The sequence below is a fragment of the Campylobacteraceae bacterium genome, from assembly GCA_013215945.1.
Classification (GTDB): Bacteria; Campylobacterota; Campylobacteria; order Campylobacterales; family Arcobacteraceae; genus NORP36.
Genome location: JABSOM010000002.1, coordinates 230685 through 322036, shown reverse-complemented (window position 1 = coordinate 322036; position 91352 = coordinate 230685). Strand labels below are relative to the sequence as shown.

93 protein-coding genes (1 of these 93 only partly in view) are annotated in these 91352 nt (G+C 28.2%); 31 read left to right on the top strand and 62 right to left on the bottom strand.

Features of this window, described 5'->3' with window-relative positions:
* On the top strand, positions 1–485 hold a 485-nt coding region (locus HRT41_03555; GenBank protein ID NQY23080.1), incomplete at its 5' end, for an IS110 family transposase.
* Positions 486–514: 29 nt separating this feature from the next.
* Here the strand turns inward: HRT41_03555 and HRT41_03550 are convergent.
* The gene (locus HRT41_03550) at positions 515–868 is read right to left on the bottom strand and encodes an AraC family transcriptional regulator (GenBank protein ID NQY23079.1); all 354 of its coding nucleotides are present in this window, start codon (positions 866–868) and stop codon (positions 515–517) included.
* 4 nt (positions 869–872) lie between these two features.
* Positions 873–1625, bottom strand: a complete 753-nt coding sequence (locus HRT41_03545; protein ID NQY23078.1) for an SDR family oxidoreductase — start codon at positions 1623–1625, stop codon at positions 873–875.
* Positions 1626–2037: 412 nt separating this feature from the next.
* Here HRT41_03545 and HRT41_03540 point away from each other — a divergent pair, with 412 nt between their 5' ends.
* Complete coding sequence (locus tag HRT41_03540; GenBank protein ID NQY23077.1) at positions 2038–3120, top strand: methyltransferase; 1083 nt, start codon at positions 2038–2040, stop codon at positions 3118–3120.
* A gap of 88 nt (positions 3121–3208) precedes the next feature.
* On the opposite strand, the gene HRT41_03535 is transcribed toward HRT41_03540, so the two are convergent.
* Positions 3209–4084: an AraC family transcriptional regulator gene (locus tag HRT41_03535; GenBank protein ID NQY23076.1), complete on the bottom strand. Its 876-nt coding sequence runs from the start codon at positions 4082–4084 to the stop codon at positions 3209–3211.
* A 118-nt stretch (positions 4085–4202) separates the two neighbouring features.
* Here HRT41_03535 and HRT41_03530 point away from each other — a divergent pair, with 118 nt between their 5' ends.
* Together HRT41_03530 and HRT41_03525 are read left to right on the top strand one after the other, a co-directional pair.
* Positions 4203–5603, top strand: a complete 1401-nt coding sequence (locus HRT41_03530) for an aspartate aminotransferase family protein (GenBank protein NQY23075.1) — start codon at positions 4203–4205, stop codon at positions 5601–5603.
* Positions 5604–5694: 91 nt separating this feature from the next.
* Positions 5695–6576 (top strand): AraC family transcriptional regulator, encoded by an 882-nt coding sequence (locus HRT41_03525; GenBank protein NQY23074.1) that lies wholly within the window; start codon positions 5695–5697, stop codon positions 6574–6576.
* A 17-nt stretch (positions 6577–6593) separates the two neighbouring features.
* Here HRT41_03525 and HRT41_03520 read toward each other — a convergent pair whose 3' ends face one another.
* The 5 genes from HRT41_03520 to HRT41_03500 form a co-directional block, all read right to left on the bottom strand.
* The gene (locus HRT41_03520) at positions 6594–7181 is read right to left on the bottom strand and encodes an NAD(P)H-dependent oxidoreductase (protein NQY23073.1); all 588 of its coding nucleotides are present in this window, start codon (positions 7179–7181) and stop codon (positions 6594–6596) included.
* Between the two features lie 174 nt (positions 7182–7355).
* On the bottom strand, positions 7356–7829 hold the full coding sequence (locus HRT41_03515) for an effector binding domain-containing protein (GenBank protein NQY23072.1): 474 nt from the start codon (positions 7827–7829) through the stop codon (positions 7356–7358).
* 133 nt (positions 7830–7962) lie between these two features.
* On the bottom strand, positions 7963–8100 hold the full coding sequence (locus HRT41_03510; protein ID NQY23071.1) for a hypothetical protein: 138 nt from the start codon (positions 8098–8100) through the stop codon (positions 7963–7965).
* A gap of 201 nt (positions 8101–8301) precedes the next feature.
* A complete protein-coding gene (locus HRT41_03505; GenBank protein ID NQY23070.1) occupies positions 8302–9582 on the bottom strand; it encodes a diguanylate cyclase in 1281 nt (426 codons plus the stop codon).
* A 278-nt stretch (positions 9583–9860) separates the two neighbouring features.
* Complete coding sequence (locus tag HRT41_03500) at positions 9861–10727, bottom strand: SDR family oxidoreductase (protein NQY23069.1); 867 nt, start codon at positions 10725–10727, stop codon at positions 9861–9863.
* Between the two features lie 132 nt (positions 10728–10859).
* On the opposite strand from HRT41_03500, the gene HRT41_03495 reads away from it, so the two are divergent.
* Both HRT41_03495 and HRT41_03490 read left to right on the top strand, forming a co-directional pair.
* Positions 10860–11456 carry a TetR/AcrR family transcriptional regulator gene (locus HRT41_03495; protein NQY23068.1) on the top strand — a complete coding sequence of 199 codons (597 nt, stop codon included), beginning with the start codon at positions 10860–10862 and terminating at the stop codon, positions 11454–11456.
* 104 nt (positions 11457–11560) lie between these two features.
* The gene (locus tag HRT41_03490; GenBank protein NQY23067.1) at positions 11561–11905 is read left to right on the top strand and encodes a hypothetical protein; all 345 of its coding nucleotides are present in this window, start codon (positions 11561–11563) and stop codon (positions 11903–11905) included.
* An 82-nt stretch (positions 11906–11987) separates the two neighbouring features.
* Here the strand turns inward: HRT41_03490 and HRT41_03485 are convergent, their stop codons facing one another.
* Positions 11988–12434 (bottom strand): hypothetical protein, encoded by a 447-nt coding sequence (locus tag HRT41_03485; protein NQY23066.1) that lies wholly within the window; start codon positions 12432–12434, stop codon positions 11988–11990.
* Between the two features lie 255 nt (positions 12435–12689).
* On the opposite strand from HRT41_03485, the gene HRT41_03480 reads away from it, so the two are divergent.
* Positions 12690–13139: a GNAT family N-acetyltransferase gene (locus HRT41_03480; protein ID NQY23065.1), complete on the top strand. Its 450-nt coding sequence runs from the start codon at positions 12690–12692 to the stop codon at positions 13137–13139.
* A gap of 144 nt (positions 13140–13283) precedes the next feature.
* On the opposite strand, the gene HRT41_03475 is transcribed toward HRT41_03480, so the two are convergent.
* The 9 genes from HRT41_03475 to HRT41_03435 all read right to left on the bottom strand — a co-directional run bounded on the left by HRT41_03475 (position 13284) and on the right by HRT41_03435 (position 20221).
* Positions 13284–13616 carry a type II toxin-antitoxin system PemK/MazF family toxin gene (locus HRT41_03475; protein ID NQY23064.1) on the bottom strand — a complete coding sequence of 111 codons (333 nt, stop codon included), beginning with the start codon at positions 13614–13616 and terminating at the stop codon, positions 13284–13286.
* Complete coding sequence (locus HRT41_03470; protein NQY23063.1) at positions 13610–13855, bottom strand: AbrB/MazE/SpoVT family DNA-binding domain-containing protein; 246 nt, start codon at positions 13853–13855, stop codon at positions 13610–13612. Before HRT41_03470 ends, HRT41_03475 begins: the two co-directional genes overlap by 7 nt.
* A 127-nt stretch (positions 13856–13982) precedes the next feature.
* Entirely contained in the window at positions 13983–14747 is a 765-nt protein-coding gene (locus HRT41_03465) for a hypothetical protein (protein NQY23062.1), read from the bottom strand.
* A gap of 443 nt (positions 14748–15190) precedes the next feature.
* On the bottom strand, positions 15191–16321 hold the full coding sequence (locus tag HRT41_03460; protein ID NQY23061.1) for an aminotransferase class V-fold PLP-dependent enzyme: 1131 nt from the start codon (positions 16319–16321) through the stop codon (positions 15191–15193).
* 195 nt (positions 16322–16516) lie between these two features.
* Positions 16517–17002 carry a GNAT family N-acetyltransferase gene (locus tag HRT41_03455; protein NQY23060.1) on the bottom strand — a complete coding sequence of 162 codons (486 nt, stop codon included), beginning with the start codon at positions 17000–17002 and terminating at the stop codon, positions 16517–16519.
* Between the two features lie 188 nt (positions 17003–17190).
* On the bottom strand, positions 17191–18168 hold the full coding sequence (locus HRT41_03450) for a dihydrodipicolinate synthase family protein (protein ID NQY23059.1): 978 nt from the start codon (positions 18166–18168) through the stop codon (positions 17191–17193).
* A gap of 646 nt (positions 18169–18814) precedes the next feature.
* Positions 18815–19039 (bottom strand): hypothetical protein, encoded by a 225-nt coding sequence (locus tag HRT41_03445; GenBank protein NQY23058.1) that lies wholly within the window; start codon positions 19037–19039, stop codon positions 18815–18817.
* Positions 19040–19722: 683 nt separating this feature from the next.
* Positions 19723–19992 (bottom strand): type II toxin-antitoxin system RelE/ParE family toxin, encoded by a 270-nt coding sequence (locus tag HRT41_03440; GenBank protein ID NQY23057.1) that lies wholly within the window; start codon positions 19990–19992, stop codon positions 19723–19725.
* Entirely contained in the window at positions 19985–20221 is a 237-nt protein-coding gene (locus tag HRT41_03435) for a CopG family transcriptional regulator (GenBank protein NQY23056.1), read from the bottom strand. Before HRT41_03435 ends, HRT41_03440 begins: the two co-directional genes overlap by 8 nt.
* Positions 20222–20814: 593 nt before the next feature.
* Between HRT41_03435 and HRT41_03430 the strand changes: the two genes are divergently transcribed.
* Both HRT41_03430 and HRT41_03425 read left to right on the top strand, forming a co-directional pair.
* Complete coding sequence (locus tag HRT41_03430) at positions 20815–21600, top strand: transposase (GenBank protein ID NQY23055.1); 786 nt, start codon at positions 20815–20817, stop codon at positions 21598–21600.
* 15 nt (positions 21601–21615) lie between these two features.
* Complete coding sequence (locus HRT41_03425; protein ID NQY23054.1) at positions 21616–21813, top strand: hypothetical protein; 198 nt, start codon at positions 21616–21618, stop codon at positions 21811–21813.
* Positions 21814–22062: 249 nt separating this feature from the next.
* On the opposite strand, the gene HRT41_03420 is transcribed toward HRT41_03425, so the two are convergent.
* From HRT41_03420 to rpmJ, 9 genes are all read right to left on the bottom strand, one after another.
* The gene (locus HRT41_03420) at positions 22063–24951 is read right to left on the bottom strand and encodes a leucine-rich repeat domain-containing protein (protein NQY23053.1); all 2889 of its coding nucleotides are present in this window, start codon (positions 24949–24951) and stop codon (positions 22063–22065) included.
* 333 nt (positions 24952–25284) lie between these two features.
* Positions 25285–26730 carry an IMP dehydrogenase gene (gene guaB / locus HRT41_03415; protein ID NQY23052.1) on the bottom strand — a complete coding sequence of 482 codons (1446 nt, stop codon included), beginning with the start codon at positions 26728–26730 and terminating at the stop codon, positions 25285–25287.
* A 23-nt stretch (positions 26731–26753) separates the two neighbouring features.
* Positions 26754–28115 (bottom strand): Asp-tRNA(Asn)/Glu-tRNA(Gln) amidotransferase subunit GatA, encoded by a 1362-nt coding sequence (gene gatA / locus HRT41_03410; GenBank protein NQY23051.1) that lies wholly within the window; start codon positions 28113–28115, stop codon positions 26754–26756.
* 175 nt (positions 28116–28290) lie between these two features.
* The gene (rplQ, locus tag HRT41_03405) at positions 28291–28641 is read right to left on the bottom strand and encodes a 50S ribosomal protein L17 (protein NQY23050.1); all 351 of its coding nucleotides are present in this window, start codon (positions 28639–28641) and stop codon (positions 28291–28293) included.
* A 12-nt stretch (positions 28642–28653) separates the two neighbouring features.
* A complete protein-coding gene (locus tag HRT41_03400; protein NQY23049.1) occupies positions 28654–29652 on the bottom strand; it encodes a DNA-directed RNA polymerase subunit alpha in 999 nt (332 codons plus the stop codon).
* Between the two features lie 19 nt (positions 29653–29671).
* Positions 29672–30298, bottom strand: coding sequence for a 30S ribosomal protein S4 (rpsD, locus tag HRT41_03395; GenBank protein ID NQY23048.1), 627 nt, complete (start codon positions 30296–30298; stop codon positions 29672–29674).
* A gap of 9 nt (positions 30299–30307) precedes the next feature.
* On the bottom strand, positions 30308–30700 hold the full coding sequence (gene rpsK / locus HRT41_03390) for a 30S ribosomal protein S11 (protein ID NQY23047.1): 393 nt from the start codon (positions 30698–30700) through the stop codon (positions 30308–30310).
* Between the two features lie 9 nt (positions 30701–30709).
* On the bottom strand, positions 30710–31078 hold the full coding sequence (gene rpsM, locus HRT41_03385) for a 30S ribosomal protein S13 (GenBank protein ID NQY23046.1): 369 nt from the start codon (positions 31076–31078) through the stop codon (positions 30710–30712).
* Between the two features lie 5 nt (positions 31079–31083).
* Positions 31084–31197, bottom strand: a complete 114-nt coding sequence (gene rpmJ / locus HRT41_03380; GenBank protein NQY23045.1) for a 50S ribosomal protein L36 — start codon at positions 31195–31197, stop codon at positions 31084–31086.
* A 297-nt stretch (positions 31198–31494) separates the two neighbouring features.
* On the opposite strand from rpmJ, the gene HRT41_03375 reads away from it, so the two are divergent.
* A complete protein-coding gene (locus HRT41_03375) occupies positions 31495–31872 on the top strand; it encodes an HIT family protein (protein NQY23044.1) in 378 nt (125 codons plus the stop codon).
* On the opposite strand, the gene HRT41_03370 is transcribed toward HRT41_03375, so the two are convergent.
* The 3 genes from HRT41_03370 to HRT41_03360 form a co-directional block, all read right to left on the bottom strand.
* Entirely contained in the window at positions 31862–32791 is a 930-nt protein-coding gene (locus HRT41_03370; protein ID NQY23043.1) for an exopolyphosphatase, read from the bottom strand. The genes HRT41_03375 and HRT41_03370 overlap by 11 nt on opposite strands.
* Before the next feature lie 113 nt (positions 32792–32904).
* On the bottom strand, positions 32905–33969 hold the full coding sequence (gene leuB, locus HRT41_03365; GenBank protein ID NQY23042.1) for a 3-isopropylmalate dehydrogenase: 1065 nt from the start codon (positions 33967–33969) through the stop codon (positions 32905–32907).
* Complete coding sequence (locus HRT41_03360) at positions 33962–34468, bottom strand: 3-isopropylmalate dehydratase small subunit (protein ID NQY23041.1); 507 nt, start codon at positions 34466–34468, stop codon at positions 33962–33964. Before HRT41_03360 ends, leuB begins: the two co-directional genes overlap by 8 nt.
* 228 nt (positions 34469–34696) lie before the next feature.
* On the opposite strand from HRT41_03360, the gene rpoD reads away from it, so the two are divergent.
* Both rpoD and HRT41_03350 read left to right on the top strand, forming a co-directional pair.
* Entirely contained in the window at positions 34697–36535 is a 1839-nt protein-coding gene (gene rpoD / locus HRT41_03355; GenBank protein ID NQY23040.1) for an RNA polymerase sigma factor RpoD, read from the top strand.
* A 1-nt stretch (position 36536) separates the two neighbouring features.
* Complete coding sequence (locus tag HRT41_03350) at positions 36537–37220, top strand: hypothetical protein (protein ID NQY23039.1); 684 nt, start codon at positions 36537–36539, stop codon at positions 37218–37220.
* Here the strand turns inward: HRT41_03350 and HRT41_03345 are convergent, their stop codons facing one another.
* From HRT41_03345 to hemL, 4 genes are read right to left on the bottom strand one after another with little or no spacing between them, the layout of a single operon-like run.
* The gene (locus HRT41_03345) at positions 37221–37772 is read right to left on the bottom strand and encodes a hypothetical protein (protein NQY23038.1); all 552 of its coding nucleotides are present in this window, start codon (positions 37770–37772) and stop codon (positions 37221–37223) included.
* A complete protein-coding gene (locus tag HRT41_03340; protein NQY23037.1) occupies positions 37765–38112 on the bottom strand; it encodes an AtpZ/AtpI family protein in 348 nt (115 codons plus the stop codon). The genes HRT41_03345 and HRT41_03340 overlap by 8 nt, the downstream gene beginning before the upstream one ends.
* Before the next feature lie 8 nt (positions 38113–38120).
* Positions 38121–38435 carry a pyrimidine/purine nucleoside phosphorylase gene (locus HRT41_03335; GenBank protein NQY23036.1) on the bottom strand — a complete coding sequence of 105 codons (315 nt, stop codon included), beginning with the start codon at positions 38433–38435 and terminating at the stop codon, positions 38121–38123.
* Position 38436: 1 nt separating this feature from the next.
* Positions 38437–39726 (bottom strand): glutamate-1-semialdehyde 2,1-aminomutase, encoded by a 1290-nt coding sequence (gene hemL / locus HRT41_03330; protein NQY23035.1) that lies wholly within the window; start codon positions 39724–39726, stop codon positions 38437–38439.
* Positions 39727–39778: 52 nt separating this feature from the next.
* On the opposite strand from hemL, the gene HRT41_03325 reads away from it, so the two are divergent.
* The 3 genes from HRT41_03325 (at position 39779) to HRT41_03315 (ending at position 41868) form a co-directional block, all read left to right on the top strand.
* Entirely contained in the window at positions 39779–40627 is an 849-nt protein-coding gene (locus tag HRT41_03325) for a TonB family protein (GenBank protein ID NQY23034.1), read from the top strand.
* A 71-nt stretch (positions 40628–40698) separates the two neighbouring features.
* Positions 40699–41628 carry a methylenetetrahydrofolate reductase gene (locus tag HRT41_03320; protein ID NQY23033.1) on the top strand — a complete coding sequence of 310 codons (930 nt, stop codon included), beginning with the start codon at positions 40699–40701 and terminating at the stop codon, positions 41626–41628.
* A 57-nt stretch (positions 41629–41685) separates the two neighbouring features.
* On the top strand, positions 41686–41868 hold the full coding sequence (locus HRT41_03315) for a hypothetical protein (GenBank protein NQY23032.1): 183 nt from the start codon (positions 41686–41688) through the stop codon (positions 41866–41868).
* A gap of 14 nt (positions 41869–41882) precedes the next feature.
* Here HRT41_03315 and speB read toward each other — a convergent pair whose 3' ends face one another.
* On the bottom strand, positions 41883–42740 hold the full coding sequence (gene speB, locus HRT41_03310; protein NQY23031.1) for an agmatinase: 858 nt from the start codon (positions 42738–42740) through the stop codon (positions 41883–41885).
* Positions 42740–43855, bottom strand: a complete 1116-nt coding sequence (locus HRT41_03305) for a rod shape-determining protein RodA (GenBank protein ID NQY23030.1) — start codon at positions 43853–43855, stop codon at positions 42740–42742. Before HRT41_03305 ends, speB begins: the two co-directional genes overlap by 1 nt.
* An 18-nt stretch (positions 43856–43873) precedes the next feature.
* On the opposite strand from HRT41_03305, the gene HRT41_03300 reads away from it, so the two are divergent.
* From HRT41_03300 to HRT41_03270, 7 genes are all read left to right on the top strand, one after another.
* Positions 43874–44854 carry an RluA family pseudouridine synthase gene (locus HRT41_03300; protein ID NQY23029.1) on the top strand — a complete coding sequence of 327 codons (981 nt, stop codon included), beginning with the start codon at positions 43874–43876 and terminating at the stop codon, positions 44852–44854.
* Positions 44802–46070, top strand: a complete 1269-nt coding sequence (locus HRT41_03295; protein ID NQY23028.1) for a fibronectin type III domain-containing protein — start codon at positions 44802–44804, stop codon at positions 46068–46070. Before HRT41_03300 ends, HRT41_03295 begins: the two co-directional genes overlap by 53 nt.
* 3 nt (positions 46071–46073) lie before the next feature.
* Positions 46074–47258, top strand: coding sequence for a tRNA (guanosine(46)-N7)-methyltransferase TrmB (gene trmB, locus HRT41_03290; GenBank protein ID NQY23027.1), 1185 nt, complete (start codon positions 46074–46076; stop codon positions 47256–47258).
* Positions 47259–47921, top strand: coding sequence for an ABC transporter ATP-binding protein (locus HRT41_03285; protein NQY23026.1), 663 nt, complete (start codon positions 47259–47261; stop codon positions 47919–47921).
* Complete coding sequence (locus HRT41_03280) at positions 47908–48726, top strand: cell division protein FtsX (protein ID NQY23025.1); 819 nt, start codon at positions 47908–47910, stop codon at positions 48724–48726. The genes HRT41_03285 and HRT41_03280 overlap by 14 nt, the downstream gene beginning before the upstream one ends.
* On the top strand, positions 48719–50002 hold the full coding sequence (locus HRT41_03275; GenBank protein NQY23024.1) for a M23 family metallopeptidase: 1284 nt from the start codon (positions 48719–48721) through the stop codon (positions 50000–50002). The genes HRT41_03280 and HRT41_03275 overlap by 8 nt, the downstream gene beginning before the upstream one ends.
* Positions 50003–50129: 127 nt before the next feature.
* Complete coding sequence (locus HRT41_03270) at positions 50130–51542, top strand: alanine dehydrogenase (GenBank protein NQY23023.1); 1413 nt, start codon at positions 50130–50132, stop codon at positions 51540–51542.
* Positions 51543–51546: 4 nt separating this feature from the next.
* Here the strand turns inward: HRT41_03270 and HRT41_03265 are convergent, their stop codons facing one another.
* Together HRT41_03265 and HRT41_03260 are read right to left on the bottom strand one after the other, a co-directional pair.
* Positions 51547–51723 (bottom strand): hypothetical protein, encoded by a 177-nt coding sequence (locus HRT41_03265; GenBank protein ID NQY23022.1) that lies wholly within the window; start codon positions 51721–51723, stop codon positions 51547–51549.
* A gap of 3 nt (positions 51724–51726) precedes the next feature.
* Positions 51727–52698 (bottom strand): hypothetical protein, encoded by a 972-nt coding sequence (locus HRT41_03260; GenBank protein ID NQY23021.1) that lies wholly within the window; start codon positions 52696–52698, stop codon positions 51727–51729.
* A gap of 86 nt (positions 52699–52784) precedes the next feature.
* On the opposite strand from HRT41_03260, the gene HRT41_03255 reads away from it, so the two are divergent.
* Positions 52785–53750, top strand: a complete 966-nt coding sequence (locus HRT41_03255) for a hydrolase (protein ID NQY23020.1) — start codon at positions 52785–52787, stop codon at positions 53748–53750.
* Position 53751: 1 nt separating this feature from the next.
* Here the strand turns inward: HRT41_03255 and HRT41_03250 are convergent, their stop codons facing one another.
* Together HRT41_03250 and HRT41_03245 are read right to left on the bottom strand one after the other, a co-directional pair.
* Positions 53752–56658 (bottom strand): transporter substrate-binding domain-containing protein, encoded by a 2907-nt coding sequence (locus HRT41_03250; protein ID NQY23019.1) that lies wholly within the window; start codon positions 56656–56658, stop codon positions 53752–53754.
* 85 nt (positions 56659–56743) lie between these two features.
* On the bottom strand, positions 56744–58711 hold the full coding sequence (locus HRT41_03245) for a hypothetical protein (protein ID NQY23018.1): 1968 nt from the start codon (positions 58709–58711) through the stop codon (positions 56744–56746).
* Positions 58712–58915: 204 nt separating this feature from the next.
* On the opposite strand from HRT41_03245, the gene HRT41_03240 reads away from it, so the two are divergent.
* Positions 58916–59416, top strand: coding sequence for a hypothetical protein (locus HRT41_03240; protein NQY23017.1), 501 nt, complete (start codon positions 58916–58918; stop codon positions 59414–59416).
* Between the two features lie 10 nt (positions 59417–59426).
* Here the strand turns inward: HRT41_03240 and HRT41_03235 are convergent, their stop codons facing one another.
* From HRT41_03235 to HRT41_03190, 10 genes are all read right to left on the bottom strand, one after another.
* Positions 59427–60320 carry a YceI family protein gene (locus HRT41_03235; GenBank protein ID NQY23016.1) on the bottom strand — a complete coding sequence of 298 codons (894 nt, stop codon included), beginning with the start codon at positions 60318–60320 and terminating at the stop codon, positions 59427–59429.
* A gap of 9 nt (positions 60321–60329) precedes the next feature.
* On the bottom strand, positions 60330–61064 hold the full coding sequence (locus HRT41_03230; GenBank protein ID NQY23015.1) for a pirin family protein: 735 nt from the start codon (positions 61062–61064) through the stop codon (positions 60330–60332).
* A gap of 314 nt (positions 61065–61378) precedes the next feature.
* Positions 61379–62080 carry a pentapeptide repeat-containing protein gene (locus HRT41_03225; protein ID NQY23014.1) on the bottom strand — a complete coding sequence of 234 codons (702 nt, stop codon included), beginning with the start codon at positions 62078–62080 and terminating at the stop codon, positions 61379–61381.
* On the bottom strand, positions 62080–64449 hold the full coding sequence (locus HRT41_03220) for an SMC family ATPase (protein NQY23013.1): 2370 nt from the start codon (positions 64447–64449) through the stop codon (positions 62080–62082). Before HRT41_03220 ends, HRT41_03225 begins: the two co-directional genes overlap by 1 nt.
* A complete protein-coding gene (locus HRT41_03215; GenBank protein NQY23012.1) occupies positions 64436–65578 on the bottom strand; it encodes an exonuclease SbcCD subunit D in 1143 nt (380 codons plus the stop codon). The genes HRT41_03220 and HRT41_03215 overlap by 14 nt, the downstream gene beginning before the upstream one ends.
* 27 nt (positions 65579–65605) lie before the next feature.
* Positions 65606–67549: a hypothetical protein gene (locus HRT41_03210; protein NQY23011.1), complete on the bottom strand. Its 1944-nt coding sequence runs from the start codon at positions 67547–67549 to the stop codon at positions 65606–65608.
* 140 nt (positions 67550–67689) lie between these two features.
* The gene (locus HRT41_03205; GenBank protein NQY23010.1) at positions 67690–68898 is read right to left on the bottom strand and encodes an amino acid permease; all 1209 of its coding nucleotides are present in this window, start codon (positions 68896–68898) and stop codon (positions 67690–67692) included.
* Positions 68895–69788, bottom strand: a complete 894-nt coding sequence (locus HRT41_03200) for a DMT family transporter (protein NQY23009.1) — start codon at positions 69786–69788, stop codon at positions 68895–68897. Before HRT41_03200 ends, HRT41_03205 begins: the two co-directional genes overlap by 4 nt.
* Before the next feature lie 62 nt (positions 69789–69850).
* On the bottom strand, positions 69851–70744 hold the full coding sequence (locus HRT41_03195) for a DMT family transporter (protein ID NQY23008.1): 894 nt from the start codon (positions 70742–70744) through the stop codon (positions 69851–69853).
* Positions 70745–70775: 31 nt separating this feature from the next.
* Positions 70776–71576 carry a helix-turn-helix transcriptional regulator gene (locus HRT41_03190; GenBank protein NQY23007.1) on the bottom strand — a complete coding sequence of 267 codons (801 nt, stop codon included), beginning with the start codon at positions 71574–71576 and terminating at the stop codon, positions 70776–70778.
* 101 nt (positions 71577–71677) lie between these two features.
* Between HRT41_03190 and HRT41_03185 the strand changes: the two genes are divergently transcribed.
* Positions 71678–72130: a YaiI/YqxD family protein gene (locus HRT41_03185; protein ID NQY23006.1), complete on the top strand. Its 453-nt coding sequence runs from the start codon at positions 71678–71680 to the stop codon at positions 72128–72130.
* A 1-nt stretch (position 72131) separates the two neighbouring features.
* On the opposite strand, the gene HRT41_03180 is transcribed toward HRT41_03185, so the two are convergent.
* Positions 72132–72416 carry a hypothetical protein gene (locus tag HRT41_03180; GenBank protein ID NQY23005.1) on the bottom strand — a complete coding sequence of 95 codons (285 nt, stop codon included), beginning with the start codon at positions 72414–72416 and terminating at the stop codon, positions 72132–72134.
* A gap of 7 nt (positions 72417–72423) precedes the next feature.
* Positions 72424–72933: a ClbS/DfsB family four-helix bundle protein gene (locus tag HRT41_03175; protein ID NQY23004.1), complete on the bottom strand. Its 510-nt coding sequence runs from the start codon at positions 72931–72933 to the stop codon at positions 72424–72426.
* 430 nt (positions 72934–73363) lie between these two features.
* Between HRT41_03175 and HRT41_03170 the strand changes: the two genes are divergently transcribed.
* The 4 genes from HRT41_03170 to HRT41_03155 all read left to right on the top strand — a co-directional run bounded on the left by HRT41_03170 (position 73364) and on the right by HRT41_03155 (position 76437).
* Positions 73364–73747: a PAS domain-containing protein gene (locus HRT41_03170; GenBank protein NQY23003.1), complete on the top strand. Its 384-nt coding sequence runs from the start codon at positions 73364–73366 to the stop codon at positions 73745–73747.
* Positions 73748–73756: 9 nt separating this feature from the next.
* Positions 73757–75061: a chemotaxis protein gene (locus HRT41_03165; GenBank protein NQY23002.1), complete on the top strand. Its 1305-nt coding sequence runs from the start codon at positions 73757–73759 to the stop codon at positions 75059–75061.
* A 138-nt stretch (positions 75062–75199) separates the two neighbouring features.
* The gene (locus tag HRT41_03160) at positions 75200–75760 is read left to right on the top strand and encodes a cysteine hydrolase (protein NQY23001.1); all 561 of its coding nucleotides are present in this window, start codon (positions 75200–75202) and stop codon (positions 75758–75760) included.
* An 8-nt stretch (positions 75761–75768) separates the two neighbouring features.
* Positions 75769–76437, top strand: coding sequence for a response regulator transcription factor (locus HRT41_03155; GenBank protein ID NQY23000.1), 669 nt, complete (start codon positions 75769–75771; stop codon positions 76435–76437).
* Positions 76438–76474: 37 nt separating this feature from the next.
* Here HRT41_03155 and HRT41_03150 read toward each other — a convergent pair whose 3' ends face one another.
* Positions 76475–77338: a PhzF family phenazine biosynthesis protein gene (locus tag HRT41_03150; GenBank protein NQY22999.1), complete on the bottom strand. Its 864-nt coding sequence runs from the start codon at positions 77336–77338 to the stop codon at positions 76475–76477.
* A gap of 198 nt (positions 77339–77536) precedes the next feature.
* Here HRT41_03150 and HRT41_03145 point away from each other — a divergent pair, with 198 nt between their 5' ends.
* Positions 77537–78709 carry an SAM-dependent methyltransferase gene (locus tag HRT41_03145; protein ID NQY22998.1) on the top strand — a complete coding sequence of 391 codons (1173 nt, stop codon included), beginning with the start codon at positions 77537–77539 and terminating at the stop codon, positions 78707–78709.
* Between the two features lie 80 nt (positions 78710–78789).
* On the opposite strand, the gene HRT41_03140 is transcribed toward HRT41_03145, so the two are convergent.
* The 6 genes from HRT41_03140 to HRT41_03115 all read right to left on the bottom strand — a co-directional run bounded on the left by HRT41_03140 (position 78790) and on the right by HRT41_03115 (position 84769).
* Positions 78790–81294, bottom strand: a complete 2505-nt coding sequence (locus HRT41_03140; protein NQY22997.1) for a CHASE3 domain-containing protein — start codon at positions 81292–81294, stop codon at positions 78790–78792.
* A gap of 528 nt (positions 81295–81822) precedes the next feature.
* Positions 81823–81966 (bottom strand): hypothetical protein, encoded by a 144-nt coding sequence (locus tag HRT41_03135; GenBank protein ID NQY22996.1) that lies wholly within the window; start codon positions 81964–81966, stop codon positions 81823–81825.
* A gap of 63 nt (positions 81967–82029) precedes the next feature.
* Positions 82030–82653, bottom strand: a complete 624-nt coding sequence (locus HRT41_03130; GenBank protein ID NQY22995.1) for a LysE family translocator — start codon at positions 82651–82653, stop codon at positions 82030–82032.
* 121 nt (positions 82654–82774) lie between these two features.
* A complete protein-coding gene (locus tag HRT41_03125; protein NQY22994.1) occupies positions 82775–83206 on the bottom strand; it encodes a GNAT family N-acetyltransferase in 432 nt (143 codons plus the stop codon).
* A 173-nt stretch (positions 83207–83379) separates the two neighbouring features.
* Positions 83380–83994 (bottom strand): LysE family translocator, encoded by a 615-nt coding sequence (locus HRT41_03120; GenBank protein ID NQY22993.1) that lies wholly within the window; start codon positions 83992–83994, stop codon positions 83380–83382.
* Positions 83995–84055: 61 nt separating this feature from the next.
* Entirely contained in the window at positions 84056–84769 is a 714-nt protein-coding gene (locus tag HRT41_03115; protein NQY22992.1) for a DNA alkylation repair protein, read from the bottom strand.
* Positions 84770–85041: 272 nt separating this feature from the next.
* On the opposite strand from HRT41_03115, the gene HRT41_03110 reads away from it, so the two are divergent.
* Positions 85042–85845 carry a TerB family tellurite resistance protein gene (locus HRT41_03110; protein ID NQY22991.1) on the top strand — a complete coding sequence of 268 codons (804 nt, stop codon included), beginning with the start codon at positions 85042–85044 and terminating at the stop codon, positions 85843–85845.
* 105 nt (positions 85846–85950) lie between these two features.
* On the opposite strand, the gene HRT41_03105 is transcribed toward HRT41_03110, so the two are convergent.
* The 3 genes from HRT41_03105 to HRT41_03095 form a co-directional block, all read right to left on the bottom strand.
* Positions 85951–86856 carry a hypothetical protein gene (locus tag HRT41_03105; protein NQY22990.1) on the bottom strand — a complete coding sequence of 302 codons (906 nt, stop codon included), beginning with the start codon at positions 86854–86856 and terminating at the stop codon, positions 85951–85953.
* A 194-nt stretch (positions 86857–87050) separates the two neighbouring features.
* Entirely contained in the window at positions 87051–87593 is a 543-nt protein-coding gene (locus HRT41_03100) for a MepB family protein (GenBank protein NQY22989.1), read from the bottom strand.
* Between the two features lie 365 nt (positions 87594–87958).
* Positions 87959–91352, bottom strand: partial view of a nitrate- and nitrite sensing domain-containing protein gene (locus tag HRT41_03095; GenBank protein ID NQY22988.1) — the 3' portion only. Its footprint extends 26 nt past the window's final position; 3394 of the gene's 3420 nt are visible here — the last part of the coding sequence; the start codon falls outside the window, past its right edge; its stop codon occupies positions 87959–87961.

Sequence of the window (91352 nt, the reverse complement as noted above, 5' to 3'; positions counted from 1 at the left end):
TTAAAGAATTAGAAATACAATATAAATTCCTAAAAAAACAAGAAGAACGAATAATCAAAAAGATACTTACTTATTTTTCTAAAGATAAAAAGTTATTTCAATCTTTTTTGAATATGCAAACGATGCCAGGAATAGGTCAAATATCTGCAATTATTTTAATCTATCATTTTATTCAATACCCCGACGCAAACCAAAGACAAATAGTTTCATTAGCAGGACTTGATCCAGTAGAAAAAAGCTCCGGGACTTCTGTAAAAGGAAAAGCTAAAATATCAAAAGCAGGCTCAAAGATTTGTAGAGGAACATTGTTCATGCCAGTAATGGTAGCTGTACAAAAAAATGAAAGACTAAAAGAGTTTTATAATAGATTAAAAGATAAGGGTAAACATACAACAGTCGCTCAAATAGCAGTTATGAGAAAAATGATAGTAATATCTCATTCATTATATAAAAATAACGAAAGGTTCGATGTGAATAAAAGATAAAATTTCTTTTTAAAATAGTAAATACTTTATTAGATTTTAAGGTGGCAACTCTCTAAAGCAGCAAAAATTTGTTCAAAAGAAAAAACTATTTGTAAAGATAAAAAAGGTTCTTCTTTACTTGCTTTTATTATTTTTCCAGATACAGGTAAAAAACTTGAAGAACATAAATATTTAGAAGAATCATACTCAATATTTTTTCTCGAAATTGAGACAATCTTTCTACCTTGAACTATTACAAATAAGGAAGGTTCATAAACGGTATGTAAAATTTGCGTTACATTTGACGATTTAAAAATTCTTAAAGAAGGGATTATTGTCTGGTTAATCCCCTCCTCAAGTTTTTGTTCTTCTATGAATGTTAATAGTTTATTTACTTTTTTCATGAAATTATAATTTCATTCCTCCGGATATCTCAATTCTTTGTGCATTAATCCAATGACACTCATTTGATACTAAAGTAGCAATAGAAGCTCCAATATCATCTACTTTTCCAACACGACCTAAAGCAGTTTGAGAAGCCATATAGGTATTTACCTCTTTATTGTCTCGCACAAATCCACCAGCGAAATCAGTTTCTATTGCACCAGGTGCTATTGTATTTACAGTTATATCTCTATTACCTAATTCTAAAGCCAGATATTTAGTCATTATTTCAATTGCACCCTTCATCATTGCATAAGCAGAAAATCCTGGCAAAGCAAATCGGGTAAGCCCAGAAGAAATATTTATAATACTTGTACCATTGTTTAACATAGGTAATAATTTTTGTGTCAAAAAAAATACTCCTTTTACATGAATATTATATAACTTATCAAACTCTTCAATACTTGTATCACTTATACTTGAATTTATTCCAATTCCTGCATTGTTTACTAAAACATCAATACCTTCTGCTTGCCAAGTTGATTTTAAACAAAGACGTAAATTTTGAGAAAACTTTTCAAAAGATTTACTGTTTTCTGTGTCAAGTTGAAAGACAATTGCATCTTGCCCATAAGACTTTATCTTATCTGCAACATCTTGTGCTTTTTCTTTTGATGTTTTATACGTAATTATTATATTATAACCTTTTTTTGCAAGATTTAAAGCCATGCTTTTTCCTAACCCTCTACTACTACCTGTTATTAATGCTATTTTCATTTTATTTCCTTTAAATTTTATTCCCTGATTATAATCTAAAATCAAAAATATTAATAGTTAATTTCTCTTTATAATTTGCCTAATTGTCTAAAATAAATAAATTAGTTTAGAAACTGTTTAGGCCTCACTTCAACTTTTTATTTAAAAAAGTCTTGAAAAATACTCTTAACTTTAATCTGAACACTTTCTTTTTGGTCTGCAAGCAGAATTTAGTCATTTCATTTCTGCATCTTTTTCTTAATAACCGGTAAAAGAGCCCTAAGGAATGTAGTTTAATTCTTAAAAAAGTGGAGATTCAAACCCAAGGATGTAATTTGTGACTAGAATTAGAAGAACAGTAAAATAAATTGAAAATAGTACCTATTTTAAGCCTATATACAATAAAATGCCATACACAAAAGGGAATCAATATATGAATACAAATATACAAGATCTTAAACCAGATAGACCTTCTATTATTACTACAGAAGTTGATGCTATCAGTTTTTATCGTAAAATGGACACAGAAGCAACAATTAAAGAGATGATTGACGGTAAATACGTTATTGTAGAAGAATTCTACTCTAATGGTCTAGAACTTTTAGTTGAGCTAAGACGTGCTTTATTACAAGAATTTAGTGATAGTAGTTTTCAAGGTCAAAGAGATTATAGATCTGCTTTTAGAAAAGCTTCTCACCGCTTATTAATAAAAGTAGAAAATAATAAATTAGCAGTTAAAAAATGCCCTGATATTGGATGGTTAAAAATATTATATCCTGAGATTTCTGATTTTTATATTACTTATCCAGAAGTTCAAGGTATGAATTCTTCTTGGCAATGGCATGAAAAAGGATTAAAGGTTAAAACCTTAAACTTATCTCTTCATCCTTATTACGGAACCTATTTTCCTACAAGATTTGACCATATTGTATTATTTGACAAATGGTTAACAAGTTATAAGGGAGCTAAAAAGAAAGCTGTTGATATTGGTGTTGGAAGCGGAGTTTTATCCTTTCAATTGCTTAGAAAAGGCTTTAAAAAGATTTTTGCATCTGATACTAACAAAAATTCAATTATTGGAGTTTCTAAAGAGAGCTCACGTTTAGGTTTTGATAAAAAAATAGACTTATCTTATGGAGATTTATTTACCTCATATGAAGATAAAGCTGATTTAATTGTTTTTAATCCTCCTTGGTTACTTGCTAAACATGATCTTGAAGAAGGAATTGATAAAGCAATGTATTACGAAGAAGATCTATTTCCTAGATTCTTTGAAGAAGCAAAAAAACACCTAGCTCCTGAGGGAAAATTAGTTTTAATATTTTCAAATCTTGCACAAGTTGTTGATAGAAACGCAGCTCACCCGATTAAAGATGAGTTAGAAAACAATACAAGATTTAAGAAAGAAGAATTTTTACAAGCAGATGTAAAAGCTTTATCTCAAAGAACAAAAAGAACAAGTCAAAGATCTAAAGAAAAAGTAGAACTATGGGTTCTAAGTAACAACGATACTTAGAAATAAAATAAATTAAGCATAAGTTTTTTTATGCTTAATTTTCTAAAAATTTAGAATAATATTCTCTCAAAATTCCAAGATGATTTATCTATATAGACAAATCATTTTTCAATTGTAGTGGGATAAAAAAATCTATATCTTGCTTATTGGTAGTGAGTATATTTTCCAAATCACTATACTGCGCATAAGCAGGAAAGTTTCTGATTTTATATTTTGAATTACTTGGCCAAGACTGGTATGCGTGTTTCATCAAATCATAAAGTTCATCATGGGTACAAAAAAAACCAAACTTGGCAAACATGCCATCTTCCATTATACAAGTACCAAACTCTCCACCTTTGGATATTTTTTCGTCCGTATGAATTGAAGCTAGATACCTACACTCTTCATGGGGCAAAGATGAGGGATAATTATGAAATACTCCTATGTATTTATACTCTTTTTTTAAGTTTTTTTGTTCTTTTACCCACTTATCAAGTCTGATCCAAGTATTTTCTATTTCTTTCCTGTATCCATGAATACGAAGATAGGTAATAGGAAGTTGTTCTTTATAGACAATTTCAGGTTCTTTTATCTTAAACAATGAATCAATTTTTTGATGTACACTTTTTTCTTCATGGTTTTCTACTCTCCACTTAGAAGGTGTCATGGAAAATCTTTTTTTAAAAGCGGAGCTAAATGCACTGCTACTTAAAAACCCAACCTCATAAGCTATGGTTTCTATAGATTTGTCAATATTGTATAAAAGTAAATTAGAAGATTTCTCCAAACGAATATTTCTAATATATTGGCTTACAGATTCACTTGTGATTGCTTTAAAAACCCTATGAAAATGATATACGGAATAGCCACTTATTTTTGCCAAACTTTTTGCACTAAGAACTTCTCCACAGTGATAATAAATGTATTCTAAAGATAAGTTTATTTGCTCATATTGAGCTTTTGTCGTATTGCCTTTTAACATAATCGTATGGTATCAATATTTTTCTAAATAGCACATATGATAGATTTTTGATATAAAATTTTATTTACTTACAACCTTGTTAATACTAATATCTATAAAATTAATTAAAGGGTATTTAATGAATATAAGAGAAAAGATGACTAAAGAATTTAAAGACAAATCAATTTTTAAGCAAGTACAAGACTATTCTTTAAGTTATTTAGATGAAGTTGGTAAACGAGATGTTTATCCAGCAAGTGAAGCCTTACAGAACTTAGAAAATTTCTCAGAAGAATTACCTCAAAAAAGTATGGAAGCTAAAGATGTATTGGAGTTTTTAAATACTAATGGCGCTAAAGCAACAGTGGATCATCTAGGAGGAAAATATTTTGGATTTGTAACTGGTGGCGTTATTCCTGCTTCACTTGCTGCTAGGGTATTAAGTGATTTTTGGGATCAAAATAGTGCTTTGTATGTTATGTCTCCCATAGCTTCAAAACTTGAAGAAGTATGCGAATCTTGGCTAAAAGAGTTGTTTGGATTACCTAAACGTACGGTGGCAGGATTTGTGAGTGGCTCATCTATTGCAATATTTTGTGGTCTGGCAGCAGGACGTTATCGCGTATTTAAAAACAATGATTGGGATATAAACAAGCAGGGTTTTCAAGGTGCTCCAAAGATTAGAATAGTTGCAGGGAAACAAGCACATGGAACAGTTATAAAAGCGGTGTCTCTTTTAGGATTTGGCACTGATAATATTGAATGGGTAGACCATGATTCCCAAGGAAGATTACTGGTGTCAAAACTACCAAAACTAGATAAAAATACTATTGTTGTATTACAAGCGGGAAATGTATGTTCTGGCGCGTTTGACGACTTTGAGTCTATTTGTACACAAGCAAAAGAAGTAGGTGCTTGGGTTCATATAGATGGAGCATTTGGTCTTTGGGCAGCTGCCAGTAAGAAGTTAAAATATCTTACCAAAGGAATGGAAAAAGCAAATTCTTTTTCTGTAGATGGACACAAAACATTAAATACTCCCTATGACAATGGAATAGTTCTCTGTGATGATGAAGAAGCATTAACCCACGCTTTACATTCCTCAGGTTCTTATATTGTACACAATGAAAATAGGGATGGCATGTTTTATACTCCAGAGATGTCGAAAAGAGCAAGGAGTATTGAGCTTTGGGCGGCGATGAAGTATCTTGGACGTGATGGAATAGAAGAACTCATAAATGGATTTTATGAAAGAGCCACGGAACTCGCATATGAGTTAGAAAAAGAAAGCTTTGAGATTGTAAATGATGTTGTCTTTAATCAAATTATGATTAGATATAAAAGTGATGATTTGACAAATAAAATCATGAAATATATTCAAGAATCAGGAACGTGCTGGTTAGGAGGGGCTACATGGAAGGGACAAAATGTCATAAGAATAAGTATTTGTTCTTGGGTAACGACGGAAGAGGATGTCTTAGTTACGGCAAAAATATTTAAAGAAGCGCTCACTTGTGTAGATAGCAAAAATAAGATATAAAAAGTACTTAAAGATATTGGCTTTGTGCCTATATCTAGGGTCAGTTCATCATAAAATTTGATATACTAACAAATTATTAGAAGGTCAGATTATGAATGAAAATAAATTACATATGGTAAATAAATTAATACAAAAAGATGGAGTTTGTAATACATTTTTAGATGATGTTAAAATATATAAAACCTCTAAACCTGAGTCATTAAGTGCCCATCTTTATGATAATTGTATTATTTTTGTTTTACAAAACTTTAAAAAAGTGAAACTTCACGAAAAAATATTAGAGTATAACCCCAATAACTATTTGGTTGCTGCATCAACTTTTCCCTTCGAATGCACGGCTTTTCCTTCAAATGATGAGCCCTTAATAGCTTTGGTTATTACAATCAACCAAAAAGTAATGCACCAAGTAATCAACGATGTATCAACATCGCATAACTTAGAGTCAAAAAACAGTGAAATAGGACCTTTTATTGATAAAGTCACCCCTCAAATAGATGATGCTTTATACAGGTTATTATGTGTTTTAAACTCAAAAGAGGAATCTCATGTTTTAGGCGCAGCTATTGTTAGAGAATTATTTTATCGTGTTGCTAAAGGAGATAATGCTTCTTATTTACATAAACTGTTTAATCAAGCCAGCAATGAAGCGAAAGTTTCAAGGTCACTAAAAGTGATTCATAATGAATTTTATAAAGAGTTAAATATACCTGTTTTAGCAAGAATGCAAGATATGAGTGAAGCATCATTTCATACTTATTTTAAGGTGATTACTGGATATACACCCTTTCAATACATAAAAAAAATTCGTCTTACAAAAGCCAGAGAGTTTATAAATGAAGAAAACTTCTCAGTTAGTGAGACTGCACACAAGGTTGGGTATGGGAGTACGGCTCAATTCAGTAGAGAATTTAAAAAATATTTTGGATTCTCTCCAAAAGAGTCAAGAGTTTCTTTTGAAGAGTATAGTTTATAAGGCTAACTTTAAGTAGTCTATAAATCCTGTATATGAATGATATAATTTTTTATATCTTCTTTTATATTGGGATTTTTCACAACATCATAACAAGAAAAAGAAGGTAAAATTTCACTTCCACAAAACTTATAATTTGTAGTAACAGAAAGAAGGGCATCGTCAGCACTTTTACCCTCAAATAAAAATTGATCTTTGTCATCAAAGGCATTTTTTGGTGCATTCCAAGTAAGTGAAAGCATGAATTTTTTACCTTGCATTTTACCTCCTGTTCCATAATGTTTATCAACATCTTCTCTGCTTCTTCCATCATCAATCACTAGATTTTGTTGAACAATAGCTCTTGTAAATACATCATCAATATATTTTTTATGAATCCATGGTGTATTGAACCAATAAACGGGACTTTGGGTGATAATAATATCTGCCCACAAATGTTTTTCAACTTCTTCATTTATATCATAACCAGCGTCAATAGTTGTTGTTTTCACTTGATAGTCTTTTTTTAAAAATTCATTTTTAGCTATGTCCACCATAGCAGAGTTTAGTTTGCCTTCTGAAAAGTTTTCGTAAAATTGATGTGCATTTATAATTAATATATTTTTCATATTTAACCTTTTTATTTTGACTTAAGATTTGGAAAGTATATAGATTTTCAAGGATTAAAGGAATGCACATTTCTATAAATGTTTTGAGGAATTCTACAAATAATATTCTATAGGCTAGAAAAGACTTGTTTGCGTAAATATTTATTATTTTAATATTATATTTACTTGATATTCTTATTTTATTGATTTAATTGGTAAATAGATTTCAACAATTGAATTTGAATTATTCCATAAAAAGCGATGGTCATATTGTTCATAATGCATCATAGTTCTGTTTATTTCCACTTCAAAATTACACTTTGGAATAACGTTTTTATAAATATCAAAAATGCTTGATTTTATTAAATCCATTTTTCCTGTATGTTCAAAACAAATAAACGTGCCACCTTTGATTTCTTCTTTTTCAAATCCGATAATATCATTTTCATAAGGTATTGCAATTAGATAAAAATATTCACCATTAATCTTTTTGGTAATTCCATATTTTAACCAATTTCTTTTAAATTTTATCTTGTTGATTTTTAATTCATTATTGAAATTTTGCCAGTGTTGTGTAATTATTTTAAAATTCTTTCTTTGAGAAGTGCTTAGTTTTATTTGTAGTCCACTAACAGTAAACGTCTCTTTTTCAAGTATTGAATATTTCATTAAATTAATTCTTTCTTTTTATTACACACAAGTAAGTAGAAGACAGTATAACTAATTGACTAAGTGCTTAAATAGTTATACAGTAAACGGAAATCCCATATAGATACGAGACCCCTATTCTTGATTTTATGAACTAATTAGTTTCGTTTGTATCTGAATCTTTAGATTCAGCTTCTTTTAGAGCTTGTTTCTTTTTTAGTTTTTCTTCTTTCTTTTTCTTCTTTTCTATTTCTCTTGCTTTTTTTTCATAATTATAATTTATTTTGGCCATTTTTTTTTCTCTTTTTGTTGGGATTCGTAATTTGTATAATTATAGTATTTATAAGTTAATAAGTTACGGGGACAGTATACCTAATTAATAAAATGAATATGTATAGTTAATTAAAAATAATTAAGTAAACTGTAATTAGGAAAACTCTTCTATGAACTCTCCTGAATTTTCTCAAATTTAAAAAAGTCTAAATGCTTAGTATCATAAAGATTTATTTGATAAAAGCAATCTGTTTCTGCCTTCATTTTTTGCTGTATATAAAGCCTCATCTGCGCAGGTGTATAAGTGTTTTGAATCTGTAATCTTATCTGCTGATAATACAATCAATCCTGCAGATATAGTTAAATATTCACTTACATCACTTTTTTTATGTTCGATTTTTAATGCCTCAATACCTTTTACAATACTATCCATAAAAACAAAAGATTCATTCATTCTCCCACCTGAAGATATTATGCAAAATTCTTCTCCACCCAATCTGAAAACATAATCACTTGCTCTGCTTGCATTCTCTTTTAAATATAAAGATATCTGGGAAAGAGCACTGTCGCCTTGGGGATGGCCATAACAGTCATTGTATTTTTTAAAATTATCGATATCTATACACATTACAGAGATATTTAGATTCTCTCTTTTTACCCTTCTAATTTCTTCTTCTATTATTTTATTAAAATATCTTCTATTGTAAAGTGTTGTTAATTCATCCACGATAGAGAGGGACTCAAGTTTTTTCTTATTCGTGATATCTTGTCTAATTGCTATAAAATTTAAAATCTCACCCCTTTCATCTAGGACGGGTGTAATAGTTAGGGTTGCCCAATAAACATCTCCATCATTATTTAGGTTTTTAATTTCTTCTTTAAAAACTTTTTTAGCATTTAACACGCACCACATATTGGCATAAAAACTATCTGGCATATCTGGATGTCTGAGCTTTTTATGATTTTCTCCTAATAATTCATCTTTAGAATACTTCACAAATTTACAAAAAGCACTACTCGCATCAATTATTATTCCCTTATTATCAGTAATAGAAATAAGTACATTTTCATCAATAATATCCAATAAACTCATCTTTTCAAATAGTTTTTCTCTAAAAATACCAGAATAAACACTGTCTTGAATATTTAACACTAGCTTATTTAAATTAATCGGTTTAGTGTTAAATTTATAAATATTAAACGATATAGCCTCTAAAAAAAGATCCATATCGGAATACTTTGCAGTAAAAATAACAGGAATTTTCGTATTCAGTTCTTTAATCATTTCTAAGCCATTTTTTTTAGGCATAGCTAAATCAATTATAAGTAAATCAGGATTAATCTTAGAAAATAGTTTTATTCCCTCATCTGCATTATTAACGCAATAAAAATTCTTTATATATTGTTTGCAAAAAGTAGAGACTTCTTCTCTTATTAAATCGTCACCTTCCACATATAATACTGTTATATTTTTTAGCAATTCTTTATTTATTTTACTCATATTTCTCACTTTTTTATTAAACACAAGGGTTTATTTTTTACTTTTTATATATCAGATTATATCAACTCAACAACTTTTATTCATTGATTGAGATTATGATTTAAGTTTTTTTATAATTTTTTTTGTCATTTATTTAATAAATGGGAACACTTACAACCTTTATGCACAAAAAAATAAAAAGATTTAGTTTTTCCAAAATCAGTAAAAGAGCCGTGAGGAATGTAGTTTTATTTTAGAAAAGTGGAGTTTCAATCTCAGGGATTTTCATGAGGTTTTTTTCATGTTTCAAGTAATTTTTCATTCTTTAATTTTTCAAAATGTTCTTTTAATGTATGTTTTCCATATTCAGGTGCAATCATTTCCAGAACCATAACATTCATAAAAAACTCAATGGGTCCAAAAGTTTTTTTATTTAATACCAGTTTTGCTAAACTCAGAATCATAAGTCTTATGCAATCTGGAATATAAGTTATTTTTGGGGATTTTCCCAGTACATTAAAAGCAATAAGTGCAATTTCATTTTGAGTTAATGTCTCAGGTCCACCTATTTCTATTTCTTTGTCCTCATAATTGATTGAATTTACGCAAACTTTAGCTAAATCTTCTCCATGAATAGGATTAGATTTTATACTTCCATTTCCAAATAAATAAATACGTCCCTTTTTTGCCATATAATAAACTTCACTCATATCACAGAAAAAACCATTTGGACGTATTATACAAAATTTTAAACCTGATTTTTGTAATGCTTCCACAAATAATTCTTTTGCTTCACAAATTCTTAAGTTTTTCAATTTATTTCCATTTAAAACTGAAACATATATAAATTTTTTAACTCCTGCTTGTTTAGCCTCTTTTAGCAAATTTAAATTAGCTTGATAATCAACATCCATATAAGTAAGTCCATCTTTTTGTGTTGTAATTCCAAGAGAGGAAATCACTACATCAATGCCCTCACAACAGTTACTTAGGCTATCTTTGTTTGTAACTTCAGCTTGAATCATCTCATCTACTTCAATGTTATATTCTTCAAACTTGCTAGAATTACGAACTAATACTTTAGTGTAAAAACTTTGTGCTTTAAGTTCGGCACTTATATACTTACCTAAATATCCAGTGGCTCCTGCAATTAATACTTTTTTCATTTTCTTCTCTTGTTTTAAATTGACTATTAAGTCATAATAAATACTAGCTAATATTTTATATAATGTCAAGAGAACTTAAACTTTTAATGACTAATAAGTCATAATATAATATAGTATTAAATAAGGAATATAATGCCCAAAATTGTAGATAAAGAACTCATGAAAAAGAGCATAATAAATGCTGCTTTACAATCATTTTTAAAATATGGATTTAATAAAACAACAATGGATCAAATAGCAAATGAAACTAATATTGCAAAAGGAACACTTTATCTTTATTTTAAATCTAAAGATGTTTTAATATCAAGTATTACAGAACTGCATTTTAAAAAGCTTTTAAATGATTTATTACCCAAAGAGTATTGCCAAACACTTGAACAATTATTAGAATATATCAAAAATGCATTATTAATAAATGAAGAAGATAGTAAGTTTATACCAATCTTTTTTGAAGCCTTTGGTTCTAAACTTTCATCAGATGTATTTATGAAGGATTATAAAAATTTATTTGACAAAATAGGATATTTTTATGCACAAAACTTTAAAATACTTATACAAAACAATCAAGTTAAACCTACACTAAACACAGAAACTTTTGCAAGAGTATTAGTAAGTATGATTGATGGTATTATTTTACATAAAGGCTTTTTTAAAATAGAAGAAAGAAAATATTCTATCATGGTTGAAGATGCTATTGATGTATTTAGATTGGGATTATCTAAAGTATAAATTTAAAGGTGCCTTCCCTCATTTATTTGCTGTATTTTCAGTGAAAGGATGGTATCTTACGCTTAGTATAAATATCATGGAAAAAATGATTGTAAGGAAAATATATGAAAAGATCTATTGGAATGAAAAGTTCTTATGTATTAACAGCTAAGAGTGTAGATTATGAAATCACAGAAATATCAGCTGGAAACTTTGCTTTAGGACATGAAAGTAAAAGTGGTCTATTTGTAGTTGAATATTATGGTCGTTCTGATACAGATATAAATTCTGAAATTAAAAATTGGATTAATAAATATAAAAGATTTAAATTCTTCTATGCTTCAAGCCCTAAAAGTGCTTTTGTAAAAGAGTGCAAAAATTATCATGCTTTTGATAAAAAGAAAATAGATAATAAAAGCCACCCCATAAAACCTGAGAATACAGATTATGATTGTCCTTATTGTCCCTAATTAAAATCACACCTCAGTATCCACGTTAAAAAAGTGGATTTGTTCCCTCTAGGGTGTAATTTCTAAGTTTTAACTAAGGAATTTACGAATAGGAGTCAGACCCCATTTTTTCTTTACCTACCATCAGACAACTAGCTTCTTCAATATTTAATACACCAATACTAGTTAACCAATTACATGCTTGATCAATATTTTTAAAAAAATTACTTTCAACATTAATAAAAGCTTTATGGCTATTATTCACTAATTTTTCTTGCAAAGATAAGGAACAAATAACAGCTTCATATTTTTGATTTTTATCATTGCTCCATTCATTCAACTTATATATTTCATCCCACATATCTGGTGTTGATAATTCCCATTGACTCAAGTCTACTAAACACGCCCAAGGTTTAGACTTTATCTCTTCTACCATTTCTTTATACTCTTTACAAAATCTTAATACAGTTTCAATATTCCAAGAATCAAAGCATTCAACAATTATTGTTTGATTAATAACTTTAATCTTATAAGAACCATGTTCGTACATCTAATTTCCTTATACTATAACAATTTATTAAAAAGCAATTATAAACATTTTACTCTAAATTTTCTTTATAAATTTGTGCCGGACACCTTTTCTAATATATCTTAAGTTTTAACTAAGATAAGTTACTAATGAGAGGAAGGCCATTTTCTTAATTAAGTATAAGTCCCAGGAATTCTAAATTCTTAATTCCTAAAGTAATATTGATATATAATGCAAGAAATAAACAGTTATATATAAAAAGGATTCAAGTAAATTATGAAAATTGAAATTGCAAAAAGCTCAGATATCCCTGTGTTATGTGATCTATTAGATTCACTTTTTACCCAAGAATCAGAATTCAAATCTGATCGTAATTCTCAAATTCGAGGATTATCATCGGTAATAAAGAATGATGATGTTGGAGATATTTTAATTGTTAGAGAAAATGACAATATCATCGCAATGGTAAATATCTTATATACCGTATCTACAGCGATTGGAGCCCGAGTTGGTATACTTGAGGATATGGTAGTATCCAAAGAAGGTCGTGGCTCTGGTGTTGGTAGTAAGCTCTTAGAACGAGCTATAGATTTTGCGAGAGAGAAAGGATGTAAGCGAATTACCTTATTAACAGATCATGATAATGAAGGCGCTCATAGGTTTTACCAAAAGCATGATTTTAGCCTTTCGTCAATGGTGGTTTTTCGTAAATCCTTAACTAAATAGCAAATGCATTCAAGAGCATTCAATCTCTCTAAAAGATAAAAGGATTTAGCTTTATCAACGTCAGGATAAGTGCCGTGGGGAATGTAGTTTTATTTTTTAGAAGTGGAGATTTATTCTCTTAAGTGTAGTTTTTTTATTATGCTTTTACTGTATGATACTATCAATAATACCTAATATTTCATTCATAGTTTTTTGATTTGCTTTTTCAATAAATTTAATATTTCTAGAGTTATAATCTATTGATTTCATTTGCTCACCCATGACAAAACCTGTTATATTTTCACTATCAATTTCAATATGAAAAGGAGAATTTCTTTTTGTGTTAGTTATAGGACATGCAAAAGCAAGCCCAAGATGTTTGTTAAATACTTTATTACTGATAATTATTGCAGGTCTTCGTCCTTTTTGTTCATGTCCACTTTGTGGATCAAAACTCAAAGCTACAATATCTCCTTGTTCAGGAATGTATTTTACCACTCTTCTAATCCAGTTTTATTATCAAATTCTTCATTAACTTTATAATCACTAGGTAACTGCTTAACTAAATCATTAATATTATATTTTATTCTAGTCTGTTTGATTGGTTCTAATACTATTTTTTCATCTTCAATTACAATATTCATTTTATCACCAATAGATAAATTTAATTCTTTCATAATATGTTTTGGAACTCTTAGCCCTTGTGAATTTCCCCAACTTGAAATAATTGCTGTCATAATTTACCTTTCTATGTATATCCAAAGTATATCATAAGAACATATATCTGTCAACAAGTAATGTATTAACTATTAAAGTTACATAACAAATATAGTTTAGGAAAATGCTGACAGTTACATCTTTTCTTTATTTTAAGTAAGTCAAAATCGCTTCATTAATATTAAGAGATTTTGGTTTAATATCTTTCATTATATTTTTAAAATTTAACACTATTTCATCTTTATTTTCATAAGTCACTTTTTGTTCAGATTTAATTAAATAAACAGAAAAATCACTTAAAAATGAATTAATAAAAGACATCCATTGGGCTATTAGCTCTGTAAAAGTTAAAGATTTTATATTTACATCAACTTTATAATCAATAACAGCGTTATATTCTTCTAATTTAAAGTAAGCTCTTAAAAAACTCGAAGCTCTGTTTTTAAGTTTATTTTTTAAATTTTTGTTATTTGAAATCTCTGCTAAAACCAAAAAATAACCCATATGATAAAGAGGAGTTAAAAATGAAACTTGATTTACAGGGTGCTCTTCCCACGCTTTAAATATATCTTCTATGCTTGAAAATTCCCCTGATTCTTTTAGCTCTTTTTCTATCATCTCAAGGTTAAATTCTTGAGCTTCTGTGTTGAAAAAACATCTACTTAATGACATATCTCTCATATTTTTAATAGAACGCTCGCTGAAGTATAATTCTTTCATTTTGTCAAAATAGGAAATTATATTAAGAGAATCTCCTTTGTGAACTATTTCTGGCATATATCTTGTTGTCCGTGATATAAGTGCAAATATTTCTGCAGATTCTTTCATTACACTCTCTTTAAATTCAGATGATTTAAATAAAACTTTAGTGTTAATTTCTTGATGATTTTTTTTTGAATAAATTGTTTCCATTTTAATATTTCCTTAGTATTTATATTTGCTAATATATTTTTTGATTTTGTATTGTCACATAAATAGTCTTGATTGGGTATTTAACTATTTTTTCTTTGATAAAATGTCGCTACTTTTTATTTTATGTATTATATCTTCTCTTTTACGTTTACTAACATAATTGTTTAATTCCATATGTTCATATGAATTATTTGAAGTATATTATCCAAATTCACTCCTTAATAGACTAAACATTACAATAGAAGACTCTTTAGAGTACAAAAGGCTATTGAGTTGTTAATTTCATTATAAGTTCTCTTAGGTGCCTCAAACAAGGCTGATAGTTCAAGATAAAGAGGAATTAAAGGTGCCTCTCACCATTTATTCTAATGTGTTTTAAGTTTTAACTAAGGAATTTACTATTTGGGGTCAGACCCCATTTCTCAGACCCCATTTCTGTCTTCTTATACCACAGCTAAGAATTTTCTTAACTCTTCTTTTGTAGTAAAAAAGTTGGGGCTTATTCTTATATTTGAAGCCTGTAAAGAGACTTGAATATCGTTTTCTTTTAGTTTTATATAAAGAGCTTTTGTTTTTTCTAAAGAACCTGCATTAAAATGAACAATAGCTGTTCTGTTTTCACGTTTTTTTGTAGGGGAAACTATTTGATAGTTCTTTTTTCTAAGACCTTCAATCAAAATATCTGTGTTCTCTAAAGCTTTTTCATAAATATTATCTATGCCAAGATCAAGTAATAATTGTAAACCTTCTCTCCACGCATCAAAAAGTGTGTAAGCAAGTGTTCCAGTCTCAAATTTCCTAGAGTCCTCATGATAAGAAAGTTTATCATAAACAGCATCAGCTGAAAACATACCAGGTAAGATGGGATTAATTCTTTTTATAACTCTTTTATTAACATATAAAAACCCCGTTCCGTGCATACCTAATAACCATTTAAAACCACAGCCAGACATTACATCAATTCCATCTTTTTGCACATCAAGAGGAAGCATTCCAGCTGCTTGTGCAGCATCAACAACAAACAATGCATCATTCTTATGTGCTATTTTTGCTATTACAGCTAAATTGGGTCTAAATCCACTATTGAATCTTACAGCAGCAATAGCAACTACTCTTGTTTTATTATTAATTAGTTTTTCAATGGATTCTGGGTCTATGCTATTGTCTTCATTTATTTTAGCAAATCTAATTTCAACACCTTTTTCTTCAAGGTTTAACCAAGGAAAGGTATTATTCCAATGTTCTTGTTCTGGAATTATAATATTATCGCCTCTCTTAAAATCAATACCTAGAGAAATCATTCCCAAACCATGACCAGTACTAGCAGTCAAAGCATATTCTCTAGGAGAACCACCCAATAATTTTGAGAGTAATATTCGTATATCATCACGATTAAAAGGTTTTTTTAAAGCAGGATTTAATTCTCTCTTCAAAAGCATTTGAAGTCTATCATATACTAAGGTATTTAAAGGAGCTTGAGAAGCACTGTTAAGATAAACAGTTTCTTTTGTAAGAGGAAAAAAAGACCGAATGTGTTCCAAATTAATATCTAATGGATTAGTCCTAAAGTGCATCATCAACCTTTGTTTTTTAATCAATAGAATTCTTGGAACAGTATACCTAATTAACTACTTAGTCAATTTCCTATTATTTTAAAAGTGAAATCAAAGGTAATCTAAGGCCGTTTTAAGAGGTAAATTGCATTTGGCTAAAATAAGTGAAGTGCAAACAAAAAACCAAGTGTAATTTGTTCGACTTGAAAACCCTTGTTATTTCGTTAACTCTAATGTCATTAATTTGGGATCATCCCCATAACTCGGACAAATTAACGCATTAGGTTTAACTATAAATCCAAACTTAGCCCAAAACGTATCTGATCCTTGAACAGCTACCAAAAATATTTTAGCGAAGCCCTGTGATTTGGCCTTATCTATTAAGTTAGTTACTAAGTTTTTAGCTATACCTTTGCCTCTTGCCTCTTGCGCTAAAGCCAAATCATGTAAATATAGATTTATGCTATTAGTAATCTGGCTCTTTTCATGTAACTTAGGTGGTACTTCACTCGCCCATGGATGGGCTAATAGATAAGCTAAAACTTTATTGTCATTATTTAGGTAAACAGCACAAGTATTGGGAGATGAAATCCACTTACTTTTAAGCACATTTATATCTTCAGGTAAAATATCGGTATAAGCCTCTTCTTGAATTTTTAGAATACTATTCCATGAATTTTCTGAAATTAAGCTAATAGACATAATTTAACCTTCTGAGACATAACTCTTTATTTAGTAGTACATAATATATAAATAAGCCTTAATAATATCTATATCATGCACGTTTTATGTAAGATTTACATTTAGAAGTTCGAAGGACAGTATACCTATTTAACTATTTAGTCAATTAGGTATACTGTCCCAGGAATTTTGCAGAATATTTAGAAGGATTAGTCTAATAAACCCAATGCATCAACTCTTTCTTTTGCTAGAGTATATCTTGCGCGAACATCTTCAATTTGCTCTGGAGTTAATTTTTTACCAAGAGTACGAAGTCCTCCAACAGCATCATTATGATGAATTCCCATTGCAAACTTAAGGTATTCCATAAGCAGCGGTTGACCATCAAGATATGAAATAGAGTTCATAGCCTGAGAAACTTTGTATGCCTCAGCCCATTCTCCTTTTAAAACATACTCCTGCATAGTAACACTAGCTTTTGGGAATACAGTACCTACACCGGTAATACCACCGCATGCTCCAGCAAGTCCAGCATATACAGTAACAGTGTCAACACCTGCCAAGATTTTTAAATCTTTGTTCTCTAACATCAGTGTTTCAATAGTTGAAACATCTATAGTCGATATTTTAAGAGCAACTACTTCAGGTAGCTCAGCAAGTTTTCTAAGAATATTTGTTGAGATCGCATGATATCCGGCTGCATCAGGGTTGTTGTAAGGCATAATTGTTACGCCTGCCTCTTTTGCAGCTGTTGCAGCAAGAGCATAGTACGCATACATATCTTCATCAGAAGGAAGTGCCTTAGTTTTTGGAGGCATAACCATAACAGTATCCACACCAACCGTTGCTAGTCCTGCAATGATTTTAGCAATCTCTTCTTTTGTTTCTGCCACAGCTCCACTGATCAATGGAACATTATATTCTTTAGCAACTTCAGAAAGGGATTTAAGTAAAGAAAGACGTTGTTCGTTGCTCAGGTAACTATTCTCACCTAAAGTACCAGAAGCGACAAGTCCGCCCATTCTGCTTCCGCCCTTTCCTTGAGCTTTTAAAACATATTCAGCCTGTCTTCGTGTTTCATCAAAGTCAATTTCAAGAGCACCGGATTCTGACTCTTTTAGCCATGTAAAAACGGCCGGCATAACCGTATAAAGCCAATCTGTATTACTTGCTTCTCTTTTATTCATCATTATATCCTTTTGTTTTGTCTAAATTATATTATTATAGTGTTGTTAATTTGGTCTGTTTTTTAAACCTAAATCGATTACAGCTTGAACTGCTTCTCTTTCTTTTCCATATAATGGAAGTCTAGGTTCTCTAACATTTTTATTACCTATGTTAGCAGCAGTTTTAGCTAATTTAATATTTTGTACTAATTATTTACATCTAAGTAATATAGTAATAATATAACACCTTAAATTAGTGATATATCAACTGATATATCAGAAGTATATCAGAAGTAATTTCCAATTTAGCTTAAATAAATCTTAAATTTTACGAAATAAGAAATTTGATGAAAAATCAAAATTTTGCCTACAGTTATGCCCTTATACAGTCTTCTTCCTGTCTACAGTAGTTACTTCAAAAAAAGAAAAAAAGGGGACAGGCACCTTTAAATTCAGTATACAAAAACTGCGTCACAGAATTGACAAATTTTAATATTGAATAAAATAGCTAAGTGTTTAAAATTAAATTTCAGAGATAAAAATTTTTTAGCATCTTTAAAAAATGCTTTTAGAGTGTGAGATTTTAGATTTAATCAATTAAGTATACTGCCCCCAGAATTCCAATTCCAAATTCCAAAAGTGGATTTGTTACCCATGGGGTGTAATTTTATTTGTTTTTTCGTTTGGAGGCTTTAGCTAGTTTGGCTTTCTTTTTGGCTTTCGTTTTGGCCAGCTCTAAATTAGCACCCTTTCTTGCATTAATTACCTGCTCATTCTCATATCTACTTTGAGAGAAACCAACCCTAACGCTGTTCTTGTCTTGATTGCTTCTAGCCGCCATTTTTTCTGAAGAAGTAGTTTTAATACTCGAGGAGTTTTTTTTAGTACTCATATTCTAGCCTAGTGTTATATTTTTTTGTATTGTATAAGGAAAAACATAAAAAAGAAATTAGAAAAGCCAAGTAATCAAAAAATCTTATAACATTTAAGATTAACAAGCTACTTTGAGCCCCTCTTATTAAAAAACTAAGGTTTTTTCTTATATACAAAACTTTTTTTAGGTTTTTATCACTTCATAATGATTTTTAAGCAAGTGATCAAGTAAACCTTCCCTCTTAAGCAAACGCAAATTCACTTAATTAGGGCCTCGTATCTAATTCGATAATTCGATAATTTTAAGAGCTCATTCAAAGTTCCTTTGCGCTTTTTCTTTTTCTTCATTGGAAGAAAAAGAAACAAAAAGAAGCAACTGACGAGATGATAAAGCCCTTCGGGTACCTAAATATTTTTATTTCTTAGCTAGGTTCAAAAACTCACTAAAACGTGCTAAAGAGCACCTTTCTTACGCTCTAACAGTTTTCACCTATTTGCGCTAAGAAATAAAAAGATTTAGCTTTATCAAAGTCAGAGGAAGAGCCGTAAGGAATGTAGTTTTATTTAGTAAAAGAGAAGAAAACAGGTTTAAGGCACTCATATATTTTAAGTTTTAACTAAGAAAAGTTACTAATTAGTGCCTGACAACTTTTCTACACCTTTTCTATTACTTAGTTTACATTTTAAATAAAAATTATAATACTATTCATAAGCTTTCTGCCTATGTTTAAAATCAACAATAGCGATAATCAGTTTATCATCTTTTATTAGATAAAAAAGTCTATAATTTCCAATTCTATATCGATAATAGCCTTCAAGATTATCTTTTAGTTTTTTAATATTAGTACCATAATATGGATTTTCTCGAAGTTGAGGATACACAAAATTTACAATTTTTGAATATAACTTTTTATCAATTTTTTTCTTAACTTTTTCAAAAGTTTTAGTTTCAGCAATTTGATACTTAGACAATAGTGTAATCACCATTTTTAAAGTCATCTAATCCATTCATTAAATTTTGAACAAGTTCTTTATCATCCATAATTTCATTCATTTCATCATTTTCTACAAATTGTGAAGATGTCAAATATTGTATTGTTGCAAATTCAATAAAGTTTGAAAGATTTCTTTTTTGCCCATCAGCAGCAAGTTTAATCATATCGTAGATAGAATCATCTACTCTCATTGTTACAGTTTTCATAACATAATCCTTTGAATATTTATCAATACTATTATATTCAAATTTATTCACTTTGTCAAATTCGTCTTATGGATATATCGTTCGACTTCAGCGATGCTCTGTGTTCGCTGCTAGAATTTGTTATATTTTTATTTATTCTTTTAATAATTTAGTATCGTGTCCCCGTTATTTTAATTTGTAGTTTTGTTTAGTAAAAAGAGAAGAAAACAGGTTGAAGGCACTCATATATTTTAAGTTTTAACTAAGAAAAGTTACTAAATGGGGTCAGACCCCTATTCTTAGAAAAGTTACTAAATGGGGTCAGACCCCTATTCTTAGTACCATTCGTGCCTCGTATCACATGATATAATGAATCTAGAGAGTTTAATAGGTTAATATATTGGAAATGGTGCGAAAGCGGTTAATAAAACTTAAATTTATAAACTAGCTTGTGGGACAGTCAGATAATTACACTTTAAACTTGAGTGGCAACAAGATCGGTATTTATTACTAGATCGTATTACACGAGGTTAGGTTATGTGTAAAAACGTTAATCAGCTAGGAGTTAACTCCTAGCCTAACGAACTCTCAAATATTTCTATTGGAGGTTCACGGTGTATAATTGTATCGGATTAGATGTTAGTAAAAAATTAATTGCTGTATATATACCAATTAATAAAGTTAATCTTGAGATTGAAAATAATTCAAAGGCGTTTAAAGCCTTGTATTCTAAATTAAAAAAGCTTTATAAAAAAGAAATAGATTCTTTAGTATTTATATTTGAACCAACAGGTTCATATTCTTTTGCTCTTACAAAATTTTGTAAAGATAAAAATATCAAATGTTTTTTAATTAATCCTAAACAATTCTCAAATCATGCTAAAGCCTTAGGACAAAGAAACAAAACAGATGAAGTAGATTCTATTGTTTTATCTAAAAGTCTTCATTTAGCAAGAGACAATGAGATTAAAGTACCTTATATCAATGAAGAAGCAGAAAGTATAAAAGAGCTTATGGGATATTATAAATTCACTTCAAAACAAAAGACTAAAACATCCAATCATTTAGAAGCCTTAAGTGCTAAAGATGGAAGTTCTTTTGTAATAAAAGAACTAAAAAAATCAATGAAAAATTTAAAGAATACGCAAGAAGATATTCTAAATCAAGTAATGAATATAATAGAAAAAAATGAAGACTTATTAGTAAAATACAATAATATAAAAACATTATCAGGAATTGGTAAAGTTGGTGCAATAGTTTTATTACATTTATTTATTAAATATCCAAAAGCAAATCAAAGACAAATAGTAGCACTGTCTGGTTTAGATCCAATTGTAAAAGAATCGGGAACTTCTGTACATAAGAAACCAAAAATATCAAAGGCTGGCTCAAAACTATAAAGAGGCACTTTATTTATGGGAGTAATGACGGCTATTAGATTTGATGAAAACTTTAAAAGATTTTTTGAAAGACTAAAAGAAAATGGAAAACATACTACTGTTGCACAAATCGCAGTTATGAGAAAGATGATAATTATTGCTCATAGTTTATACAGAAATGATAAACAGTACAACAAAGAATTTTATGCAAAAGCTTGTGGAGTTCAAGAGTAGAAATATACTCTTGATTGAAAGAAAAGGACTAGTATGAATTTTTAAATTTCAAGTTTTTTTAAGGTGGTAACTGTCCCCATTTATTCTTTTAGATACCTATATTTTAGGACTTTGAGGAGTTAGGTATACTGTCACCGGAATTTGAAGAAACTCTTGATTTAAAGAAAAGGATTACTATGAATTTTTAAATTTCAAGTTTTTTTAAGGTGGCAACTGTCCCCTTTATTTTTATTTATCTTATTTTCCCATTTATTTTTTTGGCAATATCTTCTCTAACTGATTCCCAAACTGTTCCTTTAAATCGTAAATATTATCATAAACTGTTCTAAAGTGATCTAACTCTTTAAGTCTCTTTTTAAAATCTAATAAACTTTGAATTTCTTCGGTTATATCTTCTGCATTAATATTTGCATTTTTAAAATATGTATAAATTATGGGCTTACCTGTTGCTTTAAATTGACCAAAAGCTATTTCAAATTCTTCTTTAGTATATTTACCAACTTTTGTAAAAAATAAACTTACAAAAATATCGGATTGTTCTATTACAGTATTATATTCATTTTGTAATCTAGTTTGAGACATTGCATCAATGAAATCTTCCCAAATTTCAAGTTTCAAGAAAACACCTTCATCAATTAATCTTTTATTTTTACGATTAATAAAAATCTCAAACTGTTCTCTATCTTCTTTTAACTCATAAGATGATGCAAGGAATATTTTAATGATTTGCAAAGTACCATCTCTTTCTTTTGGCGAGGAATACCCATTTAATAGATCTGTAATAGGTAAGTCTTCATCTAATTTCTCATGATACCAAGGTTTATTTTTTTCTTCTAATTTTGATAACCGTTCATAATCAAGCCAATAATCTTTATACTTTACCTCTTTTAGTATATTCATGTTTTTAAATGGTTCATGTAGTTTCCTAAAGATTTCTCTAATAGAATATAAATAACTTCTACGATCTTGATTGTTTCCGCTTATCTCAATATTTATATAATTTTTACGATAAGATTGATAAATCTTTGCTTGACATGAACCATTTGAAATATACACTCCACTTCTCCAACGTTTTTTATCTACAATATCATGATTCATCTCAACAATAAATCTGGTCATAAATGCATCAGGAGAAAAATCATCATAGTCATATCTAAAATGCATTAAATTATCATCTTTCCAATCAAATTTAGGTTCTATATCTTCAAAAAGATCAGGGATAAAATAGATCCCGACTTCATCTTTTGCTTCATAACAAAGATTAAATCTTTTCATTAAATCTAAAAGATATGTGTGTCTACTTTTAGGAAATTTATCTTTTGGTAAAATACGTTCCAAATCATTAATATTTAATTTACCTTTGTTTTGATCTTTTACAATAGAATCATTAATAATTGCATAAACACCATCCATAATCCACTGAGGATTTATAACATTAGTATCTATTAATCGGGGATCATCTACAAAGCTTATAACTGATCCAAGCATACTAAGAAGTTTTAGATTTATTTTTTTTTCATCTTCAGGTAGATTTTTTATAAAATTCAATTTTTCATACTCTTCATACGAAATAAAATCTTTACCTTCATCTTCCAATTTTTCTAATTCTTCTTTTACTTTAAACCAATCTATAGGACGTAGCTCATATACACTAGGCATAAGGTCTTTATTCCTTATTACTTCAAATATTTTATTTTTTAATTCGTCAATAGTATCACTTGAATTCACTTTATCATAATTATTGATACAAGTTCTTACAAATCCAACAATATTTGGATAATCTCTTTCGAGACTTGTTCTATCTAAATCATGGGAATCTATATCTATTTTATTTATTACAATTAAAACAGGTGCTTTTTTACCTAATTGATTGGCTAACTTTAACCAGTGATTAAGCTCTTTTCTTTCTCTGCGTGCAAGAGTTACTAAGACATATAAAGTACGTTCAGAAAAAAAGAATTGATGTGTACTTCGCATAAATTCTTGTCCACCAAGATCCCAAATATTAAGACGTATATCTTTTATTTTATTTGAAATTAAAATTTTACTTCTCTCAATTCCATGCGTAGTATTTATTTTCCTTTTAATTTTGCCATTTTGAAGTAATTCGATAAGGTGTGTTTTTCCATAATTACTTTCACCTATAAATATAATTTTTGCTTCATGTATAGGTTCGAGAGTACCTTCTATTTCAGCTTTCTGATATTTTAATATTTCATTTATAATTTCAATAGGCTTTAATTTATTTATTTCAGGAGGAACATCAAATTTATTCTTTATAAAATTAAATTCCTTTAAGTTTTTTAAATTTTTTATACTCTCAGGAAGCTTTTTAATTTGATTATTGTCTATCAAAAAACTTGTTAAATTAACCAATTTTCCTATACTTTCAGGAATCTTTTTTATTTGATTACCATGCAGTGAAAGTTTTCTTAAATTAACTAACTTTCCTATACTTTCAGGTATAGTTTTTAAGTTGTTTTCTTGTAGGTAAAGTCCTCTAAGATTTACAAGCTTTACAAGAATAGAAGGAAAGCTATTAATTCCAATTGGACCTATAGCAAGACTTTCTAGTGAAGTTAATTCTAAAATAAAATCTGGAATACTTTTTATTTCAGAATTATTATTTAAATTTATATAATTTAATTTTTTCATATATTTTATACATTTAGGAAACTCCTTAAGGCAGTTCCCATATAATGAAAGAAATTCCAGGTTTATTAGCTTTTCCATACTTTTAGGAAGAAAGGTTAATTTGGCATCCATCAAATCTAATTCTCTAAGATTTTCCAACATTCCAAAAGAATCAGGAAGTGACTCTAATTTAGACGATAAGTCCTTCTCAAAAGTCATCATAAAAGTAAATTTTTTTAACTTTTTTAAATTACTAATGGCATCTGGTATTTTTATTAACATACAGTTAATAAAAGTAAGTTCTTCTAGATTCACTAAGTTTCCAAGGGATTCAGAAATAAAGCTTTCTCTAAAATTTCTTATATCTAATGAAGTTAAATTATCTAATTTAAAAATCTCATTAGGTATATCTTGTAAGTTATATTTAGTAAAATCTAAATTCAATATTCCGGTTTTTTTAGCTTCTTCAATAGAAATAATTAAATCATCCTTTATTTCATTCATTAAACATTTTCCTTTTTATTTTAAGTATACTTATTTTAAATTTCTGGGGACAGATATCTTTAATCTAAAATTATAATTCTGCTGTCAGTATACAAAAACTGCGTCACAGTTTGCGTCACAGAATTAACAAATTTTGATATTTAATAAAATAATGAATAAAAATAAAAAAAGGAAATATTTTAGCATTTTGAAAAAATGCTTTTAAAGTGTGAGATTTTGGATTTAATCAAGGCGGAGATAAAAATTAAAGCGCAGTTGACATTAAGTCAATGAGCATTTAATTTTTATCTCTAACGCAGAGTAAATCTAAAAGATTATGCTATAAAAGCATTTTTAGACGTGGTAGTTTGGTGCTTCGTTCGTAATTGTAACATCATGCACATGACTCTCTTTAAGCCCAGCACTAGTAATCTCAACAAACTCAGCCGTAGCTTGGAACGTTTCTATATCTTTACTTCCTAAATATCCCATAGAAGACCGTAATCCTCCTACCATTTGGTGAATGATATCTGCAATACTTCCTCTATAAGCAACACGTCCTTCAATTCCTTCAGGTACCAGTTTATCAGAAGCTGTTCCTTCTTGGAAATATCTGTCTGTACTACCTTGAGTCATAGCTCCAATAGAACCCATTCCTCTGTATGATTTGAATTTTCTACCTTGGTAAAGAATTAAATCCCCAGGACTTTCATCAGTTCCTGCTAATGCAGATCCCATCATAACACAAGATGCTCCAACTGCTAAAGCTTTTGCAACATCCCCTGAGTATTTAATTCCACCATCAGCAATAACAGGAATTCCGTATTTAGCTGCTTCAATAGCACACTCATCAATAGCAGAAATTTGAGGAACCCCAACACCTGCTACAATTCTAGTTGTACAAATTGATCCTGGACCAATACCTACTTTTACACAATCTGCCCCTGCATCAATTAACGCTTTTGTAGCTTCACTTGTTGCTACGTTTCCAGCAATAATTTCAACACCTAAGGCTTTTTTAATAGCAGTAACTGAATCTAAAATACCTTTTGAATGACCATGAGCAGAATCTAAAACTAAAACATCAACTCCTGCTTCAACAAGTGCAGTAGCACGGTCAAGTTGTCCAACTCCAATAGCAGCTCCAACTCTTAAACGTCCTTTATCATCTTTACATGCATTTGGATGTTCTCTTTTTTTATTAATATCTTTAATCGTAATTAAACCAATTAATTTATTCAAAGAATCAACAATAGGTAATTTTTCAATTTTATTGGTATGCATAACATCTGCTGCTTCTTCTAAGGTAGTACCTTTTAAAGCAGTGATTAAAGGCATTTTTGTCATTTTAGCTTCGATTTTTTTTGAAAAATCTTTTGTAAATCTCATATCTCTGTTTGTAATAATTCCTAATAAGTTATTATTATCATCAACAACAGGAACTCCTGAGATTTTGTAAGATGCCATAATATCTTCAGCATCTTGAAGTGTTTGTTCTTTTCTAATAGTAATTGGATCTGTAATCATTCCTGATTCACTTCTTTTTACTTTTGTAACTTGTAAAGCCTGTGCTTTAATATCCATATTTTTATGAATAATACCAATACCACCTAATCGTGCCATTGCTATTGCTGCTTCGTATTCAGTAACAGTATCCATTGCTGCTGATACAAAAGGGACGTTTAAAGTAATCTTTTTTGTTAATTGTGTTTGTAATTTTACCTCTTTTGGTAATACGTTTGATGCGGCTGGTACTAACAATACATCTTCAAATGTAAGTGCTCTTTTTCTAATTCTCATTTTATCCCTTTCTAATGATTAAATTATTTTGTATAATTTACAACAGATTCTAAACTTAACGCGCCATCAAATAATGTTTGTTCATCAAATGCTTTTGCTATTAATTGAAGCCCTACTGGCATTCCTTCTTCACTTTTACAAACAGGTACTGAAATTGCAGGTAATCCTGCAAGGTTTACAGAGATTGTATAAATATCTGATAAATACATTTCCAGTGAGCTAGAAAACGCATCAAATTTTGGTGCAGTTGTAGGAGCTACTGGTGAAAGTATTAAATCAGCGTCTTTAAATATAGCATCGTATTCATCTTTTATTAAATGTCTAATTTTTTGCGCTTTAATATAATACGCATCGTAATATCCTGAGCTTAATACAAAAGCCCCTAACATAATTCTTTTTTGTACTTCCTTTCCAAAACCTTGTGTTTTTGTTTGTAAGTACATATTGGATAAGTTTCCATCGCCTTTTCTAGCACCAAACCTGATACCATCCATTCTTGCTAAGTTAGCAGAGGCTTCAGCCGTTGCAACTATATAATAAGAAGAAAGGACTTTAGAAGAATCTAACATCTTTTTATGAATAATTGTATGGCCTTCATCTTCTAAGGCTTTAACAGCTAAAGCATGTGCATCTTGAACATCTTTGCTGGCTTGTAATAAAAAATCATCAATTACAGCAATGGTAAGTTTTCTATTTTTGTCTAAATTAGGAGTCACTTTTATATATTCAACATTTGCAGATGTTGAATCTTTTGGATCGTGTCCAGAAATAATATCGTATAAAATAGCAGCATCTTCTACATTTTGAGTAATAGGTCCACATTGATCCAAAGAAGAAGAATAAGCAGTAATTCCAAATCGAGAAACTCTTCCATACGTAGGTTTCATTCCAACAACACCACAATAAGCGGCAGGTTGCCTAATTGAACCCCCAGTATCAGTTCCTAGAGCACAAATAGCAGTTCCAGATGCAACTGAAGCAGCAGAACCCCCAGAGCTTCCTCCTGCAGTTTTATTATTATCATGTGGATTTAATGTTTTACCATAACAAGAAGTATCCGTTGAACTTCCCATTGCAAACTCATCCATATTTGCTTTTCCAAATGCGCTTAATCCCGCTTTTTCTAATTTATCAATAACGGTTGCATTGTAAGGAGAGATATACCCTTTTAAGATATTACTGGCACTTGTAATCTCCCAGTTTTTAACATTAATATTATTTTTGATTGCAATTGGAATACCAGCGCCAGTGCGTGATAGTTCTGTTTTGTCTAATTGTTCTATATAAGAGCCAATGTTTGATTCATTAATTTTAACTAATAAATCTGCTTGTAATTTTTTGATTTCATCGCTGTTTAAAGCCAATGCTTCTTTAAGTGTAATCAATGAGGTCTCCTAAATTATATTCATATTGTATATATCGCGAAATTATACAATAATAGTGCTTAAAATTTAGGCTAAAATGATCTTTTTGAAATAATTATTTTTTTGTTTTTGAGAGAATTTTGAGTAAAAAAAAAGGCAGACCGAAGCCTACCTTTTTTTTAGAATCTGTTAAAGATTATACTAATGAAATGAATGCCATCGCTGTAGCATCCCCTCTTCTGATTCTTGTTTTGATGATAGATGTATATCCACCATTTCTTTCAAGATATCTAGGAGCAACTTCATTAATAAGTTTTTTAGTAGCTTCTTTACTTTGTAATGCTGCAAATACAATTCTATGTGTATTTAAATCTGCATTTCTAGAAGTAGTAATCAATTTCTCAATATATCTACTTAATTCTTTTGCTTTTGGAACAGTTGTTTCAATCTTTTCTCTTTCAATTAAAGCGATTGCCATATTTTTTAACAATGCTTTTCTATGAGAAGAAGTTCTGTTTAACTTTCTATATCCGTGCTTATGTCTCATACTAAACCTTTATTATGCTTTTAACTGCTCAAGCTTTCTTCTTAAAGCTGATGCAACGTTTTCTGGAAGTGTATTTTCAATTGGAAAAGACAATGATTCTAACTTATCGTAAATCTCATCAAATGATTTTTTACCTAAGTTTTTAATATTTTTTACTTCCACTTCACTCATAAGTACTAATTCACCTAAGAATTTTAATCCCGCTCTGTCTAAAGAGTTGAATGATCTAGCACTTAAATTTAAATCTTCAATTTTTATAATTAAATCTTTTAGTTCTACTTGCTCTTCGCTTGTATCACTAACAGTTACTTTAGATAAATCAAAAACTTTGTTAAATACTGACATTTGTGAGTACATAACTGAAACCGCTTCTTTAAATGCAGTAATAGGAGTAATTTGCCCATTAGTTTGCACTGTAAAAACAGCTTTTTCGTAATTTGGATTATCTTCAACTAACATTTTTTCAATATCATATACTACTTTTTTTACCGGAGTAAAAAATGCATCAATTGGGATATAATCATCATTTAACATTTCTCTAATATCTTCAGAAGGCATATAACCAATACCTTTTTGAATTACTACAGTAAATGTCAAGTTACAATCTGAATTAATTGTAGCTAAATAAGCATCTGGAGAAACTACTTCTACATCTGCGTTCACTAAATCAGAACCTTTAATTTCTTTAGGTCCATCAAATGAATACTCAACTTCAACTTGTTCTTCGTCACCAATAATTTTGAATTGAATGTTTTTAAGATTAATAATAAAAATAGCAATATCTTCTAGCATACCTCTTAAAGAATCAAATTCGTGCGTAGCACCTTCAATCTTAACAGCTATTGGAGCGTATCCAACAGAGCTAGAAAGAAGTAATCTTCTTAAGGGGTGAGCCAAAGTAATTGCAAAACCACTTTCAAATGGGTAAGCAGAAATTTTAGCTTCAGTATCACTGATTGCTTCAATTTCAACTTCAGTTGGTAAAAATGGTGTGTCTACAAACTTCTTCATATGTTGCTACCTTTATTTATTATTTAGAGTATAACTCTACAATTAATCTTTCTTCAACTGGAATAACTACTTCTTCTCTTGTAGGCACTCTAGTAAATGTTCCAGAAACTTTATCTTTGTCAACATTAACCCATTCAACAATACCAGTTTGGTTTGTTAATTCTAATGCTCGTACAATTTGAGGATTAGATTTAGTTTTTTCTTTAACAGCGATAACTTGTCCAGGTTTAACAACATAAGAAGGAATATCTAATTTTTTTCCATCTACAGTAATGTGACCGTGAGTTGTAATTTGTCTAGCAAATGCTCTAGTTGAAGCAAATCCCATTCTATAAACAACATTATCTAATCTTTGTTCAATTGATGTAATTAGGTTTTCACCAGTATTTCCATCTCTAGAAGCCGCTTTTTTGAAGTATTTTCTGAATTGTTTTTCAGATACACCATACATAAATTTAGCTTTTTGTTTTTCTCTTAGTTGTAAACCATACTCAGAGATTTTAGTACGTCTTTGTCCATGTTGCCCAGGTGCAAATGGTCTTTTTTCTAAAGCTGATTTACCGTTAAGTCTTCTCTCACCTTTAAGTCCAAGATCCGCGTCTAATCTTCTTTCTAATTTTTCTACTGGTCCTCTATATCTTGCCATGCTGTATCCTTACACTCTTCTTCGTTTAGGTGGTCTACAACCATTATGTGGTAATGGAGTAACATCTTTTAACCATTTAACTTTGATACCTTCGTAAGCACCAACAGCCTTAACTGCAGTATCTCTTCCAGAACCTGGACCTTGAATTTTAATCCCAAGATTTTTAATTCCGTGTTCCATTGCTTTTTTACAAGCATCTTCAACCGCAGCTTGTGCAGCGAAAGGAGTAGATTTTTTACTACCTTTGAAACCTAAGTTACCAGCTGATGACCATGTAATTACATTTCCAGCTAAATCTGATACTGTTACCATAGTATTGTTAAACGTCGCAGCGATATGAATAATACCGTCAGCAATATTCTTTTTTACTATTTTTTTTCTAGTTACTTTTCTTTTTGCCATTAAATATCCTTACTTAGACGCTGCGCCAACAGTTCTCTTTTTACCTTTTCTAGTACGAGCATTAGTTTTAGTTTTTTGCCCTCTAACTGGTAAACCTTTTCTATGTCTGATACCTCTATAAGAACCTAAGTCCATTAAAGCTTTGATATCCATAGCTACTTTTTTTCTAAGATCACCCTCAACCATGTGGTTTTTTTGGATCTCTTGTCTGATAGCTGCTGCTTCATCTTCTGTAACTTCGTGAGCTCTTTTATTGAAATCCATTCCAATAGCATTCAAGATTAATCTTGAATTATGCAAACCTATACCGAAGATATACGTTAAAGCATATTCCATTCTTTTCTTGTTTGGTAAATCAACACCTGCAATTCTTGCCATGTTTTTTATCCTTGTCTTTGTTTATGTTTTTTAGTTTCGCAAATTACTCTTACGATTCCTCTTCTTTTGACAATTTTACATTTGTCACACATTTTTTTAACTGAAGCTCTTACTTTCATAAGTCCGTCCTCTTTTGTGTATTTTTTTTTGTCCGCATTACCAACAGGCATAAACAATACAGTTTACACCTGTATCATTTAACCAACTCTTTATAGAACACAAAATTTCTATAAAAACTTCTTCAATGGTTGGAAATTTGGAATGCGATTATACGAAATAATTGCTTAAGATTAGTTTAATTTATAATACTAGGCTTTAATAATCATCTATTTACGAATATTTCATTCTTTAGATGATTAATTACTTTTTATATTTAGGCTATAATTTCTTAAACACTTAGGCATATAAGGACAAAAATGATTTATCAAAATAAGTATATTGAAATAATAATAGAAGAAAGTGAAATTCCCTGGCTAAAAATTTTTACCAAAGACAAAAAAAAAGAATTCTCATTTTGCACACAAGAAACTAAAAATGAGGTCTATAGGTGTCTTGACCTTATTGAGAAAGAAATGCTGCTTTATTTTAAACCAGAAAAAATAAATATTGCTTCTTTTGGAAATTACGAACCAAGAGTACATTTTCACATCATGGCAAGATTTAAAGAAGATTCTTATTTTCCAGAGCCAATGTGGGGTAAAAAACAAAGAACATCAAAGCTTAGTATCTTGGATTTCCAAAAATGTTGGGAAAAAATAGTAGAGGTATTAAAAAAAGAAGAGATTAATAATTAAAATTTAATCTCTCAATGATTTTTTCTAAAACTTCATCTGCTTCATCTAAAGGAATTTGACAGCCACCAGCTGCTTGATGACCTCCTCCGCCAAAAGTAAGCATTAGTTCTCCAATATTAGTACTGGAGTTTGTATTAATAATGGATTTTCCTGTTGAATATACGATTTTTTCATTACCATAAGTATAAGAAACATGTACAGATACATCTATATCAGGAAATTTTGCATAAACTAAAAATCGGTTACCTGGATATATAATATCTTCGTCTCTATAATCAATAACAATTACATTACCATGTATACTTGAACAGCGTTCTAATTGTTCATCAAATTCGTCTTCATATTTAAAATAAAGTTCAACTCTTTCTTCTACATCTTTTATTTTAAGAATTTTGTCAATTTTATGATCTTTACAATAATCAATCAAATTCATCATCAAATCATAATTATTTACTTTAAAATCTTTAAAACGTCCAAGCCCTGTTCGTGAATCCATTAAAAAACTAAGTAAAGCCCAACCTTTTGGTTTAAGTATTTCATCAATAGTAAAATCAGCAGAATCTGCTTTATTAACACCTATCATCATTTCTTTATAAAATTTAGGAAAACTTTCAGAGCCGTGATAATAATCGTACACAACTTGTGCTGCACTGGGGGAGTTAGGGTCAATAATATGATTGTCTTCATCATTATTTCTTAATACTTCTGATAAATGATGATCAAAACATAAATGAACACCTGGAACATAAGGTAGGTTTGTCGTAATATCGTTTTTTGTTACTTCAATGAGTTTGTCTTGCATATCTTTTGGGTGTACAAAAAGAATATCATCAATGATATTAAGATACTTAAGTAAGGTTCCACAAACCAAACCATCCATATCACTTCTTGTAATTAATCTGTATTTTTTATCACTCATTACATTTACCTTGTTATATTATAAAGAAGTATATCATTAAAAAAATAAAATAATGGAATAAAATAATATTTGTTTTCAAAGTGACCTTTAAAAGCCACTTTTAAAAGTTATTTTTAAATATTATTTAAAATAACATCACCCATTTGTGAGGTAGTTAATACTTCTTTTGCATCAAAATCAGCTAAGTCTTTTGTTCGATAGCCTTCTTGTAATACTTTTTTAATTGCTTTTTCAATTAAAGAAGCTGCTTCATTTTCGTTTAATGAATAACGCAATAACATAGCCGCACTTTCAATCGTTGCTATTGGATTAGCAATTCCAAGTCCTGCAATATCAGGAGCAGAACCATGAATTGGTTCATAAATAGCTGTTTTATCTCCTGTAGAAGCAGAAGGTAATAAACCAATAGATCCAACTACCATAGAAGCAGTATCACTTAAGATATCACCAAAAATATTACCCGTAACAATAACATCAAATTGTCTTGGATTTCTTACTAATTGCATAGCTGCATTATCAACATACATATGAGTAAGTTCAACGCTAGGATAATCTTTGCTTAATTCATTCATAGTATCACGCCATAACTGAGATACTTCAAGAACATTTGCTTTATCTACAGAACACAATCTCTTGTCCCTGGTCATTGCAATTTCAAAGGCTTTTTTACCAATTCTAATTATTTCAGATTTTGTATATACCATGGTGTTATAAGCAGTCTCACCATCATTACCACGAGGTTGTCCAAAATAAATCCCACCGATTAATTCTCTTACAACCATAATATCAACACCCTTAATCACTTCAGCTTTAAGCGTAGAAGCATTAATAAGTTCATCATATATAACAGCAGGTCGTAAGTTTGCATACACACCCATTTTTTCTCTAAAACTTAAAAGTCCTGTTTCAGGACGTAACTCTCTTGGTAAAGTATCCCATTTAACACCACCAATAGCTCCAAATAAACATGCATCAGAATTTAATACACCTTCAACAGTCTCTTTTGGTAAAGGATGACCCGTAGTATCAATAGCTATACCACCCATTAAATATTCTTTATACTCTAAGGTAAAATCACATTTTTTAGCAACTGCGTCTAATATTTTAATAGCTTCATCAATAATTTCAGGACCAATTCCATCGCCTTTGATTATTGAAAGTTTGTAGGACTTAGCCATTTTGTTCCTTTTTGATTTCTTCTTTTGCAAAATTAATTAATCCACCCGCTGCAATTAATTCTTGCATGAAAGGAGGAATGGCATCAAATTTATATGTTTTGTTCGTTGTATTATTAATAATCGTACCTGCATCTAAATCAATAGAAATATTCTCACCTTCTTTAATTTCAAGTGATTCTGGCAATTCAAAAATAGGTAAACCCATGTTAAACGCATTTCTGTAAAAGATTCTTGCAAAAGTAGGTGCAATAATAGCAGCAATTCCCGCAGCTTTTAAAGCAATAGGAGCATGTTCTCTTGAGCTTCCGCAACCAAAATTCTCTCCTGCAACAATAATATCACCTTTTGCCATTTTCGTAACAAAATCAGGATCTTTATCTTCCATAATATACTTAGCCAAATGCGATGGTTCCGAAGAATTTAAATATCTGGCCGCAATAATAATATCTGTATCAATATGTGCACCAAATGTCCAAACATTTCCTGTAATTTTACTCATTTTGTATCCTTTTATTCCCTATAAATAATTGCTTTTTATAATTGTTTTTTATATTTAGGCTGATTCTAGCAAAAAGTATAAAAGAATTAGATTAAACAAAAGAGATTAAAAAGAAGCTAAGTAGAAAAAAATATTTAAATAATTTATTAAAAAAACAGCTTTACCTTGTTATTGATAAATAATCTGGATATAATGTAGCTCTTATTCAAAAAAAGGATTTCCAACACAATGAGTGCAAAAGATTTAAATAAAACTATTGAAAAAATGATAAAAGAGAATAAAGATTCTGTTTTAACCTATGAAAAACTTATTAAAATTTTTCCTAAAGCTCCTTCTGGACCAAATGTAAAAAAACTGGTTGCCTTAGTAAAGCTTTATAGTGTAAAGCTTATTTCTTCTCAAGAACAAGCCAAACTTCTTAATGAATCAGAGGCTAAAAAAAGAGCAGATACCAGGTTGAAAATGATTGAAAACGATGATGATGTTTTTGATTTATTAAAGAACAAAGAATTATTAGAGTGGTCTAGATCTGATTCTCCTGTACGAATGTACTTAAGAGAAATGGGAAAGATTCCTTTACTTACTAAAGAAGAAGAAATTGAAATTTCTAAAAAAATTGAGACAGGTGAAGATGTAATCTTAGATGCGATTTGTTTTGTTCCTTATTTAATTGATTTTATTTTAGAATACAAAGAACCTTTAGTAAACAGAGAACGAAAAGTAAAAGAATTATTTAGAAACTTTGATGATGAAGAAAAAGATGATTCAAGCGATACAGATACTGAAAAAAAAGTACTTACAGATGAGAAAAAAGAAAAGAAACTGGACAAACGTTCAATTTCTATTATTGAATCTTTTAAATCGCTGGAAAAAGCAAAAAAAGATTGGCAAAAATTCATAAGTAAAGCAACTGCAGCGTCAGATAAACCCGATGATGTAATTCAACACAGACTTTCAATTGCGTTTAAAAAGAATATTTTAAAAGATGCATTATTAAATTTAGGGCCAACCTCTAAATTAATTACTGAAATTGTAAAAGCAATGGAAACATCGTTAAAATCTGATTCAGGTTTTGATCAAGAATTAAAAAGATTGGAATATAAATTACCTTTATTTAATGATATGTTAAAAGAAAATCATCAAAAACTATTATTAGAAATTATTAATTTAACTAAAATTCAAATTACGGCTATGGTTCCTGAAGCTACTATGGTATCTACTTATATGGAAATCAAAAAACTTTTTCAAACAAAAGAAGCATCAAAAGATGGTTTTGATTTAGAAGAAGAAGAATTAAAAGATGTTTTAGAGCAAATCAAACGTGGTAAAAAAATCACAGATGAATCTAAAACACGAATGGCTAAATCGAATTTAAGACTGGTTGTATCTATTGCAAAAAGATATACCAACAGAGGTCTTCCTTTCTTAGATTTAATTCAAGAAGGAAATATCGGACTTATGAAAGCGGTTGATAAGTTTGAATATAAAAAAGGGTATAAATTTTCTACTTATGCTACATGGTGGATTAGACAAGCAATTTCTAGAGCCATTGCCGATCAAGCAAGAACGATTAGAATTCCTATACATATGATTGAAACGATTAATAGAATTAATAAAATCATTAGAAAAGGGATTCAAGAAAATGGGAAAGAGCCAGATGTTGAGGAAATCTCAAAAGAAGTTGGTTTACCTGTTGATAAAGTAAAACAAGTAATTAAAATTACAAAAGAACCAGTATCACTTGAAGCTCCTATTGGAAGCGATGATGATGGTAAGTTTGGAGATTTTGTTCCTGATGAAAAAGCCCCTACTCCTGTTGATAATATTATGAATGAAGATTTACAAAATCAAATTGATCAAATTTTATCTCAGTTAAATGAAAGAGAACAAGCAGTTGTTAGAATGAGATTTGGTCTTATGCATGATGCAAGTGATAGAACACTGGAAGAAATTGGTAAAGAATTATCAGTTACTAGAGAGCGTGTTAGACAAATTGAAAGTTCTGCTATTAAAAAACTTAAACATCCAAAAGTAGGAAAAAACCTTAAGAACTACGTAGAAAGTTAAAATGGACTTTTACGAAAACTGGGTAGAGTTAGATTTAAATCCTATTATTTCTTTCTCTACCTTTGGAAAAATTCTTTATACCAATTCAGAAGCACAATATGTTTTAAACAGAGTCAATGCTAAAACACTTTTTGAATTAGCTGTTAATAATGCCTCAACTACTTATGGAACAAAAACTACCTATGTTGATTTATCTTTAAAAAACTACTTGTTTTATGCCCTTACTGTAACATATAAAAATGATGAAGAAATACATTTAAAACTGTATAAATCCACATCAACAAAAAAAGAAGCCTCAATTAAACAACAAAATACGAGTATTACCAATATTTTTACTTTATTGGATTTATGTATTTCTACACAAAAAATAAAAAGCAAAACAAAGTTTATTAAAAATTATGATCCTTCTATCCCAGAGTTTAGACTCGTAGCTTCAGATTTAATCAAACTACTTTCTTTAATATATACTCAATTTAATAAAACAAAAGAAGTAACTTCAGTAGTTAAATTAAAAATTGGAGAGTATTTAAGAGTTGAAGGTAAAAAATATTCTTTAGTAAGTGTACAAATATCTTCTAATGAAGAGGTAAATTTAGATGAAATAAAAGAAGACAATTATTCTTCTTTTATTTTAAGTAAAGAAGACAATAAAGTTTTTATTGATCTTCCTTTAATTTTGGAATAATTAAGGCTTTTTTTTCTCTTTTGCACTAAGGCTTAAAAATAGTGCGGATATAGGCATTATAGTTAAACCAATTAAATACGCATAAGCGCTAAAAATAATATTATTGTTTAAATAAAAGAAACCAATAATTAATAAAGCATAACCAAAGATTCTATAGGCTGAAATATACGCACCGCTAGAAAACAAAGTATTTTTGAAAGTATTCTTTTTTATATTTTCTTTCTCAAATTTTAAAATATTTTTGATTTCTTGGGCACTTAATTCTTTATCTTCATGAATTATCTCTTCTGAATACAAATCATAAGGATCATCTAATTCATCTAAGGTATCTCTTTGTCCTAAATTATTCTTATTTTCTTCTAAACCGTCTAAACGTTTTGAAACATTATTTCGATAGGATAAAAAGGTTCCTAAAGAAATAAATAAAGAAGAAACAAAAGCAACTTGTGTATTAATTAAAAAATACTCATTGTCTTGGAAAAAAGAAAAAACAATTAGAACAGCGTCAAGAATAAAAAGAATTTTGGCAAAAGACTTTATTGTATTAATCATCGTCTCTTTTGTCTCCATGTTTTGCTCTGTACACATATCTTGGATCATCTTCTAGTTCTTTAAACGCTTTTTGTGCTCTTTTATAGGCTTTATAAACATTTAAAAAAGCGGCCGCTATTCCCCAAAAGATTCCCAACCATAAAGTCCAAGCAGCACCTGTCCAATCTTTTAATAAAATTCCAATTCCCACACCAATTACAACAGAAACAACCATAGAAATACCAAGCGAGAGGTTATCTAAAGCTTCTAGTTTCCCTTTGTGTTTTGGTTCTAGGGATTCTTTCGTAATATTAATTTCTTTCTTTTCATTGTCATTCTTTTTTTCTGTGTTATCTTGCATGATTGTTCTTAGTCTAAATAAGAACAACAATAATCACATATTGTATGTACTTTAATATCAAATTTTGAATTTTCGTTAACTTTAAAAGAAGAGCCACCAAGATATTTAAGCCAAGTAGTTTCACCCTCAAGTTTTATTTCTACTTCACCCTCAATAATTTCCATTAATTCTGCTTTAGCAGTTTCAAAAGTATATTCACCAATTTGCATAACACCTAAAGATTGTTCATCCCCAAATTCATTTATAAAAGAACGTGAAGTTACTTTTCCATCAAAATATATATTGGCTTTTTTAATTAATTCTACATTTCTATACGATTGCATTTTAAGCATTTTTTAAATCCTTCATTATTATTTTTGCAGCTTCTATACATTCATCAATCATTTCATTGTCCATAACACTTGAAATGAAACCGGCCTCATATTGAGAACAAGCAAAATAAAAGCCTTTTTTTAACATCTCATTATGAAATTTTGCGAAAGCATCAAAATCACAAGAAGCTACATCTTTAAAGTTTTTCGGTTCTTTTTCACAAAAAAAGAAACCAAACATTGAACCTCTTGTATTTACAACAAAAGGAATATTATTATCATTTGCTGCTTGTTTTAAACCATTTACTAAACGCAGAGCTTTTTTGTTTAATTCATCATGAATAGTAGGCATAGCTTTTAGTTTTTGTAAAGAAACCAAACCAGCTGCCATTGCTACTGGATTACCACTTAGTGTACCTGCTTGATAAACCGTACCATCAGGAGATAAATGATCCATAATAAAAGCAGATGATGCAAAAGCGCCTACAGGCATTCCAGCACCAATTACTTTCCCAAAAGTTATTATGTCTGCTTTAACTTCCGTTAGACCACTAGCACCTGTCATAGATGCTCTAAAACCCGTCATAACTTCATCAAAAATCAATAATGCATTGTTTTGGTCACATAAGTCTCTACATTCTTGTAAAAATTCTTGAGAGGCAGGAATTAAACCCATATTCCCTGCTATTGGTTCAATAATAATACAAGCAATATCAGAAGATTCTTTAAAACATTTTTTTAGACTTTCTATATTATTGTATTCGCATATTAAAGTATGTTTGATTAAATCAGCAGGAACACCAGGTGAACTGGGTGTTCCAAACGTAGCTAAACCAGAACCTGCTTGTACTAATAAAGAATCACTGTGTCCATGATAACATCCTTCAAATTTTAAGATATCGTCTTTTTTTGTAACCCCTCTTGCTAATCTAATAGCTGACATAACAGCTTCAGTACCAGAACTTACAAAACGAACTTTATCAAGATAATCATACATCTCAACTATTTCTTGAGCTAATTGGGTTTCTAAAATTGTAGGTGCTCCAAAAGAAAGACCTTTTTTTGCGGTTTTAATAACAGCATCTTCAATATCTTTATCACAATGTCCAAAAATAAGTGGACCCCACGATTGTACAAAATCTAAATACTTATTATCATCAATATCAAAAAGATAAGCGCCTTCTCCTCTATCAATAAAAGGAGGTGTGCCTAATACCCCTTTAAAAGCTCGTACAGGAGAATCAACTCCACCTGGAATGACTTTTTTAGCTGCTTCATATGCTTTAAGTGAATTATCAAACATTTATTATCCTAAATTTCTAAATTAAAAGCATTATTATACTATAATTTCGTTTATGAAATACATCTTAATTGCCGTTATTTTTTCAATATTAATTCATCTGGGAATTTTCTACAAGTTTAATAAGAATGTTACAGCAAGTACTTCTAAAAAAGGCAATGCTAAAACAAGCTCTTTATTATATGTAAAACTGCAAAAGAAAAAAGTAGCAAAAAAAGAAAATACAATTATAAAAAAAGAAATCAAAAATATTCCCAAAAAGAACACTCCTACAAAGAATATTTTAAAAAAGAAGTATAAAAAAGTAGAAAATAAAATAAAAAAACAAGAAAAAAGAGTAATAAAGAAAAAACAAAAAATAAAAAAACTTCTCAAAGTATCAAAAAGTAAAAACACGATTAAAAGTGCTCTGGACAAAACAATAGATATTAAAAACTATGAAAAACAAAACAATACAAACTTTCAGAAATCTACTTTACAAAAATTCTTAGAAAAACCAAGAGACAATTTAAATGACCTTGAATCCATGGTTAAAAGCTATAAAAGCAATCATCCTAATTTAAAACTGGAAAATAATATTGAATTGTATGGAGAAGAATTTGATTCTTTTACCCAAGTACAAAAAGTTTATATTAGAAACAATCTCAATGCTATTGGTAGAATTACACAGTATTATTTACGATATCCTAGAATCTCTGTACGTACAAAACAGCAGGGAGAAAATATTATTACTTTTATTTTATACCCAAATGGGGATATTTCAAAACCAGTGTTTATAAAAAATTCTAAATACACAGCCTTAAACAAACAAACCTATAAAACAATAAAAACTGCTTATAAAGATTATCCAAGACCCAAAGAACCAACAAAAATAATAATACGTGTACGATATAAACTATACTAAAGTACTTAGGATTCATATAATTAACCTTTAATGATTATATTTGTAAAATACAAAAAAAGTAGAGAGAAACAATGTTAAAACAAAAAATTTTAAATAAAGAAAACGGTATATTGTTGTATGGATTAACGCCTCCAAGACACACACATTCAAAAGAACAAATGAATACTATTGCTCAAAAACATATACAAAGAATTAATACTATAGATATTGATGCTTTGGTGCTTTACGATATTCAAGATGAAAGTGATAGAACGGCTGAAAAAAGAACCTTCCCTTTTGTTGGTACGCTTGATCCTTATGTATATAAAAATCAATACTTAAGTGAATTAAATATTCCAACGATTGTTTACAGAGCTGTTGGCAAATATAGTAAAAATGATTTTTCATCTTGGTTAGAAGATACAAAAAATGAAAACAATTATTCCGTTTTTGTAGGCGCAGCATCAAAAGATCAAAACATTAAATTAAGCGTAAAAGAAGCCTATGCTTTAAAAGAAGAAATTAATAAAGACTTAATATTAGGGGCTATTACAATTCCAGAGCGTCATACAATAAAAAAAGATGAACATCTTAGAGTTTTTAATAAAATCGATCAAGGCTGTAAATATTTTATAACACAATGTGTTTATAATCTTGAAGCTGCCAAAATATTTTTAAGTGATTATGCCCGTTATGCAAAAGAACACAATAAAGAAATGGTACCAATTATTATTACACTTACCCCATGTGGTTCATCAAAAACGCTGGAATTTATGGAATGGTTGGGTATTAATATTCCCAATTATTTAAAAGAAGATTTATTGGATTCAAAAGACATTTTACAAGAATCTTTAGACATTTGTTTAAATATTTTTACAGAACTTAATAAATTTGCTTTAAAACGTGGAATTCCACTTGGATGTAATGTAGAAAGTGTTGCTATTAGAAAAGAAGAAATAGATGCATCTATTGTATTATTAAAAGAAGTAGATGTAATAATGAGACAAAATATAACAAAATGACATATATTTATTAAATAATGTCATAAAGTGATAGAATTCTTAAAAAGGGGTTTTATCATGTTGTTATCAAAAGAACTTTCAACACTTTATAAATGCAGAGATTATGCTATTTGGAAAATGGAATCTTTTCGAGGTTCATCTGAATATATAAAAGCTACTAATGTAGTTGCCCACTATAATAAAGAAATTGAAAAACTGTCTAAGAAAAAACAAATTCTAAAACAACTCAGTTTATTTTAGAACGTATTTTAGCTTTATTTTACTTTTATGGTTGCTAGTACTAATTCTCTTAATGTTTTACATGCCACTGCTGTAGATACACCAGAAGCATCGTGTTTAGGGGAGAGTTCGACTAAATCCATTCCTACTACATTATCAAGCTTGGATAATATCCCTATAATTTCAAGCATTTGATGAAAGTTTATTCCACCTGGTTCTGGTGTTCCTGTTCCTGGAAATACACTTGGATCAAAAACATCCAAATCAATAGTAATATATACTGCTTTATCTTTTAATCTTTTTACACATGCAGGCAAGGTTTTGTAAGTAAATTTTTCTAAGTTTGCATTCTTCTTTGCCCAAATAAATTCATCTCTAAGTCCTGATCTGATGCAAAAAGAATTAAGATTCTTAGGCCCTATTAACTCAGCAATTCGCCTTATAACTGTAGCATGAGAAAAGTTCTCATCCAAATAATGTTCTCGTAAATCTGTATGAGCATCAAAATGTATGACATGTAAATCTTTGTGTTTTTTCAATAAAGCTTTTACAGGTGCAAAAGTAATTAAATGCTCTCCACCTATCATTACAGGAACTTTATTGCTCTTAAGTATTTCATCTACCGTTTCTTCAATCATGGCTAATGCTTTCATTTTATCACCAAAAGGAAGTTCTAAATTTCCATAATCAAAAAGTTTTAAATCTTCTAAATCTAAATCCAAATAAGGAGAATAAGACTCAATAGCCCAAGAATCCTCTCTCATAGCAGCAGGAGCAAACCTGGCACCTGGTTTAAAAGAGGCAGTTCCATCAAAAGGAACTCCAAATAAAACGGCTTGAGACTCTTCAAAATCATCTTCAAAACCAATAAAGGTTACATTTTGTGCTTTCATTACACCAATTTCCTCTCAAAATTATACATATCCTTAAAACGAAAAGATACTAAATTTTCTAATACTGCAAAAATAACAATAAAATTAATAAAAGAACTTCCCCCATAGGAGAACATGGGCAGAGGAAGGCCTACAACAGGAGCAAAACCAATAACCATTAATATATTAATACTCATATTCAAAAATAAGAGCAGAGCTAGCCCTGAAGCAAAACAGCGTATTATATAATCATCTGCAAAAAAGTAGTTCATGGACAAGAGGTGAACAATTAACATTAAATAAATTAAAATCAATACAATCGCACCAATAAAACCATAACGTTCAACCAAAAAAGCAAAAATAAAATCACTGGTTGCTATGGGCAAGAATTTTAACTGTGTTTGGGTTGCATCTTGTGCACTTTTTCCTGTTAATCCCCCAGAACCTATGGCTATGATAGATTGTTGAACATGATAAGAAGGTTTTTCAGAAATAAAATCAGTAATTCTTTTTTTCTGATAATCTTTAATCAAATAGGTATATATCAGAGGCGATGACAAAGCAATTATAAAAGCAATTGTAGCCCAGATTTTCCAATTAACACCCACAATAAATAAAATTCCGTAACCCACTAATAACAAAACCAAAGCAGTTCCTAAATCAGGTTCTTTTGCGATTAATAAAAAAGGAATGAAAATATAAATGGAGAAATGTAAAAAACTTTTTAAATCATAACCTCTTCCATGTCGTGGAGGTGGGTTTTTGTATACCAAATAACCAATCATAAGCAAATAAATGGGCTTAATTAATTCACTGGGTTGTATGGTCATAGAAGTAGCAGGAATAGCAATCCAGCGCTGTGCTCCTAATTTCGTAATTCCAAAAAATTCTACTGCTAATAACAAAGCAATGCCAAGCCAGTATAAAAATGGTATAATCCCTAAATTATTCCTTATTGGTAAAATAAATACAAATAAAAACGCAGCAAAAGATATTGAAAAATATATCAATTGTTTGTTGGCTAAAATGACATTTGTTTCACTTATTAAGTGATAAGACAAATAGATCAATGGTAAAATAAATATTATAATTAAATAATCAAAATGTGAAATAATTCTTTTATCAAAAAAATGCATATGAAAGAGTATCTAAAAATGAATAAAATATATATTGTAGAAGAGATAAACAGGCTGGATAAATTTATATCTGTGGAATTAAATGAATCAAGAAACCAAATTGAACAATTAATTAAAAAAGGTTTTGTAAAAGTAAATGACAAAATACAAAAACGTCCTGGAATAAAACTTAAAATCAATGCCAAAGTTGAGATAGATTTTGAAGCCATTGAAGAAGAAAAAAAACAAATACAAAAAACAAAAGAACATGTTGATTTTGATGTTGAAATCATATATGAAGATGATGATATTTTAGTTGTGAATAAACCTTATAATCTTACTGTTCATGGAGCACCTTCTGTTAAAGATGCTACTTTAGTAGATTGGTTAAAAGCAAAAAACTTTTCTTTGTCTACCATTTCAGGAGAAGAGAGACATGGAATAGTACATAGAATTGACAAAGGAACTTCTGGGGTTATGGTTATTGCTAAAAACAATGAAAGTCATGTACATTTAAGCAAACAATTAGAAGCAAAATCCATGGGAAGATATTATTTAGCACTTGTTGATATGCCTTTAAAAGAACATGTAGTTATTCAAAATGAAATTGGACGAAATCCAAATAACAGATTACAAATGAAAGTTCTAACAAGTGGTCGTTTTGCAAAAAGTGCTTTTGCAAAACTTGCTTTAAGTAAAGATGAAACGAGTGAATTGATTTCTTGCAAACTTTTTACTGGAAGAACACATCAAATTAGAGTGCATTTAAACTCGATAAATAGGCATATAATAGGAGATAATTTATATGGTTTTAAGGGCGAATTAAATAAAATAAAAAGATTTTACTTACATGCTTATAACTTGTACTTAATTCACCCAAAAACAAATAAAAAAATGAATTTTACAGCAAATATTGCTGATGATATGAAAGCATTTTTAAATAAGAATTTTAATATGGAGAAAACAAATGAACAACTTAATGAAACTAACATCATCAATCTTTTTAATAGTTTTTCTTAGTGCATGTCAAAATAATTTAACAACACCATCAAAACCAAAAATTGATAATAGCCTTGAGAGTATTAATGCAAGCAGCATTAAATATTTAAAAGATACAACTTCAATTGGTTTTGAATGGCAAAAAGTTGATGATACGAGAGTCGTAGGATATAATTTATACCGTGCAAATGCCCTAGAAAGTAATGGAAAATTAAAGCGAATAAAATTTATTGAAAATCGATATACTACACATTATTTAGATAAAGATTTAGAAGCACATACTTCTTATGTATATGCATTTTCAAGTGTAAAAGAAGATGATTTTGAATCCAGAATTTCAAACTCAATTAATGTAACTACAGAACCCTTACACAATTCAGTTTCTTTTATTCAAGCTATTTCAAATCTACCAAGACAAATCAAAATTATTTGGAGACCCCATACTCAAAATAAAATTGCTTATTATAAAATCCAACGTTCTTCTCCAACAGAGAGTGAATGGGAAGATTTAGACACAATAGAAGGAAGATTACAGGCTGAATTTATAGACAGCGATTTAGATGACAATGTAGTATATAAATACAGACTTTTTTCTTATACTTATGAAGATTTACAATCTAAACCAAGTGCAATTGTAACTGCACAAACAAAACCTTTACCAAAAGGAATTTTAAATCTAAGTGCTTCTTCCAATATGGCTAAAAAAATTGTTTTAAACTGGGATGCCTCGGTACAAGAAGATATTATTTTTTACAAAATCTATCAAAATTCATCGCTGCAAGGAAGTTTTAAACACATTAAAACCCTTTCACGAAATGATTTGTCTTATGAAATCACTGAACATGAAGATGGTAAAAATATTTTCTTTAAAGTCACCACTTTAGATAAAGATAAATTAGAAAGTTCTATAAATATTAATGCAGTCATGGGTACAACCCTAGGTAAACCTACAAAACCAGTTATGACCTTAGCTCAAATAAAAGAGAATAAAGCTATTTTAAATTGGCAAAAAGGCGATAACAGAGCGGTTTCATATATAGTATATAAAACAGCAAAAACAGGATATTTTTCCATTAAAAAACTTAAGTATTCAAATATAAATGCATTAAGATTTGAAGATGAAGATATAGTAAGAGGCGTAGAATACAAGTATTCTATTCAAGCAGTTGATGAATTCGGAATTCTGTCTTTACAGACAGATGAATCATTATTAGTATTACCAAAATTACAAAAGTAGATCATGCCACATATAATTTTTAACAAAAGCGAAAAAATATCTTTTCCTTGTGAACATCAAGGAACGATTTTTAATTTTATTGCGAAGTCTTATAATTTCAATAATGAAAATAGAAAAGCGGAATATAAGATAGCCGTAACAAACGATAATAAAGATTTTTTATTGACCCTACGTCCAAAAGACGAAGATGAAATGATTAAAATTGATAAAGTAACAAGAGTATCTCCTGTATCTTTAGTAAAAGATGCCCTTAATGATTATGTATCTTTATGCAAAGCAAATATTCTGTCTTCTAATACCAGTTCTTTTAAAAATAAAATAGCGCCTAAAAAAGAGTACTTAAAAGATATTAATTATTTTGTAAATGACTTTGATTGCAAAAAAGAAATTTATATTGAAATTGGTTTCGGTTCAGGACGGCATTTAATTCATCAAGCCAAACAAAATCCCAATATTCAGTTTATTGGTTTAGAAATACATACTCCTTCTACAGAACAAATGTTAAAACAAGTAGAGATTAATGGCCTTTCAAATATTCTAGCACTTTCTTATGATGCACGTTTGTTTATGGAATTTATCAAATCAAATACGGTAGGTAAGATTTTTGTACACTTTCCTGTTCCTTGGGATAAAAAACCTCAAAGAAGAATTTATTCAAATGAATTTATAAATGAAGCCTTAAGAGTATTAAAAAAAGACGGAACACTGGAATTAAGAACAGATTCAAGAAAATACTTTGAGTATTGTACAGACCTTCTAACCAATCTTCCTACAGGTAAAATCACTATAGATATTAACAAAGAACTAGAAGTTTCAAGTAAATATGAAGACAGATGGAAAAAACAAGGCAAAAATATATACGATGTTGTTTTGACCAACTATGCAAACGATGAAGATATTAATCTGGATTTTGAATTTGATTTTGCTCCTATAAAAAATCTTAAAGAACTTATTGAAAACATGAGCAGAAAATCAGAAATATTTGATGGTTATTTTATGCACTTAGAAGATGCTTATATTATAGATGAAACTTCTGCTTTAATTAAAGTTACTTTTGGATCATTTAACAAACCTTTAAATAAATATATTTATATAAAAGATAACAAAGCTCTGTATTATCAAGGCAATCCCTTACCTACTTCTTCTAATATTAAAGCACACAATAAAATCAAAGCGTTGATTGTTTAGATGATAGAAGCCAAAAATATTTATCTTGCTTATGATGAAAATAAATTCATTATTAAAAAAGGAAGTTTTAAAATAAAAGAAAAAGAATTTGTATTTATTGGGGGCACTAGTGGCTCGGGTAAATCTACTCTTCTTAAGTCTTTTTATGGAGAAATAGCCTTAAAACACGGCTCGTTAATTATTGATGGTAAACAAATTAATGCAATAAATAAAAAACAACTAAGAAGTCTTAGAAAAGATATTGGTATTATTTTTCAAGATTATAAACTAATCAATGAACTTACTATTGAAGAGAATATTATGATTCCTTTAAAAATCAATGGTTACAGCAATGAAATTTCTATGAACCAAGCCTTGAAACTTTTATCTCATGTAAAACTTTCTCATAGAAAAGGGTATTATCCAAATGAATTAAGTGGGGGTGAGCAACAAAGAGTTGCAGTTGCAAGAGCTTTAGCTCACAATCCTAAAATAATAATAGCAGATGAACCCACAGGAAACTTAGATGATTATTCAGCCCAATTAGTATGGAACTTACTTAAAGGGGCAAATGAGCAACTAGGAATCACTGTAGTTGTTGTAACACACAGAGTTCCTAAAAACCTAGGAATTATTTTTAAACAACTCTCAATTGAAGATGGAATTATTTATGAAGTCTCTTAAAAATCATTTGGCTTTTGTCATTCCTTTGGCATTTATGTTATTAACCTTTACCATATATTTATTTACGAATAATATTATTAAAGATTACAAAGAAAGTATTTCAAATGATTACAGCATTGTAATCATTACTCATACCCCTTTAATCAATGATAAACTAAAGAAAATGTCTTCTTTTGAGATAAAAACAGTTACACGATTAAAAAAAGACAAAATTATTAACAAACTAAAAAAAGACTTGTCTTTTGAATCCCTTAATTTATTAAAAAGTAAACTGCCTTTTTTTTATAAAATACAATTAAAAGACTTTCCAACTACTTCACAATTAAAGAAAATAAAAAAAGAACTAAGCCTTAATAAAAATATTAAAAGAATTGAGATTTTTTCTAAAAACCATAATCAAGTGTATTTACTTTTACTAATAATTAATCAAATTGTTGTTATTGTTTTTACTATTATTAGTATCTTTACAATAATTATTATTGCCAAACAAGTTAAAATATGGTTTTATGAAAATTCAAGACAAATAAGCATTCTTCAACTGCATGGCGCATCCATTTTATATTCAGCCTCACGTATTATAAAACAGGCTTTATTTAGCGCTTTTATAGCTTTTATACTTATTTCTTCTTTGGTTGTATTTGTATCTATGAATATGAATATGTTTATTCCACTTGAACTTCAAGATATTGTTCATACTAAACTAAATGTTCAAACACAAATTATTAATCTATTTCTTTTATCTTTTGGAATTTCTTTTATTACAGTAATGTCTGTATTAATTTCCTATAAAATCTCCAATGAATAAGTTTTTACTTTCACTGTTTTTATCTTTTGTTTTCCTAAGTGCAAATAATCTTGATATTAAAATTTCAAGCAACAAAAAAAATTTTAAGTTAAGTCAAAAAAAACAAAAAACAACGACCTTAAAAATAAAAGATTTGGCTTTCCAAATAAAAAAACAAGATTTTCAATTAAAAAAACTTGAAGTTAAAATATCTCTTATTAATAAAGATATTAAAACCCACGAAACCTTGTTAAATAAATCCCAAGGAAGTTTAAAAAAACTGCTTAAATCTTCTTCTCATTTGAAATATCAAAAAAAAGAACAAGAAGAACAAATTGTTAATGTTATTATCAATAATTTTACAAGCTCTATTGCTTTAGAATTAGCATCAAAAGACTCTTTAGATGCCCTAATAAATCAAGAGATTTATAATCTTTTATCTCAGCATTCAAAAGATAAACTTTTGAAAATTGACAGCAATTATTTAAAAATATCCCAAGACAAAAGAAAAAATGAACAAAAGATAAAAGAAATAGCCTCTTATATAAAAGGAAGAATTAAAAAAAGAGAACTAATACAAGGGCTTAAAAAAAGACATTCAAAAGACCTACTCTCTTTAGAAACAAAACATAAACTCTATCAAAAAGCTTTAAAAAAAGTTGTGCTTCAACAAAATAAACTTTCTTCTTTACTTGGGAAACTAAACATTTTAAAAGTAAAACAAAACAAAAAAGCAAAAGCAAGACTACTTGCATTAAAAAAGAGCCGAGCGAAACGTTTACGGGCACAACGATCAAGTAAAAAATCAAAAGCCAAAAGTCAAAAAGAAGTAAGCCAAAGATACAGTGAAGAAATTGACTTAGATGTAAGAATGATAGGATCTTCTACCCGAGGAATTAAAATATCTAAATACAGAGGACCTAAAACCATTGCTCCTCTAAAGTCCTACACAATAATCAAAAAATTTGGAAATTATTATGATTCAGTTTATAAAATAAAACTTTTTAATGAATCTATTGTACTAAAAACCAATAAAAGAAAATCCAAGGTATTTAACGTTTTAAATGGAAAAATTGTTTATGCGAAAAAAGCCTCTGGTTTATTAGAAAATGTCGTAATTGTTCAACACTCTAAAGGTTTACATACTATTTATTCTCATTTAGATCAAATCTCACCCACCTTGCGAGTTGGGAAATGGATTAAAAAAGGATATGTAGTAGGAAGAGTTGATTATACTCTTACTTTTCAAGCCACTAAAGATTCTTATCATATTAATCCACAAGATTTATTTAGATAAATATTAAGCGTATATCTTTATAGCTCTTCAAGCTAATATAAGCTAGAATACCTGTCTTAACTGCTAATACACTAAAGTCTTATGCTTATCACTTTAACTTAGTAAATTACAAAAAATTGGAATTATTATGGAACAAAATTTAATCGCTTTTAAAAATATCGCTTTAGTAAAAGAAATAGAATCCCCTGAAAATCCTTCTGGTTTGGAAAAAAGAGTTGCTCTTATTCCTTTAGATGTAAAAAAATTAATTGAAGCTGGTTTAAATATTTTTGTAGAAGAAGGTGCTGGTTTAGGTGTTGATTTTTCGGATCAAGAATATCTAGATGCAGGTGCAATACTGCAAAATGAAGAAGATATTTATCTTAATAAAGACATGATTATAAAATTCAAAGGCCCTTCTTTAGAATCAATAGAATTAATGAAAAAAAACTCTACTCTTTTTTGTATGGCTCACTTTCACTCTTTTCCTGCAAGAGCCAAGTTATTACAAGAGAAAAAAATCAATGTTATTGCTATGGAAGAAATTCTTGAATCTCCTAAGATCCAAGATGACGAAGAAATTTTAGCAAGAGTTTCTATGAAAGAAGCTTTGAAAAACTTTATTAAAAACAATCAAATTTCCAAACTTAAAATCCATGTTCTTGGACGAAATGAGCGTTTAGCAGGTGCTATTAGAAGAGCAGGAAATAGAAATCCGCTTTCTTTACAATTATTAAATGAAAATACTGTCTTTGAAGAAATAAAAAACCTAGGCGAAGACTGTTTGTATTTTTATGATTCAAAAGACTTTAATAACAAGGATTTATTAGAAAAACTAAAAACAAACAAGTGTCATCTTTTTGATTTACATGTTTTTGAAAAAGAACAAGGAATTCAAGCAATAAAAGAATACAGAAAAGAACACCCTCCTTTACCCTTTGGCTTAAGACGCATTCAGTGTTTGCATGTAACTGGAATGGCAGGGGCAAGATATGGTATTAAATTATTAAAAGAAAATAAAGCAAACTTGGATATAAAAGATGCCAAAGTGATTGTTTTAGGTTATGGAAATGTGGGACGTGGTGCCATGCATGAATTATACAATCAAGGTATTAAAAAAATTCATGTTCTTGGACGTACGCAAACAAGCCCAGAAAATATAAAAGCCTACCTTAAAGATGTAGATCTTATTGTAAATGCAGCAGAATTACCTATTGAATTAAGAGGAAAAGTATATCTTATTTCTAATGATCATTTAAAAAATGATATTCCAAAAAAATCTGTTATTATTGATTTAGTAGGAGGCAGTTCTACAAATAGAAGTGCGGTTGAAGGTGTTATATCTTGTACATTTTTAACCCAAGCACATTTTGTAAAAGAGGATATCACTTTATCAGCACTATGGGGTTGGCCAATGTTAGGAATGATGAAAGAAAGTGCTATTAAATATTCTTCTCAAATTGTTGATGTGCTAATAAAGGAAGAAAAGCTGGTCCATGGTTTAGATCATTTAAGTGCAGGCCTTGAAAAAGCTCTTGTTTGTGGTCCTTTTAAAAAATAAGAGTTTATAACTCTTCTTTTTTAGTAATTACCAGATCTTTGTTTTCTTTTTTCATGCTTGAAATTTCTTCATTACTCAAATCTAGGTAAGACATTGTTTTACCATCCCAAAGAATACAGGGATATCTTTTTACTTTTTTAAATAATCCAAGTATTTCTAATAATATTTTTTTTATTAACATTTTTTACCTATTCTTTAGAACTTCAGCCCAAAGTTCTTCTTTTCTAAAGGTTTTATTTAAACTAACCTTTTTATTGCCATTAAATACATGAACTATTATATTTCCATTATTCCATTTTACATCACAAATAGGCATTTTTGTTTCAAAACCATCAATACTTACACTAATCCTATTATTGGCAAATAACTCCCATAAGCTTGGTTTATGTTCAACTGCAACCCTATCTCTGTTGTAATATAAAAATTTCCATATTTTATTTTCTTGTTCTTTATTAAGATTGTTTTTTGAATACGAAGAAGTAATTTTTCCTTTGTTTAAATAAAAGTTTGTTTCAGGAAAAAATCCTTTAACACTATTGCATAAAAAAACGTTATCGCTGAGTTTAGAAATCATATAATACTTAAATTTATTTATCTTCCCATACACATCTTTTTCATTCGTAAACTCACTTAATAAAACTGACATTTTTAATAAAAAACCATCAAAATCAAAATCAATAATATTTTCTTTAAATTCATGTTCTTTATCTTGTAAATACGAATAAATAGCCAAAATTGTATTTTTAGAATCACTAACTTTACTTACAAAAGAAAAATGTTTCGCATTTTTATTATCCAAAATATTTACAGTATCACTTAGAACATCTTTATAAACAGAAATAATATAAATATATTTATCGTCTTTTCTATTAACAATGGCAAAAGTAAGCTCACTAATTGAGAGTATTTTATACTGGCTTTGAAGTCTTTGTGTTATGTCTTCGTATTCTTCTTTTTTTAGCTCATAGGAAAAATCATTCTTTTTGCATATCCACATAATAGCATCCATACTACTTTTGGAAATTTCATATTTATTATAATAATGGTTTTCTTTAGTATTCCAAAGCAAACCAAGTTCTTGTAATTCTGCTTTTACATTATAGAGTTTGTCTTGTTTGCTGATATAAATTCGATTAATAAAATATTTTTTTTTCATATTTGGCCTTTAAAAAAGTATTATAATTAAATTTGACTATAATACCATTTAATTTTTTAGAATTTTTCAAGAAGGAAGGTTATAAGATGAACCATTTTGATCCTGGTTTTTTATTACGAAACAGGCATATTCAAACACTCTACCCTGCTTTATTTAGAAAAAAACATTCTTTAAAAATGGAGATAGAAACCTTTGAATTAGAAGATGGTGATTTTCTTGAGTGTTTTTGGTTTAATAAAGAAAAAATGAACAATAGAAAAAAAATTGTTGTTTTATTTCATGGTTTAGAAGGCTCACACGAATCCCCTTATATACAAGGAATTATGCAAGCGTTAAAAAAAGAAAACTATACTTCTGTGCTTATGCATTTTAGAGGGTGTTCCGGAAAAATAAATCGCAGTCCTTATGCGTATCACAGTGGAGATACAAAAGATGCTTTGTTTTGGTTAGAACATCTAAAAAAACAATACAAACACTGTGAACTTTTTGCCATTGCTTATTCTATGGGTGGAAATATGTTGTTAAAACTCTTAGGTGAAAATAACAAAAATCCATTAAAAGCTGCTGTTTCAATTTGTGCCCCTTTACAATTAGAGATTAGTGCCAAAAGCATTAATGAAGGTTTTGCACGTATTTATCAACGGCATTTATTAAAGCGTTTAATTGTTTCTTTAGAAAACAAATACGAACATCATGATATGCAAGCTTATTTAGGTATTAAAAAAGAAGAAGTAAAAAAAATAAAAAGCATAGAAGAATTTGACAATGTATACACAGCAAAAATGTATGGTTTTGCTTCAGCCGCGCAGTATTATGAGCGCTGCAGTGCAAAACAGTTTTTAAAAAATATTACCATACCAACACTTATTATTCAAGCCCTTGATGATCCTTTTATGCAGCCCTCTAATTTACCAAAAAAAGAAGAACTTTCTTCTTCTATTAGCCTTGAGCTTTATAAAAAAGGTGGCCATGTTGGTTTTATTGAAGGAAGTATTTTTAAACCAAAATATTTTTTAGAAAAAAGAATATTAAACTATTTAAACAAACAATAGTTTAATTCTCAAGAGAGATAGGAATAATAATCTTAAACTGAGCACCTGTATATAGAATATTATTATGCGTATATTCTACATTACTTACTTCTAAAGACCCATTCATATGTTTTGATATAATTTCCTCACTCATATATAAACCAACTCCTGTTCCAGATGATTTATGTTTGGTTGTAAAATAAGGTTCAAATACTCTGTTTAAAATTTCTTTTTTTAGGCCAAAAGCATTGTCTTTAAAAATGATAATAACATCATTATTTTCTTTATAAGCACGTATAAAAATATATTTTTTATCTTTTTGTTTACTTTTTAGGGCATCTTTTGCATTATTAAGAATATTTAGAAATACTTGTACCAACTCATTTTCAAGTGTAAACAAGCGTATATCATCAATTTCAATTATTATTTCAATATCATCATTTAAAAAAGGAGCCAATAATAAATGTTCATTATTAGTAAAAATACTGTCTAAATTAAACCATAACTTTGAATTACTTGATTTAAAAAAATTCCTAAATGTATCTATTGTTTTTGACAAATGTTGTGTAGTATGATTGATTTTATCCATACCTTCGATTAAATCATCTTTTTCCAGTAAATCCATTTCGTTTTTTAATTTAATACCCGTTGCAATCAAAGAAATAACGCTTAAAGGCTGTCTCCACTGATGGGCAATATTACCTATCATTTCTCCCATTGAAATCATTTTAGACTGCTGTAGATAAAGTTTACTTTGCTCGATTTTTTGTAATTCCAAATCTTTTTGTTCGCTAATATCTTCAATCATTAAAATAGTATAGTTCTCATCTTTTTGCTCATCTTTGGCTTTTTTTGCAGAAAGTTTTACCCATATCATTTTTTTGTTTTTTAAAATATATCTCTTTTCTATTGTAATATCTTGCATATCATTAGAATAAAGATCTGCATTAAATTCATGGGATTTAAATATGTCTTCTTCATGAGTCATTGTTTCATAGTCATTTTTGGCTAAATCTTTAATACTCATATCAAAAATTTCGCAGCACTTTTGATTAGCAGTAATAAACTCTTTATTTTTACTGTTTAAAAGAATCACTCCCACAGCAGCTTGTTCAAACATAATTCGAAACAGTTTTTCACTTTTTTTTCTTTGTTTGATTTCAAGTTTTAATTTGGAATTACCATATAAAATAATAGACAAAATGATAAGAAATACAAGAATAGAATATACAATGTAGGTATATTCTATTCTATAAGATTTTGAAGAAAACCATTTTGACTTGATTTGATTAATATCTTCTTGTGTCATTAAAGCCAATGTTTTATTAATAATACTTAATAATATTTCATTGTTTTTTTGTAAAGCAAAAGATACTTTTAAAGCTTTAAAAGGAGTGGGTGCTGCGATTTTAATATTCGAATAACCTGAATGTAAAATCTGATAATTACTAATAAGTAAAACACCAATATAGGCATCTACGCGGGAAAAAGAGAGTGCTTTAAGAGCATCATTTGAATTTTCATATACTTTTAATTTAATTTTAGGATATTTTTCTTTCAAAATATTCATAGCAGTAAAATTCTTTTCAACAGCTATTGTTTTAAAAGATAAATTTTCCAAACTTTGTATAGAATTATCTTCATTCCTAGTATAAATAACCAAAGGAGCTTTAACATATGCTTTTGAAAAATTAAGATATTTCTCTTTTTCTTTTGTTTTTGTATGGCTTAATAAAATATCAAGTTCATTAGAATTTTTCATCATATTTAGGGCTTTTTTTATAGGAATATTCCAAAGATATTCTATACTTAAACCTGTTTTGTGAGCAATAAAATCTAAATACTCAGTAGAAATTCCTAAAGCTTTTTTTTCATCCATAAAATGAAGAGGTGCTAAAGAAGAAACATACGCTTTTATAATAGGATTCTTTTTAATCCATTCTATTTCTTCATGATTCAAAAAACCGTGGCTGTGCTCATAAATGATATTTTCAAGTGGATAATCATTATTAATTAAACCTATTACATTGTAAGAATGTTTAATAATACTTAATTTTTCCATTGAAAGTTTGCTGGAAAATATATTTTTATTAAGTGCATGTTTTTTTAACTGTTCGCCTTCATAAATCAACTCTTTTAAACTTAATTTTTGGTAATTATGATTTTTATAAATAAATTCAGCCGTTTCTTTTATATTATTAAAAGCATATTTCCAGCCTTCTATACTGCTTAGATAAAAATCTCTTACAATCAAAGGGTTTTCATTTACATATTTTTTGCTCGTATATAAAATATTGTCATAAAAATCAAAAGCATAATCTTTTGGATAAAACATTTTAACTTCTAAACCATACTTATTTAATATAGGTAAATCAATACCTTCATAAGCAGTAATTATGTCTACTTTTTTATTAATTAAGTCTTCAATGTTTGGGGGCTTATTTTCTATTTTAAGTGTATTAATATCAATATTTTTAGAAGATAACATAAGCTCTAAGATAGCTTTATCTCTAAGTTTATCTCCAAGATATATTTTTTTCCCAATAAAATCTATTAAAGAATGTATATTATTGTTTTTAAGGCTTAAAAATAACAAAGGCGAAGATTCAAATAAAGCAGACAATAAATAAATATCTTTATTTCGCGATTTATGAATAAGCAAAGAACTGCTGCCTAAAGAAAAGTTTATTTTTTCACTTAAAACATCGTTTAAAGCATTCTTGTGTTTTTCAAGTTTTACAAAACTAAGATCTAAGTTTTTATTTTTGTAAAACCCTTTGTATTTTGCCATATAAAAACCAGAAAAATGAAAAGGATTATTTTGATTAATATTAATTGAAATTTTTTGAGTTTTGTTATTTATATCAGCACTTAAATTAAGAGTAAAAAATAAAACAAACAGTATTAACTTATAAAACCTTAAACGCATTATGACCCTTTAAAATAATATTATAATATACACACTTTAATTAAGAGCGCGAAGTATTTTAATACTTAATTGATTAAGAAAATTTTTAATAAAAAGAAAGATCTACATCTTCTTCACTGTAAGAAGATATATATTTTTTTTCCTTTTTTTTCATTGTATAAGAAAGTAATAAGTGCACAATATTACTTTTTATATAACTTTCGTTGTTTTTATATATAGCCCAAAAAGTATCATTGTAAGAATAAGAATAATGGTATACAAGAACATAATCATTTAACAAGTCTTGTTCTAATTCTTCGTAACCAACTTCATTCATAGAAGAAGAACTCGAAGTTTTTTTCATAATCTCACATTGGCATAAACCAAAAAATATTTCAGATGAAATCAAGTTGGTAATTTTTTCTTCCAAGCTTTGTTTATTATATTCATCATTGATTAAAATATTTTCAACTATATTTGAAATATTTTTATTCACTTTATAACGAATTAAAATTTCTTCATTTTTAAAAAAATCACTCATTAAACTTTGTCCATAAACAATCATTTCTTCTTTGCTGAATTTATTTTTTAAAGAATTTTTGTCTAAATATACAGAAGCATTATTTATTAAAAGTTCTTCATAAATTTCCATATACTCATCTTTAATAAGGGTATATACACAAATCTTTTCTGAAATAAAATACTCTCTTTGAGAATATTCCAAATACTTAGGACCTAAAAATGAATAATATAAAGCAATCGTAAGATGTATTTTAGAAAAACTAGAAATTAAGTGAGAAGCAGTATTTTCACTGTTTAAATAAGAAGTTATTTGATGAATATATTTTTCAATATCGTTAAGCTCTCTTTTTTTAATCAAAGAATTTAGAATTAAATCAATTACTTTTAATTTGTAATCTTCGTAATAATCATTTTTAACTCTTTTAACTCGTAACAATTTGTCTAATAAAATCAAGGCTTGATTTTTATTTATTGCATTTAAAAATAAAATCAATTCATGTAAAATAATTATATCACTGTGAAGTAAAATAGGTTTATTCAAAATAATTTCTAATAAATCAGTATATGACATTTTTAACTTAGGGTCATATAAATAAACAAGATTTTGTAATAAATCTTGTTTGAATTCTAATACAGAAGTATATTCTTTATTTTCTTTTTGGCAATATTTATTATACACTTCAATAATTTCAATTAAATCATTAAAATAATCCTCAGGATATTTTTGGAGTTTTTTAATCATTAATAATAATAAGTTTGTAACATTTGCCAATAAAGTAGGAAAATGACGTGATTCAAAATTATCATCTCCTGCTATTAAATAATAACCATCAATTAATTGATTAAAAATAAATTTATAGGTATAAATTATTTCTGAACAATTTTTATCTTTGGTGGAAATATAATTAACATTTGAAAAAAGCAGTAATAAACGCCCTTGAAAGGAACTTAGTTTTTCTATTTTTTCTTCTTTTAAAAGAATAGAAAATTTAATTAAATTAATACTTTCTGTCATTAATTCAATGATTTTTTTGATGTTTTTCTTTCGTTTTACATCACTGGAATTGATAATACAAAGCTCATTAAAAGAGTCTAATAAAGTAATATAGAATTCAAAAGTAAGTTCAAACTCTTCTTCTTTATTTTGAAATTCTTCTAACAAACGTTTTTCATAAAATCTAAAAATATCAGAAATTCCCTTAGATGAAAATTCATTGTACTTAGAAAATATTTCATAATCTTTTCCAAAACTAAGAAGATTAACAATACTAACCAGCTCTTTAAATTGTAGGGTTGAACTGTCTGAGATAATATTTCTCATTCTATTTTTAATGTTTTTTAGCAAACAAACTTTAAACATTTTATCTGAACATAATTTATTTATTAGTTCATTATTTAAATTTTCTCGTTTGAAATACATTTGAGTAATTTGCTCAATTTGATTTTCAGTTTCACTTGTTTTTTGAGTAGTCATATAAGAAGCATCGATAATGTCATCATCTAGGACATCATGTATATTATAAGAAACGAATTCATTTTCATTTTCAATCATATAAAACCCTTAATAGTTAGTTATTATATACTAATTAATTTAAAAGTACTAAATATTTTATTTAATTCTTTTCTTAATTCTTTAATTTTTAATTTAGCTCATCTTGGATAAATAATAATATATAAGTAAATCTACCTAAAGATATTTTTCTTTTTTCATATATATTAAGTATAATGCAAAATATAAAAATGAAAGCGCTACTTTATGATATTAGATATACTTATTAATACCCCATTTTACATCTACTGGATGTTCTTTTCTTTAATTGCTGTTGGTTATATGCAAAGTAAAACACGAAGACTTGGAATAAGAAGAGCCTTAATTATGCCTGTCCTTTTATGTTCTTTGTCTTTTCTTGGATTTTTACTTGATTTTGGATTGACATTTTTGAGCAGTTTTTTCTATTTCATTGGTTTAGCTTTGGGTTTATATCTTTCTATGTTTTTAAATCAAAAATACTCTCTTAGCAAACAAATACAATATTCATCTCTTAAACGATCTTTTGTTATTCAAGGCAGTTTCATTCCTTTAACTATGATGATGTTTGTATTTTTCATTAAATACTTTGTGGGTGTTGTTAGCACAATTAATACAGAGCTTTTAAAAGAAGTAGAATTTATTATGCTTTTTTCTTTGTTTTATGGACTCTTTTCCGCATTGTTTTTTATGCGTTTTTATGTTCTATACAAAAAGAGCCAAGCGTAAAAAAATATTTTTATTCTAACTCTAAACGTAAATCAATAATAATATCATCAAACACTTTGTGCATGCCTAAGTACTTAAAAAATTTACTTGAACCATAAATAATATTCCAAAATGTTCTATCAAAAGAAAAAGTACTTGATAAAACCAAACGCTCTTCAGCAAAAGACAAATTAGCAGCACATGCAAAAGGTTTAGAAATTCCTTTTATACTTAAGACTCCTTCTAAGATACAATTATTAGCTGTTAAATACGCGTCTTTTTCTAAAGAAATATTTGAAAAAGAAAATTTGGCTTGGGGAAAAAAATGAGTAAAGAAAAAATCTTCTGAATTTAAATGTGTATTCAAATAATCTTTTCCTTGCTCTTGTGTTAAATCCGAAGTATCAATACTTTTCATATCAACAATAAACTCACCTTCTAATACGTTTTTTTCATAAGATATAAAACCACTGCTAAGCTTTATACTTCCTGTGTGAGAACCATTCGTATTTTTTCCTCTCCAAGTAAGGGTGTTATTAGAACTCAATGAAAAACGTTTAGTTGGAAGATTAAGAACTTGTTCCTCATTTAATGTTATATTTTTACCTACTAAATACGTTTTATCCTTTAAAGAAAAAGGATTTTTTATATAAAATATATTAATGTACTTAGCTAAGATAAGTTTTTCATAAGCTGCTTTTGAATCTACATCATTGTGATTGTTTCCATAAAGTACAATTTTAGAATCTTTTTTCAATTTTAATGCATCTATACTTGAAATAAAACTCATTTCATAAACACAAATATTAATGGCATTTTTAAAATGTACATTGTCATAATGTACTTTAGGCAGCACATCTATTAAGGTAAAAACGTCATTTTTTTCATACATTGTATTTAACTCTTCATGCGTAATTGTTTTCATATTTAACCTTTATATTAGTGGGTAAGAAATTTTTGAAGGAGAACTTACAATAAATAACTCCAAAGCTTCTTTTGCAAGTATTTTTAATTCTTGCGACTCTTCAATCTTAATAAAATCATCTTTTATCACCTCTTGTTCGTTTATAGTACCAGAAGCATTTAAGATATAAATTGAATATATTGTATCTTTATCTAAAGCCAAGAAATATTTTCCTTTTTCAAATATTTGTTTTTTAATACTAATACCTTGTGTTTCATGATAGTTTGTACTCTCATCTCCTAAGTATTGTATGCTTTTTATTCCCTCTTTTTGATCTTGAACAAAATCTGCTTGGCTGTAATCTTTATACTGTGCTTTATTCTTTAATGATAACTTAAAATCAGGATTAAACCAAAGTTGAAAAAGCTCACTTCCTTTTAGAATTTTCTCACTGTGTTGCATCCCAGAACCTGTTTGCATGATTTGCATATCGCCTTGTTTTAAAGCAATGTATTTAGCATTAATCGTATCATAATGTTCTACTCTTCCTTTTAAAACAAAGGTCATAATTTCAAAACCTTCATGTGGATGTAAAGGAAAAATATTGCTTTCTTTTGCTTCTAAATGTGCCCAATAAAATAGATTTGAATAGGCATATTTTTTAAAATAAGAGGGAAAAGAAATAGGTTTATTTTCGATAAAACTTCCTCCAAATAAAACCTGCTCTTCTTGCTCTTTTTTACTCCAATGTATTAATTTTGACATTTTAGTCCTTTCTTGTATATATTACTAATTAGTAGTATATTACTCTTTTATACTTTTATTGTCAAGGTAGTACTAACTAGTATCATAATAAATATTATTTAATATGATGTAAAATTCTTGAAATATGTCTTTATTCGTTCTTGTAATATAACTGTTTGTTTTTTGTTTGATAAGGCCTAAAATAGCGTGAGTTTTTATTTTTATATGAAAGTAGAAAGTAAAAAGTAAAAAAAGTAAACTCCTATCTTTTGCATCCGCATAGAGCTTTGATACAAAAGAAAGGAAATGTCATAAAAATATCTTTTTTACCTGTATTAGTAAAAAGTCTGATACTTTAACCAGAAGAAATACACTATTTTTTGAAATAAGCTATTTTTGATTTTTTCTTTAAAACTCATTTTTTGACGTAAGAAGCCTAAAAAAGCAGGATTATTGATGCTTTCGAGTTCTTTTATATCAAGATATGAAAAATCAACTTTTTTGTTAAACTTAAGACCTTTAAGATTTGTCTTTTTTAAAACAATAGCATTAATATTAGAAGATAAAAACTGTGTATTTTCCAGATTAGAAAAAGAAAAATCACTTTTATCTAAATTGCTATAAGAAAAATCACACTCTTGTAATAAGGTATTGGAAAAATCTACTTCTTCCATATTGGAATGCATAAATTGACATTTATTTAATTCTGAATTATTAAATGTAGCATAAGACAAATCACAAAAAGAAAAATCCAAAGAAACAATTTTTTCCTGAAATACATTTGAATAAGAAGATAAATCAAAACCTCTTAAATCTACTTTTAAATCATCCTTAAAAAAGTCATTTTTAACAAAACCCAAAAAAGAACTGTAATTTCTATAAGAACCACCTACTAAGTTTATTTCTAAAATCTTACGTGTAAATTCTTCTCCTTCTTCTGTTTTCCATCTTTTTTGCAATTCTTCTTTGCTTTTGTATTGAAAATATATACGTTCTTCATCGCTTAAATACTTATAAGCATTATCTGGAAAATCCATTAGACCTCTATTACTGTTTCAAACATTTCTTTTATATCCGTTTCATGGGATATTAAAAAGATTTGCCTGTATTGTTCTTTGATGGTGTGAAAAGCCTCCAGAATCTCAAGTCTTCTGTTTTCATCTTGAGAGCCAAAAACCTCATCAAAAGCCATAAATTCCATACTTGAACTGTTATTTAATTCACCCAAAGTTTTTGAAATAGATATTCTTAATACCAGATTTGCTAAATCAATTTCTCCTCCTGAGAAACGCTCAAGTGGATATTTGATTCCTTCTTCGTAGATAAAAAAGTCAAATTCATTGTTTACTTCTATATGTTGATACTTGCCTTTAGTAATACGTTCAAACAAAGAAGAAGCAAGTTGAGATATACGAGGAGAAATTTTAGCATTTAATTTATTTTTAAAAGCCAAAAGAGAAACTTTAATCTTTTCATAGTCTAATAAATCATCTTTTTTATTTTGAACTTTTTTAGCATGTGTTTCATTTTTCTCTAATATTGCCTCAAGGGTTTTTATTTCTCCTTCTAAGGTAGCTATTAGAACATTTTGAGCATTAAACAACAAATGTATGGATTCATATTCTTTTTGCTCTTTAACATAGTTATCTTGATGCAATGAATGTTTTACCTCATCATAAAGAATACTCTCATGTTCTGTTTTACTTTTTGCTTCTCTTGCACTCAGAATACTAAGTTCTTCTTGTGTATTGGCTTTTTCTTTTTTTAAGTTATCTGCTCGTATTAACATTGTTTCTAAAGAAAGTACATATTCATATTTTTCTTTTAAGTCTTGATATCTTGTATTGGCTTGTTCATGCTTTTCTTTATTGTAGTTACTCTTTTCATAAGATAAAAGTTCTTCTTTGTTTTTTAGGCCTTTTTCTTTTACTTTAAAAAAGTGCTCACTTACTTTTAATAAGTCTTTCTTTTTACTCTCAATTAAGTTTATTCTTTGAGAAAGTGTCATTGCTTCTTTTTGCAAATGATGTAAGTCTTTTTCTACGTTTTCTTTCTTGTTACTTATAAGAGATAAAGACTTAAGCTCTTCATTGATTTTATTTTCTTGTAGTTCTTTTATACTTAAAGCAAGACTTTCTAAGACTTTATCATACTCTTCTAATAGGGGTCTGGTACATACAGGACAAGGTGAGCTTTTACCAAGGCTGTTTAAGGCATGAATTTTTTCTTTGTTTTGCTCTATTTGTTTTTCTTGACTTCTTATACTTACATGCAAAGATTTTTCTTTAGCTTCTATACTACGTACTTCTTTATTCTTAGCATTTAACAAAAGGTTTTGTTCTTGTTCTTTTAGTATTAAAGATTCATGTTCTTTACACTCAAGTTCTAATAGGCTTACATCTTCTTTGTATTTAACAAAATCCAAACGTAAGTGCTCTTGTTCTTTTATCAAGGCTTCTTTTTTAATACTTATTTCTTTTTCTTTAATAAATACTTTCATACTTTCATACAGATCTATATACTCTTTTTTAACAGGCTCTAATACCTGTAGTTCTTTTTCTTTTTTCTTTAAACTCTCTATCTCTACTAAAACTTTGGATAAATACTTTTCTTTGATACTCTTATTGTTTATTACAAGCGTATAGGTATTAAAGGCTTTTACTTTTTCTTCTTTTAATACTTGGTAAACATCAAGTTCTTTTTTCAAGCCTTGTTCTTTGTCTTTTTTTTGTAGAAGTTTTTCTTTAAGTTCTACACGTTCTTTTTCTTTTTTATTTTTTTCTTCTTTTAATTCTTTTTGTTTGTTTGTTTTGTTTTGTTTCTCTTCTTTACTTAAGAGAACTTCATCATATGCACTTATCTCTCTTTTTAATGCTCTAGACTTCTCTATTAGCTCTTTTTCAACAAAATCTATTTTTTCTAAACCCAGAAGTTTTCGAATCATTTTTTTTCTGTCTTCATTTTTTAAAGAAGATAAAGAGTTTAATTCTTTTTGAGAAGCAAAGAGTGTTGATAAAAAAGCTTCTTTATTCATATGGCTTAAAGTACTAATATAAGAAGTAACTTCTTTAACCCCTGAACATAGTAGTTCTTCATTTTTATAAAAATGGGCACTAGCACTTAAGTTCTTTCCTCTAAACTCTCTTTTAACCCTATACGTACAAGCTTCATATTCAAAAGACAGTTCTACGCATACAGCATCTTTAATACTGGCTTTGGCATTTCGTATTATGTCTTTATAACCTTTATTCTTTAATTCCCCATATAAAGCAAAGAGTATGGCTTCAAAAATAGTTGATTTTCCAGAACCATTCTTTCCTAGTATCCCTATAAGACCTAAAGAGAACTCAATATTTAGTTCTTTATACTTTTTAAAGTTTTGAAGTTTTAAACTAAGCAGTATCATTTTTGTCCTTGTATAAAGAAAACAGCTCTTGTACCTTGTTTTTCAAACGCGTATACTCTTCTTTGTTTTCTTCTTCTTGCATATGTGCTAAAAAGTATTCTTCCAGACTTAAAGCCTCTATATCTAATACTTCATTCTTATCTTCTTGTGTTTTTAAAAATTCTCTTTTTATACTTACATGCAAAGCATCTTTAAACAAAGCTTTTATATCCGCGTTTTGAATGTCTAAAGACTTATTAATACTTAAGTTCTTAAGCACTACTTCTACTAAAGCATCTTTACAATCACTTACATTAAGTGTAGAACATGAAGTCTCATAATCTTGTGCATCTATTTCTTTTTGAACTAAAGCTCTTATTTTAATCTCTTGATAAGTAACTTGTATTTCTTTATTATCTTCTAAATACAAATGAATAAAACCCTTAGAGTTTCTTTTATCATTAAGAGAGGTTCTCTCTAATGAGCCTGAGTAATAAACATTCTTGTATTTTTCTTTTCCTGCATTAATAGCTACACTGTTAAACCCATGCCAATGTCCTAAAGCAACATAATCCATATGATTGAAAATATATTCTTTTTCTTTTGGATATACCCATTCTCCGTATTCATCCATTAAATACCAAGCACCCACACTACAATGCAACATCATAATGTTCTTTTTGTTTTTGTTGATATTATCAAAACTTTTTTGTATTTGTTCTTCTGCTTTAGAGCTGTCATTCATATGTGGAAGAGTATGAAAAATGGCATCCTTAAATTCTATTTTTTTATATTCTTGATTATAAGAAAGATAGACATTAGAAAAACTCTCAAATATTTTTAAGATAGGAGAAGAAAGATTACTTTTAGGGGTTGAGTGATTACCTGCTATTAAAATAAAAGGAATATTTAAATCATTTATTTCTTTTATTGCTTTAAGTGCAAAAGTAATAGCTCTATTAGAAGGAGAGCTTCTATGGAACAAATCCCCTGTATGAATAATATAATCTACTTTATTGTTTTTGATATAAGAAACAACCTGCGAAAAAGCATCATAAAAATCGGCTTCTCTTTGATTGATATTGTTATCATCTAAAATGTCTAAATCGTTAAAACCCAAATGGGTATCTGAAAAGTGTATTATTTGCAAAAGGAAACCTATGTATTAGTATTGTACTTATAAAGAGATGTATTCATCTATTTGTAAAAAGTTGTTGTAGTGCTCTGGTTTTTTCATTTTTAAGATATAAGAAAGCAGTAAGTGTATTAATGTACTTTTAATATAGAGCATGCTGTTTTCATTAAAAGCAGTAAGATTCTTAATTTTAGAATTTTTCAAATGAAGTACAATCATAAAACCTTCAATAAGTTTTTTGTCCAAAATGATGAAATCGTTTTCATTTGTTATTGTTTTTTCCAAAGAACAATCAAAAAGAGTAAAAAATAAATTGTTTTTTAGTAAAGTTGGAATACCTTTTTCCAAATCATAAACACTAAGTTTAATTTTTGAAAGCAAAGTCTTTAAAAACAAAGGATTTTCTTCTTGTTTGGTATTTTTCTGAAAAACTTCATGATGAATAAAATAGTCTTTCATTAAAACATCTCCAATAAAAAGATGTTCGTTGTCTGAAAAATTTTCCTCTAAACCCAAAGATGCAAAATGTGCTTGTGCATTATTAAGCAAGAGTTTTTTATAAATATCTTTATTGTCATGTTTTATATACGTATAAGATGATATTTTTTCGCTTGTATAATATTCTAATAAAGACATTCTTAAATATTCTTTGCCTAAGAGAGAATAATAATAAGATAAAGACAGGTGTAATTTTGAAAATGAATATTCTTTATAAGAGAAAATCTCTTTTTTATTTAAATATTGTTTTAAGGTGTGTGCATAAGGTAAAAAATAAGATAAAGATTCATTTGCTACAAACTTGTGAAGTATTACATCCAATATTTTAAGTTTATGCACTTCGTTTTTTTCTTTCTTTAGTTCATTGCTTTTTATCATAAAATTAAAAATTTTTGCTAAAAGTTCTTCCCCAAGAGATTCATCAAATAAAATAAAATCATGCATCAGCCTTAAATTATAGGAGCTTAATGAATTATTAGAAATAATATCTTCTATTGCTTCTTTTGTATTTAATTTCTCATAACTAAGATGTAAAGAAAGATAGTTCTTAAATAAATCTTTTTTGAATTCTGCTTCATTCAAAAAAGTGTTTTTTTCTTTTTTGATATCATTGTTATATACATAAATAATATGCTGTAACGCGTCAAAACTATATTCTTGTGTTTTTTGCAGTTTCATTAACATCAAAAGTAAAGTACGTGTTGTATTTTCTAAGAAAATTTCTTCGTATTCTTTATCATCACTGAAATTAGAAATGAAAAAGTAGCCATCAATTTGTTTGTTTAAAATATAGGTACACTCTTCAATTAAATCTTCACAGCTTCTGTTTTCTTCTTCTATATACATGACATTAGAGTAAGTAAGCAGAATCTTCCCTTGGTAGATACTTAAAATACTCATTTGTTTTATATCTAAAATGCCCAAAACTTTTATTGTATTAATACTCTCAGTAATAATATCAATAATTAATAAAATATTTTGTCTTTTTTTATCATTTCCTGTATTAATAGAAAACAAATAAGAAAAACATTCCAACAAAGATATATAAAAAGAAAAACTTAGATTAAAATTTTTTTTACTGTAAACATGTAATTCTTTTAATAAATCTTCGTAATCCTTAAGGATTCGAGTAATGTGATACAAAGAGCTGTCTTCGTGAGAGCCAAACATATTATAGTTTTTTCCCAAACTCAATAAATTGAAAATAATATGTAAATCTTTAAAATGAATAAACTTGTAATCATCTTCAATAGCTTCAAGTCTGTTTTGAATATTAAATAGGAGCGTTTTTTTAAAATCACTGTTATAGTTAATTTTTTCAACTGTTTCAGCAGTGATGGGTTTTTGAGAGAAATAATTTAAAATTATTGTATCAATTAAAGCATTGTCTTCTAAGTGAGTATAATCATCAGACATAACAACTAAGTCATCACCTGATAATAAATCTTCAAAATTGTATGATTCTAAGTCATTTTCATTTTCAGCCATTAAACTACCTATAATATTTTATATATCAAGTTCTTATATTGATATATTATAGCTTAATAAGCGAAGATAGAAAAAAAAATTTATAAAAGTTTCTATTTATAGAATTATTAGCCAAAAACTCTAAATAAAAAGTAACATTTTTAAGCACTTTTTTTTAATGTATTTTTCTTAAAAAACGTGAAAACAAACAAAAATAGTATCAATAAAAGTATAAAAATATTGGAAAAAAGTAAAATACTTGTAAAAACAAGTACTAAAAACATTGCAGCATATTGTAAAAAACCTTTTTCAAACAAAACAATGGCTGTTATTAAACCAATTATTGCATTAGCAATAAAAAATCCATCTGCAAAAGAAACCAAATTAGTTAAATTTAAATATTCAAAATACACTAAAACCAGAGTAATTATATACACAAAAGATAAAGAATTTAAAGCCCCAATGGGGGTATTTTTAGCTGAATATTTGGAGGTATATTTGTTTAACTCTAAAGAAGCAATTAATCTGGCTACCCCTCCTACAAATAAGATAAGTGTACCAATACATAAAAGTAAAGATACCCAACTTAAAAGAGGATAAGCAGCTTCTTTAAACAAGGGTTCAAGCAAATAATACAAGCTAAAATCCCCCGAAGTTTTATTGGGAAAATCCCCAAAACAAATAGCAAAAATAACTAAAATATATACCAAAGAAACAATAAGAGCAGAAGCAATTACTGCATATTTTAAACTGTCATTGTTTTTGATATCATTGGAATAGTTTCCAATAACCTCCCAGCCAACAATTGCCCAAAATGCAAGTACAAAAGAATGTCCAAATTCTTGAAAAGATAAAGAGGGAAAAACAAATACAAAAGAAGAACTATTAAACAATACATAAATACTTGAAACAATAAACAATAAAGAAATAAAAGTACTAATTACCAACATTAGTTTTCCCAAAAAATCAATACGAACAAGTAATAAAACATAAGTAAGTACATAGATTAAAAGCGCTAAAACAACCAAAGATAAAGAAGAAAAGTATTCTTGAATAAATTGTGCAGCAATTAATAAAACTGCCACGGGACCAAAAAAAACGGCACAAATCAAATAAAAAGAACTTAATAATTGATATTTTTTTCCAAGAGCTGCTTTAGTAGCTAGGGTAACGCCTCCTTCTCCTTTATATAAAATTGCAAGTTTTCCAAATATTAAAGCAAAAATAAATCCCAAAAATAAAATAATACCAAGAACAAGTAAAGCGTTTAGTTTTATACTGTTATACAATAAAGGAGGAAGAAGAATGATTCCTGAACCTAAAATAGGCCCAATAATCAAACCGCTCAAAGAAAAAGCATTTAATTTCATGTTTTTGATTTAAATAGTTTTATATTGTTTAATATTTTTACAGCGAATAAAGTAAGAACAGTACCTATAATAACATTAATTCCAATTTCTTCTCCTAGAAATATTACACTCAAAGCAATGGCAGAAAAAGGTACTAAAAAAATAAAAGAGGATACTTCACTTGCTCCTAGTTTTTCAACACCTAAAAAATAAATAGTATTTGCAAAAGTAGAACCAGCAATCGTTATTACAAAAATATTAAGCCAAAATCTTGAATCAAAACTCTCGTAAGCAATATTTGAGATATCTACAAAAAACAATACATCTAAAACCACAACAACTATATACAAATAAAAAGTAAATACAATGGGCGAAATATTACGCGATTTAGATGAAAGTATTGTTAATACCGGCCATAAAATGGAAGCAAATATAAAATACAAGTTATGCAAAACAAAAATATCTTCTGCTTTTAAAGCCCAGGCATTTAACATAGTTAATACCCCAATAACGCCAAGTCCTAAAGCAAACATATCTTTTTTAGCTATTGTTTTACTTCGCATTAAAACCAAAATTAAAAAAGTATTAATAGGTACAAGAGTAGTTACAAAAGCGCCTCCTAAAGAGGCTGTTCCTAGTTTGGTTCCTAAAAAATAATACTTCATATAAAAAATCATAACAAGAGCACTTACACAAACCAATAAAAATGTTTTTATATCAATTTTAAAAGATTTTTTTAAAACCAATATAATAGGAATCATTGTTAAAGCAGTAATTCCAATACGTAAAAATACCATCTCGAATTCATTAATATACTCGCTTAATATTTTAGCATTAACCCACGTAGCACCCCAGCCTATCATCGCAAAAAAAAGTAGTATGTGAAAAATATTTTTATTATTTTGTGTCATTTAATGCCTTTTTTTCGCAGTATAATAGAATTTGTCAAATATGTATAGAACGATATTGCACTTTATTTTTTCTTTCTTTTAAAAGAAATATTATTTAATAATTTGACTGCAATTAAGGTTAATATTGTTCCTATTATAATACTAATAGATATACTCTCATCTAAAAAAACAGCCCCTAAAGAAATAGCAGAAAAAGGAACAAGAAAAATAAAAGAGTTGGCTTCTTTGGCACCCAGTTTTTCAATACATAAAAAATAAATAGTATTACCAAAAGTAGTTGCTGCAAGTATGATTATTCCCATATTTAAATAAAAAACAGTATCAAAATCTTCTGTTTTTATTGTTTTGAAATCAACAAAAAACACAGCATCTAACATGCTTGTAAATAAGTATAAATAAAAAGTATAAACAATAGGAGAAATACGTTTTGATTTAGAAGAGATAATACTTATTAAAGGCCATAACAATGCAGCTAAAACAAAATATAAATTGTATAAAGTAAAAATATTATCAGCATTTAAAGAAAAAACATTAAGCATAATTAAAACACCAAAAGCCCCAAGACTTAAAGCAAATACATCTTTTCTTTGTATTATTTTTTTGTTCAAAAAGGATAAAAAAATAAAAGTATTAATAGGAATTAACACAGTAACTAAAGCCCCACCTAAAGAAGCCGTTCCTAGTTTTGTTCCTAAAATTGAATATTTCATGCAAAAAAGTAATACAACTGCACTTAGAAAAACCAAAAAAAGGCTTCTTAAATCAATATAAAAAGATTTTTTTAAGTACAAAATAATGGGTATCATTGTTAAAGTAGTCAAGGAATACCTTATAAAAATCAATTCAAATTCATTAATATAAGATGTTAATACTTTGGTATTAATCCAAGCAGCACCCCAAGCAAACATTGCTACGAGCATTAAAATATAAAAAAGTGTTTTATTTGTTTGTGTCATAATTTTTTTTATTCTTTGTTTGTATGAAATTTTACGTATAAAAAATGAAATTATTCTTTTTTAATAAAGCTTTGGGTGAATAACCATATATCTTTTTGAAATTTCTAATAAAATGCGATTGATCGGCAAAACCCATAGAAAAACCAGCTTGGCTCAAACTAGATCCCTCAATAATTAAGTCTCTGGCTTTTTGAACTTTTCTTGTAAGAATATAATGATGTGGGGTTAAACCCACATTTTTTTTAAATACTCGTAAAAAATGAAATTTACTCAAAGCTGCATTATTAGCAAGTTTATCTAAAGAAATAGAGCTTTCAAGACAATCATTGATATACTCTAAACTGTTTGTCATTATTTTTTTATCTGGAAAAACAACATTATAGTCTTTTGTTACAGAAGAGTAGTTTTTAATTAAATACGACAAAGCATTAATCAAATTTATTTCAATTTTCATACTATCAAAATTTTCATAAACACTTTTAAAGAGTTTGAATAACAAGTTATAAAGTTTTATATCATTTGCAATGTGTTTTTCAAAAATAGGTATTTTTTTCTCAAAATACATTTCTTCATACATCTCTTCTAAGAGTGATATAGTAGGATAAAAATTCGTGTATTTCCAAGCTTTTGAATTACCTGAATGCACTTCCCCTGGATTTATAATACGTGTGGTTTTTTTATACACTAAACATTCTTTATTTAAATTAATAGATTTAAAGAAACCATCATGAGTAATACCTATAGTGTAGGTATCATGAAAGTGTTTTGTAAATATACCATTAGATGTTTCTACATTTTCAAAAAGTGTATGTTTAAGTGATTTCATATTCATGGGGCATTATAACAAAAAACAATGTTTGAGCATAGGATAAAATTGCTCTGGAATTAATACAAAACACTATATACTGCGCTTTTATAAAATAAAGGATAATAATGACACTGTTTATTGATGGAGATGCTTTTCCAAACCTTTTAAAAATCATTGTATTAAGAGCGATTGAAAAACAAAAAATATCTACTTATGTGATATCTAACAAAAAAATATCCATAGGAAAATCATCCTTTGTAAAGTACTTAATAGTAGATGCAGGTGCAGATGAAGCCGATAATGAAATAGTTGAACTCTTAAAAGAAGGAGATTTAATTATAACAGCTGATATTCCACTAGCAAATAGATGTATAGATAAAAACGCCCATGCCATTGATCATAGAGGTGAGACGTATACAAGTGATAATATAAAACAATACTTAGCCTATAGAAACTTAATGCAAGAAATAAGGGACTCAGGAGAAATGACCAAAGGACCTGCTGCTTTTGGAAATAAAGACGCACAAAACTTTGCGAATGCGTTTAATGCTTTTTTGCAAAAGAATAAAAAAACCTAATTTATTTTTTCGCTTTATATGCCAGATAAAGTTTTTCCAGTAAATGCATATATTCTTTATTGGTTTTACTCCATTGTTTTACAGCATGATAAAAATATATTTTTTTCTTCTCATCTTCTAAGTTGGCATATACTGTTAAAAACTCATCTAAAATAGTCTGTAGTTTATTCACTTCTTCAACATTATTCCAATCTTTATGTTCTAAAAAAACCTTCAAATATACTTTTAAATCGTCTTTCCACATGTCCAGTTGTCTTAATAAATCACTAATTTTTATTGTTTCCATTGTAAGCCTAATATTTTATAGATTTTTTTTGTTTTTTTATTAATTTTAACGCCCATGAATAATGGCTTGAGGAAGAAGAAATCAAATAAGATGCTAAAGATGTTGATCCTGTCCAAGAATACCTCTTTTTTGTAAAGAGTTCATCTTCGCTGTGTTTAAGCATAAGTATCATAATTTTTTCATGTGAAGCATGTAATAATTCATTTGCTTCTTCATATGTAATGTTTTGATATTTTAAAAATAAACTTTGGTTTAATTCTGGTGTTTGTCTCCACGTATATTCTCTTGCAGGCATTAAAAAAGTTTCACCAGCCATTCCTTTTTTATACCAAGATAACATCATTTTATGCCAATAATATAAATGCATTAAAACATCGCGAATGTTTTTTTCTCTGTGTAAAAAAGTAAATTCACGAAGAATATCTTTAGAAGGGAGTTCATTTATTATATAAAACAAGCTCTCAAAGTTATCTTGGCTGTTTTTGATTAAACTTTCTTTACTTTTTGCTCTTGGCATCTTTCATCCTCTTAAATATAAATGCTAATATAGCAAAAAGCACTTTAGAATACAAGTTTAAATCAATATTTTTTCAATTTTCAATTTATTAAAATATGCAATTAATATTAACAGTAAAGAGTAAAGAAGATTAAGACTAAAAAAAGAGCTTGATAATAATAACTTATATGAAACTTATTATAAATTATAGAATTATAAATACATATTAACTGCACTAAATGAGCTATTAATTACTTATAATATTAAAAGAATATTAATAAGACATATTAAAGAATAAAATTAATAACTACTATATTTAACGATATAAAGGGGTATATAGCGTAATATATTTAACAAATAATTTTAAATTAAGTAAAAATTAAATTGTTTTTAAATTAAATTCAGATAAATTGTTTTTAGAGTATTTTATCACTAATAGATAGGAGAGATAATGAATCAAGAAATAATATTAAGCAAAGATACTATGATAGTATCCGAAACCAATGAAAAAGGAATTATCATTTATGCAAATGATGACTTTTGTAAAATCGCTTCATATACTAAAGATGAAGTAATAGGACAACCCCATAATATCTTAAGGCATGAAGATATGCCAAAAGCTGCATTTAAAGACTTATGGGAACATGCCAAAAACAATAAAGTCTGGAAAGGCATTGTAAAAAATAAAACCAAACATGGAGATTATTATTGGGTCAATGCAACTGTATATTCTGTCATTAAAAAAGATTTGCAAACAAGATACATTTCAGTACGAATTAAACCCACAAAAGAAGAAATACAAAATGCAATTTCTTTATATAAAACATTAGATTAGGAGTAAATTATGATTTTTTCAAATAAAAAAGACATTCAGTCCCTTAGCACTTTTTTGGATCAATTTAGATTGTATATCAATGCCGATATCAATGAAATAAAAAAAGAAAACAAAGTCAAAAGTAAAAAACTACTCTCTTTAGAAAATCAAATACTTGCATTAGCAAATACAATAGAGATACAGCGTACAGATGATTTAAAAGTCTACGGAGAAATAATGATTGTTTGTGAAAAATTATCAGATGGTTTTACCAATGATGAAATCATCTCAGTATCTCCAGACCCAAAATTAAATTACATAGTTAAAACAATTAATACAATGAATTTAAAAATGAAAAATGCCATCAATGAAGTTTCTACAATTCTTGGCCAATATGAAGAGCAAAATTATTTAAAGACCGTAGATGATGATATCTTTAGAGGAGGTGATTTTAAAAAACTCTTATTAGGTATTAATTCTTTAAATGAAAAAATTACTGCTATGTTAAGTGAAAATTATCGTTTTGCACTGGTAAATGAATATGAATCTGGTATTTTATCCCAAGAATCAAAAAAACTCTCCGAATCTGCCATGATACAAGCAGTAACCATTGAAGAAACAGCTGCATCTATTGAAGAAATTACTGCAAATATTTCTCAAAATAAAAAAATCACCAATGAAATGTCTGCTTTTGGAAATAAAATGGATCAGGCCTCTAAAGAAAGTATTATTTTAGTAAATAAAACACTTTCATCTATGGAAGATATCTCAGATGCTACAACTAAAGCATTTGATGCCATATCTGTTATTTCTCAAATTTCTTTTCAAACCAATATTCTTTCCTTAAATGCTGCGGTTGAAGCAGCAACTGCAGGAGAAGCAGGAAAAGGTTTTGCAGTTGTAGCTCAAGAAGTAAGGACCTTAGCAAATAAATCAGCCGAAGCTGCTAAATTAATTGAAGGTTTAATGAAAAATTTGGTTTCTAAAACAAACGAAGGGAAAACAACTTCTAAGCTTTTAGTAAATGAATATGCTATTTTAAACGAAAACATATCCAATACTTTGAATTTAATTACGGTGGTTGAAACAGCATCAAGTGAACAAGAAATTGGAATAAAACAAATAAATGATGCCGTTACCAAAATTGACACTTTTACACAAGAGAATGCGAATATTGCAGAAAAAGTCAAATCTATTTCTGCTAATAACCTAAAATTTTCTAAAGAAACCGTAGAAAAAATGGTCAGTATTCAATTCATCGGAAAAGAAGCTATTCAAGTAAGACAAAAAGAAGCAATTGCGTATCAAGGCGATGATCGCAGAATGGAAAGATAATAACATCTGTCTTAAGAGAAAAATATGCTTTTTCTCTTAGATAAGAACAAGCTTGAGTAAAAATAAAATCTTTTAAAAATCCTACTTTTTCCCTTCTATTATTTATTATACTTTTATATACAAAAAAAAAGGACAAATATGGAAAACACCGCTTTAATATTAATTGATTTTCAAAATGATTATTTTGGAGACATTAAAGACGCAAAATTTATTTTAAACAAAACGATGGAAGCATCAAAGAATGCAGGAAAATTATTAAAAGCTTTTAGAGCTAATAAAGGTAAAATAATTCACATACAACATGAATCCTTAGATAAAGAGGCTCCTTTTTTCCTTAAAGGCAGTAACGGTTCCCAAATACATAAAAGTGTACATCCTCTTAAGAATGAAAAGATTATAATAAAAAATCAGGTCAATGCATTTTTAGAAACAAGTTTAGAGGAAGAATTAAGAGGCTCTAATATTCAAAATATTATTATTTGTGGAGCAATGTCTCATATGTGTGTAACTTCTGCCACAAGAGCAGCCAGTGATTTAAAGTATAATTGTACAGTAGTAAATGATGCTTGTGCGACTTTGAATTTAGAATTTAAAGGACAAATAATCAAAGCAGAGCAAGTTCATGCTTCTTCTATGAGTGCTTTAGGTTTTGCTTTTGCTAAAATACTTAGTACAGAAGAAACAATAAAAATACTCTAAGGAAAGATATGAATGTGAGTGATTTATCTGTTTTGTATATTTACGATAAATTGCATCACAGTAGCCAAGTAATAGAAGTATTAAATAAACAAGTAAAGATTGTTTCAACGGCCTCTTCGTTGGAAGAAGCTAAAACTTTGTATCAAAAAGAATCTCCTTGTTTAATACTTCTTCAAAGCAGTTTTAATAATGATATTTTTATTAATTTTCTAAAAACAATAAGAGAAGTAGATTTAAAAACAGCGTTTATTGTTATTACAGCTAATAAAAATAATATCTACGTGGATGATTTAATGGAGTTATATCTCACTAAATATATAACATCATCTTTTAAAAATATTGTATTAGAAGAAGCTTTATATAAATGCATGGAAATAATTTCGAAACGTGTTTTTAGCAATACAAAAGTAGCCGAAGATATGTTTTTTAATTTTCACACTCAAAGTATTATTAAAAACAAAAAATCCTATGTTTTGAATAAAAAACAAGCTTTACTAATTGATTTATTTATTCAAAACCCCAACAAAATTCTTTCCTATGAAGAAATTAAATACCATATCTGGCAAGAAGACGTAAGTGAAGCTGCGTTTAAAACCCTCTTTCGAGACTTAAGAAAAGTAACGTATAAAACAATCATAAAAAACTATTCTGGTTTGGGATATAAACTTAATATTTAAGTATCAAAGCAAAGCGCATATACCTTATCATGAATCATTAAAAAGTAATGACCCTTGTAGCAATTTTACTTGCATAACCACCAACTTTTACATTAACAATTGTTGAATTCTTAGACCTAATCGATGCAGTAATTAAAGAGCTACAATTCATTGCCCTTCCTTGCTCAAAAATATAATCATCACCTAAGTCTAAGTGTTGCCAAAGATAAGAAGCTAAAGCCCCACTAGAACTGCCTGTTGCTGCTTCTTCCTTGATACCAAATAAGGGAGCAAAATTACGGCAGATTGCTGTATATTTACTTTCTTTTGAACAAAGTTCAAAAATATGAAAACCAACAACACTGTGTTTTTTGCAAAAAGCAGCAATCTCTTCATACTTTGGCACTATAAGATCCAAATATCCTTGTGGAACAGGAATAATTACATCCTTAAGTCCTGTAGATATGATTTCAATTGGCAAGTTTGTACTTTTAAGTACTTTGTTTTCAATGCCTAAAAGACTGGAAATATCTTCGTAAGTAAAAGAATCAAATTTTTTAGGTAAAGCTTGATCCATTATAACCTTACCATCACTCTTTATACTTACACTTAACATTCCCGCTTTTGTATTTTGAACATAAGTACCAGAAGAAAGAGTGCCCATGTCGTATAAAGCCCAAAAAACAGCCAGTGTTGCATGACCACAAAAATCCACTTCCCCCGTGCTTGTAAAAAAAGAAACATTATAATCCGCTTTATCATCCTTTGAAACAAAAGCTGTTTCCGAATAAGCCACAGTCTGTGCAATTTTTAATTTTTGAGCCTTGGATAATTTATCTGCATTCAAAACAACACCTGCTTTATTTCCACCTTTGCCATTGAGCGTAAATGCGTTTATTAGTATAACTTCAATATTTGACAAGACCCTACTCCTTATAACTATTTATTTTTGTGTATTTTATATCAATATTACTTAATAAAAAGAAACAAGAGATGACTTGTTAAAGCCCATGTTTTCTTAAATATTTTTACTTTTAATTGCTAAATGGAGTCTATTTTGCTACTATACAAAAAATAAGTCTTATAAATGGATTTGTGATTTTATAGGAGTATTAACATTATGCAAAATGTAAGTGAATTAGTAGAAAAAATAATAAATGAAGAAAGTCTAATATATGCTATCTTTAGTGGTGTAAGAAATAAATCGGAAAAAACGTTTAACAAAGTAAGCATAAAAAAAGTAATTATTAAAAATGAAGTAAAACATCAATTTGAATATTTTTATGACAAAAATGTAGAACATAAAAACTTAGATAAAGAAGAAACAAAAGCAGAAATAAATAAGTACTTTCAAAGCTATTTTAAACAAGCCCTTATTAATACAGTAGATTCAGATTATCACATACTAATTAATAAAAAAGCAATATCAAAAATAGTTAAAAAAGCAGCTAGTAAAAAAGATTCTGAAGTTTCTCATAACAGAAAGAAAAAATATATTCTAAATGAAGGTGAAAAAACACCCTTTTTAATAGAATTGGGAATCATGACAGAAGAAGGAAAAATTGTCAATTCAAAATACGATAAGTTTAAACAAATTAATCGTTATTTAGAGTTAGTATCTGATTGTATTCCTTATTTAGATAAAAGTAAAACCCTTCGAATCATTGATTTTGGATGTGGAAAAGCCTATCTTACTTTTGCTCTTTATGATTACCTTGTTTTAAAAATGGGATACAATGTTGAAATTGTTGGTTTAGATTTAAAAGAAAATGTAATCGAATTTTGTTCTGATTTATCAAAAAAACTGAATTTTGAAAACTTACGTTTTGTACAAGGAGATATTAAAGGCTTTACGCAGTTTAAAGAAGTAGATATGGTTATCTCATTACATGCTTGTAATACAGCTACTGATGATGCACTTGCAACTGCAGTAAACTGGGGTGCTAAAGTTATATTAGCTGTGCCTTGTTGTCAACATGAGCTCTTAAAGAAAATAAAAAATAATGCAATGTTTCCTATGCTAAAATTTGGAATCATAAAAGAAAAATTATCCTCTTTAATTACAGACAGTTTACGAGCAAATGTATTAGAAATCATGGGGTATCGTACACAAGTACTTGAATTTATAGATATGGAACATACGCCTAAAAATATTATGATCAGAGCTTTTTTTGAAGACACTCAAAATATCGATAAAGTGGTGAAAGAATATAAACAGTTTAAAATACAATGGCAAATTTCTCCTTATATAGAAGAAGCTTTTGGAAAAAAACTGACGGATAAACTAGAGTAGAAGTTTATTAAAAACGAATTGGGCTCTAGGCCCAATTTTAAATATCGTGTCAAAAAACTCCCTAATTTAATTAAAAATCTTTAAAAACTTTCCCATTCCTCGCTGTTTTCTGTTGCTTTAATAGAATTGTTTTGGCGATGTAAGTTAACTTTAGCTTCCGTTTCTGTTCTTTTTACACTTCTTACTTCTATTGGTTTTGCTGATTCTGCATCGTGTCTATTAGGACGAGCCTTATGAAACTCTTTCACTGATTTCTCAGCACTTCTTCTCTCATTTTTGGAATAGTCTAAATCAAAGTTTTGTGCTCTTCTGTTTTGAACACTGTCTTTTCCTTTAAACTCTTTTAAATCAACTGAGGTTACAATCTCTTTAGCAATGACAGAGGTGTGAAGTGCAATATCTTTTGTATCATTCGCCGCACTTGCAATTTTCTGTGTCTGTTGATCTTGTGAAGTAACAGCATCATTAATTTGCTCGATTCCAGCTTGTTGTTCTTTAGAAGCCACTTCTACACTTTTTATTAAGTCTATTGTTTTAGTGATGTTTTCATTTAATGCCGTATATCCATGAATCATTTTGTCAGAAATAACTTTACCGGCATTTGTTTTACTATTTGCATTCTCAACCAAGTCTTTGATTTCTTTTGCAGCTTCAGCAGATCTTGCAGCTAAATTTCTAACTTCTTGAGCAACTACGGCAAACCCTTTACCTGCTTCTCCTGCTGTTGCTGCTTCAACAGCTGCATTAAGAGAAAGAATATTGGTTTGGAAAGCAATTTGATCAATAACACCAATGGCATCATTAATAGCAGTAACTTGTTCATTTATTTCTTCCATAGAAACAGTTGTTTGTTTTGCTAAATCATTACCTTCTTCAACAGAAATGATTACTTTATTTGCAAAGTCTGCCATATTACTTACGTTTTCTGTATTACGTACAATTGTACTGGTAATTTCTTCTAAAGCAGCGGCTGTTTCTTCCAGTGAGGTTGCTGCATCATTTGAACTACTATTAAGCACATTTACGTTTTCTAATAAAGTATCCGAAGAACTATTAAGTGTTAATCCTACTTGTTTGTTCTCAACTAACATATCAGTAATCGAATCCCCTAAAGTATTAACCCCATTTGCTAAGTCTAATAATTGATCTTTTACTTCTTTATTATCAACTCTATTCATATAATTATAGTTTGAATACTCTTCCAAAATTGTAAGAACATTTCCAATATTATGTTCCATCTGATTTCCCATAGAATCCAATACTTTTTTAAGTTCCATTAATGCAGGATTATCAACGCTTGTACTAATTCTTTTACACAAATCACCTTTCTCAAACTCTGAAAGTACTGCGATTGTTTCATCAATAAATTTTCTGTCTTCATCAATACCTGCTTTTGTGATAGTAATATTTTCATTCACTGCTTTTGCCATATTACCAATTTCATCTTTAGAATCAATGTTAATGAGTTCTGCTGTGCTTATCTCTCTGTTTAAATATTTGAAAAAGTCTATCAATCCCATTTCAAAAGTACGAAGCATTGATGTGATATTTTTTGTGATAAAAAAAGCAATTAATAATCCTAAAAGTAACGCAACAATAGTACCTGCAACGGTAAAGTTTGTAGCAAATGCAGCGGTATCTTGCTGTGATTGTGATCGCACTACAATCATTTTTTCTTCATCTTGTACAATAATAGAAATTTTCGCACGAATCGTATCCATATAATTCTTACCAATGCCTTTTGACATATCAACAATTAAGTTTTCCAGCGTAAATTTATGTTTATTCATCTCTCTACGTGCTTCAATTTCAAGATCAGCAACTTTTACTTGCCAAGTTTCAACGGCTGTTTTTACATCATTAAGATCACTTTTAGAAGCAGAAGTAGAAATAATAATATTTTCCATTTCTTTTAAATATTTAAGTAAATTCTTTTTTCCATTAATATATGGATCTAAAGAAGCTTCTTCTCCACTTAATAAAAAACCTCTTTGCCCTGTTTCCATATTTACTAAAGATAAAGTTGTTAAAGTTAATAAAGCTTTTGCTTCTTCATTATAAGTGAATTTTTTATTAAGTAAATCTAGTTTTGAACGTATACCATCAAAAAGTTCTTTTCCTAAAGGACGGGCTGAAATAGTTTTGAAATTGGAAATACTTTTTGAACCCTCTGCAATTTTAATTCGTTTTGCTATAACAGGTTTGGCCCATTCATTGATCCATTGTTGTTTTAAAAGTTCAACTTCTTTCCATCTTTTAACTTGTGTATCGTTATCACTTGTTAACTCAGCACCCACTTTTATAAGTTTGTCAAAATTTTTATTTCCACTATAATAAGGAGCTAAATAATTTTCATCTCCTGTTACCATATACCCTCTAAGGCCGGTTTCCATATCCACCATTGCACCAGAAACAGTTTCCCCTGTCCGAATAACTTCGTGGGTATGATTAACCCATTTTGTCGTCAAAATCAAAGATTTTATACCATTGTATCCCACTACAGAAACAACTACCATTAGCATTAAAATAACACCATAGCCTAATCCTAACTTTACCCCAAGTTTTAAGTTTTTATAAGAAAACATTCTTTCTCCTTTTATTAAATATAGCTTAATATATTATAAAATAATTAATATATTTTTATGAAATAATTAAATATATGATTATAATAATTAAGAATGTGACTTGTTAATAGTATATTTTTACATAAATAATATTAAATAGAATTTAAGAAATAACTATAGATAGTAATAATAATAAAAATAAAATAATACAAGAATCTTCAAATAAATATTATTTAAACATTCCCTTATAATAAATGTAAGTGCTAAGAATTTATAATTTGTTGTATTTTTACTTTGGAAGTAATGTTTATTCTAAGAGTTAAAAGTACGAAAGGTTCGATGTTTTAGGCTTAATTAAAGAATTTTCTTAGTATAAGTCTTCATATAGTTTTACTTCTCTCCTAAATTTTATTCAAGTAATAATTGTTACTTGATTCTTTTCCAAATATTAAAAAGAAGCTTTTATTTTTTACTTAGTTATAAGTATTTTCTTACTTGTAAACAATAATTAATATACTCTTTTGCAAATTTGTTTTTTAACTGTATTTCTTAATATCTTATATAACAAACATCTGTTATTTCAAAAAATGAGAGCAAGTTAAAAAGACAGATAAGAAGCATGAAAATAAAAGCCATTCCAAATATTGCAAGAACTAAACCTAAGTATATTGGGTGTTTAGTATATTTATACATACCCGCTTTAATAATTTTGTTAGGCTCTTAAAAAATCATAATATTAATGTTATTTTTTTGACATTAATCTTTTAAAGCAACAAAAGAACCAAGAGAAATAAATATTCCACCTGTTATTTGATTAAAATATTTACCAAAGGTAGAAGTTCTAAAAAAAACATTCGCTTTATGTCCTGCTATTGAATATATCATCATGCATAAAAAAGCAATTAATCCTAAAGAACCAACTAGAAGTATTAATTGATATTGTGAAGTATTTCCACTTGATAAAAACTGTGGAAATAATGCAGTAAAAAATATAATTGCTTTAGGATTTCCAATGCCAATTAAAAAAGCTTGCGTAAACATCTTTGAATTTGAAATGTTTTTACCTTTTATAATATCTTTAACAAAAACATTTTCTTTTTTTGTTTTAAATAACATAAGACCCAAATAAATTAAATAAACAGCTCCTGCATACCTAATAACTTCAAATAATATTCCAGATGCATCAAATATAATACTAAGACCAGATACCGCAATAATAGCTTGTATTACAGATGCTGTTGTATTTCCTAATGCTGTAAAAATTGATTTTTTATATCCATATTCAATACCATGAGTTAAAGCCAATAACATACTAGGTCCTGGAATAATTGAAGCAATAAAAACGACAGAAACGTATAATAACCAAAATTCAATATTCATTTTTTTCCTTAGTTAAAAAAGTATTTAAATATATCAAAAATTTACTAAATATATTAATTATAAATCTTTCTAAAAACTCATAAATCAGAGAAATCCTAAATTATTTAAGTTTTTAAAAAAATTACTCTTTAGTGTGTGATTGTTTTTCAAATACATTTTGAACCTTTTTATTTTCAAAACTAATTTTTTCGTAAAATTTGTGCGCTTCTGTACGATTTTGATTACACCGCACTCTTATACTACTTTGGTGTTTGTTCATTACATGATTAATTAAAGATTTACCCACACCTTGTCCACGTTGATTAGGATTTACCACTAATCCACCTATTTCAAAAAAATCATTAGAAGCTAAACGACGAGCTAAAAATAAATGTAACCAAGCAATTATTATTCCCTTTGATTCTGCAACATAAACAAAATCCGTTTCGGAATTAAACAATTGATCTAATTTTCTTTTGCTTTCATCATTGGACAAATTTTTATAACCAAGATGCGCAGACACAAAATTTATTCCTTCAAAATCCAACGGAGTTGCTGACCTAATTTCATACATCTAATTTACCCATATATTGCAGCACATTAACTTCATATAATACCTTCACTAAACTGTATTTAAAAATCACTTTCACCTTTATTGCTTCCACCATATTGTACTCCTTCACATAAGGTATTATTTTAAATTCTAAAAACAATATAAGCTCGCTTGACTCTTTAGAGTTGTTGTTTTTATCGCTCAGACATTGCTAACTTTACTCCAAGTATTACAAAAATAACTGCAAATGTTTGCTGTATTTTTTTTATAATTCTTGGAGAATTTATTATATGGATTCTCATACTGTTTGCAAATAATCCATATAGTATAAAAACAAAAAGTGTCATTCCCATAAATATGCCACTTAATATAAACATATTTAATGTTGGAGTTTGTGATTGTATTGGTACAAATTGTGGTAAAAATGCTAGAAAAAATAGTGATAATTTAGGATTTAAAATATTTATTAAAAATCCTTTTGTGATTATACTCCAAGCATTGAGTTTATTTTCTTTTTCATCTAATGCCAAAGTGCCAGTATCTTTCCACATTGACCATGCCAAATATAATAAATAGGCAACTCCAATAAATTTTACTATTTGAAATGCTATAGAACTCATATGAAGAAGAGTAGCTAAACCTAAGATAGTTGCGAGTAAATGAGGTATGATTCCAGTAGTACATCCAATAGCTCCATAAATACTAGCTTTCCATCCATGGAATAGTCCCATTGATATTGTATAAATTACACCCGTTCCTGGTATTAATACAACAATTAAAGATGTGAGAATAAATTCATTACTTATCATTTTTTTTCCTTTTTTTTATAATTTAGGATAACAGCACTCATGAGAGACAAACAATATTATTCTAAATTCTTATGTTATTAGGTCTATAAAATTCTCTTGGATAATCCAATATTTTTGGGTTTTTTTGTTCTAATTCTTTTAAAGCATTTTTTGCAATCCATTGCGCCGCTTTATTTTGATTTTGTAAAATTCTATTCGCACATAAAACAGCTTTTTTATTTAAATCTGTATTTCTTTTTCCAATATTTCTCAAGGCCCAATTTACTGCTTTTTTTACATAAATTCTATCATCATTAACTTCTCTTTCTATAATTTCTAAAAACCTTTCAAATATTTCATTTGAATCATTTTTATTAGCAAAGCCATAAGATGCCATGATAGTAAAACTTGCTCTTTTAATAAACTCTTTTTCACTCTTTGACCACTCTTCAAGTTTTAACAAAGCATATTTACTTTTGACAAAAAAGCCCATACAAAAAGAATCGCAAATTTCCCAGTTTTCAAATGTTTTCACCCATTTTTCCATTAATTCTTCGCTGATATCATTTGGATTATATATTTTACTGCATAGAATTTTTGCTTCATATATCCCTGTATCAAATAAGTCTAAAGCTAATTGATTATTCTGCCCAATCTTTTTTGCTAATTCTTTTAAATCTTTATGATAAATTCCCAATGAATTATTTGAAATGATTCCAAATTTTTTTTCTTTTAGCTCAATCTTATTTGTATCTGCAAGCTTTTTTAGTTTTTGAATAACTTCTTTTACATTCATTTATTTTTCCATATTTCTTTTTTCTTTGCTTAAGTATGATACTTGATTTGTTCTTTATTTATTGTTCTTAAAGAAAGGCTTCTTTGGTTTTTTATAGCTTGTATACACAGCAAGCTTAAAATAAAACCCATTAAAAAACCAAATTTTTTAATAAAATAGTTAAAAATTGTCTCTTCTTTTTATTTCAATTTTACAATATAAGATTAAGAAGATATAATTTCATCATATATAAATAAAGGGCCTTAATCAGACCTAATAAAAATGGATAAACTATGAAATTAAAAAAATGGATATTTATAGCAATACTTCTAACAATACTTTATTACACATTTATTGTTAATTTTTTTATAACACTTTCAATTATTGTTGCTTTATACCTAGGTTTTAAAGTATTGAAGTTTAATGCTAGAAAAAAGTTAAATAAGTTGTCCGGCTCAAAAGAACTCTTCAAAAAAAGTGAGTTAGGGCTTTTTATTGCACTTGTTGCTAAAGTTGCTAAAGCAGATGGAACAGTACAAAAGTTAGAAGCACAACTTATTGGAATAATGTTTGATGATATAGCAAAAGTTTTTGATGAAAAAGAAAAAACAAGAAATATTATGAAAGAAATTTTCAATGAAGAAAAAGAAAAAGACGGGGATACAAAAGAAATAGCTCAAGCCTTAAACAAAGAACTTGGAAGAAATAAGCACAAACGTAAACAGTTTGTAGCTTTTTTAATTCAACTGGCATTTGTTGATAATGGTATTAGCAAAGAAGAAGAAAAAGTGTTACGTGATATTACTCAAGAGCTAGATATTACACCTTCACAATATGATGATATTGTAAATAAATTTGAAAATATGATAAAAAACAAACAGCAAAGTATGAGTCCCCAAGAAGCTTATAAAATTTTAGGTCTTAAAGAAAGTGATGATATGGCTACTGTTAAAAAAACATACAGAAAACTTATCAGACAATACCATCCAGATATCATAAGTTCACAAGACAAAGGGGACACGTATATGGAAGAAGCAACTGCTAAAACACAAGAAATAAATCAAGCTTATCAAATTATTAAAGACGAAAAAAAATAAGGTTAATTAGTAGTAGCTATTAATAAACACAGATGAGCTTAAATAAAACCACTTAGAAATTAAGAAATTGTGGCCTGACACTTTTCTTTTTTTCTACAAAAAAAACTAATATAATGCATTTAATAATAAACCTAGAGTTAAAATAAAAATAGCTAAATATCGTATATTATATACTTTTTCTTTTAATAAAAAGATACCAAGAAAAAATGCAATGGGAATACTTATTTGTCTAAGTGCAATTATATAACTTACATTTGTAGCATATAACATCGCAATAAGAATAAGAACATAAGATAAAGTCATCATAAAAAAGATATTAAAAGATATTAACTTTTTATTTTTGTATACTAAAATAAATTCTTTTCTCTCTTCTTTTTGATATAAAACAATAAAAGCAGAGAAAATAGTTGTAAATATCATTTGAAAATAGATATAAATAAAAGCCAGAATTGTTGTATCCTCATCTTTTAATAATTGGTATAATAATTTCATTCCTTTACTATCAAGGAGAGAATAACCAGCTATTCCAATGGCACAAAAAATGATATATAGAAACATAATACTACTATAGTTTTTCAACTTAAAATCTTTTAGATGTTTCATAGGTAAGATTATTGAAGCTATTATTATTAAAAAACCGCCAAAGATTGCTTGATTTGATATTGTATGTATATTATTATTTAAATACGTATATATCAAAATAAATAATATGGGAATAGAACGGAATAAAGGATAAGCAATAGACAAATCACCATGTTTGTACGCTAAGGTTAAGGTATAAAAATACAAGGTTTGAAATAAACTGCTAAAAATTATAAGTATATAAATATCAAGGCTTATGTTTACAATTAAATCATAAAAATAAAGCAGTGGCAATAATAAAAGACTACATAAAAAAAAACCGCCAATTACAAAGATAGAAATATTGATTTTATACTTACTACTATACATATTCCATATTGCATGCAAAATGGAGGAAAAAAGAACTAACATAATTGCTTGGTATGACATTATTTTAAAATCGTTTCAATGGTGTCATTTGTAGCTTCTGCATCAATTTCATCTCCTGCTAAATCAAGTAATTTTAAGCTCTGGTGACAGTATATCTATTAAACACTTACGCATTTAGTATAAGAGGATGGTAGTTCCAAGAGTTTCATATTTCAACATAATTAAAAGTAGAGATTCAATCCCAGCGCACTAATTTACATACTTTTATGATTAAGCAGTTTATTTAATTCAGAAGAATCTATTAAACCATTTTCATCAATTTCTAGAAAAAATGGGATTTGCCAACGCTGAGTTTTTTTGCCCGATTCAGAAAACACCTTAGTTCCAACAATTCCTCTGTCTTGGCTCCAAGGAGGAAATACTCTAAACCCTGTTTTCCCTTTACTTTTTGAAGAAGATACAATACCTTTTTCAATTAAAACAGATACGGGGAAAATAAACATTCCGTATTGGGATTCAAGTTCTTCCAAAATATTAGAATGACTCTCCACTTGTATAAATAAATAATCGAGTTCATTCGCTGTTAATGGTATAGGTTTATTGCCATTAGCATCTTCTAAAAGTGGGCGATTCCAAAGCGCCAAAAAAGCTCCAGGTCTATGTGAAGTAACTTTTCCTTTGCGATAAACAATACGTCTATTATTTAGAGAAAAGCTTAATGCTTCATACTTAGAGCTTTCAGGAACAGGGTCTAACTCAACTTTTTTTGTTATTTGATAACCTGAGGGAACAAACATTTTAACTAATAAAGATTCCAAGTCATCACGATAATTTTTATTTACCAAAGAAATACCTTTTTTGATTTAAATACGAGTAGGCTATTAAGATAAAACTAAGCAAACACCAACATTTGACTTCAGCGATAAATATAGAAAAATTGGTACAGGCATCGTTTTATTTTATTTTTCATTATTCTAATTAAAGGTGACAGTATACCTATTTAACTGATTAAGTCATTAGTATGATGAAGAACTTCTCTTAACAAAACTTCGAATATCTGCTTCTGTCTCATAAAATACTTTCACCTAAAATGAAATAAAGAAGCTTGTTTTGCAAGATTCTTTAAATCTAATTATGTTTATTACCACATGTTAAACTATGATCAATCTACCATACTTCCATTTACTTCTAAAATCTCATCTAAACCTTCAAACATTTCAAGTGTTGCTTCTTCTATTTTATTTGAAATAGTTTTTAATTCACTGTTTTGTGCTTTTTTCGCATTTTCATTAATATAGTCTTGTACTCTGCTATGAAGATTCTCATGAGAAGATTTTAAGTGTTTCCATTGAGAAGTATTTGTAAATCTCTCACTGTTTACATCACACTGCTTTATCCATTTTCCCATATTACAAGAGTGGCAATCTTCAACCTTCCACATCTCAAAACTGTCTAATTTCGCAAAGTTTAAATCTTTAAAATTGATATGCTCATTTTTATATTTTGAAAAAGCATTCACCAAATCAATATCATCTACTTGAGATTTTATTTTTTCACTTAAATGTGATGTGCTCGTTATACTTAAAAGTTTTAAAGACAAATTTGAAACATTGAGGGAAAGTCCATCAATCTTTGATGCCGTTGCTGCGTTTTGTTGTGTCATTTTATCCAAAGAGTTAACTGCATCATTTATTTGTGTCATGCCCGCTTCTTGTTCTTTGGTAGCAAGAGATACATCATCAATCATGCTCTTGGTTTGTATAATCTTTTCGCTTAATTTAGTATAACCCTTAATCATTTCAGAAGAAATATTTTTACCTTCAATTGATTTTACTTTTGCATCTTCTACTAGCGCTTTAATCTCTACAGCTGCTTCCGCACTTCGTGAAGCTAAATTTCTTACTTCTTGTGCTACAACTGCAAAACCTTTACCTGCCTCACCTGCTGTTGCCGCTTCTACTGCTGCATTAAGAGAAAGTATATTGGTTTGAAAAGCAATCATATCAATTACGTTAATCGCTTCACTTATGGTACTTACTTTGTTTCTTATTTCTTCCATTGATTGCGACGTTTTTATAGCCAGTTCATTTCCATGTAAAGATAAACTGCCTAACTCGTCTGACAAACAAGCCATGGAATGAACATTTTGATTGTTATGATGAATATTTTGAGTTATTTCTTCAACTGAAGCCGCTGTTTCTTCTAGGGAAGCAGCTTGTTCATTGGATGAAGTAGATAGTTTTTTTGAAGATATCGATAAAACTTCTGTAGAATTTTTCAATTCACTTCCTGCATTTTCAATCATTGCCATTAAAGAAGAGATATTATTTCCAAGAAGTTTTGAAGAAGTATATAAAGATCCCATGTCTCCAGATAAACCATCTCTATTGGATGCATCTAAATCAAAATCAAATCTGTTCGAAGCAAAATTATTTAAGATACTGTTAATATTGTCAATTTTTACTTTGGTGCTTTCGAACATTTTATTAATGTTTTGTCTTAACATCTCAACTTCATTACTGGCACCTTTTTCTTTCACTCTGTAACAGAAAAAACCATTCGATACTTTTCCCATAATATCATCAATTTCTTTAACCACTTTTTTATCTTGTTCAATCAAAGCTTTTGTTTTAATAATCTGTTTATTCATTTCTATTGTCATTTGTGCAAACTCATCGTTTCCATTTACATCCATAGGTTTTAAATAGTCTTTTTCTCTAACTGCATATTGAAAAAAGAAATTTAATCCTTCTTTAAAGTTTTGCAAGGATTTAATAATTCCATTTGTAATAATAGTGCTAAGTGCAAATATCAGTAAGAGTCCCGCACTTGCTAAAAACAAGGTTACATATAATGTAGTATTAAAATTATCTGTTAATTGATTGATATCTTTTTTGATATCGTTTGAGATATAAGCATCTATTTTTCGCAGTTTATTCATTTTTATATCAAATTCTTTTAACCAAATTTGTATATCAATTCCAAAACCACCAATACTATTTGCCTCTAATGCAATATTTCTTAATTTTTCAACTTCATCAAAAACTTTTGTTTTATTCTCCCCTTCATTAATACTTGTTTCATAAAACTCAACAATCTCTTGCGTCGCATTATTTTTAAACATATTTATATAACTGTTTTGTTCGGTTACTAATTTGACTAATGTCTCTTTTTCACTGGCAGTAAATTTATTTTTTGAAAAAGCATTCGCACCAATTGATCTCTCAATTCCAGCTCTCTCTTTTGCAAGTAAAAAACTATAAAATGCCGTAATATCCTTATTCTCATCAACTGTTGTTGCATTATTAGAAATACTCCAAAACGTTTTTAACATTTTTTTGTTGACTGCTGAAAAATAGGCTACAGTTTGTGCTTGATTTATTTTTAAAGCATCAATATTCACTCGTAATTCTTTTAATGAAGATAAAGCATCAAATATATTTTTTAAATCTTTTTTAATTTCACTGCTTAATAGGTTTTTGTCAATTACTTTAATGGCATTTTTTACTTCTTTGATTCTAAAATCAGTCCCGTATCGTTCATTTTTTAATTCTTTTGCGAATTTTTTTCCAGCACTACTAATAAAACCAGAAGTAGCAGCAACCTCTTTTTGTGTGGCATGTAATAAATCACTTATTCTTGTAGCAACTTCAACTCTTTCAAAGAGTTTGATATCTTCAATTCTTAAAGCATAAGCAATCTCATTCTCAATCTCTTTTAGAATGTCTATTTTTTTTGTTACTGTATCAAACCAATGAATGGAGTTAATATTAAAGCCCCCTATCTCTTTTGATTCTAATAAAGCAGTTCTTATTTCCTCAAGTGTTTTAATGGCCTGACCTTGATAGATTTTTTTATAAAAATCTTTTGTTGAAGGACTTGCATATTGTAAAAAGTTTAAGGTATAAGATTTTTGAGAAGCTATGATGTTATTTAACTCTCCTTGCATTCCTTTAGCAAAAGAATCTTTGATCAAAGTATTCATTCCAATTATTTTTTCAATACTAGCATTTTCTTTGGCATATAAAAAACTTGAATAAGAGGTTAATGCCTGAGATATTTTAATATTATTTGATTCTTTTGCTGTTAGTACTACAATATTTAATAAACTTTCATTTACTTTAGAAAAAGACTTCATCACACTTTTTATGTTTGTTTCTTTAGCAGTGATTTTATTTCTTATTACATTAAGTTTTTTTATTTCTTTGAAAGAAACTTCAATATCTTGTTTCAGTTTTAATGAATAATGTGAATAATCAATTGTTTTAGAAAATGTTCTAAAGATATGAATACTTTTATCACTCTTTTGAATCTGTTTTTGAAGTTTCCCCTCTCCTTCTTGGTCCTTTCTACTTAAAATAATTCCCATCTCGCTTCTTTCTTCTTGAAGTTGCTCAAGTACAGCAGAAATATTTTTGCTAAGTGTAGATAAAACTTCAATTTTTTGCATAATATTCACATTTTTATAAGCATCATACACTTGAGATACCGAAAAAAACAAAAATCCAACAAGTGGAATAGAAACCAACAATAACAACTTATATTTAATAACAATA

Excerpts from the sequence above, each read along its gene's own strand:
- HRT41_03550 (NQY23079.1), bottom strand. The coding sequence starts at position 868 with ATGAAAAAAGTAAATAAACTATTAACATTCATAGAAGAACAAAAACTT.
- HRT41_03545 (NQY23078.1), bottom strand. The coding sequence starts at position 1,625 with ATGAAAATAGCATTAATAACAGGTAGTAGTAGAGGGTTAGGAAAAAGC.
- HRT41_03540 (NQY23077.1), top strand. The coding sequence starts at position 2,038 with ATGAATACAAATATACAAGATCTTAAACCAGATAGACCTTCTATTATT.
- HRT41_03535 (NQY23076.1), bottom strand. The coding sequence starts at position 4,084 with ATGTTAAAAGGCAATACGACAAAAGCTCAATATGAGCAAATAAACTTA.
- HRT41_03530 (NQY23075.1), top strand. The coding sequence starts at position 4,203 with ATGAATATAAGAGAAAAGATGACTAAAGAATTTAAAGACAAATCAATT.
- HRT41_03525 (NQY23074.1), top strand. The coding sequence starts at position 5,695 with ATGAATGAAAATAAATTACATATGGTAAATAAATTAATACAAAAAGAT.
- HRT41_03520 (NQY23073.1), bottom strand. The coding sequence starts at position 7,181 with ATGAAAAATATATTAATTATAAATGCACATCAATTTTACGAAAACTTT.
- HRT41_03515 (NQY23072.1), bottom strand. The coding sequence starts at position 7,829 with ATGAAATATTCAATACTTGAAAAAGAGACGTTTACTGTTAGTGGACTA.
- HRT41_03510 (NQY23071.1), bottom strand. The coding sequence starts at position 8,100 with ATGGCCAAAATAAATTATAATTATGAAAAAAAAGCAAGAGAAATAGAA.
- HRT41_03505 (NQY23070.1), bottom strand. The coding sequence starts at position 9,582 with ATGAGTAAAATAAATAAAGAATTGCTAAAAAATATAACAGTATTATAT.
- HRT41_03500 (NQY23069.1), bottom strand. The coding sequence starts at position 10,727 with ATGAAAAAAGTATTAATTGCAGGAGCCACTGGATATTTAGGTAAGTAT.
- HRT41_03495 (NQY23068.1), top strand. The coding sequence starts at position 10,860 with ATGCCCAAAATTGTAGATAAAGAACTCATGAAAAAGAGCATAATAAAT.
- HRT41_03490 (NQY23067.1), top strand. The coding sequence starts at position 11,561 with ATGAAAAGATCTATTGGAATGAAAAGTTCTTATGTATTAACAGCTAAG.
- HRT41_03485 (NQY23066.1), bottom strand. The coding sequence starts at position 12,434 with ATGTACGAACATGGTTCTTATAAGATTAAAGTTATTAATCAAACAATA.
- HRT41_03480 (NQY23065.1), top strand. The coding sequence starts at position 12,690 with ATGAAAATTGAAATTGCAAAAAGCTCAGATATCCCTGTGTTATGTGAT.
- HRT41_03470 (NQY23063.1), bottom strand. The coding sequence starts at position 13,855 with ATGACAGCAATTATTTCAAGTTGGGGAAATTCACAAGGGCTAAGAGTT.
- HRT41_03465 (NQY23062.1), bottom strand. The coding sequence starts at position 14,747 with ATGGAAACAATTTATTCAAAAAAAAATCATCAAGAAATTAACACTAAA.
- HRT41_03460 (NQY23061.1), bottom strand. The coding sequence starts at position 16,321 with ATGCACTTTAGGACTAATCCATTAGATATTAATTTGGAACACATTCGG.
- HRT41_03455 (NQY23060.1), bottom strand. The coding sequence starts at position 17,002 with ATGTCTATTAGCTTAATTTCAGAAAATTCATGGAATAGTATTCTAAAA.
- HRT41_03450 (NQY23059.1), bottom strand. The coding sequence starts at position 18,168 with ATGAATAAAAGAGAAGCAAGTAATACAGATTGGCTTTATACGGTTATG.
- HRT41_03445 (NQY23058.1), bottom strand. The coding sequence starts at position 19,039 with ATGAGTACTAAAAAAAACTCCTCGAGTATTAAAACTACTTCTTCAGAA.
- HRT41_03435 (NQY23056.1), bottom strand. The coding sequence starts at position 20,221 with ATGAAAACTGTAACAATGAGAGTAGATGATTCTATCTACGATATGATT.
- HRT41_03425 (NQY23054.1), top strand. The coding sequence starts at position 21,616 with ATGGGAGTAATGACGGCTATTAGATTTGATGAAAACTTTAAAAGATTT.
- HRT41_03420 (NQY23053.1), bottom strand. The coding sequence starts at position 24,951 with ATGAATGAAATAAAGGATGATTTAATTATTTCTATTGAAGAAGCTAAA.
- guaB (NQY23052.1), bottom strand. The coding sequence starts at position 26,730 with ATGAGAATTAGAAAAAGAGCACTTACATTTGAAGATGTATTGTTAGTA.
- rplQ (NQY23050.1), bottom strand. The coding sequence starts at position 28,641 with ATGAGACATAAGCACGGATATAGAAAGTTAAACAGAACTTCTTCTCAT.
- HRT41_03400 (NQY23049.1), bottom strand. The coding sequence starts at position 29,652 with ATGAAGAAGTTTGTAGACACACCATTTTTACCAACTGAAGTTGAAATT.
- rpsD (NQY23048.1), bottom strand. The coding sequence starts at position 30,298 with ATGGCAAGATATAGAGGACCAGTAGAAAAATTAGAAAGAAGATTAGAC.
- rpsK (NQY23047.1), bottom strand. The coding sequence starts at position 30,700 with ATGGCAAAAAGAAAAGTAACTAGAAAAAAAATAGTAAAAAAGAATATT.
- rpsM (NQY23046.1), bottom strand. The coding sequence starts at position 31,078 with ATGGCAAGAATTGCAGGTGTTGATTTACCAAACAAGAAAAGAATGGAA.
- rpmJ (NQY23045.1), bottom strand. The coding sequence starts at position 31,197 with ATGAAAGTAAGAGCTTCAGTTAAAAAAATGTGTGACAAATGTAAAATT.
- HRT41_03375 (NQY23044.1), top strand. The coding sequence starts at position 31,495 with ATGATTTATCAAAATAAGTATATTGAAATAATAATAGAAGAAAGTGAA.
- HRT41_03370 (NQY23043.1), bottom strand. The coding sequence starts at position 32,791 with ATGAGTGATAAAAAATACAGATTAATTACAAGAAGTGATATGGATGGT.
- leuB (NQY23042.1), bottom strand. The coding sequence starts at position 33,969 with ATGGCTAAGTCCTACAAACTTTCAATAATCAAAGGCGATGGAATTGGT.
- HRT41_03360 (NQY23041.1), bottom strand. The coding sequence starts at position 34,468 with ATGAGTAAAATTACAGGAAATGTTTGGACATTTGGTGCACATATTGAT.
- rpoD (NQY23040.1), top strand. The coding sequence starts at position 34,697 with ATGAGTGCAAAAGATTTAAATAAAACTATTGAAAAAATGATAAAAGAG.
- HRT41_03350 (NQY23039.1), top strand. The coding sequence starts at position 36,537 with ATGGACTTTTACGAAAACTGGGTAGAGTTAGATTTAAATCCTATTATT.
- HRT41_03345 (NQY23038.1), bottom strand. The coding sequence starts at position 37,772 with ATGATTAATACAATAAAGTCTTTTGCCAAAATTCTTTTTATTCTTGAC.
- HRT41_03340 (NQY23037.1), bottom strand. The coding sequence starts at position 38,112 with ATGCAAGATAACACAGAAAAAAAGAATGACAATGAAAAGAAAGAAATT.
- HRT41_03335 (NQY23036.1), bottom strand. The coding sequence starts at position 38,435 with ATGCAATCGTATAGAAATGTAGAATTAATTAAAAAAGCCAATATATAT.
- hemL (NQY23035.1), bottom strand. The coding sequence starts at position 39,726 with ATGTTTGATAATTCACTTAAAGCATATGAAGCAGCTAAAAAAGTCATT.
- HRT41_03325 (NQY23034.1), top strand. The coding sequence starts at position 39,779 with ATGAAATACATCTTAATTGCCGTTATTTTTTCAATATTAATTCATCTG.
- HRT41_03320 (NQY23033.1), top strand. The coding sequence starts at position 40,699 with ATGTTAAAACAAAAAATTTTAAATAAAGAAAACGGTATATTGTTGTAT.
- HRT41_03315 (NQY23032.1), top strand. The coding sequence starts at position 41,686 with ATGTTGTTATCAAAAGAACTTTCAACACTTTATAAATGCAGAGATTAT.
- speB (NQY23031.1), bottom strand. The coding sequence starts at position 42,740 with ATGAAAGCACAAAATGTAACCTTTATTGGTTTTGAAGATGATTTTGAA.
- HRT41_03305 (NQY23030.1), bottom strand. The coding sequence starts at position 43,855 with ATGCATTTTTTTGATAAAAGAATTATTTCACATTTTGATTATTTAATT.
- HRT41_03300 (NQY23029.1), top strand. The coding sequence starts at position 43,874 with ATGAATAAAATATATATTGTAGAAGAGATAAACAGGCTGGATAAATTT.
- HRT41_03295 (NQY23028.1), top strand. The coding sequence starts at position 44,802 with ATGAACAACTTAATGAAACTAACATCATCAATCTTTTTAATAGTTTTT.
- trmB (NQY23027.1), top strand. The coding sequence starts at position 46,074 with ATGCCACATATAATTTTTAACAAAAGCGAAAAAATATCTTTTCCTTGT.
- HRT41_03285 (NQY23026.1), top strand. The coding sequence starts at position 47,259 with ATGATAGAAGCCAAAAATATTTATCTTGCTTATGATGAAAATAAATTC.
- HRT41_03280 (NQY23025.1), top strand. The coding sequence starts at position 47,908 with ATGAAGTCTCTTAAAAATCATTTGGCTTTTGTCATTCCTTTGGCATTT.
- HRT41_03275 (NQY23024.1), top strand. The coding sequence starts at position 48,719 with ATGAATAAGTTTTTACTTTCACTGTTTTTATCTTTTGTTTTCCTAAGT.
- HRT41_03270 (NQY23023.1), top strand. The coding sequence starts at position 50,130 with ATGGAACAAAATTTAATCGCTTTTAAAAATATCGCTTTAGTAAAAGAA.
- HRT41_03265 (NQY23022.1), bottom strand. The coding sequence starts at position 51,723 with ATGTTAATAAAAAAAATATTATTAGAAATACTTGGATTATTTAAAAAA.
- HRT41_03260 (NQY23021.1), bottom strand. The coding sequence starts at position 52,698 with ATGAAAAAAAAATATTTTATTAATCGAATTTATATCAGCAAACAAGAC.
- HRT41_03255 (NQY23020.1), top strand. The coding sequence starts at position 52,785 with ATGAACCATTTTGATCCTGGTTTTTTATTACGAAACAGGCATATTCAA.
- HRT41_03250 (NQY23019.1), bottom strand. The coding sequence starts at position 56,658 with ATGCGTTTAAGGTTTTATAAGTTAATACTGTTTGTTTTATTTTTTACT.
- HRT41_03245 (NQY23018.1), bottom strand. The coding sequence starts at position 58,711 with ATGATTGAAAATGAAAATGAATTCGTTTCTTATAATATACATGATGTC.
- HRT41_03240 (NQY23017.1), top strand. The coding sequence starts at position 58,916 with ATGATATTAGATATACTTATTAATACCCCATTTTACATCTACTGGATG.
- HRT41_03235 (NQY23016.1), bottom strand. The coding sequence starts at position 60,320 with ATGAAAACAATTACGCATGAAGAGTTAAATACAATGTATGAAAAAAAT.
- HRT41_03230 (NQY23015.1), bottom strand. The coding sequence starts at position 61,064 with ATGTCAAAATTAATACATTGGAGTAAAAAAGAGCAAGAAGAGCAGGTT.
- HRT41_03225 (NQY23014.1), bottom strand. The coding sequence starts at position 62,080 with ATGGATTTTCCAGATAATGCTTATAAGTATTTAAGCGATGAAGAACGT.
- HRT41_03220 (NQY23013.1), bottom strand. The coding sequence starts at position 64,449 with ATGATACTGCTTAGTTTAAAACTTCAAAACTTTAAAAAGTATAAAGAA.
- HRT41_03210 (NQY23011.1), bottom strand. The coding sequence starts at position 67,549 with ATGGCTGAAAATGAAAATGACTTAGAATCATACAATTTTGAAGATTTA.
- HRT41_03205 (NQY23010.1), bottom strand. The coding sequence starts at position 68,898 with ATGAAATTAAATGCTTTTTCTTTGAGCGGTTTGATTATTGGGCCTATT.
- HRT41_03200 (NQY23009.1), bottom strand. The coding sequence starts at position 69,788 with ATGACACAAAATAATAAAAATATTTTTCACATACTACTTTTTTTTGCG.
- HRT41_03195 (NQY23008.1), bottom strand. The coding sequence starts at position 70,744 with ATGACACAAACAAATAAAACACTTTTTTATATTTTAATGCTCGTAGCA.
- HRT41_03190 (NQY23007.1), bottom strand. The coding sequence starts at position 71,576 with ATGAATATGAAATCACTTAAACATACACTTTTTGAAAATGTAGAAACA.
- HRT41_03185 (NQY23006.1), top strand. The coding sequence starts at position 71,678 with ATGACACTGTTTATTGATGGAGATGCTTTTCCAAACCTTTTAAAAATC.
- HRT41_03180 (NQY23005.1), bottom strand. The coding sequence starts at position 72,416 with ATGGAAACAATAAAAATTAGTGATTTATTAAGACAACTGGACATGTGG.
- HRT41_03175 (NQY23004.1), bottom strand. The coding sequence starts at position 72,933 with ATGCCAAGAGCAAAAAGTAAAGAAAGTTTAATCAAAAACAGCCAAGAT.
- HRT41_03170 (NQY23003.1), top strand. The coding sequence starts at position 73,364 with ATGAATCAAGAAATAATATTAAGCAAAGATACTATGATAGTATCCGAA.
- HRT41_03165 (NQY23002.1), top strand. The coding sequence starts at position 73,757 with ATGATTTTTTCAAATAAAAAAGACATTCAGTCCCTTAGCACTTTTTTG.
- HRT41_03160 (NQY23001.1), top strand. The coding sequence starts at position 75,200 with ATGGAAAACACCGCTTTAATATTAATTGATTTTCAAAATGATTATTTT.
- HRT41_03155 (NQY23000.1), top strand. The coding sequence starts at position 75,769 with ATGAATGTGAGTGATTTATCTGTTTTGTATATTTACGATAAATTGCAT.
- HRT41_03145 (NQY22998.1), top strand. The coding sequence starts at position 77,537 with ATGCAAAATGTAAGTGAATTAGTAGAAAAAATAATAAATGAAGAAAGT.
- HRT41_03140 (NQY22997.1), bottom strand. The coding sequence starts at position 81,294 with ATGTTTTCTTATAAAAACTTAAAACTTGGGGTAAAGTTAGGATTAGGC.
- HRT41_03135 (NQY22996.1), bottom strand. The coding sequence starts at position 81,966 with ATGTATAAATATACTAAACACCCAATATACTTAGGTTTAGTTCTTGCA.
- HRT41_03130 (NQY22995.1), bottom strand. The coding sequence starts at position 82,653 with ATGAATATTGAATTTTGGTTATTATACGTTTCTGTCGTTTTTATTGCT.
- HRT41_03125 (NQY22994.1), bottom strand. The coding sequence starts at position 83,206 with ATGTATGAAATTAGGTCAGCAACTCCGTTGGATTTTGAAGGAATAAAT.
- HRT41_03120 (NQY22993.1), bottom strand. The coding sequence starts at position 83,994 with ATGATAAGTAATGAATTTATTCTCACATCTTTAATTGTTGTATTAATA.
- HRT41_03115 (NQY22992.1), bottom strand. The coding sequence starts at position 84,769 with ATGAATGTAAAAGAAGTTATTCAAAAACTAAAAAAGCTTGCAGATACA.
- HRT41_03110 (NQY22991.1), top strand. The coding sequence starts at position 85,042 with ATGAAATTAAAAAAATGGATATTTATAGCAATACTTCTAACAATACTT.
- HRT41_03105 (NQY22990.1), bottom strand. The coding sequence starts at position 86,856 with ATGTCATACCAAGCAATTATGTTAGTTCTTTTTTCCTCCATTTTGCAT.
- HRT41_03100 (NQY22989.1), bottom strand. The coding sequence starts at position 87,593 with ATGTTTGTTCCCTCAGGTTATCAAATAACAAAAAAAGTTGAGTTAGAC.